Origin of the sequence: Bordetella pseudohinzii (assembly GCF_000657795.2) — a bacterium.
In the GTDB taxonomy this organism is placed as follows: domain Bacteria; phylum Pseudomonadota; class Gammaproteobacteria; order Burkholderiales; family Burkholderiaceae_B; genus Bordetella; species Bordetella pseudohinzii.
Window position 1 is genome coordinate 228,558 of sequence record NZ_JHEP02000002.1, and the last position, 113,120, is coordinate 341,677.

Here is a 113,120-nt window from a genome sequence, read left to right on the forward strand (position 1 = left end):
TAGCTCTTCTTGAAGCGCTCCGGATCGCCCCAGATGGTGCGGATCATGGCCGGCCAGGGGCGCTTGATGACCAGGAAGCCGCCATTGCCCTGCTCGACGTCGGCGCCGGTCTCGTCGACGATGGCCGCGGCGATGCCCGGCAGGGGCAAGGTGCAGGACCCGGGCTTGAGCGGCGTGGCGCCAGGCAGCGGCGTGATCATGTGGCCGCCGGTTTCGGTCTGCCACCAGGTATCCACGATGGGGCAGCGCTCCTGGCCCACGTTCTTGTGATACCAGATCCAGGCCTCGGGGTTGATGGGCTCGCCCACCGAGCCGATGATGCGCAGGCTGTTGAGGTCGAAATTGCGCGGATGGGTCTGCGGCGCGGCCTCCGACGCCTTGATCAGCGAACGGATGGCCGTGGGCGCCGTATAGAACACGCTGACCTTGTGGCGCGCGATCATGTCCCAGAAGCGGCCGGCATCGGGGAAGGTCGGCACGCCCTCGAAGACGATCTGCGTCAGGCCGGCGGCCAGCGGGCCGTAGGTGATATAGGTGTGGCCGGTAACCCAGCCCACATCGGCCGTGCACCAATAGACATCGTCGGCGCGCGCGTCGAAGGTCCACTTGACCGTCAGCAGCGCCCACAGCAGATAGCCGGCCGACGAATGCTGCACGCCCTTGGGCTTGCCGGTGGAACCGGAGGTGTACAGGATGAACAGCGGATGCTCGGCATTGACCGGCACCGGCTCGCAGGTGTCGGGCTGGCCGGCCTGGACCTCGTGCATCCAGAGGTCGCGGCCTTCGGTCCAGGCGACCTTGCCGCCGGTGCGGCGATAGACGATGACCTTGGAGACGGCCTCGCAGCCGCCCATGGCGAAGGCCTCCTCGACCGCCGGCTTGAGCGGGATGACCTTGCCGCCCCGCACCTGCTCATCGGCCGTGATGATCAGCGAGGCGCCGACGTCGACGATGCGCTCCTGCAGGCTCTTGGCCGAGAAGCCGCCGAAAACCACCGAGTGCGTCACGCCCAGGCGGGCGCAGGCCTGCATGGCCACCACCGCCTCGATGGACATGGGCATATAGATGATGGCGCGATCGCCCTTCTTGTAGCCCAGCGATTTCAGGCCGTTGGCGAAGCGGCACACGCGGGCCAGCAATTCGCGATAGCTGACCTTCTCGACCTTGCCGTCATCGCCCTCGAAGATGATGGCGGTCTTGTCGGCATTGCCGTTGGTCAGGTGCACGTCCAGGCAATTGGCCGAGACATTCAGTTCGCCATCGCCGAACCAGCGATAGAACGGCGCCTGGCTTTCGTCCAGCACCTCGGTAAAGGGCTTGGTCCATTGCAGGTTTTCGCGCGCATGGCGGGCCCAGAAGCCGTCGGGGTCGCGCTCGGCCTCCTCGGCCAGCGCGCGGTAGGCGTCCATGCCCGAAATCGCCGCGCCCTTGACGGCGCGCTCGGGCGGGGGAAACACGCGGGTTTCCACCAAGACGGATTGGATGGCATTCGACATGGTTTTGTCTCCGATTCGTGATTTTGGTGCTGCCGTTCTGTCGACACGCAACCGTATCGCCATGCTCTTACGAGCACCTTACGCAGCCGGGGCATCCCAGCTGGCGCGGCATCTTGCATGGTGGCCAGTTCATAAGAATAGCAGCCCGGCTCAGGCGGCTTCCTTGCGGGCGATGCCGCGGGCCAGGTCCACGCGGGCCAGCAACAGCAGGCCGCCCACGAAGAACAGCCCCGTCACCAGAATCGCCAGCCGGTGATTGCCGGCCGTGATCCAGGTCACCAGGCCATAGGTGAGCGGCCCCACGACCGCCGCCAGCTGGACGGCGAAGGTCCAGAGCGCGAAGAACTCCGCCAGGCGGCCTTCCGGCGCCAGCGCGCCCGTCATGGCGCGTCCGGCGCTCTGGCTGGTGCCCATGCACAGGCCGGCCAGCGTGGCGGCCACCCAGAAGACGGGCACGGTGGTGGCCGAATAGGCCACCAGCACCATGGCGATCCAGCCCAGCAGCGTCAGGCCCAGGGCGCGCTTGTGGCCGATGCGGTCCTGGATATAGCCGAAGCTGAAGGCGCCGGCCGCCGCGGCGATATTGACCGTGAACACCAGCAGCATGATCTGCGCCATGGCGAAGCCCATCACCTGCTCCGCATAGATGGCCGCCAGCGTGATCACCACCGAGATGCCCGCCTGATAGCAGGCGCCGCAAACCAACAGGCGGCGGAACTCCGGGTAATGCTGGCCGGTCTCGCGCCAGGCGCGCGCCAGCCGGCGCAGCATATCGGGCGCGGCCAGCTTCATGGCATGCGGCCGGGCCCGCTCGCGCAGCAGCAGGAATGACGGCAGGGCCGCCAGGCTGAACATCGCGCAGGTCACGACGATGACCCAGGGCACATATTGCTCGGCGCCCTGGCCGGCGGCCTCGCCGCGGCTCACCACGACCAGGCACAGGCCCAGCGTCAGCATGCCGCCGCAATAACCGAAGCTCCAGCCCCAGCCCGACACGCGGCCCAGCGCTTTGGGACGCGCCAGCTCGGGCAAAAAGGCCGCCACGACGGACTCGCCTATGCAATAGCAGTAATTGGAGACGGCAATGGCCGCCAAGGCCAGCCAGACATCGCCCGGCCCGACCCGCGCCAACAGCAGCGTGGCCAGCACACAGCCCACGGTGCTGGCATAGAGCAGACGGCGCTTGCCCGCGCGCGCATCGGCGCGCGCGCCCAGCGTGGGCATGGTCAGCATGATGGCCAGATAGGACAGCGACAGCGCCGCCGTCCAGGCCAGCGTCGCCCAGTGGGCGCGCTGGCCCACGACGGCGACGAAATAGGTGCTGAACACCGTGGTCAGGATGACCGTGGTGTAGCCGGAATTGGCGAAGTCATACATGGCCCAGGCCCAGACCTCGCGCCGGCGCACGCCCGGGTTGAGCAAGCGCCGGTCTTCACCGGCGCTGTCTTGCGCCGGCAAGGTCACAGGCCCAGCGCCGCAATGCCCGCCCGCGCAATTTCCGCATCCTCGCTGGATTTCACGCCCGACACGCCCACGGCGCCCACCACCTGGCCCTCGGCCACGACGGGCACGCCGCCTTCGAGCATGCCTTCGAGCTCCGGCGCCGACAGGAAAGAATAGCGGCCGTTGTTGATGATTTCTTCGTAGAGGCGGGATTCACGGCGGCCCAGCGCGGCGGTGCGCGCCTTGGACGGCGCGAGATGGGAGGAGATGGGCGCCGCGCCGTCGCCGCGCAGCATGCCCAGCAGATGGCCGCCGTCATCCACGACGGCGATCGCCACGGCCCACTTATTGGCTAGCGCATGCGCCTCGGCCGCGGCGAGGATCTTCTTGACGTCTTCCGCGGCCAGCACCGGTTTGGATTTCATTACAGCGATTCCTTGATCTGTTCGAGTGAGGTGGGGTCTTCTATCGTGGTGAGATCACCCGGGTCGCGGCCTTCGCAGATCGCCACGATGGCCCGGCGCAACACCTTGCCGGAGCGCGTCTTGGGCAGCGCGCCGACAAAACGGATGCGGGCGGGGCGCGCGATCGCGCCCAACTGATCCTCCACCACGCGCATGATATCCCCTTCCAGGGTCTGGGCCGCGCCTTGGGCCTCCAGCGTCTCCGGCCTTTTGACCACCACAAAGGCCAGGGCGACCTGGCCCTTCAGGCTATCGGCCACGCCCACCACCGCGCATTCGGCCACGTCGGCATGGCTGTTGACCGACTCCTCGATCTCGCGCGTGCCCAGGCGATGACCCGCCACATTGATGACATCATCGGTGCGCCCGAGAATGAACCAATAACCGTCCTGGTCGCGCAGGCCCCAATCGAAGGTCGAATACAGCTGGCGGCCCGGAATGGACGAGAAATAGGTCTGCACAAAACGCTCGTCATCGCCCCACACGGTGGACAGCGCCCCCGGCGGCAGCGGCGGCACGATGGCCACCACCCCTTTCTGGTTGGGCCCGAGGTCCTGGCCGTCGGCCTCGCTCACCACGCGCACGTCAAAGCCATAGACCGGGAACGACGGGCTGCCGAAACGGGTCGGCACCCGCTCCACGCCCGGTTGGGCCGACAGGATGGGCCAGCCGGACTCGGTTTGCCAGTAGTTGTCGATGATGGGTTTGCCCAAGCCCTCCGATATCCATTGGGCCGTGGGTTCGTCCAGGGGCTCGCCGGCCAGATAGAGCGCGCGCAGCGAAGACAGGTCATGGCGCTTCAGCAGCGCGGGATCCTGGCGCTTGAGCACCCGCACCGCCGTGGGCGCCGAAAACAGGGTGTTGACCCGGAAGCGCTCGACCAGGCTCCAGAGGATGGCGCCATCCGGACGCACCGGCGTGCCCTCGTAGAGGATGGAGGCCTGGCCGCCGATCAGCGGCCCATACACGATATAGGAGTGCCCCACCACCCAGCCGATATCGCTGGTGCAGAAATAGGTGTCGCCGGGCCGGCCGTCGAACAGATACTCCATCGACGAGGCCAGGGCCACGGCATAGCCGCCGGTGTCGCGCTGCACGCCCTTGGGGCGGCCCGTCGTGCCGGAGGTGTAGAGAATATAGCTGGGCTCGGAGGACTCCAGCCAGGCCACGGGCACCCGGGCGCCTTCGTGGCGGGCGCGCAATTCGGCGTAATCCAGGTCGCGGCCGGGCTGGCGCTCGCAGGCCGCCAGCCCCCGGTCCAGCATGATCACCGCGCCCGGCGGGTGCTGGGCCAGCGACAACGCCTTGTCCAGCAAGGGCTTATAGGCCACCACCTTGCCGGCGCGCGAGCCGCCGTCGGTGCAGACCACCACCTTGGGCTGGGCGTCGTCGATGCGCTGGGCCAGGTTGACCGAGGCAAAACCGCCGAAAACCACGGAGTGGATGGCGCCCAGCCGCGCGCAAGCCAGCATGGTGAACACCGCCTCCGGCACCATGGGCATGTAGAGCAGCACGCGGTCGCCGCGCGCCACCCCTTGTTCGCGCAGCATGGCGGCCACCGCGTTGACCTCCTCGTAAAGCTCGCGGCGGGTGTAGATGCGCTCCTGGTCCACTTCGGTGGACACCCAGATCAGCGCCGGCGCATCGGCCTGCTGCGGCAGCCAGCGGTCCACGGCGTTGTAGCAGAGATTCGTGCGGCCGCCGACAAACCACCTGGCAAATGGGGGACGGGTAAAATCCAATACCTCCTCGAACGGCGTCTCCCAGTGAATGCGCTCGGCTTCTTTACGCCAGAAGGCATCCCGCTCATGGATGGACCGATAGTGGAAATCCCGGGTTTTTTCCATGCTTGTCTCCTGTTATGGTTCGGTAGCCCTTCGGTAACTCGTCTTACCTTATTCTCGGCGGCCAACCTTGCACCAGGCTTGCCGCCCCACCTGGGGATTCCCCCAGGCTGCTCCGGGCCCGAAACCGCGTTTTTTCGCATGTGCTTTCACCCGGATGTAATAATAGATTTGGTAGAATCGCCCGATAAATTTTTTCTAACCATGATCCGCACCCCCATTTTTTGGGCGCCGGACCGGTCTCGGTGAGCATGCATCGACACTCCTGCCTCGCGCTACCTGACACCTCCTCCCGCCTTGTTCGCCGGGGCCTGCGCCTGTGCGCGTCGGTCTTCTGCGTGGCGGTGATGGCGGGTTGCGCGACCAAGGGGACGCAGACTTCCGCCTACGATTCCGAAATCGACCCCTACGAAACCGAATGGGTCGCCACCGCCGATGATCCCATCGGCCTGCTCGTCACACACAAACTCAAGCGCGAACGCCAGCGCCAGGCGCAGGCGCCCTTCGCCAGCGACAGCGTCCTGGTGGCCGAAGCCCTCAACCAGCTGGGCGTGCGCTACCGTTTCGGCGGTAATTCGCCCGATACCGGTTTTGATTGCAGCGGCCTGGTCGCCTATTCCGTCGAACGCTCGCTGGGCGTGAAATTGCCCCGCAATGCCGCCGACATCGCCCGCCAGGCCACGGTCATCGACCGCAAGGAATTGCGCCCCGGCGATCTGGTGTTCTTCAACACCCTGGGGCGCCGCTATTCGCATGTGGGCATCTATATGGGCGACAACCGCTTCGTGCACTCGCCCAGCGCCGGCGGCGTGGTCCGCGTCGAGGACATGACCCTGGCGTATTGGTCCAAGCGCTACAACGGCGCGCGGCGCCTGGATGGCAGCCTGCTGGCTTCCGCCCGCGCCTCCAACGACTGAGCACACACACCGGCCCTGGCCGGTGTTTTTCATTGAGCCAGACGCAAAAAAGCGCCCACCTGGGGCGCGGGCGGCAATGCTGCCGCATCAAGACCGATCGGGCGATGGGGCGGACACTCAGTGCCGGGTGGCTTTTTTGTTGCAGCCCTGGCTGCACAGGCCGCATTGCTGCAGCGCCTGCTGCATGCTGCACACCGAGCGTCGACAAGCGACGACCTTGATGCCGCCGCGCTGCGCGGCATTGCGGAAGGTCTTCATGACGTTATGCCCCAGGAAATCGGTCAGCAGGATGACCAACTGGGTGCCCGAGGGAAGCTGCAAGGTCTTTTTCTGGTGCGAGGGGTCGCGCCCGCTGATGTGATGCGTGATCGAGATATTGTGCCCCTTCAGGAGGTCCGGGATATTGCCCAGCCGGTCCGCACCCACCACCACCGCGCTCAAGCCTGCCACCATGATTCACCTCATCGGTTGTTGCGTGTTTGGTAATGATAATGATTCCCATTGTTTAGTCAAATCAAATGAGAGTGATTCTTATTTGATTCTTTCAATCGGTTTGCCCCTGGGCATAGCTTCCCTGAGCATCGCCCTGGCCGCGGCCCCAAAAAAAAACCGCCCCCGAAGGGGCGGCTGGCGGCGGCGCGGCGTTCAGCGCGGCAAGCCCTGAACGGCGTCGGTCACCACCTGGCGCGTCAGCGAGGGCGCCAGCATCTCCAGGAAGGTGTAGACGTAATCGCGCAGGAACACGCCCGATTTCACGCCGACACGGGTGGTGTGGGTGCCGAACAGATGCCCCACGGGCAGACCGACGAGGTTGCTGTCGCGCCGCGGGTCATAGGCCACGCCCGCGATGATGCCTATGCCCAGGCCGACATCCACATAGGTCTTGATCACATCGGCGTCGATGGCCTCGAGCACGATGTCCGGATGGATGGCCTGGTTGGCGAAGACTTCGTCTATGGTGCTGCGGCCCGTGAAGGCGCGGTCGTAGGTCACGATGGGATACTCGGCCAGCTGCGCCAGGCTCAACCGCTTGGCCTCGGAGGACTTCAGCTCGGCCAGCGGATGGTCCGGCCGCACCACCACCGTGTGTTCCCAGGCATAGACCGGCAGCGTCGCCAGGCCGGGCGTCAAGGCCAGGGATTCCGTGGCCAGGGCCAGGTCGGCCTGCTCATGCAGCACCATCTCGGCCAATTGGGCCGGGCTGCCCTCGGCCAGCGACAGATGCACCTTAGGAAATTGCTTGCGGAAGGCCGGGATGACGCGGGGCAACAGATAGCGCGCCTGCGTATGGGTGCAGGCGATGACCAGGCCGCCCTCGTCGCGGCGGGCGAACTCGTCGCTGACCTTTTTCAGGTTGTCGACCTCGCGCATGATGCGGTCGATCACCTGCGAGACGGCCAGGCCGGGCTTGGTCAGTCCCTTGATACGCTTGCCATGGCGCTCGAAGATCTTGATGCCCAGCTCATCCTCGAACTCGATGATGGCCTTGGACACGCCAGGCTGGGAGGTATAGAGCATGCGCGCGGCTTCGGTGAGATTGAAGTCCCGGCGGATGGTTTCGCGCACAAATCGGAATTGCTGGAGGTTCATGGAGGCCCCTATTCGTGCAGCTGATTATAAGTAATATAAGATCCACTCTATATTACTTATTTAAATAAGCTTGTGCGATTGCACAAATAGAAACCCCGGCCCTGACGGGGCCGGGGCGTGGGCCGGAACGCGCGCTCAGCGCATGGTGATGGTGGTGTTCACCGAGCGGCCATGGGCCGACCAGCGCGCCGTGACCGTCTTGGTCTGCGTCCAGAACTGCACGGCCTGCTTGCCGTTGGGGCCGAGGTCGCCCAGCTTGGAGCCGCGCGAGCCCGTGAAGCTGAACCAGGCCACCGGCACGGGGATGGGGATGTTGATGCCGACCTGGCCGACGTCGATGTTGTTCTGGAAGTAGCGCGCCGCGCCCCCGTCCTGGGTGAACAGCGCCACGCCATTGCCATTCGGATTGCGGTTGACGAAGGCCACGGCCTGCTCCAGCGTTTCCACGCCGACCACGCATAGCACCGGGCCGAAGATCTCATCCTGGTAGATGGTCATGTCTTCGGTCACGCCGTCGAAAATCGTCGGCCCGACGAAATTGCCCTCGCCATAGCCCTCGACCTTGATGCCGCGGCCGTCGAGCAGCAGCTTGGCGCCCTCTTCCACGCCCTTCTGGATCAGGCTCTCGACACGCTTGCGCGCATTGATCGACACCAGCGGCCCCAGATCGGCCTGGCGGTCGGTGCCGGCATTGACCTTGAGCTTTTTGGACCGCTCGACGAAATCGGGCAGCCAGTTGCGCGCCTCGCCCACCAGCACCGCGACCGAGGTCGCCATGCAGCGCTGGCCGGCCGCGCCAAAGGCCGCGCCCACCAGTTGGTTGAGCGCCACTTCGGGATCCGCATCCGGCAGGATCACGCAGTGGTTCTTCGCCCCCATCATGGACTGGCAGCGCTTGCCCGCCTTGGACGCGCGGTCATAGATCTCGGTGCCCACCCGGGTCGATCCGATGAAGGACACGGCCTTGATGTCGGGATGCTCGCACAGGCCGTTGGCGATGTCGGGGCCGCCGTGCACCACGTTCAGCACGCCGGGCGGCAGGCCCGCCTCCAGGGCCAGCTGGGCCAGGTAGAGCGAGGCGGAGGGGTCCTGTTCGGAAGGCTTGAGCACAAAGGTATTGCCGCAGGACACGGCAATCGGAAACATGAAGCAGGGCAGCATCACCGGGAAATTGAAGGCGGTGATGCCGGCGCAGACGCCCAGCGGCTGGATCAGGGTGTAAACGTCGATGCCGGAGGCCGCGTTCTCGGCGTATTCGCCCAGTTGCAGGCTGGCGATCGAGCAGGCATGTTCGACCACTTCCAGCCCGCGCCCGACCTCGCCCTCGGCGTCGGGCAGCGTCTTGCCGTGCTCGCGCGTGATCATCTCGGCCAACTTGGCCGTGTTGTCGCGCAGCAGCTGCTGGAACTTGAGCATGACGCGCATGCGCTGGCCCTGCCCCGCATTGCGCCAGGTCTGGAACGCTTCCTTGGCATTGGAAACCGCCAGGTCCAACTCCTCGCGGGTGGCGAAAGGCACTTGGGCCACGACTTCCTGCGTGGCCGGATTGATGACATCACGCCATTGCGTGGTCTTGGACTGCACCAGTTTGCCGCCGATCAGTAGCGGCACGCGGGGGACTTCGCTCATTGCTTGCTCCTCAGACTGCTTGGATGGGCGGCCGGCCGGCCGCCCCTTGGGTATGAATCGGCGCTAGGGCTTGACCAGCGGGCAGGTGGAATCGGCCAGGGGCTGGAAAGCCTCGGCCGCGGGAATCGTCGCCACCAGCTTGGAATAATCCCAGCCGCCCTTGGACTCCGCGGGTTTTTTCACCTCGTACAGATACATATCGTGGATCACGCGCCCATCGGGACGGATGGACGCATTGCGCATGATGGGATCCTTGATCGGCAGTGCGCGCATCTTGTCGGCCACGACCTTGCCATCGGTGCTGCCGCTGGCGGCCACCGCGCGCAAGTAATGCAACACGCTGGAATACACGCCCGCCTGCGTCATGGTGGGCTTCAGGCCGCGGAAGGCCTTCTCGAAGCGCGCCGACCATTGCCGCGTGGCATCGTCGTAATCCCAGTAAAAGCCATCGACATAGGAAAGGCCCTGGGCGTTGTCCAGGCCCAGCGCCCGCAGGTCCGACAGGAAGATCAGCAGGGACACCAGGCGCTGCCCTCCGTCGACGATGCCGAACTCACGCGCCTGCTTGACCGCGTTGACCGTGTCCTGCCCGCCATTGGCCAGCGCCACCACCTGGGCCTTGGAACTCTGCGCCTGCAGCAGATAGGAAGCGAAGTCCGGCGCGTTCAGGGGATGCCGCACGCTGCCGGCGACCGTGCCTCCGAGCGCCTTGACCGCCTTGGCCGTGTCCGCCTCCAGCGAATGGCCGAAGGCATAGTCCACCGTCACGAAAAACCAGGACTTGCCGCCCGCCCTGACCGTCGCCTTGGCGCCGCCGGCGGACTGCGAATAGGTGTCGAACATCCAGTGAAAGCCCAGCGGCGAGCACTCCTTGTTGGTCAGCGCCGTGGTGGCCGGACCGGAGAACATCACCACCTTGTTCTTCTCGCGGGCAATGCCCTGCACCGCCAGGGCGACCGCGGAATTGGTCAGGTCGGCGATGGCCGTCACGCCATCGCGGTCGAACCATTCGCGCGCGCGCGCCGCCCCGACGTCGGCCTTGTTCTGGTTGTCGGCGGAAACAAGCTCGATCTTCATGCCCTTGCACTCGGCGGCCAGGCAGTCGTCGATGGCCAGCTGGGCGGCGGCCACCGAGCCGGCGCCGCCCATGCCCGCATAGGTGCCCGACATGTCCGTCAACACGCCGATCTTGACCGGCGGCTTGTCGGCCGCCATGGCTTGCCCCACCAACAAGGCGCCCAGGCACAGGCCTGCGGCGATACCGCGCGCGTGCATCTTCATGAACTTGTCTCCTGTGGATTTTTTTCTTGGCCCGCCGCTGTGCGCGGCTGTGGCTCAAGCTAGTGTAGATGTGTGAAAATCCACAAGCAACGCCATGAATGCACATGTATTGTGCATTCATGCACAACGAAAACATCACGACAGGACAGGGGATGCCGCCATGCTCGACTGGGACAGCCTGCGCTACTTTCTGGAAGTCGCCCGCAGCCAGCGCGTGAGCGCCGCGGCCCGCACCCTGGGCGTGGAGCACACCACCGTGGCGCGCCGCATCCGCGCCCTGGAGGCCGAACTGGGCAGCCTGCTGTTCGAGAAATCGCGCAGCGCCGGCTTCGTGCTGACCGAGGACGGCCAGCGCCTCTTTGTGTATGCCGAGCAGCTGGAAAGCACCGTGCATACGGCCCGCGAAAGCCTCTCGGGCATCGGGCAGGCGCTGTCCGGCCATATCCGCATCGGCGCCACCGAAGGCTTCGGCAGCTATGTCGTCACCCCGCTGGCGGCCGATTTCCAGCGCCGCTACCCGCATATCACGCTGGACATCCTGCCGGTGCCGCGCTTTGTCAGCCTGTCCAAGCGCGAAGCCGATCTGGCCATCACCATCGAGCGCCCCCAGCGCGGCCCCTATGTATGCAGCCGGCTATGCGACTACACCCTCATGCTTTATGGCACGCCCCAATACCTGGCGCGCCATCCGCCCATCCGCTCGCGCGCCGACCTGGCCGGCCATAGTTTCATCGGGTATGTGGATGAGTTGCTCTTCAGCGAGCGGCTGCGCTATCTGGAGGATCTCCTGCCCAACAGCCGGGTCGTGCTGCGCAGCACCAGTGTGGTGGCGCAATACCATGCGGCGCTGCAGGGCCAGTCGCTGGCCATCCTGCCCTGCTTCATCGCCGCGCAGGATCCCAGGCTCTCGCCGGTGCTGGGCGGCGAGGTCGCGATAACGCGCAGCTTCTGGATGTATTGCCACGAGGACCTCTACCGCCTCAAGCGCGTCAGCCTGCTGTGGGACTTCATGCGCGAGGCGGCGGAGCGCAACCGGGATCTGCTCGCCGGGCGCGCCGGCGAGCTGGTGACGGGCAAAGACGGAAACCGCCCCTAGGCCGCGGCCTTCGGCGGCTTGGGCGCCTTCACGCGCAAGCGCTTATAGAGCAGGAAGACCGTGAAGGCCAGCACGATGGCGTGGATGATCCACACCCCCACGCCGAAAGGCAGCTTGCCGCTGCTGATCCAGGCGCGCGACAGATTGATGAGGTTCATATAGAGCAGGCCGACCAGGCCGGCGATCAACAGGTCGCCCGAACGTCCCAGGCGTGGATTGACCGCTCCCAGCGGAATGGCCAGCAGCGCCAGGTTCAGGGCGGCCAGCGGCATGGACACCCGCCACATGACCTGCGACCAGGCGCTGTCTGTATTGTCCTGCATCAATTGCGCGGTCGAGCGCGCCTTGCTCGAACGCTCGGCCGCCGCCCGCGCCTCGGCGATGGGGTCATCGCCCGCCTTGCTCTCCAGGCGGATGCCGTACTCCTGGAAATTGGTCAGCCGCACTTCGGGCGTGCCGGGCTTGAGGTCATAGCGATGGCCGCCCGAAAGCACCAGGAAGCGGTCGCCGTTGGGCAGGGTTTCGCCCCGCGCGCTCTTGGCCGTGAGCACGCTGAACCACTCCGGATCGATGGCGCGCGCAAACACCGCGCCGAGTTCGTCGCTCGGATCGACGGGATCTTCGGCAAAAAACACCCGGTCGCCGCGGCCGGATTCCGCGAACTGGCCGGCCGCCACCTTGGACAGATCGGAACGCTGTTCAAAGCGCTCGCGGTACTCGCCGATCTGGCGATAGGCCCAGGGCGAAGCCACCAGCGTCAGCCCCGCCACCACGGCCGCCACCGGAATGGCCACGCGCAGCACGGGCCGCAGCCAATCGGCCAGGGACAGGCCGCTGGCGAACCACACCACCATCTCGGATTCGCGATAGTTGCGCGTGACCGTGGTCAGCACCGCGATGAAAAGGGAAACCGCCAGAATCGTGGGCAAGGCGGTAATGGTGGAAAACGCGGCCAGGCCGAGCACCACGTCAGCGCCAATGGAACCGCCCGCGGCCTCGCCCAGCAGGCGCACCAGCAGAACACTCAGCCATACCACCACGAGTGTGGAAAACACCACGCCCGCGTGACTGGTAATCTCGCTGACGACAGACCGTTTAAATAGAGACATGTGAGAATATGCGGGATAATCGTCCGCAACGTCGACGCACTCGGGAAATCTTCATGGAATTTAGCACACAGACCACTGCTTCCCTGCATCAGATCAAGACCTCGGCGCTGGCCGTGGGCGTGTACGCCGATGGCGTGCTCGGCCCCGCCGCCGACACGATCGATCGCGCGAGCAATGGCGCCATCCGCGCCGTCACCAAAACCGAGTTCCGCGGCCGCGCCGGCGCCACCCTGGTGCTGCGCAATCTGGCCGGCGTGTCGGCCCAGCGCATCGTGCTGGTCGGCCTGGGTAAACAGGAAGAATACAACGCCCGCGCCCATGCCGGCGCCGAACAGGCCTTCGCCGCCTATTGCGTGGCCGCGCAGCTGACCGAGGGCGTGTCCACCCTGGTCTCGCTGCCGCTCGAAAACGCCAGCGTGCGCGACCGCGCCCGCGCCGCGGCCATCGCCGCCGGCCAGGCCGCCTATCACTACGACGCCACCTTCGGCAAGCCCGACCGCGACGCCCGCCCCAAGCTCAAGAAGATCATCCAGGTCGTCGAGCGCGCCGACACCGCGCAGACCCAGCTGGGCCTGCGCGAAGGCGCCGCCATCGCCAACGGCATGGAGCTGACCCGCACGCTGGGCAATCTGCCGGGCAATGTCTGCACGCCCTCCTACCTGGGCGACACCGCCCGCAAGCTGGCCCGCGACTTCAAGAGCCTGATCAAGGTCGAGGTCCTGGACCGCAAGCAGGTCGAGGCCCTGGGCATGGGCTCCTTCCTGTCGGTGGCGCGCGGCTCCGAAGAGCCGCTGCGCTTCATCGTGCTGCGCTATAACGGCAAGTCGGCCGCGGCCAAGAAGGGCAAGGCAGCCGCCGGCCCCGTCGTGCTGGTCGGCAAGGGCATCACTTTCGATGCCGGCGGCATCTCGCTCAAGCCCGCCGCCACGATGGACGAAATGAAGTACGACATGTGCGGCGCGGCCAGCGTGCTGGGCACCTTCCGCGCCCTGGGCGAACTGGCCCCGGCCCTGGAAGTCGTCGGCCTGGTCGCCGCCTGCGAAAACCTGCCCAGCGGCAAGGCCAACAAACCGGGCGACGTGGTCACCAGCATGTCGGGCCAGACCATCGAGATCCTCAATACCGACGCCGAAGGCCGCCTGGTCTTGTGCGATGCCCTCAGCTATGCCGAACGCTTCAAGCCCTCGGCCGTGATCGACATCGCCACGCTCACCGGCGCCTGCGTGGTTGCCCTGGGCAGCGTCAACACCGGCCTGTTCTCCAAGGACGACGCCCTGGCCGAGGCCTTGCTGGCCGCCGGCCGCCAGGCCCAGGACACCGCCTGGCGCATGCCGCTGGACGACGCCTACCAGGAGCAGCTGAAGTCCAACTTCGCCGACATCGCCAATATCGGCGGTCCCCAGGCCGGCGCGGTCACCGCCGCCTGCTTCCTGTCGCGCTTCACCAAGGCCTATCCCTGGGCCCACCTGGACATCGCCGGCACGGCCTGGCGCGGCGGCAAGGACAAGGGCGCCACCGGCCGCCCCGTGCCCCTGCTGATGCAATATCTGCTCAACCTGAATGCCTGAGGCAAGGCCGGCCCGCATGACCCGGATCGATTTCGCCTTTGGCGCCCCGGACCGTCTGCGGGCGGCCTGCCAGACCGCCCGCAAGCGCTATCTGGCGGGCCAGCGGCTTATCGTCTATTGCGCCGACGGCAACCGCCTGTCGGCCTTTGACCGCATGCTCTGGGCCTTTGACGACACGGCATTCGTCCCCCATGTGCTGGCGCGCGACGCCCTGGCCGCCGACACGCCCGTCGTGCTCACCGCCACCGATCCCCGGCAGGCCGCCGCGCTGGCGCCCGATGCCTGGCTGCTCAATCTGGACGACGCCTGCCCGCCCCATTACGATGGTTTCACGCGGGTTTTGGAGATCGTCTCCGACGACGCCGCCGACAAGGCTGCCGCGCGCGCGCGCTGGCGCGACTACGTCGCCGCCGGGCACACGCCGCAAAGCCATGACCTGAGCCGCGGCGCCTGACGGTTTTTTCCTCACATCATGTCTGCCCCTTTTTCGGATCCCGGCATCCCCGTCCTCACCGAGCGCCACGAAGCGCCCGCTCAGGCCGCCGTCCCCGAGGCCGCCTCGGACACCGTATTGCGCGCCTTGCTGCAGGCCGAGCTCGAACAGGCCATCGAACAGGCCGCCGCCCAGGCCGCCGCCGACATGCGCGCGCGCCTGGAGGCCGAACTGCCGGCCATCGTCGACCGCGCCCTGCGGCGCCTGCGCCCGGGCTGAGTCTCGCGGTTTCCCGAACTGGATTTTTCAGGGAACTGTCAGGTATGCTTTTACTCTAAGTGTCATCTGGCGAAACTTTCGCCAAACAGGAGTCCACATGAACGAATACCGTCCGTCCCCTTTCAATCGTTCCGGCCAGCTCGCCGGCGCGCCGGGCGAGGTCGTCCGCAACCAGGTCTTGCGCAACACCTACTGGCTGCTCGCCCTGTCCCTGATTCCTACCGTGCTGGGCGCCGCCGTCGGCCTGTACACCGGCATCAACCGCGTCATGGGCGCAAGCCCTGGCATGTCGGCCATCATTTTCCTGGTCGGCGCCTTCGGCCTGATGTTCGCCATCGAGAAAAACAAGAACAGCTCGCTGGGCGTGGCGCTGCTGCTGGCCTTCACCTTCTTCATGGGCATCATGCTGTCGCGCCTGCTCGGCTTCGTGCTGGGCATGGGCAACGGCTCGCAGCTCGTGATGACGGCGTTTGGCGGCACGGCCGTGGTCTTCGGCACCATGGCGACGCTGGCCACCACCATCAAGCGCGACCTGTCCAACATGCAGAAGTGGCTGTTCACGGGCGCCGTGGTCATCCTGGTGGCCGCGCTGGCCAATATCTTCCTGCAGATGCCGGCCCTGATGCTGACCATCTCCGTGCTGGCCATCGTCATCTTCTCGGCCTTCATGCTGGTGGACCTGCAGCGCGTGGTCAACGGCGGCGAGACCAACTACGTGTCCGCCACGCTGGCCATCTACCTGGACGTCTACAACGTCTTCTCCAACCTGCTGATGCTGCTGGGTATCTTCGGCGGCAACCGCGAATAAAGTCGACGCGCATGCCCGCCATGCGGGCATGTTTGCCCACCCGCCCTCGCTGGCGGGTTTTTTTTTCGGATCTCAGAGGCGCTGCAAATCCATCAGCACGCGCCGCGTCGCAAGCGGGCGCCCAACCAGATGGGTTTCCAGGCGTTCGCGCAAATCGCGCCGCAGCTCCGGCTCGATGCGCGGATCATTGAAATCGGGCTCGCTTTCATCGACCCCATAGCCGGTTTCGCGCAGCAATATCCATTCGAAGCGCCTGAGGGCGCCGGCCGCGCGCGAGCCGCCCGCCAGCTGCTGCAAAGCGGTTTCATAGGCGTCGAACAATAGCGGATGGGCGTCTTCGCGCGGCAAGAGCCGCAACAGCAGCTCGTTCATATACCAGGCGGACATCAAGGCAGCGCCGCCCAGCGGATGCACGCCCGCCACTTCGGCGCGGGTCAAGGTCTTGACCTCGCCGCCGCCGGTCCAGGACATCAGCAGCGGCTGGAAGGCGGACAGCACCGGCCGCAGCACGGAATACGGACGCTTGGCGCCCTTGGCGACCACGGCCACGCAGCCGTGGTCACGCGAAAACGCCTGGACGATGAGGGAAGTCTCGCGCCACGCCGTGGCGTGGAGCATATAGGCACGATTGTCGTGAACGCGCTGAGCGCGCTTACTCATAGCCCAGATCGCGCAAAGCGCCTTCGCGATCCGACCAGCCCTTGCGCACCTTGATATACACCTCCAGGTGCACCGGCTTGTCCAGCAGCTTGGCGATATCCTGGCGGGCCTCGGTGGCGATGCGCTTCATGTGCTGCCCGCCCGCGCCCAGGAGGATGGGGCGATGGCTGTCGCGCTCGACCACGACACAGGCGGCGATGCGCGCATGGGCGTCGGTCTCCTCCCATTGCTCGATGACCACCGTACAGCCATAGGGCAGCTCATCGCCCACCAGGCGGAAGATCTTCTCGCGCACCAGTTCGGCGGCGATAAAGCGCATGGAACGATCGGTCAGCGTGTCCTCTTCGAACATGGGCTCGCCTTCCGGCAGGCGTTGCGCGATTTCGTCGAGCAGTTGATCGAGCTGCTGGTTCTTGGTGGCGCTCACGGGCACGACCGCCCCATAGGGGTGCTGGGCCATGATCTTTGCCACGAAGGGAAAGAGTTCGTCGCGGCTCTTGAGGGCATCGATCTTGCTGATGGCCAGGATGGTGCGCTCGGGCTTGGGCAGCAAGGGCAGCAGCTTGGCGTCGCCGTCCGACCACTTGCCGGCCTCCACCACATGCACCACCACGTCGACGTCGGCCAGCGCCTGCGTCACGACGCGGTTCATCATGCGGTTCATCGCGCCGCCATGGCGGGTCTGGAAACCCGGCGTATCGACAAAAACGAATTGCTCATGCTCGCGCGTGAGCACGCCATGAATGCGATGCCGGGTGGTCTGCGCCTTGCGCGAGACGATGGAGATCTTCGAGCCGATCAGGGCATTGGTCAGCGTGGACTTGCCCACATTGGGGCGGCCGACGATGGCCACGAAACCGGTACGGAAAGCTTGGGAACTCATTTAACCTCTTGAGCCACTGCCACGGGCAGCGACAGTTGCGCGGTCTTGCGCGCGCGGCCGCTCTTGCGCGCCGCACGCGGGCTGACCGCCTGCGCGGCCTCCAGGGCCAGCTTGGCGGCCGATTGCTCGGCGGCGCGGCGGCTCGCGCCTGGGGCCGTCACTTTGATTTCCAGGGCCGGGATGGCGCACTCCACCTCGAACTGCTGGCTGTGGGCCGCGCCATGGGTGGCCACGACGGTATAGACAGGCAGGGCCATCTTGCGGCCCTGCAGGAATTCCTGCAGCAAGGTCTTGGCGTCCTTGCCCAGGGTCTGCGGATCCACGCTGGCCAGCACGGGCTGGTACTGGCGTTCGACCACCTTGCGCGCGGCGTCGAAGCCGGCGTCCAGGAAGACCGCGCCGAACAAGGCCTCGACCGCATCGGCCAGGATGGACGGGCGGCGGAAACCGCCGCTCTTGAGCTCGCCCTCGCCCAGGCGCAGATAGGGCGAGAGGTCCAGGCGCTGCGCGATGTCGGCCAGCGAGGCCTGCTTGACCAGGTTCGCGCGCACCCGCGACAGATCGCCTTCGTCGAGCTTGGCATAGCGCTCGAACAGCATGGCCGCGACGACGAAGTTCAACACGGAGTCGCCCAGAAACTCCAGCCGCTCGTTGTGGCGCGCACCGTGGCTGCGGTGTGTGAGCGCCTGCTCAAGCAAGGCTTGGTCACCGAAGTGGTGACCAAGGCGGGTTTCCAGCGTGGCTAGGGACATGACTATCAGTGAAAACGGCCTATGCGGCTCAAGTCGCCAAAATTCATCCAGACAAAGAATGCCTTACCCACAATATTACTGTCAGGCACGAAACCCCAGTAGCGGCTGTCGGCACTATTGTCGCGGTTGTCGCCCATGGCGAAATACTGGCCTTCGGGTACTTTGCAGCGTACTCCATTGCGCAGGTACTGGCAGTTGTCCTGGTGGGGAAATTTCCAGATTGGGCCGTAATCCTGGAATTTGTTCTCATCCAGCAGGATTTTGTGCTCAACGTCGCCCAACTTCTCTTTATATTGGGCAATATACGAAACCCGGTCCGGCTCGAAATAGTCTCCGTCGCGCACATGCGTCACCAATTGACCATTGACGTAGAGCTTTTTATCCAGGTAGGCGACCTCGTCGCCGGGCAATCCCACGATGCGCTTGATGTAATCCACATCGGGATCCACCGGGTAGCGGAACACCACCACATCGCCGCGCTGCGGCGAGCCCAGCTCGATCACCTTCTTGTCGATGACAGGCAGGCGGATGCCATAGCCGAACTTGTTCACCAGGATGAGGTCGCCCGATTGCAGCGTGGGCAGCATCGAGCCCGAGGGGATGCGGAAAGGCTCGACCACAAAGGAGCGCAGCACGAACACAAAGAGGATGACCGGGAAAAAACTCACGGCATACTCGACCCACCACGGCATCTTGCTGGCCTGGTCGACCGCCTCCTGGCGGCGCCGCTCGGCCTCGGCCGGATCCTCGATGCCGGCGGCCTTGACCTGCTCGGCGGCCGCATGCGCGCGGCGCTGGCGCGCCTTGCGCAAGACCAGCAGATCCAGCGCCCAGATGACGCCAGTCAGGATCAACAGCACGAAAAGGATGAGGGCGAAATTCCAGCTCATTGTTTCTACCGCCTATACGGTTGCTACTTGTCTTCGACTTGCAGAATGGCCAGAAAGGCTTCTTGCGGAATTTCCACCGTGCCGACCTGCTTCATGCGCTTCTTGCCCGCCTTCTGCTTTTCCAGCAGCTTTTTCTTGCGGGTGATGTCGCCGCCGTAGCACTTGGCCAGCACGTTCTTGCGCAAGGCCTTGACGTTTTCGCGGGCGATCACCTCGGCGCCGATGGCGGCCTGGATGGCCACGTCATACATCTGGCGCGGGATGAGTTCACGCATGCGCGACACCACCTCGCGGGCGCGATAGCGCGCATTGGAGCGGTGCACGATCATGGCCAGGGCATCGACCCGGTCGCCATTGATCAGCAGGTCCACCTTGACCACATCGGCCGAGCGGTACTCCAGGAATTCATAGTCCATGGAGGCATAGCCGCGCGAAACCGACTTCAGGCGGTCAAAGAAGTCCAGCACGATCTCGGCCAGCGGGATTTCATAGGTGAGATGCACCTGCCGGCCGTGGTAGGTCATATTGATCTGCGTGCCGCGCTTGTTGTTGCACAGCGTCATGACGGGCCCGACATACTCCTGCGGCATGAACAGGGTGACCTTGACGATGGGCTCGCGGATATCGGCGATCTTGCCGACCTCCGGCATGCGCGAAGGGCTTTCGATGGTCAGCACCGTGCCATCGCGCTCCTGGACCTCGTAGACCACCGAGGGCGCGGTGGTGATGATGTCCATGTCGAACTCGCGCTCCAGGCGCTCCTGCACGATTTCCATGTGCAAGAGACCCAGGAAGCCGCAACGGAAACCGAAGCCCAGCGCCTGGGAGACTTCGGGCTCGAACATCAGCGCCGCGTCATTGAGCTTGAGCTTTTCGAGCGAGTCGCGCAGCTGGTCATACTCGGAGCTCTCGACCGGGTACAGCCCGGCGAACACCTGCGGCTTGACTTCCTTGAAGCCCGGCAGCGGCTCGGCGGCCGGCTTGCCGGCCAGGGTGATGGTGTCGCCCACCTTGGCATGGGCCAGTTCCTTGATGCCGGCAATGACAAAGCCGACCTCGCCGGCCGAGAGCTGCGGCCGGGCCTGCGACTTGGGCGTGAACACCCCCGTCTGTTCGCATAGATGGGTGGCGCCCGAGGCCATGAGCAGGATCTTGTCCTTGGGACGCAGCACGCCATTGACGATGCGCACCAGCATCACGACGCCCACGTAGTTGTCGAACCAGGAATCGATGATGAGCGCCTGCAGCGGCGCGGCCGGGTCGCCCTTGGGCGGCGGCACGCGGGCGACGACCATCTCCAGGATCTCGTCGATGCCCATGCCGGTCTTGGCGCTGGCCAGCACGGCGTCGGTCGCGTCGATGCCGATGACATCCTCGACCTCCTGGCGCGCGCCATCCGGATCGGCCTGCGGCAGGTCCATCTTGTTCAGGACAGGCAGCACCTCCACGCCCAGATCGATGGCGGTGTAGCAGTTGGCCACGGTCTGCGCCTCGACGCCCTGCGAGGCGTCGACCACCAGCAGCGCGCCCTCGCAGGCCGACAGCGAGCGGCTGACCTCATACGAGAAGTCCACATGTCCCGGGGTGTCGATGAGGTTGAGGTTGTAGACCTTGCCGTCCTGGCTCTTGTACTGCAAGGCCGCCGTCTGCGCCTTGATCGTAATGCCGCGCTCGCGCTCGATATCCATCGAGTCCAACACCTGGGCCGACATTTCACGAGCCGCCAGGCCGCCGCAGCGCTGGATCAGGCGGTCGGCCAACGTCGATTTGCCATGGTCGATGTGGGCAATGATGGAAAAGTTACGGATATGCTGCATAGAGGAAATTATAAAAGGGACGTAGCACAGACCGGGAGCCGCAAAGCGCGGCGGCGCGGGCCCGCCAGGCGGGGGCGGCCAAAATGAGAGGGGGCGCCATGCGCCCCCTCTTGCGGCAACCAGGCATTTTAGCCGGTCTTGGCCTTTATTTGCTGGAAGGCTGTACCGCTACCCATTGGGTCTGGTCGCCACGGCGAACCAGCAGGCCCACGGTCTTGCCCTTGTCCAGCTTGCCCACCACCTTGGCGAACTGGCCGGCATTGATCACATCGGCGTCGTTGACCGCCAGCACGATGTCGCCCTCTTGCAGGCCGGCCGAGGCCGCGGCCCCTTCGGCGGCTCGCACCAGGACCCCGCCCTTGATGCGCAGCTTGCGCTGCATATCGGCGGGCACATCGGTCACGCTCAGGCCCAGGTGGTTGTCCACCGCCGGAGCGGCTTCCTTGCCGCCCTTGCCGGCCGCGGCGGTCTGCTCGGATTTCAGCTCGCCGACCTTGACCTCCAGCGGGACGGTCTTGCCTTTGCGCCAGACTTCCAGCTTGCCCGAGGTCTCCGGCTTGGTGTCGCCCACGATGCGCGGCAGGTCCGACCAACGCTTGATGGCCTGGCCATTGAACTTGAGGATCACGTCGCCCGGCTGCACGCCGGCCTTGTCGGCGGGGCCGTCGGGCTCGACGCTGCTCACCAGCGCGCCCTCGGCGCGCGGCAGCCCGATGGCGTCGGCGACTTCCTTGCCGACTTCGCCGATCTGCACGCCGATGCGGCCGCGCGTGACCTTGCCGGTGGCGCGCAGTTGATCCACCACGCGCATGGCCTCGTCGATGGGAATCGCCAGCGAGATGCCCATGAAGCCGCCGCTGCGCGAAATGATCTGCGAGTTGATGCCCACCACCTCGCCCTGCATGTTCAGCAGCGGGCCGCCCGAGTTACCGGGGTTGACCGCCACATCCGTCTGGATGAAAGGCAGGTATTCGCCGGTATCGCGGCCGATGGCGCTGACGATGCCCGAGGTCACGGTGGAGTCCAGGCCGAAGGGCGAGCCGATGGCCAGCACCCATTGGCCTTTCTTGAGTTTCTTGGTGTCGCCGATCGGCAAGGCCGTCATGCCCTTGGCGTCGATCTTGATCAGGGCGACATCGGTGCGCTCGTCCGAACCGATGACCTTGGCCTTGAACTCGCGCCCGTCGGTCAGCGTGACAATGATGTCGGCCGCATCGCTGATGACGTGGTTGTTCGTCATGATGTAGCCGTCATCGGAGATGAAGAAGCCCGAACCCACGCCACGCGGCACGGTGCGCTCCTCAGGCTGGGGCTGCTGCCGGCGCTGGCCGGGAGCCGGGCCCGGCGGCTGGAAATCCGGGCCGAAGAACCAGCGGAACAATTCGTAGGGATCGCCGCTGCCGCCAGGGCCGCCGCGCACCGGCACGGTCGCCGTGGTGCGGATATTGACCACGGCGGCATCGGCCTTCTCGACGATGGCGGTGAAGTCGGGCAGCACGCCCCCCGCCACCGGTGTCTGCGCGTGGGCCACCATGGGGGCCTGCGCCAGCGTCAGTGCCGAACCCATCATCAAGGCGGCAAACAGGCGCCGGATATAAAGCGTCGACGATTCAGTTTTTTTCATATGAGAGCTCCGGAAAGACCCCTGACCTTTTGCAGGTTTCTTATTTGGACGACGATACGGGCACGTACTCCGTGGCCTGAGCCAGACTCTCCAGCGTCGCCGCGGGGACCTCGCCCAACACCGTCATCCAATAGTCCGCAATGCGGGTTCCATAGATGTTGATGGCGCCACGCTGGACGAGCCCAGCAGGCGGATGCTGGTGGCGAGATCCGTCATAAGGTTCGATGAACACGGAGATCGCCGCCAAGCCATCTGACAGCACAACCTGGCTAACCGTTCCCTTGCCGATCTGCCGCGCGACCTGCATCACCGCCACGAAGCCCTCGGGCGCGGGGATGCGCCACCCTTGGGCGGCCAGGTCGACCGGCTTCATGTCGGACTCCACCACCCGCCAATCGCGGGTGTTCCAGCGCGAATTGAGCAGGCGCGCGTCGACCTCGCCGCCCACGCGCAAAGAGGTGAAGGAGACCTGTTCGACCACGCCGCGCCGGCCGTCCATGGTCTGGGCCTTGAGCAGCAGATTGGTATCGACATCGGCGCACAACCTATAGCCATAGCGCAGGCTGTCACGCGGCTCGATGGTGATCAGCCGGCACTGGCGGTCGGCGACCCGGTGCAGCTTGGTCTCGGCGCGCACGACGTAGTGGCTGGCCAGGTCCTTGGGGTCGCCCAGCAGCAGGCCGGGGAAGCGGTCGCCGCGGCGCCGCTCCAGCAGGACGGTCTTGTGCTCCGGGATGAGGCATTGCACATCCTCGTTGTGCCGCAGGTATTCGCGCGGCTGGCCATCGAGGATCTCCAGGCGCTCGCGCTCGCCGGTGCCATCGATGATGTGCACCAGGCGCGAAGACTGGATGATGTCGCCCTGCTGATACATGAAGACGCCGGCGTAATCCTGCGAACGCGCGGCCTGCTGGATATTGGCCAGCAGCTGGACCGGATCCGCTTCGGGCGCGGCGCGCACCGCGCCATGCCAGGCCAGCATGCTGCACAGCGCCAGGGCAGCCATGCCGGCCCATTGTCTTTGGCGCCACGCCATGCGCTTGTCCGCGCGCATGTCCTGCCACCGTGCCATCAGCGCGCTCCGGTCTCGAACGAGACCTGTCGCACGGCGCTGGGGCCGGCCATCTGGCGATGGGCTTCGAGATAATCGCGCAGGCCCGGATCGTCGCGGCTGGCATCGGCCAGCACCGGCGCCGACGGGCTCGGTCCGGACGACACATAGGGCTGGGCCACCCAGACCACGGTCGCCACGGCGGCCGCCACGGCCAGGCCGGACAGGCCCAGGCGCAGGTGGGAGCGGCGGCGGGGCGCGGCCACGATGGGCAATTCGGCGTCCAGCGCCCGCGACAGGCGGGCCTGGAAGTCCTTGCTCGGATGGATCACCAGGTCGGCGCTGCGCAGCGCATCGCCGATCAGGTGATAGCTGTCCCAGGTCTTGCGGCCTTGGGGGGACACCAGTTGTTGTAAAAAGTCCTCTGACCCTTCGCCATCCATCCAGGCGGAAACCGATTCCTCGAATGAGGCCTCGGCGATCACGGACTTGGCTGCTGTTTGCATGACTGCCACTCCTTACCAGCGACGCTCGGCATCGGTGTCAAGCAGGGGACGCAACCGATTGGCGATCGCTTCCCGCGCGCGAAAAATGCGGGAGCGAACCGTGCCGATGGGGCAGTCCATGCTCTGGGCGATGTCTTCGTAACTCATACCTTCGATCTCACGCAGGACGATAGCCGTCCGCAGCTCCTCGGGCAATTCCTCGATGGCCGCATTGACCGTCTCGGCAATTTCGCGGCTGGCGAACATGGCTTCCGGCGTGCTTATATCGGTTAGGTTGTCGGTTTCGTTAAAAGTTTCACCGTCTTCCGTCTCAATCGCGTTGGGCGCGCTGGGGCGGCGCCCCGACGAAGCCAGCCAATTGCGGGCGGTATTGATGGCGATACGGTAAAGCCAGGTGTAGAAGGCGCTTTCGCCCCGGAACTGCGGCAGCGCCCGATACGCCTTGATAAAAGCCTCCTGCGCCACGTCCTCGATCTCGGCCGGGTCGCGGATCATCCGCGCCAGCAGGCGCAGGATCTTGCGCTGGTACTTCAGGACCAGCAGGTCGAATGCTTTCTTGTCACCGCGTTGCACACGCGCGACAAGTTCGGCGTCGACGTCGCGTTCGCTCATGACGCCCCTTTGCGAAATGCCGCCCTGCTCCCGGCGACCCCAGCCATCACGCCCAGGCGCCGCCACTGATCCGGCGACATATTTTGTGGCCAGACGGTGCAGCTGATCGTGCTGTTTGTAACACAATTGCGGCCATGCGGCTCAAGCGTCAGGACCATATGGCTCCGATGGCGAACCGCGCGCCGCAGGCGGACGGGCTGCCAGCTGCCGGCGCGGCGCGCCTGCCAATAACGGGGGTCGGGGTGGACGCGCAAGGCCCGCACGGGCCGGCGGGGCTGGCGCAAGGCTAGCGGCAAGGCCGGCAGCAGCCAGGGCTGGGCCATGCCCGCCATGGCCGCGAGAAGCACCGGCCCGAGGACGGGCCAGCGGGCGTCCGCCGGCAGGCCGGCGGACGCCTCGAAATGCCACGCTTGGCCCAGGCCCAATGTCAAATCCGGCGAATGGCCATCGAACCGTTGGTCCCGCCAAAGCCAAAGGAATTGGACAGCGCAACATTGATCTTCATCTGGCGAGCTTCATTGGCGCAATAGTCCAGATCGCACTCGGGGTCCTGATTGAAGATATTGATGGTGGGCGGCGAGATCTGGTTGTAGAGCGCCAGCGTCGTGAACACGGCCTCGATGCCGCCCGCCGCGCCCAGCAGGTGGCCGGTCATGGACTTGGTGGAGTTCACGACCAGCTTGCGCGCATGCTCGCCGAAGGCCAGCTTGAGGGCATCGGTTTCGTTCTTGTCGCCCAGGGGCGTGGAAGTGCCGTGCGCATTGACGTAATCGACGTCTTCCAGGTTGATCGCCCCGTTGCGCAAGGCATTGACGATGCCGCGGCGCGGGCCGTCCTTGTCGGGCGCGGTGATGTGGTGCGCGTCCGAACTCATGCCATAGCCGACGAACTCGCCATAAATGCGCGCGCCGCGCTTCTTGGCATGCTCGTACTCTTCGAGCACCAGCACGCCGGCGCCCTCGCCCAGCACGAAACCGTCGCGATCGCGATCCCAGGGGCGCGAGGCCGTGGTCGGATCGTCGTTGCGCGTGGACAGCGCCCGCATGGCCGCGAAACCACCTATCCCCAGGGGCGAGACGGTCGACTCGGCGCCGCCGGCGATCATCACGTCGGCATCGCCGTATTCGATCAGGCGGGCCGCGTCGCCGATGCTGTGCAGACCCGTGGTGCATGCGGAGACGACCGCATAGCTCGGGCCCTTCAGGCCAAACATGATGGACAGATGGCCGGAAATCAGGTTGATCAACGAACCCGGCACGAAGAAGGGCGAAATACGGCGCGGGCCCTTGGCCAGCAGATCCGTCTGCGTTTCTTCGATGCGCGGCAGACCGCCGATGCCCGACCCGACAATCACGCCGATGCGGTCGGCGTTCTCTTCGGTGGCCACGAGACCGGAATCGCGCCAGGCCTGCACGCCGGCGGCCACGCCATAATGGATAAAGGTATCCATCTGGCGCGCTTCCTTGGACGGGACATACTGCGTGACGTCAAAGCCTTTGACCTCGCCCGCGATATGGGTGGTCAGGGCCGACGGATCGAATCGCGTGATACGGCCAATGCCAGAACGTCCGTTGACGATATTGTCCCAAGCGGTGGCCACATCGTTGCCCACGGGGGAAACGATGCCCAAGCCGGTGATGACGACACGTCGCTTCACGGATGACTCCTCAAACAGACAAAGTAAAGGCGGTTTTTGGCTGGCCCCGCAAACCACGCGGGATCACCGGGCCAACCCGGCCGGATGCCTCCCCGCGCAGACTGCACGGCAATACCCAAAACCGCCCTGACTCCCTGCGTCCGAAGACGCGGGATAGATAGGCTTGCGCTGATTACTGCTTGCCGTGCGAATTGATGTAGTCAATCGCTTGTTGCACGGTCGTGATCTTTTCGGCCTCTTCGTCGGGGATCTCGGTCTCGAATTCGTCTTCGAGGGCCATGACCAGCTCGACCATGTCGAGCGAATCGGCACCGAGGTCGTCAAGGAAGGAGGACTCGTTCTTGATCTCGGCTTCGTTCACGCCAAGTTGTTCAGCGACGATCTTCTTGACGCGCTGTTCGATGCTTTCCATGCAGATCTCCAATTGGGAAAAATCCCGCGAATTATAGCCAAGCGTTGAGGAATGCAAACGCCGGGCCGTGAGAAAAATAACACCGCGTTTCATCGGCCTCTCCCGCCAGAGGGCGGTGGGGCCGGGCCGCGGCTTCCGGAACAACCGGAACGCAGGGCCTGCGGGTGTCGGAACGGCAGGCTGGCCAGCCCTAGGGGCCGGGCCAGGATGCCGCGTTTATTGCATGTACATCCCGCCGTTGACGTGCAGGGTCGTACCTGTAATGTAACCCGCCAAGGGACTGGCCAGGAAGCCGACCGCATTGGCGATATCAGCCGGGGCGCCCAGGCGGCCCAGCGGAATCTGTTGCAAAAGGGCCGCGGTCTGTTCTTCGCCCAGCACCCGCGTCATATCGGTGTCGATAAAGCCGGGAGCCACGCAGTTTACCGTGACGTTGCGGCTGCCCAGTTCGCGGGCCAGCGCGCGCGTCATGCCGGCCACGCCCGCCTTGGCGGCGGCGTAATTGGCCTGGCCGGGATTGCCCGCCGAGCCCACCACGGAGGTGATATTGATGATCCGGCCCCAGCGGGCCTTCATCATGTTGCGCAGCACGGCTCGCGACAGGCGGAAAACGGCGCTCAGGTTGGTGTCGATCACCGAACCCCAGTCGTCGTCCTTCATGCGCATGGCCAGCGTATCGCGCGTGATGCCGGCATTGTTGACCAGGATATGGGGGCCGCCGCCCTCCTTGCCCAGTTCGTCGATCAGGGCGTCCACCGCGGCGGCATCCGTCACGTTCAGCACGACACCGCGGCCGCCGCTGGCGGCCAGGGCCTCGGTGATGGACGCGGCGCCGGCTTCGGAGGTGGCCGTGCCGACGACCTTGGCGCCGCGGGCGGCCAGTTCCTGGGCGATGGCGCGGCCGATGCCGCGGGTGGCGCCGGTCACCAGCGCGATCTTGCCTTCCAGGTCTTTCGTGGTGTGTTCCATGCTCAATTTCCCTTGATGAGCGCCAGCGCGGCTTGCAGCGAGGCGGGATCGGTCACGGCCAGGCCGGTCAGATCGCCGTCGATGCGTTTGGTCAGGCCGGTCAGGACCTTGCCCGGGCCGAATTCGATCACGTGGGTCACGCCCTGGGCCTTCATGGCCTGCAGGGTTTCGACCCAGCGTACCGCATGCCATGCCTGGCGAACCAGCGCATCGCGGATGGCGGCGGGGTCGGACTGCACGGCCACGTCCACGTTGTTGATGACCGGAACCTGGGGCGATTGCACCGCGGCCCCGGCCAGCGCGCGCGCCAGCACCTCGGCAGCCGGCTTGAGCAGGCTGGAGTGAAACGGCGCCGACACCGGCAGCAGCAGCGCGCGCTTGGCGCCCGCCGCCTTGGCGGCCTCGCAGGCGCGCTCGACGGCGGCCTTGTGGCCGGCGATCACGACCTGGGCCGGCGCATTGAAATTAACGGCCTCGACCACTTCGCCCTGGCCGGCCTGCGCGCACACGGCGCGCACGGTGTCGTCGTCCAGCCCCAGGATGGCCGCCATGGCCCCGGTGCCCACCGGCACGGCGGCCTGCATGGCGTCGGCGCGGATGCGCACCAGGCGCACGGCGTCCTCAAGCGCCAGGGCGCCGGCGGCGGTCAGCGCGGCGTATTCGCCCAGGCTGTGGCCGGCCATGACCGCGGGCAGCGGGCCGCCGGCGTCGCGCCAGGCAGCAAAACAGGCCACGCCCGCGGCCAGCATGGCCGGCTGGGTATTGGTGGTGAGATTGAGCTGTTCGGCGGGTCCCTGCGCGATCAGGGCGGCCAGATCCTGGCCCAGCGCCTGGCCGGCGCGGGCCAGCACATCGGCCACGGCGGCATTGCCTGCCCATGCATCCATCATGCCGACGGATTGGGAACCTTGGCCGGGGAACACAAATGCGAGTTTCATGGTGGTCCGTGATCTCTCTTCGTTATCGAACCGCGCGGCGGGCTGGCGCCCGGCCGCGCTACATGCGGGCCAGCACCGAGCCCCAGGTGAAGCCGCCGCCGACGCCCTGCATCAAGACGTGCTGGCCGGGCTTGATGCGGCCGTCGCGGCGCGCCACATCCAGGGCGAGCGGCACGCTGGCCGCCGAAGTATTGGCGTGCTGGTCAACGGTGACCACGACATGGTCGGTCGACACGTTGAGCTTGCGCGCGAGAAAATTGAGAATGCGGACGTTGGCCTGGTGCGGAACCAGCCAATCGACTTGGTCGATGGTCATGCCCGCTTCGGCGCACACGTCGCGCGCAGAGCGGTCCAGGACCGTGACAGCCTGCTTGAACACCGCCTGGCCGTCCATGCGCAGGAAGGGGTCGCCCGTCACTTCGCCGTAGGCGACGTTGCCCGCGGCGCAAAGGATCTTGGTCTGACTCCCATCGGCATGCAGCTGCGCGGCCAGGATGCCGGGCTCGTCGGCCGCCTTGAGCACGACGGCGCCAGCGCCGTCGCCAAACAGCACGCAGGTGCTGCGGTCGTTCCAGTCCAGGATGCTGGAGAACACTTCGGCGCCGATCACCAGCGCGCACCGGGCGCGCCCGGTGCGCACGAAGCTGTCCGCCGTGGTCAGCGCGTACACGAAGCCGCTGCACACGGCCTGCACGTCGAACGCCGCGCCGCCCTTGGCGCCAAGATTGGCCTGCACCAGGCAGGCCGTGCTCGGGAAGACGAAATCCGGCGTGGAGGTCGCCACGATGATCAGGTCCAGGTCGGCGGGCCCGACGCCGGCATCCGCCATCGCGCGCCGCGCGGCCTCGGTGGCCAGCATGCTGGTGGTCACGCCGCGCTCGGCCAGATGACGCTGGCGGATGCCCGTGCGCTCGACGATCCACGCATCCGAGGTCTGGATGTCGCGCTTGGCCAGTTCGGCCGCCAGATCGTCGTTGGACACGACACGCTCGGGCAGATAGCCCCCCGAACCTGCGATGACCGAATATTTCATTGCCTTGCTCATCAAACGGTGCCCCCCGCAGCCGCGGCATTGTTCGCGGCAGCCTCGTTCAGTTGGACGCGCTCCGTGATCTGAGCCACGGTCTGGGCCGTGCGTTCCAGCAGCCTGCTGGCGACGGCCTCACGCGCGCGCTGCAGCGCAAAACCATAGGCATAGGCGTCCGCCGAGCCATGGCTTTTGATCACCACGCCACGCAAGCCCAGCAAGGCCGCGCCGTTATAGCGGCGGTTGTCGACGCGCCGGCGCAGCCGGTTCAGGACCGGCGTAGCCACGGCGCCGGCCAGCAGCGTGATGAAGTTGCGCTTGAATTCTTCGCGAATGACGCTGGATAGCATCTTCGCCAGCCCTTCGACGGATTTGAGCACGACGTTGCCGACGAAGCCGTCGCAGACGACCACGTCCACCGTGCCCTTGAAAATGTCGTCGCCTTCCACGTTGCCGCGGAAGTTGAGCGGACTGGCGCGCAGCAGCTCGGCGGCTTCTTTCACCACCTCGTTGCCCTTGATGACTTCCTCGCCGATGTTCAAGAGGCCCACGGTGGGGCTTTCGAGATGATCGACGGCTTGCGCAAGCGCGGCGCCCATGATGGCGAACTGCAGCAGATGCTCTGCCGTACAGTCGACATTGGCCCCCAGATCGAGCACCGTGGTGGCGCCGCCGGTCTGGTTGGGGATGGACGTCGCGATCGCCGGGCGGTCTATGCCGTCCAGCGTCTTGAGCACATAACGGGAAATCGCCATCCAGGCGCCGGTATTGCCGGCCGACACGCAGGCGTCGGCCCGACCGTCCTTGACGGCCTGGGCGGCCAGTCGCATGGACGAGTCTTTTTTGCGGCGCAAGGCCACCTCCACGGGGTCGTCCATAGTGACGACCTCGGAGGCGGCAACGATTTCGAGACGGTCACGCGGGGCCGAACGGTGTTCGGCCAACGCGGCTTCGATCGCGTCGGGTTGCCCGACCAGCAACAGCCGGGTATCCGGATATTGCCGGGCGAACTCGAGCGCGGCCGGTATGGTAACGGGCAGACCGTAGTCCCCGCCCATGCAGTCTATAGCGATGCGTATCACGGGTGCCAGGTCAGCAATCAGCCGAAACGGTCCGGTTTACGAGTTCGGCCGACAGGCCTTATTCGTCAGCCTTGGTCTTCAGGATCTTGCGACCGCGGTAGAAACCGTTGGGGCTGATGTGGTGACGCAGATGCGTTTCGCCCGTGTTGGGCTCGATGGCCGTCGGCGGGTTCACCAGAAAATCATGCGAGCGGTGCATGCCGCGCTTGGACGGGGACTTCTTGTTTTGTTGAACAGCCATGATGACTCCTAGAAACGGGCCGCATTGTACGCGAATGCCGCCCGAGTTGATTTCAATTCTTGCGCTTCAGTTGTTCCAGCACCGCGAACGGCGACGGACGCTTGACTTCGGATGCCTGCGATGCGTCATCCGAAGCGGCCTTTTTCCCCGCTGCCTGTACGGAGGACTCCGGACAGACTTCATGGCGGGGCACATACGGAATGCTCAAGATGAGCTCATCCTCGATCTGGGCCAATAGATCGAAACGATGCGAACCCACGACCTTTTCAGGCACGTCGGCCGCAAAATCCAAACCTGCTTCCTGGGCGTCCTGCAGATCAGCCAGCTCGTCGTCCAGATCATCTTCCGACTCAACCAGCTGCAGCACCGCGGTGGCATCCACCGGATAGACGAAGGGCGCGTTGCAACGCTGGCAGATCAAGACCGGATTGGCCTTGATGTGCAAGCGCAGCAGAGGCTGGCCGGCGATGACGCCGCCCGTCTTGCCCGTGCCCTTGCCGATCTCGCCGGCCGCGGCCCACCGGGCCAGGCCCGCTTCACCGGCGGCCTGCTCGGGCAAGCCCTCCATGAAGCGCGCAAGGCGCACCAGCGCGACTTCGCCGGATGCCTGCTGGCCCTGCCGGGCCATGGCATACGCATCCACGATGACGGCATTGCCAGCCGACGTCTTCACTACCGCCTTGTCTACAGGATCGACCATAATTTCTGAGCGGCCAAGCGATGCCCCGCCCCACCTAAAGCCAAAATCGCAGGCCAAAAAAGCCAGGCGGGGCGTCAACACACAGCAAAATCGCCGCAAAACGTTAGATAATACCGTGACTTAGAGATTACCGTCAAATATCGCATGCCCCAGTCCCCACGTCTCATTCTTGCTTCCAGCTCGCGCTATCGGCGCGCCATGCTTGAGCGCCTGCGCCTGCCCTTCGAGAGCATTTCTCCCGATGTGGATGAAACGCCACATCCCGGCGAGGCGCCGGCCGCGCTGGCGCTGCGCCTGTCCGTCGCCAAGGCCCTGGCCGTGGCCAGCCAGCGCCCCGGCTGCGTGGTCATCGGCTCCGACCAGGTCGCCACGGTCGATGGCCAGCCCATAGGCAAGCCCGGCGACTTCGCCCGGGCCCAAGCCCAGCTGCGGCAATTATCGGGACGCATGGTCGAGTTCCACAGCGCCCTGGCCGTCACCGACGGGCAGCGCACCGAACAGACTGACATCGTCACGTACTGCAAGTTCCGCAAACTGACGGACGCGGCCATCGATGCCTACCTGCGCGCCGAAGAACCCTACGATACCGCAGGCAGCGCCAAAGCCGAAAGCCTGGGCATCGCCCTCATGGAAAGCATGCAAAGCGATGACCCCACCGCCATCATCGGCCTGCCGCTGATCGCCCTGACGGGCATGCTGACCCGCTTTGGCCTGCCGCCGCTGGGGGATGCCGCATGAGCGGCGCGCTGCACCTGATCCCCGTGGGCCTGGGCGAAGCGCCTGTCGAACGCTGGCTGCCGGCCGAGGTCCGCGCCCTGGCCGGGCGGCTGGATTGCTATATCGCCGAAAACGCCAAGACGGCGCGCGCCTTCCTGAAGCTGGTCGGCACCGAGCGCCCGCTGCAGGAAATCACCATCCACACGCTTAATGACCAGGCCGACGAGCGCCAGATCGAAGCCTGGCTGGCTCCCATCAAGGCCGGCAAGGAGATCGGCCTGGTTTCCGAGGCGGGCTGCCCCGCGGTCGCCGATCCCGGCGCCAAGGTGGCCGCCGTGGCCCATCGGCTGGGCTATGCCGTCAAACCCTGGGTGGGCCCCTCTTCCATCCTGCTGGGGCTGATGGCCAGCGGCCTGGACGGCCAGCGCTTTGCCTTTCATGGCTATGCGCCCGTGGAACCGGCCGAGCGCGCCAAGCAGTTGCGCGCCTGGGAACAGCACTCCGCCCGCCACGACCAGACCCAGATGCTGATCGAAACCCCCTATCGCAATATGGCGATGTTCGGCACGCTGCTGGCCGCCTTGCGCGGCGACACGCGCCTGTGCGTGGCCCGCTCGCTGTCCACCGACCGCGAATGGGTCAAGACCCGCACGGTGGCGCAATGGAAGCAGGAGGCGCCGCCGGACCTGGACAAGCAGCCCACCCTGTTTCTTTTCCTGGCGCGCTGACCATGCGCCGGGCCTGGCTCCTGCTTGCCTGCGCCCTGCTGGCCGGATGCGCCGGCGGGGTGGACCGCTCGATCACCGCCAGCGGCCAGAGCAGCCGGGTGCGCTATATCGTGCTGCACTACACCTCGGCCGATGACGCGGAATCGCTGCGCCTGCTGTCGCGCGGGGAGGTCAGCGCGCACTATCTCGTCAGCGCCCGACCCGACACCCGGGTGTATCAATTGGTGGATGAAAGCCGCGCCGCCTGGCACGCCGGCAGCAGCCGGTGGTTCGAGCAGAGCTCGCTGAACTTCACTTCCATCGGCATCGAGATCGTCAACCCGGGCTGGCAAGACCAGCCGGATGGCGGCAAGCGCTACGCGCCTTACGCGCCCGCGCAGATCACGGCGTTGACGCGCCTGTTGCGCGACATTGCCGAGCGCCATGGCATCCGCCCCGAAAACATCGTGGGCCATAGCGACATCGCCCCGCAGCGCAAGCTGGACCCCGGCCCCGATTTTCCGTGGCGGGCCTTGGCCCAGGCCGGCATCGGCCGCTGGTATGACGAGGCCGCCGCGGCCGAACGGATGCCGCGGCTGCAAACCGAGGGCCTGCCCGACGTGGCTTGGTTTCAGGCGGAACTGGCCCGCCTGGGCTATGACGCGCCGCGCCACGGACAGCTGGACCGCGCCACCCGCAATGTGCTGGCGGCCTTCCAGATGCACTACCGGCCGGCGCGCCACGACGGCGAGCCCGACGCGGAAACCGCGGCCATCATGCAATCGATGCAGGCCCGGCCTTGAGCGCGGCGCGGCGGCGGGCCAGCCAGGCCGCCACGCGCCACCCCAGCAGCAAGAGCAGCACGCCGCCGTAGATCAGCGGCTCGCGCAGGTCGTTCTTGCCGGCCTTGTGCCACCAAAAATGCAGGATGGCGAGCAGGCCGATGAGATAGACCGCCCGGTGCAGCTGCTGCCAGCGCCGCCCCAGCCGGCGCATGGCCCATTGGGTGGATGTCAGGGCCAGCGCCGTCATGAGCACGAAGGCCGTGAAGCCCGCAAGAATGAAGGGCCGCTCGCCGAGGTCCCGCAGCATGGAGGCCAGCTCCAGCCCCCTGTCCCACCATAGCCAGGCCATGAAGTGCAAGGCCCCGTAGAAAAACGCGAACAGGCCGCACATGCGGCGCAGGCGCAAAAGCGCCGGCAGCTGAAACAGGCGGCGCAAGGGGGTGATGGCAAGCGTGACCAGCAGGCAGACCAGTGTCCAGGTCCCCGAGGAGCGGGTCAGGAACTCCACGGGATTGGCCGTCAGGCCGTCATGCAGGCCCAGCCATACCCAGCGCGCGGCCGGCGCCAGCCCCAGAAGGAACAGCAAGGGTTTGGCCCGTCCGACCATGCGGATCGATGTCTGCCCCATATGCGCCGCCTCAGTAGTTCTGTTTCAGGTCCAGGCCCTGGTAGAGCGAGGCCACCTGGTCGGCATAGCCATTGAACATCAGCGTCGGGCGCTTGGGGCTGAAAATGCCGTCTTCACCGATGCGGCGCTCGGTCGCCTGGCTCCAGCGCGGATGCGGCACCTGCGGATTGACGTTGGCATAAAAGCCGTACTCTTGTGGCGCGGCCTTCATCCAGCTGCTGCGCGGCGCCTGCTCCAGCAAGCGGATGCGCACCAGGGACTTGGCCGATTTGAAGCCGTATTTCCAGGGCACGGCCAGCCGCAAGGGAGCGCCGTTCTGGTTGGGCAGGACCTTGCCATAGACACCGAAGACCAGCATGGTCAGGGGATGCATGGCCTCGTCCATGCGCAAGGCTTCTGTATAGGGCCAGTCCAGGACGCGGGAATCTAGGCCCGGCATGGTTTCGCGCTGCGTCACCGTCGTGAATTCGACATACTTGGCATTGCCGGTGGGCTCGACCTGCTTGAGCAGGCGCGACAGCGAATAGCCCACCCAGGGAATCACCATGGACCAGCCCTCGACGCAGCGCAGCCGATACACCCGCTCTTCCATGGGCGCAAGCTTGAGCAGCTCGTCGATATCGAAACTGCGCGGCTTGCCTGCCTCGCCTTCGACGCTGACGGTCCAGGGGCGGGTCTTGAGGGCGCCGGCGGCGCGTTGCGGATCTCCCTTGTCCAGGCCGAACTCGTAGTAGTTGTTGTACGAGGAAACGTCCTTGAAGGGGGTTGGCTTGTCGCTGACGGTAAATTCGGGGACGGACTTTCCCGGCAAAGCGCCCGCTTCGGCCCAGGCCTGGCGCTGCGCCCACCCGGCCATGCCCAGGGCGGCCGCGGCGGCGGCGCTGCGCGCCATCCACTCGCGGCGCGAACGCCAGACCCCTTCGGGCGTGATCTCGGAAGGCAGGATGGGCGAGGATGGACGGATCAGCATGGGGGTCTCCGGTGGGCGGGCCGGGCCCGCGGTGCTATAGAGATATAGACGTGCCGCGAGCCGTGGAAATTCCCCGCCATGGCCGAACGCCGGGTCCGATATTGCCCAGGCGCAGGGTCAGACGGCAATCCGGGGCGTGAGCCATTGCGCCATCTCGGGCACGCTGTCCACGACGGCCTGGGCGCTGCAGGCCCGCAGCTCATCCAGGCTGTGAGCGCCATAGGACACGCCCAGGCCATGCACGCCGGCATTCAGGGCCATCTGCAGATCGTGGGTGGTATCGCCGACCATGACGACGCGCCCCGGGTCCACATCGAGGTCGCGCATCAGCTGGTGCAGCATCTCGGGGTGAGGCTTGCTGAAGGTCTCGTCGGCGGTGCGGGTGGCATCAAACACCGGCCCCAGGCCGGTGGCGGCCAGCACGCGGTTCAGGCCGACCCGGCTCTTGCCGGTGGCGACCGCCAGGCGGACATTCTGCTTGGCCAGGCTCTCGAGCAGTTCGCGCACGCCCTCGAACAGGCGCAGCTCGGGATCGCGCAGCAGGTAATGGATGCGGTAGCGCTCCAGAAAGCGCGGCATGAGCGCCGGCGTCAGTTGGGGCACGGCGCGCTTGAGCGCGCTTTCCAGCGACAGGCCGATGACCCAGCTGGCCTCCGAGGCCGTCGGAACGGGCAGCTCGAGGTCACGGGCGGCCGCCTGGATGGCCGCCACGATGCTGTGGGTGGAATCCATGAGGGTGCCGTCCCAATCGAACACCACCATTGCGTACGACATATCAGGCTGTCTCCAGTTGCTGCAACAACTTGCGACAGGCGGCGGGCAATTCCGCCACCAGGTCCAAGCGCTCACCCGTCAGCGGGTGGTCCAGCGTCAATTGATAGGCATGCAGAAACATGCGGTTGAAACCCCGGCGGGCGAAGGCGGCCCTCACCTCATCCGTCCCGTATTTGTCATCGCCCACGATGGGAAAGCCGCTGGCGGCCAGGTGCACCCGGATCTGGTGGGTGCGCCCGGTGCGCAGCTCGGCCTCGACCAGGCTATAGCCCCCGAAGCGCTGCTTGAGCGTGACGATGGTATGGGCGGCCTGCCCCTCGGGATCGACCTTGACCCGGCGCTCGCCGCTCTGGGTCGTCCATTTGCTGAGCGCCAGCCGGATGTGCTGCCTGTCGTTGACCCAATCGCCCTCGACCAGGGCCAGGTAGCGCTTGCCGCCCTTGCCTTCGCGCAGCATGGCGTGCAGGGCAAGCAGGGCGCTGCGCTTTTTGGCGACCATGAGCAGGCCCGAGGTCTCGCGGTCGAGCCGGTGGACCAACTCCAGGAAGCGGGCGTCGGGACGGGCGGCCCGCAACTGCTCGATGACGCCAAAGGACACGCCGCTGCCGCCGTGCACCGCCACGCCCGCCGGCTTGTCCACCACCAGCATGGCGTCGTCTTCGTAGACGATCGGAAACTCCGAAGCCGGCACGGGCCTGGGCTTGCCCGGATCCGGCAGCCGCAGGGGCGGCACGCGGACCACGTCGCCCACCGCAAGGCGATAGTCGACACTGATCCGTCCCTTGTTGACGCGGACTTCGCCGCCCCGGATGGCCTTATAGATATGGCTTTTGGGGACGCCCTTGCACAGGCGCAGCAGGAAATTGTCCAGGCGCTGGCCTTCCTGGCCGGCTTCGACCTCGACCATACGTACAGAGGGAAGCGCAGGGGAAGTCTGTTTGCGCATTGCGGAAAGCGGCATATAATCGGGACAGCCTTACGGGGCTGAACTACAGAGGCTCTTGCGGGTGTGAAACCGTTTTGCCTGGCGTTGAGATGCGGAGAGATTCGCGCGTCTCCGTCGGATGCGCGGGCCACCATTGTACTGTCTCCGTTCAGCTCCTGGGTTTACTTGGTCGCCGGCGCAACCGCGATCTGCCGGACGGTGGTGTGGCATGCAGTGCCCGCCTTCCTGGCAGAGATCCGTTGCCAGCCGCAAGCGGCTTGAAGCACAGCAAGAATCGTCGAATATTTATTACGCACCAGATGCCTTGAAGCATCTGACGTTCACAGCAACCGTTCCGTCAAACCACATCAGTGAAGCTGACCCCCCTGCTGCCAGAACCCCGTGCCTCCTGGCACGACGTGCCCGCGTGACGCGCGGCGGATACGCCTGGGCGACGCCCGGGTACGGTCCGCATTCTTCTTGCCTGCTTCAGCCGCAGCCCGAGTGACCCGAGGTCACGCGCCGATATCGGCGCGTCCTGACAACGGAGAACCGCACTCATGAAGCGCATGCTGTTTAATGCGACGCACCAGGAAGAACTGCGCGTCGCAATTGTCGATGGGCAAAAGCTCATCGACCTTGATATCGAAACCGCCGGCCGCGAACAGCGCAAAGGCAACATCTATAAAGGCGTCATCACCCGCATCGAACCCGGCCTTGAAGCCTGCTTCGTCAATTACGGCGAAGACCGGCACGGCTTTCTGCCCTTCAAGGAAGTGGCCCGCAGCTACTTCAAGGACGGCGTCGACGTCCGCAGCGCCCGCATCCAGGACGCGCTGCGCGAAGGCCAGGAACTGATCGTCCAGGTCGAAAAAGAAGAGCGTGGCAACAAGGGCGCCGCCCTGACCACCTTCATCTCGCTGGCGGGCCGCTATCTGGTCCTGATGCCCAACAACCCCCGTGGCGGCGGCGTCTCGCGCCGCGTCGAGGGCGAAGACCGCCAGGAACTGCGCGACACGATGGAGCAGCTCGATGTGCCGCAAGGCATGAGCATCATCGCCCGCACGGCCGGCATCGGCCGCAGCGTGGAAGAGCTGCAATGGGACCTGGCCTACCTCATGCAACTCTGGACGGCCATCGATGGCGCCGCGCGCGACAACGCCGCGCCCATCCTGATCTATCTGGAGTCCAGCCTGGTCATCCGGGCCATCCGCGACTATTTCTCGCCTGAAATCGGCGAAATCCTGATCGATACCGACGAGATCGCCGATCAGGCCACGGCCTTCATGAGCGTCGTGATGCCGGACAACGTCCAGCGCGTCAAACGCTATCGCGACGACATCCCCCTCTTCTCGCGCTTCCAGATCGAACACCAGATCGAGACGGCCTATTCGCGCACGGTGCAGCTGCCTTCGGGCGGCGCCGTGGTGATCGACCACACCGAAGCCCTGGTCGCCGTCGACGTGAACTCGGCCCGCTCCACGCGCGGCGCCGACATCGAGGAAACCGCCCTGCGCACCAATCTGGAGGCCGCCGACGAAGTGGCCCGCCAGCTGCGCCTGCGCGACCTCGGCGGCCTGATCGTGATCGATTTCATCGACATGGAAGACAGCAAGAACCAGCGTGCTGTCGAACAGCGCCTGCGTGATGCGCTGCACTTTGACCGCGCCCGCGTGCAAATGGGCAAGATCTCGCGCTTTGGCCTGATGGAGCTGTCCCGCCAGCGCCTGCGCCCGGCCCTGAACGAAGGCTCGCACATCACCTGCCCGCGCTGCAACGGCACCGGCGTGATCCGCGACGCCGAGTCCAGCGCCCTGCATGTGCTGCGCCTGCTGCAAGAAGAAGCCATGAAGGAAAACACCGCCGCCGTGCACGCTCAAGTGCCGGTGGACGTGGCCACCTTCCTGCTGAACGAAAAGCGCGCCGATATCGCCAAGATGGAAGCCCGCCTGAAGGTCAACCTGGTGCTCATCCCGAACAAGCACCTGGAGACCCCGCATCACCATATCGAGCGCCTGCGCCACGACGACCCGCGCCTGGAAGAGACCAAGACCAGCTTCGAGCTGGCCGAGGCCCCCGCCACCGACGTCACCTGGAGCCCGCGCGAGCATGAGGTCAAGGCGCGCCCCGAGGCCCTGGTGAAGGGCATCACCCCGGCGCAGCCCGCGCCGGTGTCCGCCCCCGCGCCCGCCGCCCCGGCCAAGGCCGCCGAAGGCGCCGGCTTTGGCGGCCTGTTCAAGCGTTTGATCAACTGGCTGTCCGGCGGCGGCGAGCAGGCCAAGCCGGCCGACAAGCCGGCCGAGCAAGCCAAGCGCAGCGGCGCCGGCGGCAATCGCAACAAGCGTGCCCACGACGGCCAGGAACGCCGTGGCGAGCGCCATGGTTCCGACCGTAACCGCAACCGCCGCGGCGGCGATGGCGAAGGCCTGGAGCAGCGCCATGTGCGCGGCGGCCGCCGCCAGGACGAGGCGCGTGGCGAGACGGCGCGCGGCGAGAACGCCCGCGGCGAAGCGCAGCGCGGCGAGCCGCGTGCTGAATCGCGCAACGAATCGCGCAATGACGCACGCGCCGAAGCGCGCCAGGCCCGCAACGCCGATGCCCAGGCCCCGCGTCCCTCCGCCCCGGAAACCGGCGATGAGTCCACGCCGCGCAGCGGCCGCAATCGCCGTGGCCGCGGCCGCGGCCGACGCGAGGAAGGCGCCGCCGAAACGATGAGCGAACAGGAAACCATGGTGGCCGCATTGGCTGAAACCGTGGCGTCGGCCCTGCCGAGCACGGCTCCCGAGACTGCCGCCGCCGAGGTGGAAGCCACCGAAGCCGACAACGAAGCCCCTGTGGGCGCCGAAGGCGAAGGCCAGGCCGATCCGGAGCGCAAGCGCCGCCGTCGCCGCAGCCGCCGCGGTCGCCGCAGCCAGGAAGAAGGCGCGACGCTGGATGCCGATGGCCAGCCCATCGAAGCCGGCGATGACGCGGAAGAAGGCGACAGCGCCCGCAACGCGCTGATCCCGGCGCCGGCCTACGGCGTGACCGCCGCCTCCGAGCCGGTCAAGGTGGAGGCCGCCGAGGTTCAAGCCACGGCCGACGCCGCCGCGGCCAGCGAAGCCGCCGCCCCCGTGGCGCCCGCCGAACCGCAAGCGCCCGTGGCTGAGCCCCAAGCGCCCGCGGCGCAGGCGCCCGTTGCCGCCGAGCCGGTGCAAACCGCCCCTGCTTCGCCGGCCGCCGAGCCGATCGTTGCCGCGGAGCCGGCCCTTGCGGCCGAACCGCCGGCCGCCGTTGAGCCTGAGCCTGCCCCGGCCGCGGTCGAAACGGCCGCCGCGCCCGCCCCCGAACCGGTGCAAACCGCGCCGGCGCAGCCCATGCCGGCCGTCGCCAGCCCGGCCGCCGCGCCCATCGTGGTCGGCGATGCGGCCTTGAATGCCGTGGTCCAGGCCGCCGGCCTGACCTGGGTCCAGACGGATCCGGCGCGCCACGCGCAATCCCAGGCGCGCAGCGCGGCCGACCAGGCGCCGGTGCGCCTGGGCCGCGAGCGCAAGCCCGTGGCTCAAGTGTCGTCGGTTCCCCTGGTCCAGGTGGAAACCCGCCACTAAGCGGCACGCCCCAAGAAAAAACCGCCAGGCCGAAAGCCTGGCGGTTTTTTTTGCGTCCGGGGACGTCTTTATCCTGGGCGGGGCCCGGCTCAGAACTGATAGGTATAGGTCAGCTGGACCACATCCAGGCCCGGGTTGGGTTTCTTGATATTGGCATTCGAGAAATGCGAATAGCGCAGGCCGATCCGGCTGCTTTGGGTCAGCAGGAAACCCAGGCCGACATGGTCGCCGAACTGGAAGGCCGAACCGATCTGCTTGTCGGCGAAGCGGGTGCTGGAGAAGACCGTGGCGCCGATGCCTGCCTCGAGATAGAAGCGGTCGTTCGCCCACCAGCGGAACATCGGGATGGCGCTGGCCTGCCAGACATGGCCGGGGTCGCGCGAGCCATTGGCCCACCAATACGATCCGCCGAACTCGCCATTCAGGTCCAGACGGCCCCAGTTGCTGCCGAACTGGTAGCTCCACCACGTGGGCGTTTCGTAGTTGAGGGTGATGCGCTGGTAGTGCTCGCCGATGCCGTAATGGACACTGACGCCGCCTTCGCTGCCTTGTTGCGCCCGGGCCGTGCCGGCCGCCAGGGCCAGCAGCAAGGCGGCGATGCCAGTCAACGCGATTTTCTTGTTCAGGCCGTGCATATGAACTCCAAAGTGCTGTCAATCTGTGCAAACAGACAAATGCAACCTTAGCAGAAAGCAGGGACGCCCCGGATACAAATGTATCACCCAGGCAACATGGCCGCAGGAAAACCCGACATGGCATTGCGCAATCGTGCGCGATTATGTCTGCCGATGGAAAAGTAAAAGGGCGGCACCCCCCAGGGGATTGCCGCCCTCAGGCCCGAGCCGCCGCTCAGGCCGCGGTAACGATGTCGGCGGGCTGGTTGGTCAACAGGGCCAGCAGCCGCGCCAGTTCTTCGCGCAGCTGGCGGCGGTCCACCACCATGTCGATGGCCCCCTTTTGCAGCAGGAACTCGGCGCGCTGGAAGCCTTCCGGCAATTTTTCGCGCACGGTCTGCTCGATCACGCGCGGGCCGGCGAAACCGATCAGGGCCTTGGGCTCGGCAATGACGACATCGCCCATGAAGGCAAAGCTGGCCGATACGCCGCCCATGGTGGGATCGGTGAGCACACTGATGAAAGGCAGGTCGTTGCGGGCCAGCTGGGTCAGCATGGCGTTGGTCTTGGCCATCTGCATGAGCGACAGCAGGCTTTCCTGCATGCGGGCGCCGCCCGAAGCCGCCACGCAGATGAAGGACGTCTTGTTCTCGATGGCGGCCTTCACGCCGCGCACGAAGCGCTCGCCGACCACCGAACCCATGGAGCCGCCCATGAACTCGAACTCAAAGCAGGCCAGCGTGGCCGGAACGCCCCGGATGGAGCCGCTCATGACGACCAGCGCGTCGGTCTCGCCGGTCTGCTTCATGGCTTCCTGGATGCGCTCGGGATACTTGCGCGTGTCCTTGAACTTGAGCGAATCGACCGAGCGTGTGGTCTGGCCGATTTCGACGCGGCCCTCGACGTCCAGCAGGGAGTCGATGCGGGCGCGCGCGCCGATGCGCATATGGTGGCTGCACTTGGGGCAGACGTGCAGATTGGCCGCCAGGTCTTCGCTATAGAGCACGGACTCGCAGGACGGGCACTTGACCCACAGGCCTTCGGGCACGCGGCGCACACCGCTGTCGCTGGTCTTGTTGATGCGGGGCGGCAGGAGTTTTTCGATCCAGCTCATGGTTTTTTCCTGTAGACGGCTTGCGCGGGCTCAGACCGGCGCGCGCTCTCGTTTGACTTGGTCCATCGCCGCGCGGATGCTGCCCAGCCAGAGGCTGGCGGCATGTATGGCGGCGTCGGTCTGCTGGGCAGGCGGCACGTTGGCCACGGCCTGCTCCATGGTTTCGATGAGTTTGCTGCCGATGACCACGGCATCGGCATGGCGGGCGATACGGCTGGCGCTGTCGGCATCGCGGATGCCGAAGCCCACCCCTATCGGCAGCGCGCCGATATGGCGCCGGATGAGGGCCAGGCGCTGGGCGACATCGTCGGTGTTCAGGCTGGCCGAACCGGTGACGCCCTTGAGCGAAACATAGTAGGCATAGCCGCGGGCGACACGGCCGATGGCCTGCATGCGGGCCTCGGTCGTCGTGGGCGCCAGCAGGAAGATCGGGGCGATGCCGGCGGCGTCCAGCGCGGCGCCGAATTCGTCCATTTCTTCGGGCGGGTAATCGACCACCAGCACGCCGTCCACGCCGGCCTGGCGGGCGGCTTGCACGAAAGCCTGCTGGCCCATGCGTTCGATCGGGTTGCCATAGCCCATCAGCACGACCGGCGTGCTGTCATCCTGGCGGCGGAACTCGGCCACGGCCTGCAGCACGCGCGCCAGCCCCATGCCCTGGGCGATGGCGCGCTCGGCGGCCCGCTGGATCACCGGACCATCGGCCATGGGATCCGAGAACGGCACGCCCAGTTCGAGAATGTCGGCGCCCGCCTTGACGAGGGCGTGCATCAGCGGCACGGTGGCCGCCGGCGAGGGATCCCCCGCGGCGATATAGGGAATCAAGGCCGATGCGCGGCCGGATTCGGTCACGCGGGCAAAAGCGGCGGCAATACGTTGGCTCATGGTTTTTACAGCTCGATGCCGCCGCGCTCGGCGACGGTGTGCATGTCCTTGTCGCCGCGGCCCGACAGGTTGACCAGGATGATCTTGTCGCGCGGCAGCGTGGGGGCCATCTTGACCGCCTGCGCAATCGCGTGCGAAGACTCCAGCGCGGGCATGATGCCCTCGATGCGGCAGCAATCATGGAAGGCCGCCAGGGCCTCGTCGTCGGTGATGCCGACATAGCTGGCGCGCCCGCTGTCCTTGAGCCAGGCGTGCTCGGGGCCGACGCCGGGATAGTCCAGGCCCGCCGACACCGAATGCGTCTCCTGGACCTGGCCGTCGGCGTCCTGTATGACATAGGTGCGGTTGCCGTGCAGCACCCCCACCTGGCCGGCGGCCAGGGAGGCGGCATGGCGGCCGCTGTCCATGCCCTCGCCGGCGGCTTCGACGCCGATGAGCTGCACATCCTCGTAGGGAATATAGGGGTGGAAGATGCCCAGGGCGTTGGAGCCGCCGCCCACGGCCGCGACCACGTAGTCGGGCTGGCGGCCGGCCGCCTCGGGCATCTGCTCGAGGCACTCTTTGCCGATCACGGTCTGGAAGTCGCGCACCATGCGCGGATAGGGATCCGGACCGGCCACCGTGCCGATGATATAGAAGGTGTTTTCGATATTGGTGACCCAGTCGCGCATGGCTTCGTTCAGGGCGTCCTTGAGCGTGCGCGAGCCGGACTCGACGGGCACGACCCGCGCGCCCAGCAGCTTCATGCGATACACATTGGAAGCCTGGCGGCGAACGTCCTCGCTGCCCATGTAGACCACGCATTCCATGCCATAGCGGGCCGCCACGGTGGCCGACGCCACGCCATGCTGGCCCGCGCCGGTCTCGGCGATGACCCGCGGCTTGCCCATGCGCTTGGCCAGCAAGGCCTGGCCGATACAGTTATTGACCTTGTGCGCGCCGGTGTGGTTGAGGTCCTCGCGCTTGAACCAGATCTGGGCGCCGCCCAGCTTCTGCGACCATCGGGCAGCGTGGTAGACGGGGCTGGGCCGGCCGACGAAGTGCTTGAGCTCGTAGTTGAACTCTTCGATGAAGGTCGGGTCCACACGATATTGGTCGTAGGCAGCGCGCAGCTCGTCCAAGGCATGCATCAGCGTCTCGGCAACGAAAACGCCGCCATAGGGGCCGAAATGGCCCTTCGCATCCGGAAGGTCGTAAGGTTTCACCTGGTCTACCTGATATCCACCCGGCGCCTGGCACGGCGGCAGGCCCTATGCCTGCCGTCAACCGGCGCCGGTTTAGCAACCTGACATTTTACCCGAGCATGACAGGGCCGGGGCGGCCCGCCCGCCCGGGCGACGATCAGAGCGCCTGGCCCAGCTTGCGCAGGAAGGTTTCACAGTCGGCGAGCTGGTCCAGCGCCACGTATTCATCGGGCTTGTGGGCCTGTTCGATATGGCCCGGACCACAGACCACGGTCGGGATGCCTATGCCCTGGAACAGGCCCGCTTCGGTGCCATAGGCCACTTTGCGCGTGCCGCGGTCGGCCGTGAGCGCGCGGACCAGCTGGGTGATGGCCGCCTCTTCGGAGGCCTCCAGGCCGGGCGCCGAGGCGCCCCGCTCGATGTCGATGGCGGCCTCGCCGAACTCGGCGCGCATGCGCGGCAGCAGGGTTTCGGCGACATAGCGCTCGACCTGGGCCTGGATCTCGTCGGCCGGCATCCCCGGCAGGTTGCGGAACTCGTAGGAGAACTCGCAGAATTCCGGAATGGTATTGACCGCGATACCGCCCTGGATCTGGTTGGTGGTCATGGTCGAGAAAGGCACGTCGTAGAACTGATCGTAGGGGCCATTGGCCTTGAAGCTGTCGGCCAGGTCGCGGATATGGCAGATCAGGCGGGCCGCGTATTCGATCGCGTTGCAGCCGCGCGGCGTCAGCGACGAGTGGGCCGCCTTGCCGTGCACCCGGCAGCGGAACAGATTGATGCCCTTGTGCGCCACCACGACCTGCATGCCGGTCGGCTCGCCCACGACACAGCCCTCGGGGCGGATACCGCGATCGTGCAGGTCCGCGATCATATAGGGCGCGCCGGCGCAGCCGACTTCCTCGTCATAGGAGAATGCCAGGTGGATGGGCTTGGCGCGCCGCATGGCGAGGTATTCCGGCACCATGGCCAGCGCCACGGCGATGAAGCCCTTCATGTCGCAGGCTCCCCGCCCATAGAGACGGCCGTCGGCCTCGACGAGCTTGAAAGGATCGGTCGACCATTCCTGGCCGTCGACGGGCACCACATCGGTATGCCCCGACAGCACGATGCCGCCCTGGGTATTGCCATCGGCCGCCGGCAGGGTGGCAAAGAGATTGGCCTTGGTCCGCTCGGCGTTGTGCACCAGCCAAGCCTCCACACCCTGCTGCTTGAGCCAGTCGCGGGTGGTCTCGATGAGGGCCAGATTGGAATTCCGGCTGGTGGTATCGAAGCCGACCAGGGTCTGCAACCAAGTGCGCGCGTTCATTTCGCCTAACCTTGAGAAAAACCCCAAGTTTAGGCCAGCTGCCCAAAGTGTGCCGGGCCTATTTGGGTATGACGGCGGCCCGGCACGGACATTTGGCCGTTTTCCCCCTAAAATCGCCCCCTTCTGGCCCCCTCCCCTAAGGATTCATCGTGCAGCAGCATGCAGTTCCCACCCGCAATATCGTGGCCGCCGTCATCGGCAATGCCTTGGAGTGGTATGACTTTCTGGTCTTCGCCTTCATGACGCCCATCATCGCGAAGCTGTTTTTCCCTGTCGATCCCAGCGTGCCCGGCAGCGAACTGAACTCCATCCTGATGACCACGGCCATTTTCGGCGTGGGCTTTTTCATGCGCCCCGTGGGCGGCATCCTGCTGGGCCTGTACGGCGACCGCAAGGGACGCAAGGCCGCCATGGTGATGGTGACTTCGCTGATGGCGGTGTCCATCGCCCTGATCACCGTCGCCCCGACCTATCATGCCGCGGGTATTCTGGCCCCGATTTTCATCCTGATCGCGCGCCTGCTGCAGGGCTTTTCGGCCGGCGGAGAATTCGGCACGTCCACCGCCCTGCTGATCGAAATGGCCCCGGACCAGCGCCGCGGCTTTTACGGCTCCTGGCAGATGGCCGGCCAGATGCTGGCCCTGCTCATCGGCGCGGCCTTCGGCACCCTGATCACCGAAATCTTCACGCCCGAGCAGATCGAGGCCTGGGCCTGGCGCCTGCCCTTCGCCTTCGGCCTGGTGATCGTGCCCATCGCCATCTACATCCGCCGCAACGTCGATGAGACCGCCGTCTTCAAGCGCATCCAGGCCCAGGCGGCCGAAGCCCCGGCCCAGCGCCTGAGCCTGGGCCAGATGCTGGCCCGCCACACGCGCGAAACCCTGATCGGCGTGGGCCTGGTCGTGACCGCCACGGTGTCGATCTACATCACGTTCACCTACCTGGTCACCTTCTCGACCAAGATCCTCAATCTGCCCATGAGCGAAACCTTCCTGGTGCAGATGGCGGGCGCGGCCGTGATGGTGGTGCTGACGCCCTTCATGGGCGCCTGGTCCGACCGCATCGGCCGCCGCCCCCTGGTGATCGGCTCGCTGATCGGCTACCTGGTCGTGCTCTACCCGCTCTATGCCTGGCTGACCGACGCTCCCTCGATCGGACGGCTGCTGACGGTCCAGCTGGTGGTCTGTCTCTTCGTCTCGGCCTTCTTCGGCGTGTTCAGCACCGTGATGGCGGAACTCTTCCCGGCGCGGGTGCGCTCGGTCGGCCTGTCGCTGGCCTATAACGTGGCGGTGATGATTTTTGGCGGCTTCGCCCAGTTCATCGTGACCTGGCTCATCAAGACCACGGGCTCGCCGATGGCGCCGGCCTACTACGTGATGTTCGGCGTGGCCCTGGGGCTGACGGCCGCTTTCTTCATCGAAGACAAGTCCGGGCGCCGCCTGGACGAGCACTGAGCCGCCGCGCGCCCGCCTAGCGGCGGGCGGCCGAGGAGACGCCCGTCACCTCGCGCAGGGCGTCCAGCGCCTTTTGCAGGCTGTCGCCGCCGCGCACCTCAACCGTGAACACCATATGGGCAAGCGATTGCTTGCTCTGGGTGTTCACGCCCACCACATTGAGCCTCAGGCGGGCAAAGACTTCGGAGAGGTCGCGCAGCAGGCCGGAACGGTCATGGGCGCGCACGCTGATATCCACCGGATAGAAGCTATCCGAGGTATTGCCCCATTCGACGTCGATGACACGCTCGGGCTCGCGCTCGGCCAGCGCCTTAAAGCTGTGGCAGTCGGCGCGATGGATGGACACGCCGCGCCCGCGGGTCACAAAGCCCTGGATGGCATCGGGCGGCGCCGGCCGGCAGCAGCGCGCCAGCTGGGTCAGCAGCGAGCCGACGCCAACCACCAGCACCCCGCTCTTGCCGGTCTTCTCGGCGCTGTCGGCGCTGCGCGCATGGGTGAGCACCGGCGGCGGATCGGCCGCCGGCGCCGGCTGCTGGAACACGCTGTCGATCTGGCGCAGGCTGAATTCTTCCTTGGCCGCGGCCACATAGAGATCATCGGCCTTGGCGAAGCCCAGGCTCTGCGCCAGCTGCTCCTGGTTGACGGCGGTCTTGCCCAGGCGCTGCAATTCTTTTTCGACCAGGGCCTGGCCCTGGGTGATCCGCTGCTGCAGCTCGATGGCATTGAACCAGAGCCGCACCTTGGCGCGGGCCCGGGGGCTGGCCAGGTAGCCCAGCTGGGGATTGAGCCAGTCGCGCGAGGGCCCGCCGGATTTCGCGGCGATGATCTCGACGGTCTGGCCGGTGGACAGGCGGGTCTGCAAAGGCACCATCTGCCCATCCACCCTGGCGCCCCGGCAGCGGTGGCCCAGGTCGGTATGCAGGTGATAGGCGAAATCCACCGGGGTCGCGCCCACGGGCAGCTCGATCACGCGAGCCTGGGGCGTGAGCACATAGATGCGGTCTTCGCCCTGGCGGGCGGCCGAACGCGGCGCGGCCTTGGCGGCGGGCGGGTTTTCCTTGGCCGCCTCGACATCGCTGTTCCAGGCCAGGAGCTGCCGCATCCAGGCCAGCTGGCGGTCATAGTCGCTGGACGCCGCCACCTGGCCGCCCCGCGCGCCGGCCTCCTTGTAGCGCCAGTGCGCCGCCATCCCGTACTCGGCGAACTGGTGCATTTCATGGGTGCGTATCTGCACCTCGAAGGCACGGCCGTCCTGGTCGGCCACCACGGTATGCAGCGAGCGGTAGCCATTGGGCTTGGGGCGCGAAATATAGTCGTCGAACTCTTCCGGCAGCGGGGTCCACAGCTCATGGACCAGGGCCAGGGCCGCATAACAGTCGCGCACATCGTCGACGATGATGCGCAGCGCCCGCAAGTCGTACATCTGGGAAAAATCCAGCCCCTTGAGGCGCATCTTGTTCCAGATGCTGTAGATATGCTTGGGCCGGCCGCTGACCTCGCCCTTGATGCCGGCGCGCGCCAGCGCGGCCTGCATGCGTCCGATGGCATCGGCGATAAAGGCTTCGCGCTCGACGCGCTTTTCTTCGAGCAGCTTGGCGATCTCCTTGTAGCGGACGGGATCAAGGAAGCGGAAGGAGAGGTCTTCCATTTCCCATTTGAGCTGCCAGATGCCCAGCCGGTTGGCCAGCGGGGTGTAGAGATCCAGCGTCTCCTGCGCAAAAGCCGGGCTACAGGGCGTCTTGGTTTCGGCATGCCAGCGCAGGCTCTGCAAACGCGAAGCCAGACGCATCAGCACGATGCGCAGGTCGGCCGCCATGGCCAGCAGCATCTTGCGCTGCATTTCTTTCTGGGAACCCGTATCGGCCGCGCTGTCGCTGGCCTGCCGGGCCACGATGCCCAGGCGCAGCAGGGCGCGCGCGCCCTGCACCAGCCGGGCCACTTCGGCGCCGAACTCCGCGGCCACCGGGTCATTGCGCAAGGCGGGCGCCGGGGCGCTCAGATCGGTCGGCAGCGCGGCGAGCAAGGCGGCCGCGCGGGTCGCCGCGTCGGTATGCAGGTCGGCCAGGATGCGCGCCGCCCCCGCGGCGTGGCGGGCCAGGCTCTCGCCGGTGAGCGCCACCTGATCGCCAAAACGCGGCAGCGCCCAGGCGGCCGCGCGCGCCAGCAGGGCCGCGCCGGCCTCGTCCAGGCCGGCGCTGGCCGCCTGGCGCCAGGCCGGGTCAAAGGGCTCGGGCAGCGAAGACTCTACGGTGGCGGACATGATCGGCGCGGCAGTGACTCGAGAAAGACAATGAAACGGCTATGTGGCCGGGCCCCCTGAGCCGGTCTTGAAGGCCATGACGGGAGCGGACTACAACAAGCAATGAAAGCCCGTCGGTGCCCGACATTTTAGAAATATTTCGCACACTCTACACTAGCGTTGGCCAAGCCCGCCTGCCAGGCGGGATAGAAGGGAATATGGATATGCTGAGATGGTTGGGCGGGCGCGGCGCCAGCGCCGATGAAGTCCGCGCGATGCAGGCGCGCATCCCGGAGCCGCTGTGGCGGGACGTGCTGGCGGCGCATCCGTTTTTCGCCGCGCTGGATGATGCCGAGCTGCAGGAACTGCGGACGCGCGCCGCCTGGCTGCTGGCCAGCAAACAGATCAATGGCGCGGCCGGCCTGGCGCTCACCGACTTCATGCGCCTGTCGATCTGCGCCCAGGCCGCGCTGCCCATCCTCAAGCTGGACCCGAGGCTCTACGAAGGATGGGAAGAAATCATCGTCTATCCCTCGGGCTTTGCCATCCCGCAGACCGTGCAGGACGAAGATGGCGTGGTGCATGAATACCTCGAAGAAGCCGCCGGGCAGGCCTGGGACGGCGGTCCGGTGGTGCTTTCCTGGGATGATGCCGCCAACGCCGACGGCGCCTTCAATGTGGTGATCCACGAATTCGCCCACAAGCTGGATCTTCAGGCCGGTATTGCCGATGGCATGCCCGAGCTGGCCGCCCATCCCGATCTGCGCCCGCGCCAATGGCGCCATACGCTGGAAGACTGCCTGGCGCGCTTTCGCCAGGCCCTGGACGAGATCGAGGCGGCCATCCCGCCGGATGTGGATCCCGAAAGCCCCGAGGCCGATGCCTGGTACGGGCAGTTGCCCTTGGATCCCTACGCGGCCAGCGACGAGGCGGAATTCTTCGCGGTCAGCTCCGAGCATTTTTTCGCCGACCCCTGGGCCCTGGCCGAGACCATGCCGCAATGGTATGCGCTGCTGCGCAGCTATTACCGGCAAGACCCCATGGCGAGGCTGTCATGAAAGAACTGCTCATCGTGTGGCACTCGCGCACGGGCGCGGCGCGCCAGCTGGCCGAGGCCTGCGAAATCGGCGCCCTGAAGACGGCCGCGGAACTCGGCCATGACGATGATTTCCGCGTGCGGCGCCTGCAGGCCCATGAGGCGCAGGGACCGGACCTGATCGCGGCCGACGGCTTTCTTTTCTGCGCGCCCGAGAACCTGGCCAGCCTGAGCGGCGAAATGAAGGACTTCTTCGACCGCAGCTATTACGCCGTCCTGGAGCGCCTGGCCGGACGGCCCTATGGCGTCGCCGTGAGCGCCGGCAGCGATGGCGAAGGCGCGGTGCGCCAGCTCGAACGCATCTGCACCGGCTGGCGGCTGGCGCGGATCGCCCCCGCGCTCATCGCGCGCAATGGCGCGCAGACACCCGAGGCCATCCTGGCTCCCAAGCATCTGGACCAGGGCGCCAGGGCCGGCGCGGAAGAATTGGGGGGATTGCTTGCGGCCACCCTCTTGCTGGGGGCCGACGCCTGATGCCGGAAAGGCACCAGGCGGGCTGCGCGCATCAGGCGATGGCGGCGGTCACGACGATTTCGACTTTGTAGTCGGGGTTGGCCAGGCGGGCCTCGACGGTGGCGCGCGGGGGCGAGTTGCCGGCCGGCACCCAGGCGTCCCAGGCCTTGTTCATGCCGTCGAATTCCTTCATGTTGGCCACGAAGATCTGGGCCATCAGGATCTTGGTCTTGTCGGTGCCGGCCTCGGCCAGCAGGCGGTCGATAGTCGCCAGGACCTGCTCGGTCTGGCCGGTGATGTCCAGCGCGGCGTCGTCGGGCACCTGGCCGGCGAGGTAGGCCACGCCGTTGTAGACGGCCATGTCGGACAGGCGCTTTTCAACGTTGAAGCGCTTGATGCTGCTCATAAACTTCCCCTTAGCGGATGGAGATGAAAAAAGATATCAGGCCGGCGGCAACTGGAAGACCTGTCGCAGATAGGCCAGATAGGCCGGATCATCGCTCATGGTCTTCTCGGGCGCATCCGAGACCTTGGCAACCGGCTGACCATTGCAACGGACCATCTTCATTACGATCTGCAAGGGCTGGTGCCCCAGGTCATTGGTGAGATTGGTGCCGATCCCGAACGATACCTTGCAGCGGCCCGCGAACTGGCGGGCCAGCTCGATCGCGCGCGGGAAGGTCAGCGAATCGGAGAATACCAGGGTCTTGGTGCGCGGATCGACGCGATTCTTGCGGTAATGCTCCAGCAGGCGCTCGCCCCAGACAAAGGGGTCGCCGGAATCATGGCGCGCGCCGTCGAACAGCTTGCAGAAATACATGTCGAAGTCGCGCAGGAAGGCGTCCATGCCATAGACGTCGGACAGCGCGATGCCGAGGTCGCCACGGTATTCCTTGGCCCAGATCTCGAGCGCGAAGACCTGCGAGTCGCGCAGCCGCGGCCCCAGGGCCTGGCAGGCCTGCAGATATTCGTGCCCCATGGTGCCCAGCGGCAGCACGTTGTGCTGCATGGCGAACAGCACATTGCTGGTGCCGGCGAAATGCGGCCCCATCTGGGCCTTCATGGTGGAGACCACTTCTTCGTGCCAGCGCTTGGAAAAACGGCGCCGCGTGCCATACTCGGCCACGCGGAAATCGGCCAGCGCCGGGTCGTCCAGCACCAGGTGCATCTTGGACTGCAGGCGCTTGCGGCCCTCTTCCCAGTCGGGATTGGGCTGCATATTGCGGAAATAGACCTCGTTGACGATGGCCAGCACCGGGATCTCGAACAGGATGGTGTGCAGCCAGGGGCCTTTCACGGTAATGGAGATCTCGCCCGGCTCCTTGCCCTCGCCGATGGCAATGCAGCGCTCCGGCAGATGGAACAGGCCCAGGAAATCGACAAAATCGCTCTTGATGAAGCGCAGGCCGCGAAGATAATCCAGCTCTTCGTCGGTGAAACGCAGCTGGCACAGCTGATGCACCTCCTGGCGGATTTCGTCCAGGTAGGGGCGCAGATTGACCCCCGGCGTGCGGCACTTATAGCGATATTCGACCTGGGCGGCCGGGAAATGGTGCAACACCACCTGCATCATGGAAAACTTGTACAGGTCGGTATCGAGCAGCGAAGTGATAATCATGATGCTTGGGGGTCTATTTGCGGCAACCATAGCATATCGGGCGTTTCTCCCGTCCCGGACACCCTGCCCGCTTCCCGGGTTATCGTGCCCCGCGGCCCCGCTCGGGTAAAATCCGATTAGACAAAGCACCAGCCCCGCCCGATCCCGGAGTTACCCAGAATGACCCACGTTGTTACCGAAAACTGTATCAAGTGCAAATACACCGACTGTGTCGATGTTTGTCCGGTGGACTGTTTTCGGGAAGGTCCGAATTTCCTGGTGATCGACCCGGACGAGTGCATCGACTGCGCGGTATGCATCCCGGAGTGCCCGGCCAACGCCATCTACGCCGAGGAAGACGTCCCCCAGGATCAGATGAAGTTCATCGCCCTGAACGCTGAGCTGTCCGGCGAATTCGCCAGCATCAGCCGCGCCAAAAAGCCCTTGCCAGACGCCGACCAATGGAACGGCGTGCAGGACAAGCTGCAGCATCTCGAACGTTGAGCCCGCGCGCGACCGCGCCGCGGCCGCGCCCTGCCATGACCGATAGCAAATACACACGCCAGACCGTCACCGATGTCCGCATCTGGGTCCCCGGAAAGCTGCTTTCCCTGCGGCTGACGCGCGACCCCCAGTTTGAATTCCTGCCGGGGCAGTTCGCCCGCCTGGGCCTGCCGGCGCAGGCCACGCCGGACGCCGAGCCCACCCTCTGGCGCGCCTACTCCATGGTCAGCGCCCCGGGCGAGGAGGGGCTGGAGTTCTATTCCATCGTCGTCCCCGAGGGCGAGTTCAGCCCGCGCATGGCCGCGCTGCGCCCAGGCGATGCCCTCTATGTCGAGAAGAAACCCTACGGCTTTCTGACCCTGGACCGCTTCGAGCCCGGCGGCTCGCTCTGGCTGCTGGCCTCGGGCACGGGCCTGTCGGCCTATCTGTCCATGCTGCGCGACCCGGCCACCTGGCAGCGCTTCGACCGCATCGCGCTGGTGCATGGGGTGCGCCAAGCCGAAGAACTCGCCTATCGCGAGGAAATCGAGAACCTGCACTTGCGGCCCGACCTGGCGCCGTATTTCGCGCAAGGGCCGGACAAGCTGCGCTATCTGCCCGTGGCCACGCGCCAGACCCTGCCCGGGGTGCCGCGGGAGCGGCTGACCACGCTGCTGGCCGACGGCCGGCTGGAAGCCCTGCTCGACGAGCCGCTGGATCCGGCCCGCGTGAAAATCATGCTTTGCGGCAACCCCGGCCTGCTGGCCGATGCGCGCAAATTGCTGGCCGAACGCGGCTTTGCGCCGGGTCGGCGGGGGATTCCCGGCAATCTGGCGGTCGAAAACTACTGGTAATCGGGTCCGGAACACCTGGGGCCGGTGCTTTTTCACAACAAACCCGACCGCCTCCCGGCCTCAAACCAGACATTCTCGAAATACCGTTATAGTCCCCGGCAATAATAAGCCACCGGTTCTCTAGGATTCCTGCCAGATGCTGTACGAATTGCACGAAATGCAGCGGGCCTTTCTGCGGCCCGTGGCCGCTTTCACAGACGCAAGCTCGCAACTCTTCTCCAGCCCCTACAGCCCCCTGGCCTATACCCCCCTGTCGCGCCAATTGGCCGCCAGCTGCGAACTGCTGCACCGCATCGGCAAGGAGTACCAGAAACCCGCCTGGGGCCTGGAGAGCACGGCGATTGACGGACGCGCGGTCAAAGTGCTGGAAGCGGTGGCGCTGGACAAACCCTTCTGCCGCCTGGTGCATTTCCAGCGCGACCTGCGCCGCACGGCCGCCCGCAAGGATCCCCGCGTGCTGGTGGTCGCCCCGCTGTCCGGCCACCACGCCACGCTGCTGCGCGACACGGTCCGGGCCCTGCTGCCGGCGCACGATGTCTATGTGACGGACTGGGTGGATGCCCGCATGGTCCCGGCCTCGGCCGGCCCCTTCCACCTGGACGATTACGTCCGGTATATCCAGGATTTCATCCGCCACCTGGGCCCCGACCTGCACGTCATCTCGGTCTGCCAGCCCACGGTGCCGGTGCTGGCGGCGATCTCGCTGATGGCCGCCGCCGACGAGCCGGTCCAGCCGCGCAGCATGGTCATGATGGGCGGGCCCATCGATCCGCGCGAATCCCCCACCCAGGTCAACAATCTGGCGACCACCAAGCCCTATTCCTGGTTTGAAACCCAGCTGATCCACGCCGTGCCGCTGAACTACCCGGGCGCCGGCCGCAAGGTCTACCCCGGTTTCCTGCAGCATGCGGGTTTCATGGCCATGAACCCGGACCGCCACCTGCAATCGCACTACGAGTTCTACCTGCACCTGCTGCGCGGCGACAACAGCGACGCGGCCGCGCACCGCCGCTTCTACGACGAGTACAACGCGGTGCTCGACATGCCCGCCGAGTTCTATCTCGACACCATACGCACGGTTTTCCAGGAATTCCGCCTGCCCGAGGGCAGCTGGCTGATCGACGGCGAGCGGGTGCGCCCGCAGGCCATCAAGAAGACCACGCTGCTTACCGTGGAAGGCGAACTGGACGACATTTCCGGCCAGGGCCAGACCCGCGCGGCCATCAGGCTCTGCAGCGGCATCCCCGCGGCGCGCAAGACGCATTACACGGTGCAAGGCGCGGGACACTACGGGATATTCTCGGGCCGGCGCTGGCGCGAACTTGTCTGCCCTAAAATCGCTGAATTCATCCGTCAGTCCTGACGGGCCCCGCAACGCCATGCCAACGGGCCCGCGGGGCCCGTTTCTCTTTGTATGCCGCTCTCACTCACCGACCGCATCGACGCCGTACTCCCGCAGACGCAATGCACGAAATGCGGCTACGACGGCTGCCGGCCCTATGCCCAGGCCATCGCCGAGCAGGCCGCGCCGATCAACCGCTGCCCGCCCGGCGGCCAGGAAGGGGTCAAGACGCTGGCCGCCCTGCTGGCCACGGCGGAACTGCCCCTGGACCTCACGCGCGGCGAACCCGGCCCGCTGCTGGTCGCGCGCATCGACGAGGCGCACTGCATCGGCTGTACGCTGTGCATCCGCGCCTGTCCGGTCGATGCCATCGTGGGGGCCAACAAGCGCATGCACACCGTGCTGCCGGCGCTGTGCAGCGGCTGCGACCTATGCGTGGCGCCCTGCCCGGTCGATTGCATCGACATGGTGCCCGCCGGCCGCGCCTGGACCGAGCAGGATGCCCAGGCCGCGCGCCAGCGGCATGCCGAGCGCGCGGCCCGGCTGGCGCGTGAAACCGCCGACAATGCCCGCCTCATGGCCGACACCCCGGCCGCGCCCGAAGCGCCGGCCGAGACCCCACCCTCGACCGAGCCTTCCGCCCAGGCCGAAGCCCAGAAGCGCTCGGCCATCGAGGCCGCGCTGGCGCGCGCCCGCGCGCGCCGCGGCCAACGCCCCTGACGCAGGGCCCACCCGTCCGCCGAATCCACCATGAACGCCGCCAAACGACGCGAAATCTTCGAGCGCCTGCAAGCCGCCAACCCGCATCCGACCACCGAACTGGAATACGACACGCCCTTCCAGCTGCTGATCGCGGTCTTGCTGTCGGCCCAGGCCACGGACAAGTCCGTCAACATCGCCACGCGCAAATTCTTCCCCCGGCATGGCACGCCGCGGGGCATGGTGGACCTGGGCGAAGCCGGCCTGACGGACTTCATCAAAACCATCGGGTTGTTTCGCACCAAGGCCAAGAACGCCATCGCCACCAGCCGCATCATCCTGGAGCAATATGGCGGCGAGGTGCCGCAAAGCCGCGAGGCGCTGGAAGCGCTGCCGGGCGTAGGCCGCAAGACGGCCAACGTGGTGCTCAACACCGCCTTTGGCATGCCCACGATGGCGGTGGACACGCATATCTTCCGCGTCTCGAACCGCACGGGCCTGGCGCCGGGCAAGAATGTGCTGGAAGTGGAACTCAAGCTGGAAAAAGTCGTTCCTGCCGAATTCAAGCAGGACGCCCACCATTGGCTGATCCTGCATGGCCGCTATATCTGCGTGGCGCGCAAACCCAAGTGCCCGCAGTGCGGCATTTCGGACCTGTGTGAGTTCAAGTCCAAGACACCCGCCTGACGGCGCGCGGGCGGCACGGGAAATCGTTCCGATTGCTGCGTTGCGATGACAGCATGTAACCGCCGCCATCCCTCGCGCCAAGCGCCAATGTCGCCAAACTGACAATCGCGCATTGCGCAGCGCAAAACCTATGAAAAACCCTCATGGAATTTGGGGGATCAGGTATCGCATACTCGCCGCAACTTATAAAAAAGCCATGCGGGTACAGCGTAATGGACGATACGATCCTGGAGACAAAAGGGTTGACCAAGGAGTTCCGCGGCTTTGTCGCGGTCAACAACGTCGACCTGCGCGTCAAGCGTGGACAAATCCATGCTCTCATCGGCCCCAATGGCGCCGGTAAAACGACCTGCTTCAATCTGCTGACGAAATTCCTGTCGCCGACCTCCGGCAGCATCCGTTTCAATGGGCAGGACATCACGCGCGAGCGGCCGGCCCAGATCGCGCGGCGCGGCGTCATACGCTCGTTTCAGATCTCGGCGGTGTTCCCGCATCTCACGGTGCTCGAGAACGTGCGCCTGGGCCTGCAGCGCAAGACCGGGCTGTCCTACCATTTCTGGCGCAGCGAAAGCGGTCTGCGCTATCTCAATGAACCGGCGCGCGCGCTGCTCGATCAGGTCGACCTCGGCGGTTTCGCCGATGAGGTCACGGTCAACCTTCCGTATGGCCGCAAGCGCGCGCTGGAGATCGCCACCACGCTGGCCATGGAGCCGGAGCTGATGCTGCTGGACGAACCCACGCAGGGCATGGGCCACGAGGACGTCGACCGCGTGACCCAACTCATCAAGCGGGTGAGCGCCGGACGCACCATACTCATGGTCGAGCACAACATGAACGTGGTGTCGTCCATCGCCGACACCATCACCGTGCTGGCCCGCGGGGCCGTCCTGGCCGAAGGGCCCTACGCGGAAGTCTCGCGGCATCCCGCCGTCATGCAGGCCTATATGGGCACGACGGATGGCGAATTGCAAGGAGCTCATGCATGAGCGCGCCCGCCCTGGAAATCAGCAATCTGCAGGCCTGGTATGGCGAGTCGCACATCCTGCATGGCGTCAACCTGAGCGTCTCGCAAGGCGAGGTCGTCACGCTGCTGGGGCGCAATGGCGCCGGCCGCACGACCACGCTGCGCGCCATCCTGGGGCTGACCGGATCGCGCACCGGCTCGGTGCGCATCCATGGCACCGAGGCCATCGATCTGCCCACCTACCGGATCGCGCATCTGGGCGTGGGCTATTGCCCCGAAGAGCGCGGCATCTTCGCCAGCCTGTCCTGCGAAGAAAACCTGCTGCTGCCGCCGCCGGTAGGCGCGCTGGGCGGCGGCATGTCGCTGGCCGAGATCTACGAGATGTTCCCCAATCTGCATGAGCGCCGCCACTCTCCCGGCACGCGCCTGTCGGGCGGGGAGCAGCAGATGCTGGCCGTGGCGCGCATCCTGCGCACCGGGGCCAATCTGTTGCTGCTCGATGAAATCTCCGAAGGCCTGGCCCCGGTCATCGTGCAGGCGCTGGCGCGCATGATCACCGCCCTCAAGGCGCGCGGCTACACCATAGTCATGGTCGAGCAGAATTTCCGTTTTGCCGCCCCGCTGGCCGATCGTTTCTACGTCATGGAACACGGCCAGATCGTCGAACACTTCGGCGCGGCCGAACTATCCGAGAAACAGGACACGCTCAACGAATTGTTGGGCGTCTGAGAACACCTGTCCCCCACCGGCCCGCCCGGTTCCACCACAGGAAGAGGAGTCTCCCATGAAGTTGCACACCATCACTGCTGCACTGGCCCTTGCCGGCCTGGGAATCACCGGGCTACCCGCCCAGGCTCAAAGCATTTCCGATGATGTCATACGCATCGGCTTCATCACCGATATGTCGGGCGTGTACTCGGACATCGACGGCAAGGCCGGCGTCGAAGCCATCCGCATGGCCATCGAAGACGCGGGCGGCAACATCAATGGCAAGAAGATCGAGCTGGTCTCGGCCGATCACCAGAACAAGGCCGACGTCGCCTCGGCGCGCGCGCGTGAATGGTTCGACCAGCAGAAGCTGGACGTGCTGATCGGCGGCACCAACTCGGCCACCAGCCTGGCCATGGCGCAGGTCGCCGCCGAAAAGAAGCGGCCCTTCATCGCCATCGGCGCCGGCGCCTCCGACCTGACCAATGCGCAGTGTTCGCCCTATACCGTGCACTATGCCTACGACACCGTGGCGCTGGCGCGCGGCACGGGCTCGGCGGTGGTGAAGGATGGCGGCAAGAGCTGGTTCTTCCTGACGGCCGACTACGCCTTCGGCCATGCGCTGGAGCGCGACACCGCCAACGTGGTCAAGGCCTCGGGCGGCGAGGTCAAGGGCCAGGTCCGCGCGCCGCTGGGCGCTTCTGATTTCTCGTCCTTCCTGTTGCAGGCGCAAAGCTCCAAGGCCCAGATCCTGGGCCTGGCCAACGCCGGCGGCGATACCATCAACTCGATCAAGGCCGCCAACGAGTTCGGCATCACCAGCAGCATGAAGATGGCCGGCCTGCTCATCTTCATCAATGACATCCACTCGCTGGGCCTGGAAGCCACCAAGGGCATGTACCTGACCGACGGCTGGTACTGGGATCAATCGGATGCCTCGCGCGCCTGGTCCAAGAAGTTCGAAGCCAAGGTCAACCGCAAGCCCTCCATGCTGCAGGCGGCTGACTACTCGGCCGTGAGCTTCTACCTGAACGGCGTGAAGGCCACCGGCAGCGACGACGCCGACACCGTCATGAAGTGGATGAAGTCGAACAAGATCAACGACTTCTTCGCCCAGGGCGGCTATGTGCGCGAAGATGGCCGCATGATCCACGACATGTATCTCATGCAGGTCAAGACGCCCGCCGAGTCCAAGGCGCCCTGGGACTATTACAAGGTAGTGGCCACGCTGCCCGGCGACCAGGTCTACACCAAGCTGTCCGAATCGACCTGCAAGCTGGTCAAGAAGTAAACCGCCCCACCCAAGCGCGGCCTTGCCCGACCGGCAAGGCCGCGTCGCTCATCGCAACGACTACCATCGCTCGCGCAGGACTCTTACAAGATGACTGATATTTTCGGCATCCCCATACAGGCATTGCTAGGGCAACTGCTGCTTGGTCTGGTCAACGGTTCCTTCTACGCCATGCTCTCGCTGGGGTTGGCGGTCATTTTCGGCCTGCTCAACGTCATCAATTTCGCCCACGGCGCGCTCTACATGCTGGGCGCCTTCCTGGCCTGGATGGGCTTGAGCTATCTGGGCCTGAACTACTGGGTCATGCTGATCCTCGCGCCCCTGGTGGTGGGCCTGTTCGGCATCGTCATCGAGCGCCTGCTGCTGCGCCACCTCTACAAGCTGGATCACCTCTACGGCCTGTTGCTGACCTTCGGGCTGACGCTGCTGATCGAAGGGCTTTTCCGCAGTGTCTACGGCGTCTCCGGGCAGCCCTACCCGACGCCGGAACTGCTGCGCGGCGCCACCAACCTCGGTTTCATGATCCTGCCCATCTACCGCGGCTGGGTGGTGGTCGCCTCCATCGTGGTCTGCCTGGCCACCTGGTTCGTCATCGAACGCACGCGCCTGGGCGCCCTGCTGCGCGCCGGCACCGAGAACCCGCGCCTGGTCGAGGCCTTTGGCGTGAACGTCCCGCGCATGGTCATGCTGACCTATGGATTCGGCGTGGCGCTGGCCGGCTTTGCCGGCGTGCTGGCCGCGCCCGTGCTGCAGATCTCTCCGCTGATGGGGTCGAACCTCATCATCGTGGTCTTTGCCGTGGTCGTGATCGGCGGCATGGGCTCCATCATGGGCGCCATCGTCACCGGCCTGGGGCTGGGCGTGATCGAAGGCCTGACCAAGGTGTTCTGGCCCGAAGCCTCCAGCACCGTCGTTTTCATCATCATGGCCATCGTGCTCCTGCTGCGTCCGGCCGGGCTGTTTGGAAAAGAAAAATGAACCGTCAACTTCTGGGCTATCTCGCCGTCGCGATCGTCGTGGGCGCCTTGCCGTTTTTGGGCGTCTATCCGATCTTCGCCATGAAGGTGATGTGCTATGCGCTGTTTGCCTGTGCCTTCAATCTGCTCCTGGGATACACGGGGCTGCTGTCCTTCGGGCATGCCGCCTTCCTGGGCAGTGCGGCCTATGCCGCCGGCCAGGCCTTGAAGGTCTGGGGCTGGCCCACCGAGCTGGGGCTGCTTTTCGGGGTGCTGACGGCCGCGCTGCTGGGCCTGGTGATGGGCGCCCTGGCCATCCGCCGCAGCGGGATTTATTTCGCCATGATCACCCTGGCCCTGGCGCAGATGGTGTTCTTCTTCTTTCTGCAGGCCAAGTTCACCGGCGGCGAAGACGGTCTGCAAGGCGTGCCGCGCGGCAAGCTGCTGGGCATGATCGACCTGTCGCAGGATATCAACCTCTACTACCTGGTCATGGCGATCTTCGCCCTCGGCTATTTCATCATTTGGCGCGCGGTGCATTCGCCCTTTGGCCAGGTGCTCAAGGGCCTGCGCGAAAACGAACCGCGCGCCATTTCCCTGGGCTATGACACCGATCGCTTCAAGCTGCTGGCCTTCGTGCTGTCGGCCGCCATCGCCGGCCTGGCCGGCGCCACCAAGACCCTGGTCTTCGTGTCGGCCACCCTCTCGGACGCCACATGGCAGATGTCCGGCCTGGTCATCCTCATGACCTTGATCGGCGGCCTGGGAACCCTCACCGGCCCCATCATCGGCGCCTTCATCGTGGTGTTGCTGGAAAACAAAGTCGGGGACTTCGGCCAGTTCATGGCCAATCTGACGGGCGTGGACTGGTTCCTGCGCCTGGGCGAATCGGTCACCATCGTCATCGGCCTGATCTTCGTGATCTGCGTCATGGCCTTCCGCCGCGGCCTGGTGGGCGAATTCAGCGCCTGGCTGGAGCGGCGCCGCGCCGCGCGCGCCTGACACACCGCGCGGCCCCCGCGGGCCCTCACCTGTTTGTCAGCCTGCGCGCGGTATGCTGGCCATCGCCCGCCAGGCCTGGCGGCGCCTGACGGAGACCGGCCATGAAAACCCGACGTGATTTCCTGCGCAATACGGCCATGGCCGGCACCGCCCTGGGCCTGTTCCCCGGCGTCATCCGCCGGGCATTGGCCATCGAGCCGCGCCGCCGCAGCGGCACTATCGAGGACGTCGAACATATCGTCGTCTTCATGCAGGAGAACCGCTCCTTCGATCATTATTTCGGCACCCTGGCCGGCGTGCGCGGCTTTGGCGACCGCTTCCCCATCCCCGTGCCCGACCAGGCAGGCCGGCGCGATGCCACGGTCTGGAATCAGCTCAACGATGAAGGCGCGCCGCGCGTCCTGAGGCCCTTCCGGCTGGATACCGAGCGCATCTTCGAGCTGATGCGCGTCAAGGGCACGCCCCATACCTGGTCCAATGCCCAGGACGCCTGGGACATGGGGCGCATGCACCGCTGGCCGGTCTTCAAGCGCGATCATTCCATGGCCTACTTCGCGCAGGGCGACCTGCCCTTCCAGTTCGCCCTGGCCCGGGCCTTCACGGTCTGCGACGCCTATCACTGTTCGTTCACGGGCGGCACCAACACCAACCGGCTCTTCGCCTGGAGCGGCAGCAACGACGGCCTGGGCCGCGGACATGGCCCGGCCCTGGGCAATACCTATAACAAGCTGTCGGGCGGCGATCCGGCGCGCGCCTACACCTGGACCACCTACCCCGAGCGCCTGGAGCGCGCCGGCATCAGCTGGCGCATCTACCAGGACATGAAGGACAACTATTCGCTCAATCCGACCGCGGGCTTCAAGGCCTACCGCGACGCCCATCAGGGTCTGCCCGGCGCCCTGGCCGCCCTCAAGCGCGAAGCCCTGAGCACCCATAGCCTGGAAAGCCTGGAGGCCGATGTGCGCGCCGGCCGGCTGCCGCAAGTCTCCTGGATCTGCGCCACCAAGGCAGGCTCGGAACATCCCAGCCCGTCGAGCCCGGCCCAGGGCGCCGACTACACCGCGCGCGTGCTGCATGCGCTGACCGTCAATCCCGACGTCTGGAGCAAGACGGTGCTGCTGCTCATGTTCGACGAGAACGACGGCTTTTTTGACCATATGCCGCCGCCCGCGCCGCCCTCGCGGGATCCAGGCCAGGCGCATGCCCAGCTGGCGGGCGCCTCCACGGTGGACACCACGGGCGAATATCACGAGATCGTCGCCGGCGCGGAGGAGGATGATTTTCCGCGACTGCGCGGCAGCCCCTATGGCCTGGGGCCGCGCGTGCCCATGTATGTCATCTCGCCCTGGACGCGGGGAGGCTGGGTCAACTCGGAGGTCTTCGACCACACCTCCATCCTGCGCTTCATCGAGCGGCGCTTCGGCGTGGCGGAGACGAATATCTCGGCCTGGCGCCGCGCCGTCTGCGGCGACCTGACTTCCATCTTCGATTTCCGCGCCGAGCCGGCACCGCCCCCCGCCGGGCTGCCGCCCACCGAAACCCTGGCCCGGCGCGCGGCCGGCCTGCACGGGACCACCGTGCCGCCGACGCCGGACGATCCCCCCCCGGCCAGCCAGGAGGCCGGCACGCGGCCTTCCCGCCCCCTGCCCTATGCCCTGCATGTGCAGGAGCGCCTGGACGCCCGCGGCATCGAACTGGAATTCATCAACGACGGCCGCGCCGGGGCTGTCTTCCATGTCTATGACCGCCTGCATATGGAGGGCCCGCCGCGCCGCTACACGGTGGAGGCGGGCAAGCGCCTGCGCGACGTCTGGACGCAAGGGCGCCACGATCTCTGGATACTGGGCCCCAATGGCTATCACTGGCGCTACGCCGGCCGGATGGCCGTCGAGATCCGGCTGGCCTATCTGCCCGAGGCCGGGATGCTGCGGCTTACCGCCGTCAACCGCGATGCCCAGCCGCGGCGCCTGCGGCTGGCCGGCCAGACCTATGGCGACCTGGCGCGGCAGACGCTGCGCCTGGCCCCCGGCGAAGAGGTCTCCCTGCAATGGAATGTGGCGGCGGCGGGCCGCTGGTACGACGTGGAGGTCGACAGCCCGGATGACGCGGACTTTTATCGCCGGCTGGCCGGCCGCATGGAAAACGGCCAGCCGTCCGTGTCGGATCCCGCCATGGGCGGGCCGTTGCGCCTGAAGGTGTAAGCCGCCTCAGTGCTGCTTGCCCAGGCCCAGATAGCTCTCGATCACGCGCGGATTGCCCGCGAGTTCGCGCGCCGGGCCGTGCAGGATGATTTCGCCGGTTTCCAGCACATAGCCATAGTCCGCCACCTGGAGCGCGGCGCGCGCGTTCTGCTCGACCAGCAGGATGGCCACGCCGGTCTCGCGCAGGCGCGCGATGATGTGGAAGATCTCGCGCACGATGCGCGGCGCCAGGCCCAGGCTGGGCTCGTCCAGCATGAGCAGCTGCGGCTTGGCCATCAGCGCGCGCCCCACGGCCAGCATCTGGCGTTCTCCGCCTGACAGCGTGCCCGCCTGCTGGGCGCGCCGCTCGCGCAGGCGCGGAAAAAGATCGAAGACCTCTTGCAGCGTGTCGCGCCAACCCGCCTCGCGGGCGCGATAGCGGCGGAAACCGCCCAGGAGCAGATTGTCCTCCACGGACATGCTGCCAAAGAGCTCGCGGCGCTCGGGCACCAGCGACATGCCCGCGGCCACGCGGCGCTCGACCTGCCAGCCCGAGACGTCATTGCCGGCGTACTGCACCGCGCCGGCCGCATGGCCGGTCTGGGGCAGCGAGCCCATGATGGCATTGAGCATGGTGGATTTGCCGGCGCCATTGGCGCCGATCACGGTCACGATGCTGCCGGCCTGCACCTGCAGCGCCGCGTCGGTCAGCGCGCCCACCTTGCCATAGCGCGCCGACAGGCCGCGCACCTCGAGAACGGCGCTCATTGCACACCTCCGGCGGTGGCCGGGGCGCGGTCGGCCTCGGGCAGATCGTCGTCGATGCCGCCCAGATAGGCTTCCAGCACGGCGGGGTTCTGCTGGACATCGGCCGGCACGCCCTCGGCCAGCTTGGTGCCGAAATCCATGACGACCAGGTGATTGGTCAGGCGCATCACAAAATCCATATCGTGTTCAACCAGCAGGATGCTCAGGCCTTCGGCGCGCAATTGCTCCAGCACCTGGGCCAGTTCCTGTTTTTCCTTGTAGCGCAGGCCGGCGGCCGGCTCGTCCAGCAGCAGCAGCACCGGATCGCAGGCCAGGGCGCGCGCGATTTCCAGGATGCGCTGCTGGCCCAGCGCCAGATTGCCCGCTTGCTCATAGAGATAGTCGCCCAGCCCCACCCGGCGCAGCTGCGTGGCGGCTTCGTGCAGCAACTGGGCTTCGCGGCCGCGCTCGCTGTGCAACGCGCCGGCCAGCACGCCCACGTCCGACCGCATGTGGGCGCCCAGCGCCACGTTTTCCAGGACCGTCATGGTCGGCAGCAGCTGCACGTGCTGGAAGGTGCGGCCGACGCCCAGCTGGGCGATGGCGCGCGCCGTCAGCCCATCCGTGCGCTGGCCCAGGAATCGCACCTGTCCGCGCGTGACCGGCAGCACGCCGCTGATGAGGTTGAAGGTCGTGCTCTTGCCCGCGCCGTTGGGGCCGATCAGGCCCATGATCTCGCCGGCGCGCACCTTGAAGCTGATGTCGTTGACGGCGACCAGGCCGCCGAACTCCTTGCGGATGGCATCGACCTCGAGCACCAATTCGCCCGCGGCCGGACGCTGGCGCTGCGGCAAGGCCGCGGCCTCGGGCGGCGGCGCCAGGCTGCGGCGCGAGGCGGCCGCGCCGCTCAGGCGCGCCCACCAGCCCGCGAAGATGGGCCACAGGCCCTGGCTGGCGTACTGCAGCACCAGGATCATCAGCACGCCGAAGGCGATGAGCTCGAAATTGGCGTCGGTATTCAACAGCTTGGGCAGCCAGTTCTGCAGCTGGTCTTTCAGGCCCAGGATGACGGCCGAACCCAGCACCGCGCCCCAGACATGGGCGGCGCCGCCGATCACGGCCATGAAGAGATACTCGATGCCGTAGTTCAGGCCAAAGGGGCTGGGGCTGACCGCGCGCTGCATATGCGCATAGAGCCAGCCCGACAGGCAGGCCAGCAAGGCGGCCCAGACGAAGATGATGATCTTGTAGCTGCCGGTGTTGACGCCCATGGACTCCGCCATGCCCGCGCCGCTCTTCAAGGCGCGGATGGCGCGCCCCGGCCGGGAATCCAGCAGGTTGCGCGTCGCCCACAAGGCCAGCAGCACCAGCACCCAGATGAGGTAATAGATGTGGCGGCCGCTGGCCAGCGACATGCCGAACAGCGACACGGGCTCGATGCCCGCGATGCCGTCATGCTTGCCCAGGAAGTCGAGGTTGCCGAACAGGTAGAACAGGGACAGGCCCCAGGCGATGGTGCCCAGCGGCAGATAGTGGCCGGACAGGCGCAGGGTGATCAGACCCAGAAAGAACGCCACGGCCGCGGTGATGAGCAGCCCGGCCGCCAGGGCCAGCCAGGGAGAGGTGCCGTATTGCGTGGTCAGGTAGGCGGTGGTGTAGGCGCCCAGGCCGACAAAGGCCGCCTGGCCGAAACTCGTCAAGCCTCCCACGCCGGTCAGCAGCACCAGGCCCAGGGCCACGAGGCTGGCCAGGCCGATATAGTTGAGCTGGGTGATCCAGAACTCGGGGGTGGCCGACAGGGCCGGCAGCGCGGCCAGCACGATAATGAACAGGGCGAGCAGAATGCGGTTCATGGCTTATTCCTCTTCGTCCACATGACGGCTGCTGAACGAACGCCAGACCAGAACCGGAATGATCAAGGTAAAGACGATGACTTCCTTGTAGGCGCTGGCCCAGAAGGAGGAGAAGGCCTCCAGCACGCCCACCAGCAGCGAGCCGGCGGCGGCCACCGGGTAGCTGGCCAGGCCGCCGATGATGGCGCCGACAAAACCCTTCAGGCCGATGAGAAAGCCGGTGTCGTAATAGACGGTGGTGATGGGCGCGATCAGCATGCCCGACATGGCGCCGATGGCCACGGCCAGGGTAAAGGTCAGGCTGCCCGACATGGTGGTGCTGATGCCCATCAGGCGCGCGCCGCGGCGGTTGACCGCCGTGGCCCGCAGAGCGCGGCCATACAGCGTCTTGCCGAAGAACAGCCACAGGGCCAGGATGAGGATGGCGCAGGTCGCGACCACGAAGAAGCTTTGCGCCGACCAAGTGGTGAAACCCAGGTCGATCTGCCCGCTCACGAAGGCGGGCGTGCGCCAGCCTTCGGCGCCGAAGAACACCAGGGCCAGGCCCATGAGGGCGAAATGCACGGCCACGGAAGTAATGAGCAGGACCAGCACGCTGGCCTCGGCCAGGGGCTGATAGACGATGCGGTACACCATGGGGCCCATGGGGATGACCAGCACCAGGGTCAGCAGCATGTTCAGCCAGAGCGAATTGCCGGGGGCCGCATACGACGTCGCGATCCAGAGCAGCAGCAAGGGCAGGACGATATAGCCGGCAAGGCTTTTGGGCAGCGAAGACCACAGGCCGGTGCGCGCCGCGCGCAGCAGTTCGAACAGAAAGGCCAGGCCGCCGAGCAGGACCAGCAGGTAGACCGTGCCGGGTATCCGGCCATCGACCAGCATGGCCAGCGTCAAGGCGCCGAATGCGACGAATTCGCCTTGAGGAATGAAAATGACGCGCGTGACGGCGAACACCAGCACCAGTGCCATGCCCAGCAGGGCATAGATGGCGCCGTTGACGATACCGTCTTGCAGCAAGATGAGCGCAATTGAGGAATCCATCGAACTACGACCTTATGTACGACTTGTGGTTCTTCGTGTCCCGGCCCCACCTGGGACACTGCGAATACGACACACCGGCCCGTGAGGCCGGTGCGTGATGAAGCAGCCGCGATACTACGTCAGCCGGGCGGGCGCTGCCGCGAACAGCGCCGCCTGGAAGGATTTACAGATCGGGCTGGTAGGTCCACTTGCCGTCTTTGACCTTGACCATGACGCGCGAACGCTCGTCAAAGCCGGCGTGGTCGGTCGGGCTCATGTTGAACACGCCCTGCGAGACGGCGAGGTTCTTGACGTTTTCCAGCGCGTCGCGCAGCGCGGCGCGGAACTCCGGCGTGCCGGGCTTGGCGCCGCTCTTGACGGCTTCGGGGATGGCCGCGACGATGAGCTGGCCCGCATCCCACATATGGCCGCCGAAGGTGTTGACCGAACCGGCGCCATGGGCTTTTTCATAGGTCTGGACATACTCCAGCGCTGACTTCTTGACCGGGTTGCTGTCGGGCAGCTGGGCCGCCACCAGCAGCGGGCCGGCCGGCAGGAGCATGCCTTCGCAGTCCTTGCCGCAGACGCGCAGCACGTCATTGTTGGCCGCGCCGTGGGTCTGGAAAATCAGGCCGCCGTAGTTGCGCGCCTTCAGTTCCTTCTGCGGCAGCGCCGAGGGCGTGCCGGCGCCGGCGATCAGGATGGCATCGGGCTTGGCGCCCACCAGCTTGAGCACCTGGCCGGTGACGCTGGTGTCGGTGCGGCTGTATTTCTCGATGCTGGTGATCTGGATACCCTTGGCCTTGGCGGCCGCCTCCATCACGGCCAGCCAGCCGTCGCCGTAGGCGTCGGCAAAGCCGATGAAGCCCAGCGTCTTGACCTTGGACTTGACCATGGCGTCGGCCAGGGCGCTGGCCATCAAGGCATCATTCTGGGGCGTCTTGAAGACCCAGCGGCGCTTGTCGTCCACCGGCTCGACGATCTTGGCGCTGGCGGCCACGCTGATCATGGGGACCTTGGTTTCGGCGGCCACGTCGACCATGGCCAGCGAACCCGGCGTCACCGACGTGCCGACCAGCACATCGACCTTGTCTTCGGAAGCCAGTTTGCGCGAGTTCTTGACGGCCTGCGTGGTGTCGGTGGCGTCGTCCAGCACGATCCATTCGATCTTCTGGCCGGCGACTTCCTTGGGCAGCAGCGCAACGGTGTTGCGCTCGGGGATGCCCAGCGAGGCGGCCGGACCGGTCGAGGCAACCGTGACGCCGACCTTGACCTGCGCGCTCGCGAGGAGCGGCAGACCCAGGGCGAGGGCGGCGGCAACCGCCGACAAGCCAAAGTGCTTGCGCATGATTTTTGTCTCCTGTGGTGGCCCAAGATGCCCAGGGAGCGGGCGAAAGGCCTGTTTAAAGTTATACAGAAAAAAATATTATAGGGTTAAAAGAGTATCAGGACACGTCCGAGAATGTCCCGGTATCTACCCTAGGATGGGCCCCTATCCATCCAAACAAATGCATTTGATAATGGCGAATTGTCTCCGGAAGACAGTCAGACGTCTTTCCGGGAAATCCCGGGGATTTCAGCGCCGCAGCATGGGCCAGACGCGCTCGACGCGCCAGGCGACCCAGGAGGCCACGGCCGCCTTGGCCAGGTCGCCGGGCAGGAACACCACCATGGCCATGGCGGCCTTGCCCAAGCCCATCTGGGTCACGGCGGCCAGCCAGGGCACGCCGATGGCATACACGGCCGCGATGCCGCCCAACAGGCAGGCCAGCACATAGGCGCCCAGGGCGCGCCACATGCCGCCGCGGACCAGCGCGCGGGCGACCAGGCCCGCCACGATGACGCCCAGCAGCATGCCCACCAGAAAGCCGCCCGTGGGCCCGGCGAACACGCCCAGGCCGCCGCGGCCGCCGGGCAGCACCGGCAGGCCGATGGCGGCCAGCGCCAGGTACAGCAGGCAGGCCGCCGCGCCGCGCCAGGGGCCCAGCATGACGCCAGCCAGCATCACGCCCAGGGTCTGGAGCGTGACGGGCACGGGAATGCCCGGCAGCGGAATGGGCGGCATCAGGCTCAGGACTACGATCAGCGCGGCAAACAGCGCCGCCAGCACCAGGTTCTTGCTCGTCATGCGTCTTTCCCTTCAAACGGTCTTGGGGCCGCCCCGGCTCAGGAACGGGCGTCGATGGCCTGGGCGACTTCCTCGGCGCGCTTGAGCGTGCGGACGATGAGCGGCACCAGCAAGGCCAGCGGATGATGGCCCAGGCCCCGCGCGGCCTGGGCCTCGCGGATCTCCTGGTAGTTGTGCCAGATCTCCGGCACGAAACGCAGGCAGAGCGCGAAGGCCAGGCTGACGCGGGCCGGATCGACCCAGCGCGACAGCGGCGCCAGGCCGCGCTCGATGGCCGTCAGCATGGCGGGCACCGGCGTGCTCAGGGTCACGGCCATGGCCAGCCCGATGAGCGCCGCGGAACGGGCCAGCACGGCCAGGGCCGCCTCCAGCCCCTGCGCCCAGCCGGTGAACAGGCCGACGGCGGCCAGGATCAGCAGCAGGCCGCGCACCTGCCGCCAAAGCCTGGCCGGCCGGGGACGGCATACGGCCACCAGCCCCGCCGCGGCCAGGCAGGCCAGCCCCAGCCCGCGCGCGTCGTTCAGGGCGAACAGGCCCGCGCCCGCGGCCATCAGCAGGCCGAGCTTCAGCCCGGCCGGCAGCCGATGCAGCAGCGTGTCGCCCGGGGTATAGAGCGGCTCCATCATGCGCAGTGCTCCCGATACCAGCGCAGCGCGGCGGCAGGCTGGTCGTCGGCGGCGATGCGCCCGTCGCAGATCACCAGCACGCGGTCGAAATCGGCCAGCAGCTCCAGATCGTGGCTGACCACGCAGGCCGAGGGCGCCAGCGCCGCGATGGCATCGCGCACGCGGTTGCGGTTGCGCAAGTCCAGCTGGGTGGTGGGCTCATCGAAGATGACCAGGCCGGGCTCGCGCACCAGCACGGCCGCCAGGGCCACCAGTTGCCGCTCGCCGCCGGACAGGCTGAAGCTGCTGCGCCCGGCCAGATGGGCGATGCCCAGGCGCTCCAGCTGGGCCGCCACCCGCGCGGCGCGCTCGGCGGACGGCAGCCCCAGGGGCTTGAGCCCGAAATCCAGGTCTTCGCGCACGATGGGAAAAACGATCTGGTTGTCGGGGTTCTGGAACACAAAGCCGACCTGGCGCCGGATGGCGCGGGCCTCGCGGCGCGTATCCAGTCCATTGACCCGGACCTGGCCCTGATCGGGCAGCAAGAGGCCGTTGATCAGACGGGCAAACGTGCTTTTGCCCGCCCCGTTGGGACCGACGATGCCCACGCGGCGCTCGGACAGCGTCAGGCCGGGCAGCCGCAACAGCGGCCTGCCCTCCACGATCACGACCGCCTGATCAAACTCGATTAACATGGTGCGGGATTATGCCCGAACCATTTCGCACCGCGCCGATCCAATCTGCCATGGAAAAAGTCCGAAAGTCCGACGCCGAATGGCGTGCCCAACTCAGCCCCCAGGAATTCCACGTCACCCGAGAAAAAGGGACCGAACGCGCCTTCACCGGCCGCTATTGGGACACTTTCACCGAGGGCATCTACCGGTGCGTGGCTTGCGGCACGCCGCTGTTCGCCTCCGACACCAAGTTTGACGCCGGCTGCGGCTGGCCGAGCTATTTCGAGCCCATCGACCCGGCGCGCGTGCGCGAGGAAACCGACACCAGCCATGGCATGGTGCGCACCGAAGTCCTGTGCAATATCTGTGACTCGCACCTGGGCCATGTCTTCCCCGACGGCCCCGAGCCGACCGGCCTGCGCTATTGCATCAACTCGCTATCCCTGAAGTTCGAGCCGCTGGATCCCGCATGAAGAAGTTCCTCTTCGACCTTTTCCCCCTCATCCTCTTTTTCGCCGCCTACCGCTTCGCCGACATCTATGCCGCCACCGCCGTGGCCATCACCGCCTCGGTGGCGCAGATCCTCTGGCTCAAGCTGACGGGCAAGGCCATCGAGGGCATGCACTGGATCAACCTGTCGGTGATCGTCATCTTCGGCGGCGCCACGCTCTGGCTGCACAGCGACGTCTTCATCAAATGGAAGCCCACGGTGCTGTACTGGCTGTTCGGCGGCGCCTTGCTGGTCAGCCGCTACCTGTTCGGCCGCAACCTGATCCGCCGCCTGCTCGAAAAACAGATCAGCCTGGCCGACGCGCTCTGGAACAAGCTCAACCTGAGCTGGGCGCTGTTCTTCCTGGCCGCCGGCGCGGTCAATCTGTATGTGGCTTTCTCGGGCCATTTCAGCGAATCGCAATGGGTCAACTTCAAGGTCTTCGGCCTGATGGGCCTGCTGATCGCCTTCGTCATCCTGCAATCCCTCTGGCTGGGCCGCCACATGCAAGAGCCCGGCGCCGACAAAGACGGCCGCCCCGACTGATATGAACCCGACCTCCCCTCAAGACCGTGCCGCCCTCATCCGCGAACGCCTGGCGCCGCTGGCGCCTTCGCAACTAGAAATATCAGATGAGTCCCATTTGCACGCAGGCCATGCCGGCGCACAGGGCGGCGCGGGGCATTATCGCGTCCTGATTGTGTCAGAAGCCTTTGTAGGATTAACGTCTGTTGCCCGACATCGCCTGGTGTATCATCATTTGCACGATCTGATTCCGTTCCCGATACACGCGCTTGCACTGGATACGCGAGCTCCGTAGTACATTCCTGCCAAATCCACTCATACACTCCCCAGGAAGGATATTCATGAAACGCATCCTCATGCTGGCTGCCGCTTGCGCCATTGCCGTGCCGGTCTACGCGCAAAACGTCGCCACCGTCAATGGCAAGGCCATCACCCAGAAGAGCCTGGACGACTTCGTCAAGCTGCTGGTCACTCAGGGCGCGACGGACTCCCCGCAGCTGCGTGAGCAGGTCAAGCAGGAAATGATCAACCGCCAGGTCTTCGTGCAGGCCGCCGAAAAGCAAGGCATCGGCAAGCAGGCCGATATCCAGACCGAGATCGAGCTGGCCCGCCAAGGCATCCTGGTGCGCGCCCTGATGGCCGACTACCTGCAAAAGAACCCGGTCACCGACAGCGCCGTCAAGGCCGAGTACGAAAAAATCAAGAAAGAGCAGGCCGGCAAGCAGGAATACCAGGTCCGCCACATCCTGGTCGAGGACGAAAAGACGGCCAACGACCTGCTGGCCCAGATCAAGGGCGGCAAGCTGAAGTTCGAAGACGCCGCCAAGAAGAACTCCAAGGATCCCGGCAGCGCCGAGCGCGGCGGCGACCTGGGCTGGGCGCCCCCGACCAACTACGTGCCGCCCTTTGCCGAAGCGGTCACCAAGCTGAAGAAGGGCCAGACGGTCGACAAGCCGGTGCAGACGCAATTTGGCTGGCACATCATCCAGGTGCAGGACACCCGCCCGGTGGAATTCCCGCCGCTGGACCAGGTCCGTCCGCAACTGGAAGAAATGATGCGTCAGCAAAAGCTGAATGCCTTCCAGAAGGAACTGCGCGAAAAGGCCAAGGTGCAATAAGCCCGCCTGCCCCGCCACAACCCGCCGCCCGGCGGGTTTTTTTCTGCCTCGGCCATGACGGCTTAATCACTTTTTCTCATGTTTTCACGTTTTTATATTCTTTGTGGAAAAATAGACCTGCCTTTAGAGTGCTTTATCAACCTCTCTCCCGGAGTGAAGCACGATGAACATCCTGAGCCGCACATTGCTGTCTGTCCTGGCCGCCGGACTGCTGCCCTTGGCCGCCGCGCATGCCGATGATCTTGCGCGGATCAAGTCCGCGGGCGTCATCAAGATAGGCACCGAGGGCACCTATGCGCCGTTTTCCTTCCACGACGCCAAGAACGAGCTGACCGGCTTCGATGTCGAGATCGGCCGCGCCATCGCCGACAAGCTGGGCGTGAAAGCCCAGTTCATCGAGGGCAAATGGGACGGCCTCATCGCCGGCCTGGACGTCAAGCGCTATGACGCGGTGATCAACCAGGTGGGCATCACCGACGCGCGCAAGCAGAAGTACGACTTCTCCGATCCCTACATCTCGTCCGAAGCCGTGCTCATCGTGCGCGACGACGAAAAAGACATCAAGAGCTTCGCCGATATCAAGGGCAAGCGTTCGGCCAACACGCTGACCAGCAACTTCGGCAAGCTGGCCCAGAGCTATGGCGCCGAAGTCGTGCCGGTGCAGGGCTTTAACGAGGCCATCGACCTCCTGCTGTCCGGCCGCGTGCGCGCCACGGTCAACGACAAACTTTCCTTCCTGGATTTCAAGAAACAAAAGCCCAAGGCGCCGGTGCGCATCGCGGCCTATGACAAGAGCAAGGAATTCAGCGAGTCGGGCGTGCTGCTGCGCAAGGGCAACCCCGAGCTGCAGGCGGCCATCAACAAAGCCTTGTCCGACCTCAAGGCCGATGGCAGCTATAAACGCCTGAGCGAAAAATACTTCGGCGCCGATTTGTCCGCCGCGCCCTGATTCCCGCAGCGGCCCGACCCGGAGATGCCCATGGCGCCTGCCTGGTTCCAATTGATGCTCGATTCTTTCTGGCCGCTGCTGGTCGCAGGTCTGAAGTTCACCGTGCCGCTGACGCTGATTTCGTTCGCGGCCGGTTTGCTTTTGGCCTTTGCGGTGGCCATGCTGCGCCTGTTCGGCCCTCGGCCCATCGCCCTGCTGATGCGCTTCTATGTCTGGCTGATACGGGGCACGCCCCTGCTGGTGCAGCTTTTCGTGATTTTCTATGGCCTGCCCAGCGTAGGCATCGTGCTGGATCCCTTGCCGGCGGCGCTGATCGGCTTCACGCTGAACGTGGGCGCCTACAACTCGGAGGTGATACGCGGCGCCATCGAGGCCGTGCCCAAAGGCCAATGGGAGGCCGCGTATTCGCTGAGCATGACGCGCGCCCAGGCCCTGGGCCGCACCGTGCTGCCCCAGGCCGCCCGCGTGGCCGTGCCGCCCTTGTCCAATGCCTTCATCGCCCTGGTCAAGGACACCTCCCTGGCCGCCGTGCTGACCGTCCCGGAGATCTTCCAGGCGGCGCAGCGCATCGCGGCCGTGACCTACGAACCCCTGGTTCTCTACACGGAAGCCGCCTTGATCTACCTGGTCTTCAGTTCGGTGCTGTCGGCCCTGCAGACGCGCCTGGAGAAACGCTTCGGCCAGCATGCCGTCTTTGCGGAGCAGCAGCGATGATTGCGCTGAACGACATCGACAAACATTTCGCCGACAACCATGTCCTGCGCCAGGTCGGCGTGCGGGTGGCGCAAGGCAGCGTGACGGCCCTGATCGGTCCTTCGGGCAGCGGCAAGAGCACCCTGCTGCGCTGCGTGAACCTGCTGGAAATCCCCGAGCGCGGCAGCCTGGAAATCGGCGAAGAGAAGCTGGTCTTCCATGGCCAGCGCCCACCGCGCGACGCCATACAGCGCGTGCGGCGCCAGACGGGCATGGTGTTCCAGAACTTTCAGCTGTTTCCGCACCAGACCGTCATCGACAACGTCATGGAAGGCCTGGTGACCGTGCTCAAGTGGCCCAAGCCCCGGGCGCGCGAGCGCGCCATGGCCTTGCTGGAAAAAGTCGATATGGCGGCCAAGGCCCAGGCCTGGCCGGCGACGCTGTCGGGCGGCCAGCAGCAACGGGTTGCCATCGCCCGCGCCCTGGCGCCCTCTCCCCGCGTGCTGCTGTGCGACGAACCGACCTCGGCGCTCGATCCCTCCCTGGCCGGTGAGGTCGTGGACGTGCTCAAGCGGCTGGCCGAAGAAGGCATGACCATGATCATGGCCACCCATGATCTGCGCCTGGCCGCCAATATCGCCGACCAAGTGGTGTTTCTGCAGGCAGGCCAAGTGGTGGAGGCCGGCACGCCGCGGGCGGTGTTCACCCAGGCGCGGGATCCGCGCACCCAGGCCTTCGTCACCACCCTGACCGAGGGCTTGCCCCAGGAATGGGGGCAGCCGGCCTAGGCCGGCGGGCTATTGCCCCAGCAGCGCCTTCAGGCCGTCTTCGTCGAGGATGGTCAGCCCCAGTTCCTGCGCCTTGACGAGCTTGCTGCCCGCCTCTTCGCCGGCCACCACATAAGAAGTCTTCTTGGACACCGAGCCGCTGACCTTGCCGCCGGCGGCCAGGATGTGGCGCGTGGCCTCGTCGCGGCTCCAGTTGGGCATGGTGCCGGTCAGCACGAAGGTCTTGCCCGCCAGGCTGCCGCCTTGCGGCTGGGCTTCGGCCTGCGGCGCCACGCCCTGCTTTTCCAGCTGGCGCACGACATCGCGATTGTGCGCTTCGCGGAAAAACCGGTAAATGGAGCCGGCGACCACCGGCCCGACATCCGGCACGGCCAGCAGGGCCTGCTCGTCGGCATCCATGATGTTGTCGATGCTGCCGAAATGCCGCGCCACGTCGCGCGCCGTGGTTTCGCCCACATGGCGTATGCCCAGGGCAAAGAGCAGGCGGCCCAGGGAGGGGCGGCGCGCCTGATCGATGGCGGCCACCAGGTTCTCGGCCGATTTCTTGCCCATGCGGTCCAGCGCGGCGAGCTCGAAAGCGTCCAGCGTGAAGACGTCGGCCAGGGTTTTCAGCCGGCCGTTGTCCACCAGTTGCTCGACCAGCTTCTCGCCCAGGCCTTCGATGTCCAGCGCCTTGCGGCCGGCCGCATGCAACAGCGTCTGCTTGCGCTGCGCCGGACAGAACAGGCCGCCGGTGCAGCGCGCGATGGCCTCGTCTTCCAGGCGCTCGATGGTCGAGCCGCAGATCGGGCAATGCGTGGGCATGACGAACAAGGGCAGCTCGCCGCTGCGCTTCTCGAGCACGGGGCCGACCACCTCGGGAATCACATCGCCGGCGCGGCGCACCACGACCACGTCGCCCACGCGCACATCCTTGCGGCGGATCTCGTCTTCGTTGTGCAGCGTGGCGTTGGTGACGGTGACGCCGCCGACGAAGACGGGCTTGAGCCGCGCCACCGGCGTGATGGCGCCCGTGCGCCCCACCTGGACTTCGATATCCAGCAAATCGGTGGTGGCCTCCTCGGCCGGGAATTTATGGGCCAGCGCCCAGCGCGGGGCGCGGGCCACGAAACCCAGCACGCGCTGCGCGGCCAGGGAATCGACCTTGTAGACCACGCCGTCGATGTCATACGGCAGGCCGGCGCGCTCGGCGCCGATGCGGCGGTAAAAGTCCAGCAGGCCTTCGGCGCCTTGCGCCTTGTGATTGAAGCGCACATTGACGGGCAAACCGAGCCCGGAGAGCCATTCCAGCATGCCGCCATGCGTGTCGCGCGGCAGCGTGGACGCCGCGCCCATGCCGGGCGCGCTTTCGTCGAAGGCCTCGGCCAGCCCCGAGGGCAGTCCCCGGACCTCGCCCCAGCTGTAGGCAAAAAACCGCAGCGGCCGCTGGGCCGTGATGCGCGGGTCCAGCTGGCGCAGGCTGCCGGCGGCCGCATTGCGCGGGTTGACGAAGACCTTCTCGCCGCGCGCGGCCTGTTTCTGGTTGAGTTTTTCGAACTCGGCGCGGTTCATCAGGACCTCGCCGCGCACTTCGAGCACGGCCGGCGCCTGGCCCTTGAGCTTGAGCGGGATGGCCTTGATCGTGCGGATATTGGCGGTGACGTCTTCGCCGGTCTGGCCGTCGCCGCGGGTGGCCGCCTGGACCAGTTCGCCGTTTTCATAGCGCAGGCTGATCGCCAGGCCATCGAGCTTGAGTTCACAGAAATACTGCGCCTGCTCGGCCGGGCCCAGCAGGCCGGCGCCGCGCAGGGTGTCGCTCACGCGCTTGTCGAAGGCGTGGACGTCCTCATCCTCGAAACCATTGCCCAGCGAGAGCATGGGCACGGCATGCCGCACGCTGCCGAACTCGGCCAGGGGCGCGGCGCCCACGCGCTGCGTGGGCGAATCCGGGGTGATCAGGTCGGGATGCTCGGTTTCCAGCGCGGTGAGCTCGCGCATCAGCGCGTCGTATTCGGCGTCGGAAACCTCGGGGTCGTCGTAGACGTAGTAGCGGACGTTGTGTTGCGCTATCTCCGCCCGCAGGCGGGCGACACGCTCGGCGACAGTGCCAGCCATCAAGCGAACACCCGCTGCGCGCGCTCGCTGCCGGCGCGCAGGCCGGCCTGTTCGAGCTGCTCGAAGAGCACTTGCAGGCGCTCGTCGATGACCTTCTCCGCGCCATCGGCAAGCGGGCGGCCCTGGTCGTCGACCAATTCAGCGCGCAGGCGGCCGGCCAGGTCGCGACCCACCTCGACCATGCGGCCGAAGGCATGCGGATCGGCCGGGCTGCAGGGCACGTCCAGCAGCAGGTGCAGGCGCTCGATGCCGCCCATGCCGGCATCGAAGGCCGCGCCATCGCCACGGGCCAGCGTGAAGCGCACGGCGCCGGTGTCGTTCAACCAGGCCAGGCGCGCGCCATCGGGCGCGAAGCCCATGCCGCGGGCCACGGTCAGCACCTCGGCGGCGGGCTGGGCCCCGCCCAGCATCAGGGTCAGGCCCACCTGGGTATCCAGGGCGGCGCAGACGTCATCCAGGCGGGCGGCCTGCTCCAGCACGGCCTGCTGGTCCGGCCCTTCGATGCTGCCTTCGAAACGGTCGGCCAAATCCTGGGCGCGGGCCCAGGCCTGCGACCATTCGATGGCGGTCAGGGGGCCGCTGCGATTGGCCAGCAGCACGGCCAATTGCAGCGTGCTGTACGACTCCTCGGCGGCGATCCGGCTGCGATGGCGCCCCCGGTCGGTGCTGGCGAAGACGCGCAGCTGCTTCTTGCCGACCTGGCGCAGCGACTGCATATAGGGCAGCAGGTCCGCGCCGCGGGCGGGTTCGGCGAAATGGATTTCGATCACGACCTCGACGGCGGGATCGGGCTCGTCGCGGTCATCGGCCTCGGGCGCGGCGGGCGCTTCGGCCTGGAAGGCAGCCGGGGCGGCGGCCTGGCCGATGCCGGGCTCGCGGCGCGGCCTGGCCGCGTCGGCCGCGGCGGGGGCCGGCGTCTCGCCCGCTCCCAGCAGGGGATCCTGTTCGCTGGCGGGGAAATGCTCCTGCATGCGGCGGCGCACCCGGCGATCCTGCCACCAGTTGAAACCCAATACCAGCAGTATCAGCAGTACGCCGAGGACGATCAGCCCAATCTGCAAATCACTCATTTAAAAATCCCGCGCCGGCAAAGGCGCCCTTCAAAATAGAGGTGGTTAAGCGGCTTCAGCGGCCATCTGCACGGCCGAATCGATATCTACGGCAACGATACGCGAAACCCCTTGCTCCTGCATGGTAACGCCGACCAGTTGCTTGGCCATCTGCATGGCGATCTTGTTGTGCGAGATGAACAGGAACTGGGTCTGTTCGCTCATGTTGCTCACGAGATTGGCATAGCGCTCGGTATTGGCGTCGTCCAGCGGCGCGTCCACTTCGTCCAGCAGGCAGAAGGGCGCGGGGTTGAGCTTGAACAGGGCGAACACCAGGGCGGTCGCCGTCAGCGCCTTTTCGCCGCCGGACAACAGATGGATGGTGCTGTTGCGCTTGCCCGGCGGCTGGGCCATCACCTGCACGCCGGCGTCCAGGATCTCGTCGCCCGTCATGGTGAGCTTGGCCTCCCCGCCCCCGAACAGCTTGGGGAAGAGCTCGCCGAAATGGCCATTGACCGTATCGAAGGTCTCCTGCAGCAGCTCGCGGGTTTCGCGGTCGATCTTGCGGATCGCGTCCTCCAGCGTCTCGATAGCCGTCATCAAGTCCTGCTGCTGCGAATCGAGGAAGGTCTTGCGCTCGCGCGAGGTGCTCAACTCGTCCAGGGCGGCCAGGTTGACCGGGCCCAGGGCGTCGATCTGGCGTGAGATCTTGCCGACCTCGGACTGCAGCCAGCTGGCGCGGCGCCACTCTTCGGGCATGGCGGCCAGCTCCTGGGCCAGGGCCTGGCGGTCCACCTCGCGGGCATTGAGCTGCTCGGTGAATTGCTCTTCGGCCAGCCGGGCGGCCTGCTCTTGCAGCTGAAGCTCGGTGATGCGGGCGCGCAGAGGCTCCAGCAGACGCTCCTGCTGGAGGCGATCCTCGTCGGCGCCGCGCAGCAGCGCGGCCAGGTTGTCCATCTCCTGGCGCGCCCGCGTCAGCGCCTCTTCGCGCTCGGCGCGCTGTTCGAGCGCGTCCTGCAGGCCGGCCTGGGTGGCCGAGGCGTCCAGCTCGGAAAGATCGACTTCGAGCTGCGAGAGCTCGGTGCCGGCGCGCTGGCTCTGGTCCATGGCCAGCTGGCGGTTGCGCTGCAGATCGGTGATGCGCGCCTGGATGCCGCGCTCGGCGAATTCGGCTTCCTGGGCGCCGCGTTCGAGTTCGCGCAGCCGCGCGCGCGCGGCTTCGGCCGACGCCGCCAGGCTTTCGCCGTCGATTTCGGCATCGGAGAAACGCCCTTGATGCTCGGCCAGCTCGGTGTCCAGCGCCTCGAAGCGCGCCTCGGCTTCCTCGCGGGTGGCGCGCAGGTCTTCTTCCTGGGCGGCCAGTTCCTGGAGATCCTCGCGCAGGCGCTTGGCCCGCTCGCCGGATTGCTCGGCCTGCTGCTGCAGCCGGGAATGCTCCAGCTGCACATCATGCAGGCGCCGGGTCAATTCGCCCACGCGCTGGCGGGCCGGCCCCAGGGCCTGGGACACCTGCTGCCAGGCCGCCTCGGCGCGCGCCACGGCGCCGCGCGCCTGGTCGGCGATCAATTGCTGGGCCTTGATTTCGCGCTGCAGGTTTTCGATTTCCTGCTGGCGGGCCAGCATGCCGGCCTGTTCGGAGTCGGGCGCATAAAAGCGCACGCTGTGGGCGTCGACCAGATGCCCCGCCTTGACCACCAGCACGCCGCCGGCCGGCAGCGTCGCCCGCGCGGCCAGGGCCTGGGCGAAATCATTGGCGATATGGACACCGCGCAGCCAGTCATTGAGCAGCGCGCGCAGATCCGGATCGGTGATGCGCAACAGGCTGGCCAGGGGCGTGAAGCCGGCCATGGCGGCCGGCGCCGGCGCGGCCGGCGGCGTCTGGTAGAAGGCCAGGCGCGAGGGCGGCGCATCATCGGCGAAGGCGCGGGTCCAGTCCAGGTTGCGGACTTCCAGGGCGGCCATGCGCTCGCGCAGCACCGCCTCCAGCGCGGCCTCCCAGCCGGGCTCGATATGCAGCTTCTGCCACAGGCGCCCCAGGCCGGCCAGCTCGTGCTTGGCCAGCCAGGGCTCCAGCGCCCCCTGCTTCTGCACGTCTTCCTGGAGCTTGACCAGCGCGGTCAGGCGCGCATCCAGGCGCGCCAGGTTTTGCGTTTCTTGCTGGGCCGCGGCCTGGACGCGGCCGCGCTCGGCGTCGGCCTCGGGCACGCGCCCTTCCAGGGCGGCCAGTTCCGCCTGGGCGGCTTCCAGTTGTTCTTCGCCGGCATAGCGGTCGCCCGCCAATTGTTCCAGGCGGGCCTGATCGGGCGTATGCAATTCGCGCAGCTCTTGCTGCAGGCGTTCGCGGCGCTGCTCCAGCGCCTGCAGCTGGCGGTCGGCATCGCGCTGTGTTTGCGCCGCCAGGGCGAGATTCTGTTCGACCCGCGCCAGGGCCATGCGCATTTCGTCGCGGCCGGCGGCCGCTTCGCGCACGCGGGCTTCGATGGCCGGCAGGCCCGCATGGGCGTCCTCGGCCGCCGCGCGGGCCTCTTCGGTGCGCGCCGCGGCGCTGGCCAGATCATCCTCGGCGGCGGCGATCTGCTCGGTGCAGTGCTCCTGCTGGCTGTTCCATTCTTCGATCTGGGCCACCAGCTGATCGCGCCGCGCCTGCAGGCGGTTGCGGGAATCCACGACATGGCGGATCTCGGCCTCCAGGCGGCTGACCTGGGCATTGGCTTCGTAGAGCTGGCCCTGGGCATGGTGCACGGCGTCGCTGGCGGCGTAATGCGCCTGGCGGCGCGACTCCAGGGCCGCCTCGCCGGCGCGCAGCTCGGCGATCGCGGCCTCCAGCTTGTTCTGGGCCTCGGCCATTTCCTGGTTCTTGCGGTCGCGCTCATCGCGCGCCCCGCTTTCCTTCAGGAACCACAGCGCGAACTGCTTTTTCTCGCCATCGGCCTGCAGATCGCGGTATTGCTTGGCGACCTCGGCCTGGGCCTCCAGCTTCTCGAGCTGGCTGCCCAGTTCGCGCAGGATGTCTTCGACGCGGGTCAGGTTTTCGCGGGTGTCGGACAGCCGGTTCTCGGTTTCGCGCCGGCGCTCTTTATAGCGCGACACGCCGGCGGCCTCTTCGAGAAACACGCGCAATTCTTCGGGCCGGGCCTCGATCAGGCGATTGATCATCCCCTGCCCGATGATGGCGTAGCCGCGCGCGCCCAGGCCGGTGCCCAGGAAGATATCGTGGATGTCGCGGCGCCGCACCTGCTGGTTGTTGACGTAGTAGCTGCTGGTGCCGTCGCGGGTCAGCACGCGCCGCACCGCGATCTCGGCGTAGGCGCTCCATTGGCCGGCCGCGCGGCCCTCGCTGTTGTCGAACACCATCTCCACCGAGGCGCGGGCCGCGGGCTTGCGGTTGCCGGAGCCATTGAAAATGACGTCCTGCATGGATTCGCCGCGCAGTTCGGAGGCCTTGGCCTCGCCCAGCACCCAGCGGACCGCATCGATGATATTGGATTTGCCGCAGCCGTTCGGACCCACCACGCCGACCAGCTGGCTGGGCACGGGAATCACGGTGGGATCGACAAAAGACTTGAAGCCGGCGAGTTTGAGTTGGGTGAGGCGCACTGGAGATGACGGACCGGGTAGGTTGAACGAGGGGCGTTGAACGGACCTGCCGCACAGATTGGCAAACCGGCCACGAAGGCCGGTCTGGTAACGGTCGTATGATACCCCAGGAGCTTGCGCAGAAAAGGCCGGCGCCCGCCCCGGGCAGGGGGAAACGCCGACGCGCGCTCCCGGGGAGTGGACGCTATACTCGCTGACACTCTCAATCTGACACTGAATTCAACAATTCGGCCGCGTTCGGGCCGGGCGCAGCGGGGACATTCTTGAAACGCGGGTTTTATCTGGTCATGGCCGCCCAGGCCTTCTCTTCGATGGCGGACAATGCCTTATTCATTGCCGCGATCGCCCTGATATTGGAACTCAGCGGCCCGGACTGGATGGCCCCCCTGATGAAATGGTCGTTCGCCCTCGCCTATGTGGTGCTGGCGGCCTTCGTGGGGGCTTTCGCCGACTCCTACCCCAAGGGGCGCGTCATGTTCGTGACCAATGCGCTCAAGGTCGCGGGCTGCCTGCTGATGTTCTCCTATGCCAGCCTGGGCGTGCCGCAGGCCTACCAGACCTATCTGGTCTGCTGCGCCTATGGCCTGGTCGGCATCGGCGCGGCCGCCTATTCCCCCGCCAAGTACGGCATCGTCACCGAGATGCTGCCGCCCGACATGCTGGTCAAGGGCAATAGCTGGATCGAAGGCCTGACCGTGCTGTCCATCATCATCGGCACCGTGCTGGGCGGCGCCCTGATCTCGCCCACCGTCTCCGATGTGCTGCTGCACCATCCGGGCCTGGGCAAGCTGGTGCGCACGCCGGCCGAGGCGGCCATCCTGGTCATCGCCCTGGTCTACCTGCTGGCCGCGCTGTGCAACCTGCTGATCCCCAACACCCATGTGCGCTATCCGCCGCAGCAGAAAAACCCGGTAAAGCTGGTGCGCACCTTCGCCGGCTATGTCCGCGTGCTGTGGCGCGACAAGCTGGGCCAGATCTCGCTGGCGGTCACCACGCTGTTCTGGGGCGCCGGCGCCACCTTGCAGCTCATCGTCATCGAATGGGGCCGCAGCCACCTGGGCTACCGCCTGGACCAGGCCTCCATCCTCATGGGCGTGGCCGCCCTGGGCACGGTCATCGGCTCGGTGGCCGCCGGCCGCATCCCCTTGCGGCGCGCGCTGTGCGTGCTGCCCGTGGGCGCGGCCATGGGCCTGGTGGTCCTGCTCATGCCCCTGGTCTACTCGCCCTGGAGCGTCTATCTGCTGTTGCTGGTCACGGGCGGGCTGGCGGGCTTTTTCGTCGTGCCCATGAACGCCCTGCTGCAGCATCGCGGCCACGTGCTGCTGTCGGCGGGCCACTCCATCGCCGTGCAGAACTTCAATGAGCAGCTCAATATCCTGCTCATGGTGGCGGCCTATACCCTGATGCTGTGGCTGGACATGTCCATCAACACCGTGATCGTGATCTTCGGCCTGATCGTGACGGTGCTGATGCTGATCTTCATGCGCTGGAGCAAGCGCAACCTCGCCCAGCATCCCGAACTGCACGAGCAGATCGGCCAGGAAGGCCACGGCAAGGCCCTGGACTCCCTGCACTGAGCCCGGGCCCCCTCCTCAAGCGGCCCGCAGGGCCAGCTGCAGGTCCTGCCAGGCCCGCGCCTTCTCGGAGGGGCTGCGCAGCAGATAGGCCGGGTGGTAGCTCACCACCACCGGGATCTCCCGTCCCGCCTCGGTCTTCAGGACATGCCTGCGCCCCCGCAGGCTGCCTATGGTGGCATCCGTGCCCAGCAGGGTCTGGGCCGCGAAACGCCCCAGCACCAGGATGCGCTCGGGTTCCAGCAAGGCGATCTGGCGCATGAGGTAGGGACTGCAGGCGGCGATTTCCTCGGGCTTGGGATTGCGGTTGCCGGGCGGGCGGCACTTGATCACATTGGCAATGAAGACGTCACGCTCGCGGCTCATGCCCACCGAGGCCAGCATGGCGTCGAGCAACTGGCCGGAACGGCCCACGAAGGGCAGCCCGCGCCGGTCTTCCTGCTCGCCGGGCGCCTCGCCCACCACCAGCCAGCGCGCCGGCCGGGCCCCATCGCCAAACACCGCATGCTTGCGGCCCTGGCACAGGCCGCAGGCCGTGCAGGCCAGCACCTCCTGCTGCAATTGCGCCAGATCGAAGCCGGCCACGCGCCTTGCCACCTCGATGCCGGCGCTGGCCGGCGCCGAGGCCTCGGCCACCGTGGGCGCCGGTTCGGGCTTGGAAGCGGGCCGAGGCTCGGGCCGGGACGGCCGGGGTGCCTCGGGCGCGGAGCGGGCCGCGGGCGGCGCCTGCGCGGTGACCGCGGGACGCGCCTGGACGTCGCGCGCGGGCGCCGGCGCGCTGTCCGGCGCGCCGCGCAGCCAGGTCTTTTCGATGCCGATTTCGCGCAGCCAGAGGCGCTGCAGCGGATTGACACGCAGCTCGGCCATCATGCGGCCGCCTCGGGCGGAAGTTCTTTCTGCATTACCCAAGCATCCTCGCGCTTGCCCTGACCCGCCGGATAGTAATCCCTGCGCAGGCCGACGCGCAGGAAACCCTGGTCGGCATAGAAGGCCAGCGCGGTCTCATTGGACGGCCGGACTTCCAGCAAGAGGGCCGGCACCCCATGCGCGCGGGCCCGGGCGGCGCTCCAGGCGATCAGACGGCGGCCCAGCCCCTGGCGCTGGCTATGGCGGTCCACCGCGATGACAAGAATATGGGACACATCAGGCGCGTGCATGAGCACACAGAAACCGACGAGCTGTCCGGCGCTGCGCAGCACGCAGCAGTCGTAGCCGGCGGCCAAGGCATCGCCGAAATTGCCTTCTGTCCAGGGAAAGGCCTGCACCCGGGCTTCCAGCGCCGCCACCGCCGGCAAATCCTCCGCCGTCATGGGCTGCAGCGTCACGGGCCCCGCCTCGGCCACCGGCGGCCGCGCCGCCACGACGGCCGGCTCGGCGCGCGGGTTGCCGCCCAGGCCGCGCTCGCGCTCGGCCGTGGTGAAGGCCACCTTGTCGCGCACATAGAGCGGGGCGGCCAGCTCGGGCGCCAGCGTCAGCCCGCGGTCCCAGTCGCGCTCGGCCAGGCGGGCCACCTCCGCCGCCTGGGGCCGCGCCGCCGGGCTCGCGGGCCAGCCGGCCGGCGCCTGCATGGCCTCGGGATAGGCGGCCCAGGCATCGCCGGCCAGCAGCGGCGGGCCGTCGAGGCGCCAGAGCGCCGTCTGGTGCCGCGCCCAGGGCAGCAGCTCGGCGGCAGCGATCAGCAATGGCGGCTGCAGGGTCTCCCAGGCCGGTCCCTGCGGACTCGGCACGCGGCGGTAGACGGCGGCATAGACCTCCTCCATGCGCGCGTCCAGGGCCACCAGCACGGCCTGGCCGTACAGGGCTCCGGCCGCCTCGGCCACGGCCATGTGCGACACCACGGGCAGCACGGGGATGTCCAGCCCCATCGCCATGCCCTGGGCCACGCCGCAAGCCACCCGCAGTCCGGTAAAGCCGCCCGGCCCCTGGCCGAAAGCCACGCCGTGCAGCGCGGCGGCGGCCAGGCCGGCCTCGTCGAGCAGGCGCCGCGCCATGGGCAGCAGGCGTTCGGCGTGTTCCTGGGCCCCTTCGTGCTCCAGGACGGTCAGATGCTCCGTATCCGCCCGCCGGACGAGCAAGGCCACGCCGCAGCGCGAGGAAGATGTTTCAAAGGCGAGCAGGTTCAGGTCCATAGCGCCTAATTGTACGAAATCGGCCCTAAGTGCCCCCGATGTAAGGGAGATTTCAACCGCAGGGTGCAATGTGTAATATCTTGTGAATACCCACTAGCCGCCGGTTCTTGTCACTGTTACATTTTCGGCCATGAACACGCAAAACACCACCCCCACCCGCAAGATCCTGGTCGTCGATGATGATCCGCGACTGCGCGATCTGCTGCGCCGCTACCTGTCGGAACAAGGGTTCAATGTCTTCGTGGCCGAGGATGCCAAGGAAATGGGCAAGCTCTGGCAGCGCGAACACTTTGACCTGCTCGTCCTCGACCTGATGCTCCCGGGCGAGGATGGTTTGTCTATCTGCCGCCGGCTGCGCGGCGGCCACGACAACACGCCCATCATCATGCTGACCGCCAAGGCCGAGGAAATCGACCGCATCGTCGGCCTGGAAATGGGCGCCGACGATTACCTGTCCAAGCCCTTCAACCCGCGCGAACTGCTGGCCCGCATCAATGCGATCCTGCGCCGCCGCGGCACGGAAGAGCATCCGGGCGCCCCCAGCCAGGAAAACGAGTCGATCGCCTTCGGCCCCTATGTGCTGAACCTCTCGACCCGCACCCTGACGCGCAACGGCGAGCAAGTGCCCATCACGACCGGCGAGTTCTCGGTCCTGAAGGTCTTTGCGCGCCACCCCAAGATTCCGCTGTCCCGCGACAAGCTCATGGAGCTGGCCCGCGGCCGCGAATACGAGGCCTTCGATCGCAGCCTGGACGTGCAGATTTCGCGCCTGCGCAAGCTGATCGAACCCAATCCTTCCAAACCCGTCTTCATTCAGACCGTTTGGGGCCTGGGATATGTCTTCGTTCCGGATGGTGGCAGCTGATCCAGCGAGCCGCCCCGGGCAGGAGCAAAGCCTCGTGCCCCGATTGCAGAAAAGTCTAAAAAACCTCACCTCAGGGTTGCGCCTCGGCTTGTTCGGGCGCACCTTTTTATTGTTGGCCGCGCTCATGCTGGTGAGCCTGGCGGCTTGGCTGCAGGTGTTTTTCAGCATGGAGCTGGGCCCGCGCGCCAACCAGATGGCGCAGCGGGTGATCACGGCGGTCAATATCACGCGGACCGCGCTGATCTATTCCCATGCCGATGAGCGCAGCAAGCTGCTGCTGGACCTGGCCACCAATGAAGGCATCCAGGTCTACCCGCGCGAGATCACGGACTTCAGCGAAGCCCTGCCGGACGATGATTACTGGCAGCGCGTGGCGCAGCACATCCGCACCCGTTTCGGCCCGGAGACCCAGATCGCCTGGGGCGTGAACCAGGTCCCGGGTTTCTGGGTGAGCTTCCGGATCGACCAGGACCTGTATTGGCTGGTGTTCGAGCGCGAGCAGATCGGCCTGACGGGCGGCATCGAATGGCTGGGCTGGGGCGCCACCGCGCTCCTGCTCTCCCTGGTGGGCGCGGCGGTCAGCGTGGGCTTTGTGAACCGGCCGCTCTCGCGGCTGGCGCGCGCGGCCCAGGTGCTGTCGCGCGGGGAGACGCCCGCGCCGCTGCCCGAGCAAGGGCCGCTCGAAATACGCGACCTCAATGCCTCCTTTAACCGGATGGCCAAGGACTTGCGGCAGGCCGAGGCCGACCGGGAGCTGATGCTGGCCGGCATTTCGCACGATCTGCGCACGCCCCTGGCGCGCATGCGCCTGGAAATCGAAATGAGCGGCGTGTCCGAGGATGCCCGGCAGGCCATCGACGAAGACCTCGGCCAGATCGATCACAGTATCGGCCAGCTGATGGAATATGCGCGCCCGGCGGGCACCCTGCCCCAGTTGGCCACCGATATTTCCTCCGTGCTGACCGAGCTGTACGAGCGCGAGCGCAGCCACACCGCCTCGCTGGGCGGCGAACTCGAAGCCAGCATCGAACCCGGCCTGCGCGCCCGCATCACCGCCCTCGACCTGAAGCGCATCGTCGGCAACCTGATCGAAAACGCGCGGCGCTACGGCCGCTCGACCGATGGCCTGGCCCATCTGGTCATGACGGTGCAATCCGAAGGCAATACGCTGGCCATCGAGGTCGCCGACCGCGGCCCGGGCATCGCGCCCGAAGAGGTGGAGCGGCTGTTGCGGCCGTTCTCGCGCGGCGAGGCGGCGCGCACCGGCGTCAGCGGCGCGGGACTGGGCCTGGCCATCGTCGAGCGGTTGCTCAAGCATGTCGGCGGCTCGCTCAAGATGCTGCCCAGGCCCGGCGGCGGCCTGACCGCCAGGATAGAGTTGCCCAAAGCCAAGTTTAGAAATTATCAATTAGACACGGCCAATCAATAGCGTAAAATTGTTGGTTTGGGGCTGACCCCCCACCTCCACCAACAACTTATTGGGAGCACCACATGAAAACTGTTGGCGACAAACTCGAGCCTTTCAAGGTCACCGGCGTCAAGCCCGGCTTCAATCAGCACGAAGAAAACGGCGTTTCCGCCTTTGAAGAAATCACCGAAAGCTCGTTCCCCGGCAAGTGGAAGGTGATCTATTTCTACCCGAAGGACTTCACCTTCGTGTGCCCGACCGAAATCGTCGGCTTCAACAAGCTGGCCAAGGATTTCGAAGACCGCGACGCCGTCCTGCTGGGCGGTTCGAGCGACAACGAATTCGTCAAGCTGGCCTGGCGCCGTGAGCACCCGGACCTGAACAAGCTGGGTCACTACCAATTCGGCGACACCACCGGCGCGCTGATCGACCAGCTGGGCGTGCGCGAGAAGGGTGCCGGCGTTGCGCTGCGCGCCACCTTCATCGTCGACCCCGACAACACCATCCAACACGTTTCGGTCAACAACCTGAACGTCGGCCGCAACCCTGAAGAAGTGCTGCGTCTGCTGGACGGCCTGCAAACGGACGAACTCTGCCCGTGCAACCGCTCCGTGGGTGGCGCGACGCTGTAATGCCAAGGGGCCCGGCTCGTCCGGGCCTTTTCTCCCTCCAGACTATAGGTAAAAACTATGGAATTCCTTTCTACGATCAAGGATCAACTGCCGGATTGGGCCAAGGATATTCGCCTGAATCTGGATAGCGTGATTGCCCGCTCCACCCTGCCTCAGGAAGACGCGCTGGGCGCCGCCCTGGCCGCCGCCTACGCTTCGGGCAACGCCTTTCTGGTCAATGCCTTCAAGGGCGCCCTGTCCGAGGCCGACGCCAACGGCGCCTTGACGGCCGCGGCCCTCATGGGCATGAACAACACCTGGTATCCCTATGTGGAGATGAGCGGCGACGCCCAGCTCAAGAGCCTGCCGGCGCAGCTGCGCATGAATGCCTATGCCACGCATGGCGGCGTCGAGAAAAAGCGTTTCGAGCTCTTCGCGCTGGTGGCCTCCATCATTGGCAAATGCCATTTCTGCGTGCAATCGCACTACGAAAACCTGAAGAACGACGGCCTGTCCACCGAACAGCTGCGCGATGCCGGCCGCATCGCCTCGGTGATCAACGCCGCCGCGCAGGCCCTGGCCGCCCAGGGCAAGTAATCCGCCTCAGGCAAAAAAAAAATACCGGCTCATGGAGCCGGTATTTTTTCGTCCGCGGCAGGGCCAGGCGTCAGTCCGCGCGGGCGATCAGCGCGGCCACCGTGGCCGCGATGCCTTCCTTGCGCCCCAGATAGCCCAGGCCCTCGTTGGTCTTGGCCTTGACGTTGACGGCGCCCGGCTCCACGCCCAGGTCGGCGGCGATATTGGCCACCATGGCCGCGGCATGCGGGCCGATCTTGGGCGCCTGGGCATGCACGGTGGCGTCCACGTTGACCACCTGCCAGCCGGCCTCGCGCACGCGGGCCATGGCCTCGCGCAGCAGCACCCGGCTGTCCGCGCCCTTGAAACGCGGATCGGTATCGGGAAAATGGCGGCCGATATCGCCCAGGCCGGCCGCGCCCAGCACCGCGTCGGTCACGGCGTGCAGCAGCACGTCGGCATCGGAATGGCCCAGCAGGCCGTGGGTGTGCTCGATGCGCACGCCGCCGATGATCAGCGGGCGGCCGGTGACCAGGGCGTGCACGTCAAAGCCCTGTCCGATGCGAAAAGGAATCGTCATAACCATTTTTCCATCAATGCGAAATCATCCGGCCAGGTCACTTTGAAGTTGCGCGCCGAACCGGTCACCAGGCGCGGCGCCAGCCCCTGCGCCTCGATCGCCGACGCCTCGTCGGTCACGGCCAGCCCGCGCTCGCGCGCCTGCGCCAGCGCCTGGCGCAGGCGCCCGGCCCGGAACATCTGCGGCGTCTGGGCCAGCCAGAGGCCTTCGCGGTCCACCGTGGCGCGCACATGAGGCGCGCCCTGCCCGCCCGGCTGGGCCGCCTTCACGGTGTCGGGCACTGGCAGTGCCAGCAAGCCGCCGACCTCGTCGCCCAGGCAGGCGTCGATCAGCCGGCCCAGCGCCTCGGCGGGCAGCCCCGGACGGGCGGCATCGTGCACCAGAACCCAGGCGTCGTCCTCCAGCGCGGCATCGGCCAGGGCGCCCGCCACGGTATCGGCGCGCGTGGGGCCGCCGCAAGGACGCCATACCGTGCGCGGCAAGCCCTGCAGGGCCTGTTCCACCCAGCCGTCCCCGGGGCTGACGGCCACCCTCACCTGCGCGATCCGCGCATCGGCCAGGAGGGCGAGCACGGCGCGCCTGAGCATGGGCAGGCCGCCCAGCGGACGATATTGCTTGGGCAGGGCATCCTGGCCGGTCCGGCCGGCCCGGCTGCCCACGCCGGCGGCGGGCACAATTGCGATCAAGGATTCAGACATGATCAGGAGATTTTATAATTTCCCGGCAATGCATGACTCCTCGACCCCCGCCGCAGTGGATACGCAGCTGCCCTCCACGCCCGCCACCCTGGCCGCCCTCAAACCCGGGACGCGCTATGTCCAGCCTTGCCCCCCCGGTTCGGGCGACGGCTGGCTGCTGGCCGATCTGGCCCGCCAGGCCCGCAAACCCATCGTCGTGCTGGCCGCCGATCCGCTGCAAGCCCAGCGCCTGGCCGACGAAATCCCCCTCTTCGCGCCGGAACTGCGCGTGCGGCAGCTCCCTGACTGGGAAACCCTGCCCTACGACGCCTTCTCGCCGCACCAGGACCTGATCTCCGAGCGCCTGCACACCCTGCACGCGCTCATGACCGAGGCGGTCGATATCCTGACCGTGCCCGTCACGACGGCCCTGTACCGTCTGCCGCCGCCCGCCTTCCTGGCCGCCTACACCTTTTCGTTCCGGCAGCGCGACAAGCTGGACGAAGCCGCCTTGCGCGCGCAACTGACGCTGGCGAACTACAACCATGTGACCCAGGTCACGGCGCCGGGCGAATTCTGCCTGCGCGGCGGGCTCATCGACCTGTTCCCCATGGGTTCGGCCGTGCCCTATCGTCTGGACCTGTTCGACGATGAAATCGAATCCATCCGCGCCTTCGACGTCGACACCCAGCGCAGCCTCTACCCGGTGGGCGAAGTGCGGCTGCTGCCCGGGCGCGAGTTCCCCATGGACGAGGCGGCGCGCAATCATTTCCGCGCGCGTTTCCGCGAGGTCTTCGAAGGCGACCCGTCGCGCGCCCTGCCCTACAAGGACATCGGCAACGGCATCGCCTTCGCCGGCGTGGAATACTATCTGCCGCTGTTCTTCGAACAGACGGCCACGCTGTTCGACTACCTCAACCCCGGCACGCTGACGGTCACGCTGGGCAATATCGATGAGGCCATCCAGCGTTTTTCGCAGGACACGGCCAGCCGCTACAACTTCCTGAAAAGCGACCGGGAGCGTCCGGTGCTGCCGCCGTCGGCCTTGTTCCTGGACGGCGATGCCCTCTATGCGGGTTTCAAGGATTTCGCGCGCCTGGCGCTGACCGGCGAGCCGCCCCACCCGGACTTCCTCGCCGCGCCCGACGTGGCCGTGGCCCGCCGCGCCGACGACCCCCTGGGCAAGCTGCGCGCCCTGGTCTCGCGCCCGGGCGCCCGCATCCTGTTGTGCGCGGACTCGGCGGGCCGGCGCGAAACCCTGTTCCAGATGCTGGCCGAACAGGGCCTGGCCCCGGCCGAGCAGACGGACAACATCGGCGCCTTCCTGCTGACGCCCGCCAGCTTCGGCCTGACCATCGCGCCGCTGGCGGCGGGCTTCGGGCTGACCGAAGGCGGCCTGGTCTTCCTGACCGAAAACGATCTCTATCCCGGCAATGCCGGCGCCCGGCGGCGCGGCAAGCGGGCCCAGGAAGGCAGCAGCAATGTGGAGGCCATGGTCCGCGACCTGGCCGAGCTGCGCGAAGGCGATCCCGTGGTCCATGCCCAGCACGGCATCGGCCGCTACCATGGCTTGGTCAACATGGACATGGGCGAAGGCGAGATGGAATTCCTCCATCTGGAGTACGCCAACGGCTCCACGCTCTATGTGCCCGTATCGCAGCTGCACGTGATCGCGCGCTACAGCGGCGCCGATCCCGAGGCCGCGCCGCTGCACCAGCTGGGCTCCGGGCAATGGGACAAGGCGCGCAAAAAGGCCGCCAAGCAGGTGCGCGACACCGCCGCCGAACTGCTGGCGCTCTACGCCCAGCGCGCCGCCCGCGAAGGCTATGCCTTCAACCTGCCGCTATCGGACTACGAGGTCTTCGCCGAAGGCTTCGGCTTTGAAGAAACCCCCGACCAGTCCGCGGCCATCCAGGCCGTCATCATGGACATGACTTCCGGCAAGCCCATGGACAGGCTGGTCTGCGGCGACGTGGGTTTCGGCAAGACCGAGGTGGCCCTGCGCGCGGCCTTCCTGGCCGTGGCCAATGGCAAGCAGGTCGCCCTGCTGTGCCCGACCACGCTGCTGGCCGAACAGCATGCGCAGACCTTCTCCGACCGCTTTGCCGACTGGCCCGTGCGCGTGGTCGAGCTCTCGCGCTTCCGCTCGGCCAAGGAGGTCGCCGCCGCCATCGAAGGCATCAACGACGGCCGCGTCGACATTGTCATCGGCACCCACAAGATCCTGTCCAAGGACGTGCGCTTCAAGCGCCTGGGACTGGTGATCATCGACGAGGAACATCGCTTCGGCGTGCGCCAGAAAGAAACGCTCAAGGCCTTGCGCGCCGAGGTGGACGTGCTCACGCTCACCGCCACGCCCATTCCGCGCACCCTGGGCATGTCGCTCGAGGGCATACGCGATTTCTCCGTCATCGCCACCGCGCCGCAAAAGCGCCTGGCCATCAAGACCTTTGTGCGGCGCGAGGACGGCAGCACCATACGCGAAGCCCTGCTGCGCGAACTCAAGCGCGGCGGCCAGGCCTATTTTCTGCACAACGAGGTCGAGACCATACACAACCGCCGGGCGCGCCTCGAAGAACTCGTGCCCGAGGCGCGCATCGGCGTGGCCCACGGCCAGATGCCCGAGCGCGAGCTTGAGCAGGTGATGAAGGACTTCTACCAGCAGCGTTTCAATGTCCTGCTGTGCACCACCATCATCGAGACCGGCATCGACGTGCCCAGCGCCAACACCATCGTGATCCATCGCGCCGACCGCTTCGGCCTGGCCCAGCTGCACCAGCTGCGCGGCCGCGTCGGGCGCTCGCACCACCAGGCCTATGCTTATTTGCTCACGCCTGGCGAGGATGCCATCACCGCCAACGCCAAGAAGCGCCTGGAAGCCATCCAGGCCATGGAGGAGCTGGGCTCGGGCTTCTATCTCGCCATGCACGACCTCGAGATCCGCGGCACGGGCGAAATCCTGGGCGACTCCCAGTCGGGCAATATCCAGGAAGTGGGCTTCTCCATGTATAACGAGATGCTCAGCGAAGCCGTGCGGGCCTTGAAGGCCGGCGAGGAGCCCGACCTGGACGCGCCCTTCAACCTGGCCTGCGAAGTCAATCTGCATGCGCCCGCCCTGCTGCCGGCCGACTACTGCCCCGATGTCCATGGCCGCCTGGCCATCTACAAGCGCCTGTCGCATGCCCAGGATGAAGACGACCTCATCCGCATCCAGGAAGAGCTGATCGACCGTTTCGGCAAGCTGCCCGAGGCCGCGCAGACGCTGCTGATGACCCATCGCCTGCGCCTGGCGGCCGAGCCGCTGGGCATCGTCAAGATCGATGTCAGCGAAACCCAGGCGCTGCTGCAATTCGGCCCCAAGGCCGCGGTCGATCCCCTGCGCATCATCGAATTGGTGCAAAAACACCGCCACATCAAACTTTCCGGGCAGGACAGGCTGCGCATCGAGATCACCGCGCCGCAGGTCAGCGCGCGCGCCGATGCGGTGCGCGGCGTGCTGCGCTCGCTAAAATAGCCGGCTACTTCTTACGCACCTATCCATGCGCACCAATCTCATCATCCAATCGCCGGGCCTGACCGCCCATCATGCCGAACAGCTGGGCGCGATCGCCCGGGCCGAGGGCATCGCCCGCATCACCACGACCGCGGCGCGCCTGCTCAATGTCGCGGACGACCCGGACAGCCGCGCCGACGTGCGCGAATGGGCCGAACGCAATGCCGTGGACGCCGCCTTCGTGCCGGCCGGCCTGACGCTGGCCAGCTGCAAGGTGCTGGCCATGGACATGGACTCCACCCTGATCAACATCGAATGCATCGACGAGATCGCCGCCTGCGCCGGCGTGGGGGATAAGGTCGCCCAGATCACCGAGGCGGCCATGCGCGGCGAGATCAAGGATTTCGCCGACAGCCTGCGCCGCCGCGTGGCGCTGCTGCAGGGCACGCCCGCCACCGTGCTGGAGCGCGTCTATGAAGAGCGTCTGCGCCTGAATCCCGGCGCCGAACAGCTGCTGGCCTCCGTGCAGGCCGCCGGCATCAAGACCCTGCTGGTCTCGGGCGGCTTCACCTTTTTCACCGAGCGCCTGCGCGCGCGCCTCAAGCTGGACAGCGCGCACGCCAACACGCTGGAAATCGACGCCGACGGCAAACTGACCGGCCGCGTGCTGGGCGATATCCTGGACGGCGCGGCCAAGGCCCGCCACCTGCAGGCCTTCGCCGCCCGGCATGGCGCCACCGAGGAGCAGACCATTGCCCTGGGCGACGGCGCCAATGACCTGCTCATGCTGGCGCGCGCCCGCTACGCGGTCGCCTACCATGCCAAGCCCATCGTGCGCCAGCAGACGCCTTATGCGCTAAACGTCAGCGGTCTGGACGGGGTCCTGAACTGGTTCGAAGGCTAGGCCGCCGCCGGCCCCGCATGAAAAACGCCTCCCTAGGGAGGCGTTTTTTATGCGGGGCGCGCGCGCTTGCGCTGGTAGAGGTAGCGGTAGACAAAGCCCGGAAACCCCAGCACCAAGTACAGGCTCAGGGTGATGGCGTAGAACTCCCAGGCCTGGGGAAAGGGATTGCCCAGCGCCGACTCGAAGGCGCGGCCCGCCAGGCCGACAATACCGTAATACACCAGCAGCTCCAGAAAGCGGATGGCCACCGGCTTGCCCTGCTTCAGGGCCCAGACGGCAAAAACCCTGTCCGTCAGGAAGGGCAGATTCGCGCTGACGAAGGCCAGCGCGATCAGCAACCAGACGGCCAGGGTCTGCGTCACGGCGGGATCAGCTGCCCAGCGAGCTCTTGATGACCTGCACGCACAGGGCCATCAGGCCGCCGGGCAGGATGCCCAGGATGAGGATCAAGGCGCCATTGACCGACAGCAGGCCGCGCTGCACGCAGGTGGCCGCGACCGGAGCGGCTTCGGCCACCGGCTCGTCGAAGTAGACGACCTTGACCACACGCAGGTAGTAGAAGGCGCCGATCAGCGAAAACAGCACCGCCACCACGGCCAGGGCCACGTGGCCCGACTCGATGACCGCCTGCAGGACGGCCAGCTTGGCGTAGAAACCCACCAGCGGCGGAATGCCGGCCAGCGAGAACATCAGCAGCAGAACGATCAGGGCGTGCCAGGGGCTGCGGCGGTTCAGGCCCTTCAGGTCATCGATGTGCTCGCACTCAAAACCCTGGCGCGACAGCAGCAGCACAATGCCGAAGCTGGCCAGCGTGGTCAGCACATAGGTGATCATGTAGAAGAGCGAAGCGCCGTAGGCGGCCGATGCCGCATTGGGCTTGCCGTCGACCACGCCGGCCATCAGGCCCAGGAGCACGAAGCCCATGTGCGAAATGGTCGAATAGGCCAGCATGCGCTTGAAGTTGGTCTGGACGATGGCGGTCAGGTTGCCGATCGCCAGCGACAGCACGGCCAGGATCATCAACATGGGCTGCCAGTCCGCGGCCAGGCCATGCAGGCCGTCGACCAGCAGGCGCAGCGTCATGGCGAAGGCGGCCAGCTTGGGCGCGCCGCCCAGGATCAGGGTGACGGCCGTGGGCGAGCCCTGGTAGACGTCGGGCACCCACATATGGAAAGGCACGGCGCCCAGCTTGAAGGCCAGGCCGGCGACCACGAAGACAATGCCGAAGACCAGGGGCAGCTCCTTGGCCTGGCCGGAGCCGATCACGCGAGCGATCTCGGCCAGATCGAGATGGCCGGTGGCGCCATAGACCATGGACATGCCATAGAGCAGGAAGCCGGAAGCCAGGGCGCCCAGCACGAAGTACTTCATGGCGGCTTCGGTGGCCACGGCGTTGTCGCGGCGCAGCGCGATCAGCGCATACAGGGCCAGCGACATCAGTTCGAGGCCGAGGTAGATGGAGATCAGGTTGCCCGCCGAGATCATGACCATCTGACCCAGCAGGGCCATGAGGGTCAGGACGTAGAGCTCGCCGCCGCGCAGCATGTCGCGGGCCTGCGCGTAGAGCCGGCCGTAGACCAGGGTGACCCCCACCGCAATATAGGAGGTGATCTTCAGCAGATGCGAAAACGCATCCGTGACATACATGCCATTGAAGGTCTTGCCGCTGACGCCGCTGTTCCATTGGACCAGGGAGACCACCGTCATCACGGCCAGCGTAAGCAGGGTGAGCACATAGGTGGTCTTGCGTTCCGGATGGGTGCTTACCGCGTCGACGAGCAACACGGCCAGCGCCAGCACCAGCAGCAGGATCTCCGGTGTGGCCAAAGCGAAATCGATGTGGGATTGCATCATTGTCTTGTCTTACAGTTTCGAGACGGCCACGTGTTGCAGCAGGGCCTCCACCGACACATGCATGACATCGGTAAAGGGCTTGGGATAGATCCCCATGTACAACACGGCGATCGCCATGACACCGAGAATCCAGAACTCGCGGCGGTTCAGGTCGGACATTTCACGGACGTGCTCATTGGTGATGTCGCCGAAGACCACGCGCTTGACCATCCACAGAGAGTAGGAAGCTCCCAGGATCAGGGCCGTGGCGGCCAGCAGGCCCACCCAGAAGTTGTGCTCGACCGCGCCCATGATGACCATGAACTCGCCCACGAAACCGCTGGTGGCGGGCAGGCCGCTGTTGGCCATCGAGAACAGCACGAAGAAGGTCGCGAAACGCGGCATGACGTTGATCACGCCGCCGTAGTCGGCGATGCGTCGGCTGTGCATGCGGTCATAGAGCACGCCGATACACAGGAACATGGCGCCGGACACGAAGCCGTGCGAGATCATCTGCACGATGGCGCCTTCGACGCCGGCCGTGTTGAAGATGAAAAAGCCCAGCGTCACGAAGCCCATGTGGGCCACCGACGAGTAGGCCACCAGCTTCTTCATGTCGTCCTGGACGATGGCCACCAGGCCAATGTAGATCACGGCGATCAGCGACAGCGCGATCATCATGCCAGCCAGGCTGTGCGAGGCATCGGGCGCGATGGGCAGCGAGAAACGCAGGAAGCCGTAGGCGCCCAGCTTGAGCATGATGGCGGCCAGCACCACCGAACCGCCCGTGGGCGCCTCGACGTGGGCGTCCGGCAGCCAGGTGTGAACCGGCCACATCGGCACCTTGACCGCGAAGGCCGCCAGGAGCGCCACGAAGATCAGGATCTGCGGCGTGTAGCCCAGCTTGGTCTGCTGCCAGGTGAGGATGTCGAAGGAGCCGCCCGACGCATTCCACAGGTAGATGAAGGCCACCAGGGTCAGCAGCGAGCCCATGAGGGTGTAGAGGAAGAACTTGAAGGCCGCATACACCCGGTTCGGGCCGCCCCAGACGCCCACGATGATGTACATCGGGATCAGGGTGGCCTCGAAGAAGACGTAGAACAGCAGGCCGTCCAGCGCCGCGAACACCCCCACCATCAGGCCCGACAGGATCAGGAAGGCGGCCATGTACTGCGACACGCGGTTGGTGATGACTTCCCAGCCCGCCGCCACCACGATGATGGTGATGAAGGCCGTCAGCAGCACGAACCAGACGGAGATGCCGTCCACGCCGAGGTGGTAGTTGACGTTGAAGGACTCGATCCAGGAGGCCTTCTCGACAAACTGCATCGCGGCCGTGGTCTTGTCAAAACCGGTGTACAGGGGAATGGTGACCAGGAAGCCAGCGACCGCGCCGATCAGCGACAGCCCCCGCGTCAGGCAGGGACGGTCGTCTCGGCCCAGCGCCAGCACCAGCAGACCGAATACGATCGGAACGAAGATCGCAAGCGTAAGCCAGGGGAAATTGTTGGATGCCATTTCGCTTGCCATCATTGGGGAATCAGCACAAAGAAAGTCACCAGCGCCATGATGCCGATGATCATCGCGAATGCGTAGTGATAGATGTAGCCCGACTGGAGGTGGCGGCTGACCGCGGCCACCCAGCCCACGACACGGGCGCTGCCGTTGACCAGCAGGCCGTCGATCAGGCCGCGGTCACCGGTCTGCCACAGGCCATGGCCCAGGCAGCGGGCGCCGCGGGCGATGATCTGCTCGTTGACCCAGTCCACGTAATACTTGTTCTCCAGCACCTTGTTCAGACCCGAGAGGCTGGCCTGGATACGGGCCGGCACCTTGGGATTGATCAGGTAGCAGTACCAGGCGATGACCGCGCCGGCGACCACCAGCCAGAACGGCAGCGTCTGGAAGGCATGCAGGCCGAAGGCGACCCAGCCGTGCCATTCTTCGTGCAGCTCGTGCATGGCGGGGTGCTGCGGCAGCACCGTGATCACGCCATTGAAGAACTTGCCGAACAGCATGGGATCCACCACCCAGGCGCCGATGACGACCGAGGGGATGGCCAGCAGCACCAGGGGCAGCGTGACGACCCAGGGCGACTCATGCGGCTTGCCGCCGTGGTGATGATCGTCGTGGCCGTGGGCATCGTGGCCGTGGCCATGGTCGTCATGCGCCGGGAAGCGTTCCTTGCCATGGAAGACCAGGAAGTAGACGCGGAAGGAATACAGCGAGGTGATGAACACGCCGATCAGGGTCGCGTAGTAAGCAAAGCTCGCGCCCCAGACGTTGGCGGCGCCGGCCGCCTCGATGATGTGTTCCTTGGAGTAGAAACCCGAGAAGAACGGCGTGCCGACCAGGGCCAGCGTGCCCAGCAGGAAGGTGATCCAGGTGATGGGCATGTACTTGCGCAGGCCGCCCATATTGCGGATGTCCTGGTCGTGGTGCATGCCGATGATCACCGAGCCCGCGCCCAGGAAGAGCAGCGCCTTGAAGAAGGCGTGGGTCATCAGGTGGAAAATCGCCACCGAATAGGCCGACGCGCCCAGCGCCACGGTCATATAGCCCAGCTGCGACAGCGTGGAATAGGCCACCACGCGCTTGATGTCGTTCTGGATGATGCCCAGGATGCCCAGGAAGAGCGCGCCGATGGCGCCGATCACGATGATGAAGGACAGCGCCACATCGGACAGCTCGAACAGCGGCGAGAAGCGCGCGACCATGAAGATGCCCGCCGTCACCATGGTGGCGGCGTGGATCAGGGCCGAGATCGGGGTCGGGCCTTCCATCGAGTCGGGCAGCCAGGCATGCAGCGGAACCTGGGCCGACTTGCCCATGGCGCCGATGAACAGGCAGATGCAGGCCACCGTCAGCAGGGCCCAGTCGCTGCCCGGCAGCTTCATGCCGGCCAGCTTGTCGGCCTGGCCGAAGACTTCACCGTAGTGCATCGTGCCGGCGTAGGCGAACAGCAGGCCGATGCCCAGCACGAAGCCGAAGTCGCCGACGCGGTTGATCAGGAAGGCCTTCATGTTGGCGAAGATGGCCGTCGGGCGGGTGTACCAGAAGCCGATCAGCAGGTAGGAGACCAGGCCCACGGCTTCCCAGCCGAAGAACAGCTGCACCATGTTGTTCGACATCACCAGCATCAGCATGGAGAAGGTGAACAGCGAGATGTAGGCGAAAAAGCGCTGGTAGCCGGGATCGTCGGCCATATAGCCGATGGTGTAGATGTGCACCATCAGCGAAACCGACGTCACCACGACCATCATCATGGCCGACAGCGGATCGATCAGGAAGCCGATTTCCAGCTTGGTATTGCCGATCAGCGTCCAGGTGTAGACCGAGCCGTCGAAAGTGTGGCCATTGAGCACGTCGCCCAGCACCACCAGCGAGCCGATGGCGGAGATCGCCACGAACAGGATGGTGATGCAGTGCGCGCCGCGGCGGCCGATCGGACGGCCCAGGAACCCCGTGCCGAACAGGCCGGCCAGGATCGCGCCAGCCAGCGGAGCCAGCGCGATAAGCAAATAGAGATTGGGTGAGCTAGACATTTTCTTCCAATACCCCGTCAGCCCTTCAGGCGATCGAGTTCGTCAACGTTGATCGTGTTCAGGTTGCGGAACAACAGCACCAGGATCGCCAGGCCGATGGCCGCCTCGGCGGCGGCAACGGTCAGGATGAAGAACACGAACACCTGGCCGGCTGTATCGCCGAACCAGCTCGAAAACGCCACGAAGTTCATGTTGACGGCCAGGAGCACCAGCTCGATGGACATCAGCAGGATGATCAGGTTGCGGCGGTTCAGGAAAATGCCAAAGATGCCGATGGCGAAGAGGATCGCCCCGAGAATCAGGTAATGGGCCAGGGTGATGGTCATTGTTTTTCTCCTTGCTCGGCGGCATTGCCTTGGGCGCGCTCGCTCTGGGCCTTCATCTTGACCATGCGGAAGCGGTCCTTGGCCTGCACGCGCACGGCGGCGACCGGATCGTTGTACTTGGCGTCGCGGCGGCGGCGCAGGGTCAGCGCGATGGCGGCGACCATGCCCACCAGCAGCAGCGCGGCGCCGACCTCGACACCGAAGACGTACTGCGTGTACATGGCCTCGCCCAGGGCGCGCGCATTGTTGTAGTCGCCCGCCATGGCCACCTGCGGGCCGGCGTCGCCCCAGGTCGTGAACAGCACGAAGCTCATTTCCAGCACCAGGACCAGGCCGATGACCATGCCCAGGGGCAGATAGGTCTTCAGGCCGGTGCGCAGGTGATCGATACGGATATCGAGCATCATCACGACGAAGAGGAAGAGCACCATCACGGCGCCGACATAGACCAGCACCAGCAACAGCGCCAGGAACTCCGCGCCCAGCAGCATCCAGAGCATGGCCGCGTTGGCGAAGGCCAGGATCAGGTGCAGGACGGCGGTCACGGGGCTACGTGCGGTGATGACGCGGAAGGCGGCCACCACCAGGACGAAAGCCAGTAAGTAGAACAGGACAGAAGTAAAAGTCATGGATCAGACCCTGGCGATCAACGGTAAGGCGCGTCTTCGGCCCGGCGTTGGGCGATTTCGGCTTCGTAGCGGTCGCCAACGGCGAGCAGCATGTCTTTGGTGAAATACAGATCACCGCGCTTTTCGCCGTGGTACTCGTGAATATGCGTTTCGACGATGGAATCCACCGGGCAGCTTTCTTCACAGAAACCGCAGAAAATGCACTTGGTCAGATCGATGTCGTAGCGCGTGGTGCGGCGGGTGCCGTCCTCGCGCTGATCCGACTCGATCGTGATGGCCAGCGCCGGGCAGACCGCTTCACAGAGTTTGCAGGCGATGCAGCGCTCTTCCCCGTTGGGGTAGCGGCGCAGCGCGTGCAGGCCACGGAAACGCGGCGAAGCCGGCGTCTTCTCCATGGGGTAGCGCAAGGTCATCTTGCGCTTGAAAAAGTACTTGCCCGTCAGGCGCATACCCTTGAACAGCTCGGTCAGCAGCAGGCTGCCGAAAAAATCCTTGATCGCTTCCATTTCCAGCCTCGATCCGGCGCCTTAGCGCCAAATATTCCAGGGCGTCTGCATCCAGATCGCCACGACGACCAGCCACACGCCGGTCAGCGGGATGAAGATCTTCCAGCCCAAACGCATGATCTGGTCATAGCGGTAACGCGGGAACGACGCGCGGAACCAGATGAACAGCGACACCACGATGAAGGTCTTGATGCCCAGCCAGATCCAGCCCGGGATCCAGTTCAGCGGCGCGATGTCGATGGGCGCCATCCAGCCGCCGAGGAACATGATCGAGGCCATCGCCGACAGCAGGATCATGTTGGCGTACTCGCCCAGGAAGAACAGCGCGAAGGCCATGCCCGAGTATTCGACCATGTGGCCGGCCACGATTTCCGATTCGCCCTCGACCACGTCGAAGGGGTGGCGGTTGGTTTCGGCCACGGCGGAGATCACATAGATCACGAACAGCGGCAGCAGCGGCAGCCAGTTCCAGGACAGGAAGGTCAGGCCATGGTCGGCGAACCAGCCGCGGCCCTGGCCCATGACGATTTCGTTCATGTTCAGGCTGCCGGACACCAGCAGGACCGTCACCAGCACGAAACCGATGGCCAGTTCGTAGGAAACCATCTGCGCCGAAGCCCGCAAGGCGCCCAGGAAGGCGTACTTGGAGTTCGAGGCCCAGCCGGCCACGATCACGCCGTAGACGCCGACCGAGGTGATGGCCATGATGTACAGCAGGCCGGCATTGACGTTGGCCAGCACCGCCTCGGGACCGAAGGGCACCACGGCCCAGGCCGCCAGCGCCGGCATCAGCGTCACGACGGGCGCCACGATGAAGAGGATCTTGTTGGCCTCGGAAGGAACCACCACTTCCTTGGTGAGCAGCTTGAACACGTCGGCGAAAGGCTGCAGCAGCCCCTTGAAGCCCACGCGGGTGGGGCCAAGGCGCACGTGCATCCAGCCGATCATCTTGCGCTCCCAGTACGTGAGGTAAGCCACGCACAGGATGATGGGCACCGCGATGCCGACAATCTTGATGATCGTCCAGATCACCAACCAAGCCGTCGGTCCCAGCAATGCCTGACCCTGGCTTTCAAGAACATTGAGCCATTCCATCAGGCACGCTCCACGCTGATTTGACCAAAGGCGCCGCCCAGGGCGGCAGTTTGCGCAAAGGCGGCGGCGACGCGCACGGCGTTATCGGCCACGGCGTCGTCCAGCGCGGCTTCGAGCTCCACCGCGCCTTGCGGGGAGGACACGCGCACCTTGGCGCCCGCTTCCAGGCCCAGAGCGGCCAGCGTGCGGCCGTTCATGCGCGCCTTGGGCGCGCGCGAGGCGACGTGGGCCTGCAGGGGCTCGGAGCGGCGCACGATGGCGTCGCTGCGGTAGATGGGCACATCGGCCAGGCGCTCCAGCGCGCCGGCCGGCTGTCCCAGGCCAAGGGCGGCCTTGATCTCGTTGGACAGGCGGCCTTCGACGCCGCCAGCCAGCGCGGCATCGCGCACGGCTTCGGAGGTTTCATCCTCGAAACCGGCCAGATGCAGCACATTGCCCAGCACACGCAGGACCTTCCAGGCGGGACGGGTCTGACCATACGGCGCCACCGTGCCCTTGAAGCTCTGCGCCACGCCGGCGGCGTTGACGAAGGTGCCCGAGGTTTCGGTGAACGGCGCCACGGGCAGCATCACGTCGGCCCAGTCCTCGGCCGAGGAGCGGTAGGCGGTCAGCGCCACGGCGAATTGCGCGCCGCGCAGCGCGGCCAGGGCCTGCGGGCCGTTGTCGGCATCCAGCGCCGGCTCGGCGTGCAGCACGACATAGGCCTTCAGGGGCTCGGCCAGCATCTGGGCGGCGGTCTTGCCGCCGCGGCCCGGCACGGCGCCGGCCAGATAGCCGCCCACCGTGTTGCCGCCGGCGGTCAGGAAGCCGAACTTGGCGCCCGACAGCTCGGCGATGGCGCGGCCATTGGCGGCCAGCGTCGAGGCATTGGGCGCCGAAACCGCCAGATTGCCCATCAGCACGGCCGCATTGCTGCCCGAAGCCAGGCTGGCGGCGATGCGCTTGGCGTCCTCGCCCGGCGTGACCGAGGCGAACTCGGCCGGCACGGCGGCCTGCTTGAGCTGGGCCAGGGCCACGGCCACTTCGGCCAGGCCGCGGGCCAGTTCCGAGGGCGCCAGCGTCAGGCGGGCGCTCACCGGCAGCAGCGGATCATCGGCGGCGCTGTCGAGCAGCAGCACCTGCGTGCCGCGCTTGACGGCCTGGCGCAGGCGCTGGGCCATCAGGGGATGGTCCTTGCGCAGGAAGGAACCGACCACGAGGACGCGGTCCAGGTTGTCCAGCTCGGCCAGGGGCATGCCCAGCCAGGGCGCGCCCGACAGAGCGGCGTCGAAGCCGGCATCGGTCTGGCGCAGGCGGAAATCGATGTTCTCCGAACCCAGGGCGCGGGTCAGGCGCGCCAGCAGGGAGAACTCTTCGGTGGTGGCGTATTCGGTCGCCAGCGCGCCGATCTGGCCGGCGCCGAAGCCTTCGCGCACACGCGACAGGCCTTGGGCCACGGCCTGCAGGGCATCGGCCCAGGAAGCTTCCTGCCACTTGCCGTCGGTGCCCTTGATCATCGGGGCGGCCAGGCGGTCTTCGGTGTTCAGGCCTTCATAGGAGAAGCGGTCGCGATCGCTGATCCAGCATTCGTTGACATCTTCGTTCTCGAAGGGCACCACGCGCAGCACGCGGTCGCCCTTGACCTGCACCACCAGGTTGGCGCCCACGCTGTCATGCGGGCTGACGGAACGGCGGCGCGCCAGCTCCCAGGTGCGGGCGCTGTAGCGGAAAGGCTTGGAGGTCAGCGCGCCGACGGGACAGATGTCGATCATATTGCCCGACAGTTCGGACTCGATCGAGCGGCCCACGAAGGAGGTGATCTCGGAATGCTCGCCACGATTGAGCATGCCCAGTTCCATCATGCCGCCGATTTCCTGGCCGAAACGCACACAGCGCGTGCAATGGATGCAGCGCGACATTTCTTCGGCCGAGACCAGCGGCCCCAGGTCCTTGTGGAAGACCACGCGCTTTTCCTCGTGATAGCGCGAGGACGAGCCGCCATAACCCACCGCCAGATCCTGCAGCTGGCACTCGCCGCCCTGGTCGCAGATCGGGCAGTCCAGCGGGTGATTGATGAGGAGGAATTCCATGACCGACTTCTGGGCGGCCTTGGCCTTCTCGGAGCAGGTGTGCACCACCATGCCGTTGGTCACGGGGGTGGCGCAGGCCGGCAGCGCCTTGGGCGCTTTTTCCACTTCAACCAGGCACATGCGGCAGTTGGCCGCGATGGACAGTTTCTTGTGGTAGCAGAAATGCGGCACGTAAAGCCCGATCTTCTGGGCCGCATGCATCACCATGCTGCCTTCGGGCACTTCGACTTTATTGCCGTCGACGGTTAGTTCAACCATTGCTGTTCCTGAGACCTACAGATATTGCGGGACCACACAAGACTTGTGCTCGATGTGGTGCGCGAATTCGTCGCGAAAATGCTTGATGAAGCTGCGCACCGGCATGGCGGCGGCGTCGCCGAGGGCGCAGATGGTGCGGCCCATGATGTTGCCGGCCACGCTGTCGAGCATGTCCAGGTCTTCCGGACGGCCCTGGCCGTTCTCGATACGGTGCACCATGCGATACAGCCAGCCCGTGCCTTCGCGGCAGGGCGTGCACTGGCCGCAGCTTTCTTCGAAATAGAAGTACGACAGGCGCAGCAGCGACTTGACCATGCAGCGGGTCTCGTCCATGACGATGACCGCGCCCGACCCCAGCATGGAGCCGGCCTTGGCGATGGAGTCATAGTCCATCGTGCATTCCATCATGATGTCGGCCGGCAGCACCGGGGCGCTCGATCCGCCAGGGATCACGGCCTTGAGCTTCTTGCCGCCGCGCATGCCGCCGGCAAGCTCCAGCAGCTTGGAGAACGGCGTGCCCATCGGGATCTCGTAATTGCCCGGACGCTCGACGTCGCCGGTGATCGAGAAGATCTTGGTGCCGCCGTTGTTGGGCTTGCCGACTTCGAGGTAGGCCTGGCCGCCGTTGCGGATGATCCAGGGCACCGCCGCGAAGGTCTCGGTGTTGTTGATGGTGGTGGGCTTGCCGTACAGGCCGAAGCTGGCGGGGAAAGGCGGCTTGAAGCGCGGCTGGCCTTTCTTGCCCTCCAGCGATTCGAGCAGCGCCGTTTCCTCGCCGCAGATATAGGCGCCGTAGCCGTGGAAGGCATGCAGCTGGAAGCTGAAATCCGAACCCAGCAGCTTGTCGCCCAGGAAGCCGGCGGCGCGCGCTTCTTCGAGCGCCTCTTCGAAGCGTTCGTACACTTCGAAGATTTCGCCGTGGATGTAGTTATAGCCCACGCTGATCCCCATCGCGTAGGCGGCGATGGCCATGCCTTCGATCACGATGTGCGGATTGAAGCGCAGGATGTCGCGGTCCTTGAACGTGCCGGGCTCACCTTCGTCCGAATTGCAGACCAGGTATTTCTGGCCCGGGAAGGCGCGCGGCATGAAGCTCCACTTCAGGCCGGTGGGAAAACCCGCGCCGCCACGGCCGCGCAGGCCCGAGGCCTTCACTTCGGCGATGACGTCTTCCGGCTTCATGCCGGTGGTCAGGATCTTGCGCAAGGCCTCGTAGCCGCCGCGCTTGACGTAGTCGGCCAGGCGCCAGTTCGCGCCATCCAGGCCGTCCAGGATCTGCGGACCCAGGTGGCGGCCATGGAAGATCATGGAGGTGGACAGGTCGGCGCCCGGATCCGCCGTCAGGCCGGTGCCCAGCTGCTTGAACAATTCCGGCGCGTTCATGCCGACTCTCCTTGCGACTTCAGGCCGTCGATCAGGGCGTCGAGCTTCTGTTCCGACATGCGCACGCACATATGCTTGTTGTTGACGATGAGCACCGGCGAATCGCCGCAAGCGCCCATGCACTCGCCCTCGATGAGGGTGAACTTGCCGTCGGCCGTGGTCTCGCGGAAGTCCACGCCCAGCTTGCGCTTGAGATAGTCGGCGGCCTTTTCGCCGTCGCGCAAGGCACAGGGCAAGTTGGTGCAGACGGCGATCTTGTGGGCGCCGACGGGCTTGACGTCGAACATGTTGTAGAACGTGGCGACTTCCTGGACCGCGATGGGCGGCACGCCAATGTACTTGGCCACGTCTTCAATGATTTCGGCAGGCAACCAGCCCTTCTCTTCTTGCGCGATGGCAAGCGAAGCCATGATGGCCGACTGCCTTTGGTCGGCCGGGAACTTCGCGAGTTCGCGGTCGATCTTCTGGTAGGCCTGTGCGGAAAGCAGCATAGTTTGAATCCGGATTTATGCGGGCGCTCTAGACTGAAGAATCAGCGGTCGATTTCGCCGAAAACGATGTCCTGTGTGCCGATGATGGTGACGGCGTCGGCGATCATGTGGCCGCGCGACATCTCATCCAACGACTGCAAGTGGGCAAAGCCGGGCGCCCGAATCTTCAGGCGGTAGGGCTTGTTGGCGCCATCGGACACCAGATAGATGCCGAATTCGCCCTTGGGGTGCTCCACCGCGGCATAGGCTTCGCCCGGAGGAACATGGAAACCTTCGGTGAAGAGCTTGAAATGGTGGATCAGCTCCTCCATGTTGCTCTTCATGGCGGCGCGCTTGGGCGGCGCGACCTTGTGGTTCTCGATCATGACCGGGCCGGGATTGTTGCGCAGCCACTCCACGCACTGGCGGATGATGCGGTTGCTCTCGCGCAGCTCGGCCACGCGGACCAGGTAGCGGTCGTAGCAATCGCCGTTCACGCCAACGGGCACGTCGAAATCCATCAGATCATAGACTTCGTAGGGCTGCGTCTTGCGCAGGTCCCAGGCCACGCCCGAGCCGCGCAGCATCGGGCCGGTAAAGCCCAGCGCCTTGGCGCGGTCGGGATCGACCACGCCGATGCCCACCAGGCGCTGCTTCCAGATGCGATTGTCGGTGAGCAGGGTTTCATACTCGTCGACACAGGCCGGGAAGCGGTTGGTGAAGTCCTCGATGAAGTCCAGCAGCGAGCCCGAACGCGCGTCGTTCATGGCGCGCAATTCCTTGTCGCTGCGGTACTTGCTGCTCTCGCCGTACTGGGCCATGGTGTCCGGCAGGTCGCGGTAGACACCGCCCGGGCGGTAGTAGGCCGCGTGCATGCGCGCGCCCGAGACCGCCTCGTAGCAGTCCATCAGGTCTTCGCGCTCGCGGAAGGCATACAGGAAGACCGCCATGGCGCCCACGTCCAGCGCGTGCGAACCCAGCGACATCAGGTGATTCAGGATGCGGGTGATTTCATCGAACATCACGCGGATGTATTGCGCGCGCAGCGGCGCCTCGATGCCCAGCATCTTCTCGATGGCCATGACGTAGGCGTGCTCATTGCACATCATGGACACGTAGTCCAGGCGGTCCATGTAGGGCAGCGCCTGGATGAAGGTCTTGTGTTCGGCCAGTTTTTCGGTGGCGCGGTGCAGCAGGCCGATGTGCGGATCGGCGCGCTGGATCACTTCGCCGTCGAGCTCGAGCACCAGGCGCAGCACACCGTGCGCGGCCGGGTGTTGCGGGCCGAAGTTGAGCGTGTAGTTCTTGATTTCTGCCATGATTTAACGCCCCATGCCGTAAGAATCCTCACGCACGACTCGCGGAGTGATCTCACGCGGATCGATGGTGACCGGCTGGTAAATGACGCGCTTTTGCTCGGGGTCGTAGCGCATTTCCACGGTGCCCGAAAGGGGGAAGTCCTTGCGGAAAGGATGGCCAATGAAGCCGTAATCGGTCAGGATGCGGCGCAGGTCCGGATGCCCTTCGAAGACGATGCCGTACAGGTCGAAGGCTTCACGCTCGTACCAGTTCACGCCGGGCCAGCATTCGATCAGCGAGGCCACGATGGGGAACTCGTCGTCGGTGGCGAAGGTGCGCACGCGCAGGCGCCAGTTATGTTCGATCGACAGCAGATGGATCACGACGGCATAGCGGCCGCGTTGCGCGCCGCCCTGCTCTTCGATCTGCTGGGCGCGGCTGCCGTTGCCCCAGGTCAGGTAATCCATACCACAGAGGTCGATACAGCTTTCGAACCGCAGGCCGGCCTCGGTGCGCAGCTTGTTGCACACCGTCAGCCATTGGGCGGCCGGAACTTCCAGCGTCAGTTCGCCGAGATCCTCGATCAGGGCGATATCCTGGCCGAGCGTGGCCTGCAGGTTGTTTTTCAGGGTTTCGAGCCTGGTCATCATCTTTTACGCATAGGTAAACCGGTACTGCTACGCCGCACGGAGCCGCGCCACTGGCGGGCCGCGCTATGGCTTAGCGCGCGATCGTGTTGGTCAGGCGGATCTTGTTCTGCATTTGCAGCAGACCATAGACCAGCGCCTCGGCCGTGGGCGGGCATCCGGGGACGTAGACGTCAACCGGCACAATGCGGTCGCAGCCACGCACTACCGAGTAGGAGTAGTGGTAGTAGCCGCCACCGTTGGCACAGGAGCCCATGGAAACCACCCAGCGCGGTTCCGGCATCTGGTCGTAGACCTTGCGCAGCGCCGGGCCCATCTTGTTGCACAGCGTGCCGGCCACGATCATCAGATCGGACTGCCGCGGGCTGGGGCGGAAAATGATCCCGAATTGGTCAAGGTCATAGCGGGCCGCGCCCGCGTGCATCATCTCCACCGCGCAGCAGGCCAGACCGAAGGTCATGGGCCACATCGAACCGGTTTTTGCCCAGTTGATGAACTTATCAGCGCTGGTGGTGATAAAACCTTGCTTAAGAATGCCGTCAATAGCCATATTCGTCTCTGCTAGCGTGCTCGGAGTGCATCACTCCCAATCCAGCGCGCCCTTCTTCCATTCATAGATGAAACCGACCGTCAGCACGGCCAGGAAGACCATTACCGTCCAGAAGCCCACGAGGCCGACTGTTCCATGGGCAATGGCCCACGGGAACAAAAAGGCGATTTCCAGATCAAACAGGATGAAGAGGATGGCCACCAGGTAATAGCGCACATCGAACTTCATGCGGGCGTCTTCAAACGCTTCAAAACCGCACTCGTAGGGGGAGAGCTTTTCGGCGTAGGGACGCCGCGGCCCCAGGAGAGAGCCGGCCGTAATCAGCGCGAAGCCGATCAACGTGGCCACGGCGATAAACAGCAGGACGGGAAAATACTGTTGCAGGTTCATTCAGGGCGTCCGTCAAATGCGCAAACCTTCAGATTGTAGCATTTGCATGGTGACTTCCGGCTGAACTCTATTGCTGGAATAGAGTATTCCAATCAGGCAAAAAGCCACCCTTGCGGGTGGCTTTTTGACAGGCGGAGCGAAGGCCCGCCTGTGGGTGCTTGATAATTGCAGGCGGGGCCAGGCCCCGCAGGCAATTAGAAGCGGTGACGCAGGCCCACGCCCACGGCGGTGCTCTTCACACCATCCAGGAAGGCGTAGTTCTTGGCGTACGAACCGTAAGCGTACAGGTTGGTGCGCTTGGACAGGTCGTAGGTGTAGCCCAGCGAGAAGATGTTCATCTTCTCGTCGCCGCCGGTCAGCTTGTCGTTCGACGGGTCAACCATCTGCCACGAACCGAAGATCTGGCTGGCGCCGCCGATCGGGGCGGACAGACCGACCATGTACGAGTTCGACTTGAAGCCGTCGGCGAAGGTCGGAACGTCGCCGCCCAGCAGCGAGTTGCCGTTGACGGAGGGCGAGGAGAACCAGCCGTCGGTGGTGCGGGCATAGGCCAGGGACAGCTTCAGGACTTCGAAGTCGTAGGCGCCGCCGAGGGTGTATTGACGCGGGGTGGCGTCAACATCTTCCTGGGGCAGCTTGTTCGAAGCGTTCAGCTGGTCGTAGGCGAAAGCGACTTGCAGCGGGCCGTTGACGTAGCGCAGACCAGCGGTGATGGCGCGGGTGTTGTCGGCGGTGCGGAAGCCGGTTTCAGCGCCACGGGTGCTGTCGGCGTTGAACGAGTAGCCAACACCAGCTTGGAAGCCGCTGAACGACGGGGTCTGATACATGACCATGTTGTCGTAGCGGACGGTGTTGGTGGCGCTCAGAGCGGTACCGATGTTGGCTTGACCGAAGCCGGCGCCGAACGGATCGATGGAACCGAAGTACTTCGAGGCGATGTTGGTCTGGCGGCCCAGGTCCAGACGGCCCCAGGAGTTGCTTTGCAGACCGATCGTGGCTTGACGACCGAACAGGCGGCTGCTTTGAGCCGAACGGCCGGTACCCGAGTCAAAGCCCGATTCCAGTTGGAAAACGGCTTGCAGGCCGTCACCCAGATCTTCCGTACCACGCAGACCCCAGCGCGAGCCGTTCTGCACGCCGTTGATCATGCCGACGCGGCTACCGTCACGAATGCCGTAGTCTTCAGCACCCTTGATCTTGTTGTAACCGATACCCGTATCGATGATGCCGTACAGGGTCACCGACGTTTCTGCCTGGGCAACGCCAGCGAAGCCAGCGAGCAGGGCGGCAGCGAGCAGAGTCTTTTTCATTTAAGAAATCTCCGTAGATTTGAGTGACAAGAGCAGCAACGCCGCACGACCAGCCTGCCGCCCCCCTAACTCCGCGAAGGGAAGTTGACGCTATTGCATCAAAAATCCATGGGGCTGGCTACGAAGACACGCAGAAAAGGCGCGCTTGACCGGGGCACTGTTGGCTTGATGCAACATCCCGTCCCCGTTAGCAAGACCAGCTCCGGGCTTACCCTTAGCCCGCCTTCATAGGCGGCGGGCGCCGGTTCCGATGGCCGGGCTGGTCAAACCCTTTCTTTCGGATAACAATGTTATTCAGCAAGAACATTGATATCCGCCCACACCCATGACCGACTCCGCCCTGTCCCGCTCCGACCGCCTGGCCGCGCTCAAGCGCCAGATCATCCTGGACGCGGCCGAGCGCGTGTTCGCGCGCGACGGGCTGGAGCAGACCACGATACGCGCCATCGCCAAGGAGGCGGACTGCACCACGGGAGCGATCTACCCGTGGTTCGAGGGCAAGGAGGCCATCTACGGCGAACTGCTGCGGGCTTCACTGTCGCGCCTGCTGGCCCATCTGGACCGGCAATTGGCCCAGGCGCCGGCGCCCCGGGCCGCGCGGGCGGCCATCGAAGGCTTCTTCGCCTACTACGCCGACCGCGAAACCGAATTCTCGCTTGGCCTCTATCTGTATAGAGGCCTGCAGCCCCGGGGGCTGGGCAAGGAGATGGATGAGGCGCTCAATGCCCTGCTGCGCCAGGCCGTGGACCGGCTGGGCGCCGGCCTGGCCGCCAGCAAGGGCTGGGAGGCCGCCCGGGTCCAGATCGAGGAAATGAACGTCTTTACCTATTTGATGGGTCTGTTGCTGCTGCACCATACCCGCCGCGTCAAATCCCTGCACCAGCGCGCCGAAACCCTGCTGGAGCACTATTGCCAGGTCTTGGAGCAATCCTGATGGACACACCGACCACGAACGCCCGGGTAAGCGTGCCCGAGTTCCGCCAGCTGCTGGCCGAGCAGCACCCCTTCGCCCAGGTGCTGGGCATCGAAGTCGAGGCGATCGGGCCGGGCACCGCCCTGCTGCGCCTGCCGCCCAGCCCCAGCCACCAGCGCCTGGGCGGCATCGTGGCCGGCCCCATGCTCATGGGCCTGGCCGACGTGGCCATGTATGCCGCGGTCGTCGGCGCCACCGGCCAGCCGCGCGCCGTCACCGCCAGCCTGACCATCAATTTCCTGCGCAAGACGCCGGCCGGCGCCGTGCTGGCCGACGCCCGGCTCCTGAAGATAGGCCGCCTGACGGCCGGCGAGGTGACGCTGCGCGCCGAGCACGGCGGCGAGCCGCTGGCCCATATTGTCAGCACCTGGTCGGTGCCCGCGCCATGATGGACACCGTCAGCATCATCGGGCTGGGCGAAGCGGGCGCGCGCGCCGCGCGCCAGTTGCTGGCGCGGGATTGGGACGTCACGGTCTACGACCGCGACCCGCAGCGCGGCGAAGCCTTCCGCGGCCAGGCCACGCTGGCCGGCAGCGCGGCCGAGGCGCTCAGGGAATCGCAGCGCATCATCCTGGCGCTGCCCGACCCGCGCGAGATCGATCGCGTGCTCAAACGCTATAGCGATGGCGCCGTCGGCGCGCCGCTAGAGGGCAAGCAGGTGCTCGATCTTTGCCCCCACCCCGGCGAATGGGGCCGGATGCTGGCCCA

Annotated in this window: 109 protein-coding genes (2 of these 109 cut by a window edge); 41 read left to right on the forward strand and 68 right to left on the reverse strand. The window is 66.0% G+C overall.

Features of this window, described 5'->3' with window-relative positions:
- From acs to L540_RS03245, 4 genes are all read right to left on the reverse strand, one after another.
- A protein-coding gene (gene acs, locus L540_RS03230; RefSeq protein ID WP_043212676.1) for an acetate--CoA ligase crosses the window boundary here: on the reverse strand, positions 1 to 1,496 show its 5' portion. 484 nt of this gene lie to the left of the window's left edge; 1,496 of the gene's 1,980 nt are visible here — the first part of the coding sequence; it begins with the start codon at positions 1,494 to 1,496; its stop codon lies beyond the left edge, outside the window.
- Between the two features lie 150 nt (positions 1,497 to 1,646).
- The gene (locus L540_RS03235) at positions 1,647 to 2,960 is read right to left on the reverse strand and encodes an MFS transporter (RefSeq protein ID WP_331456655.1); all 1,314 of its coding nucleotides are present in this window, start codon (positions 2,958 to 2,960) and stop codon (positions 1,647 to 1,649) included.
- On the reverse strand, positions 2,957 to 3,364 hold the full coding sequence (locus L540_RS03240; protein ID WP_043212674.1) for a heme-binding protein: 408 nt from the start codon (positions 3,362 to 3,364) through the stop codon (positions 2,957 to 2,959). Before L540_RS03240 ends, L540_RS03235 begins: the two co-directional genes overlap by 4 nt.
- Complete coding sequence (locus L540_RS03245; protein WP_043212672.1) at positions 3,364 to 5,250, reverse strand: propionate--CoA ligase; 1,887 nt, start codon at positions 5,248 to 5,250, stop codon at positions 3,364 to 3,366. The genes L540_RS03240 and L540_RS03245 overlap by 1 nt, the downstream gene beginning before the upstream one ends.
- 248 nt (positions 5,251 to 5,498) lie before the next feature.
- On the opposite strand from L540_RS03245, the gene L540_RS03250 reads away from it, so the two are divergent.
- Complete coding sequence (locus tag L540_RS03250; RefSeq protein WP_043212671.1) at positions 5,499 to 6,164, forward strand: C40 family peptidase; 666 nt, start codon at positions 5,499 to 5,501, stop codon at positions 6,162 to 6,164.
- 117 nt (positions 6,165 to 6,281) lie between these two features.
- Here the strand turns inward: L540_RS03250 and L540_RS03255 are convergent, their stop codons facing one another.
- From L540_RS03255 to L540_RS03270, 4 genes are all read right to left on the reverse strand, one after another.
- On the reverse strand, positions 6,282 to 6,617 hold the full coding sequence (locus tag L540_RS03255; protein WP_043212669.1) for a DUF2325 domain-containing protein: 336 nt from the start codon (positions 6,615 to 6,617) through the stop codon (positions 6,282 to 6,284).
- Between the two features lie 192 nt (positions 6,618 to 6,809).
- Positions 6,810 to 7,754 (reverse strand): CysB family HTH-type transcriptional regulator, encoded by a 945-nt coding sequence (locus tag L540_RS03260; protein WP_043212667.1) that lies wholly within the window; start codon positions 7,752 to 7,754, stop codon positions 6,810 to 6,812.
- Positions 7,755 to 7,889: 135 nt separating this feature from the next.
- Positions 7,890 to 9,383 carry a CoA-acylating methylmalonate-semialdehyde dehydrogenase gene (locus tag L540_RS03265; protein ID WP_043212665.1) on the reverse strand — a complete coding sequence of 498 codons (1,494 nt, stop codon included), beginning with the start codon at positions 9,381 to 9,383 and terminating at the stop codon, positions 7,890 to 7,892.
- A 63-nt stretch (positions 9,384 to 9,446) separates the two neighbouring features.
- Entirely contained in the window at positions 9,447 to 10,664 is a 1,218-nt protein-coding gene (locus L540_RS03270; RefSeq protein ID WP_043212664.1) for an ABC transporter substrate-binding protein, read from the reverse strand.
- A 160-nt stretch (positions 10,665 to 10,824) separates the two neighbouring features.
- On the opposite strand from L540_RS03270, the gene L540_RS03275 reads away from it, so the two are divergent.
- Complete coding sequence (locus tag L540_RS03275; protein ID WP_043212663.1) at positions 10,825 to 11,760, forward strand: LysR family transcriptional regulator; 936 nt, start codon at positions 10,825 to 10,827, stop codon at positions 11,758 to 11,760.
- On the opposite strand, the gene lptF is transcribed toward L540_RS03275, so the two are convergent.
- Positions 11,757 to 12,869 carry an LPS export ABC transporter permease LptF gene (gene lptF, locus L540_RS03280; RefSeq protein ID WP_082149528.1) on the reverse strand — a complete coding sequence of 371 codons (1,113 nt, stop codon included), beginning with the start codon at positions 12,867 to 12,869 and terminating at the stop codon, positions 11,757 to 11,759. The two genes, L540_RS03275 and lptF, sit on opposite strands and share 4 nt — an antisense overlap.
- 53 nt (positions 12,870 to 12,922) lie before the next feature.
- On the opposite strand from lptF, the gene L540_RS03285 reads away from it, so the two are divergent.
- The 4 genes from L540_RS03285 to L540_RS03300 all read left to right on the forward strand — a co-directional run bounded on the left by L540_RS03285 (position 12,923) and on the right by L540_RS03300 (position 15,957).
- On the forward strand, positions 12,923 to 14,437 hold the full coding sequence (locus L540_RS03285) for a leucyl aminopeptidase (protein ID WP_043212661.1): 1,515 nt from the start codon (positions 12,923 to 12,925) through the stop codon (positions 14,435 to 14,437).
- Positions 14,438 to 14,453: 16 nt separating this feature from the next.
- Positions 14,454 to 14,891: a DNA polymerase III subunit chi gene (locus tag L540_RS03290; protein ID WP_043212658.1), complete on the forward strand. Its 438-nt coding sequence runs from the start codon at positions 14,454 to 14,456 to the stop codon at positions 14,889 to 14,891.
- Positions 14,892 to 14,909: 18 nt separating this feature from the next.
- Positions 14,910 to 15,149: a hypothetical protein gene (locus tag L540_RS03295; protein ID WP_043212656.1), complete on the forward strand. Its 240-nt coding sequence runs from the start codon at positions 14,910 to 14,912 to the stop codon at positions 15,147 to 15,149.
- Between the two features lie 97 nt (positions 15,150 to 15,246).
- Positions 15,247 to 15,957, forward strand: coding sequence for a Bax inhibitor-1/YccA family protein (locus L540_RS03300; RefSeq protein ID WP_043212654.1), 711 nt, complete (start codon positions 15,247 to 15,249; stop codon positions 15,955 to 15,957).
- Positions 15,958 to 16,029: 72 nt separating this feature from the next.
- Here L540_RS03300 and recO read toward each other — a convergent pair whose 3' ends face one another.
- From recO to L540_RS03390, 17 genes are all read right to left on the reverse strand, one after another.
- Positions 16,030 to 16,617 carry a DNA repair protein RecO gene (gene recO, locus L540_RS03305; protein WP_043212652.1) on the reverse strand — a complete coding sequence of 196 codons (588 nt, stop codon included), beginning with the start codon at positions 16,615 to 16,617 and terminating at the stop codon, positions 16,030 to 16,032.
- A complete protein-coding gene (gene era, locus L540_RS03310; protein ID WP_043212650.1) occupies positions 16,610 to 17,500 on the reverse strand; it encodes a GTPase Era in 891 nt (296 codons plus the stop codon). Before era ends, recO begins: the two co-directional genes overlap by 8 nt.
- A complete protein-coding gene (gene rnc / locus L540_RS03315; RefSeq protein WP_043212648.1) occupies positions 17,497 to 18,252 on the reverse strand; it encodes a ribonuclease III in 756 nt (251 codons plus the stop codon). The genes era and rnc overlap by 4 nt, the downstream gene beginning before the upstream one ends.
- A gap of 5 nt (positions 18,253 to 18,257) precedes the next feature.
- Positions 18,258 to 19,142, reverse strand: coding sequence for a signal peptidase I (gene lepB, locus L540_RS03320; protein WP_043212646.1), 885 nt, complete (start codon positions 19,140 to 19,142; stop codon positions 18,258 to 18,260).
- A gap of 23 nt (positions 19,143 to 19,165) precedes the next feature.
- Complete coding sequence (lepA, locus tag L540_RS03325) at positions 19,166 to 20,959, reverse strand: translation elongation factor 4 (protein WP_043212644.1); 1,794 nt, start codon at positions 20,957 to 20,959, stop codon at positions 19,166 to 19,168.
- A gap of 145 nt (positions 20,960 to 21,104) precedes the next feature.
- On the reverse strand, positions 21,105 to 22,583 hold the full coding sequence (locus L540_RS03330; protein ID WP_043212642.1) for a DegQ family serine endoprotease: 1,479 nt from the start codon (positions 22,581 to 22,583) through the stop codon (positions 21,105 to 21,107).
- A 40-nt stretch (positions 22,584 to 22,623) separates the two neighbouring features.
- Entirely contained in the window at positions 22,624 to 23,655 is a 1,032-nt protein-coding gene (locus tag L540_RS03335; protein ID WP_043212640.1) for a MucB/RseB C-terminal domain-containing protein, read from the reverse strand.
- A complete protein-coding gene (locus L540_RS03340) occupies positions 23,655 to 24,140 on the reverse strand; it encodes a sigma-E factor negative regulatory protein (protein ID WP_043212638.1) in 486 nt (161 codons plus the stop codon). Before L540_RS03340 ends, L540_RS03335 begins: the two co-directional genes overlap by 1 nt.
- A gap of 12 nt (positions 24,141 to 24,152) precedes the next feature.
- Positions 24,153 to 24,752, reverse strand: coding sequence for an RNA polymerase sigma factor RpoE (gene rpoE / locus L540_RS03345; protein WP_005012194.1), 600 nt, complete (start codon positions 24,750 to 24,752; stop codon positions 24,153 to 24,155).
- Positions 24,753 to 25,179: 427 nt separating this feature from the next.
- The gene (gene fabF / locus L540_RS03355; protein WP_043212634.1) at positions 25,180 to 26,409 is read right to left on the reverse strand and encodes a beta-ketoacyl-ACP synthase II; all 1,230 of its coding nucleotides are present in this window, start codon (positions 26,407 to 26,409) and stop codon (positions 25,180 to 25,182) included.
- Positions 26,410 to 26,581: 172 nt separating this feature from the next.
- Positions 26,582 to 26,821, reverse strand: a complete 240-nt coding sequence (gene acpP / locus L540_RS03360) for an acyl carrier protein (protein WP_003813816.1) — start codon at positions 26,819 to 26,821, stop codon at positions 26,582 to 26,584.
- A 216-nt stretch (positions 26,822 to 27,037) separates the two neighbouring features.
- Positions 27,038 to 27,790 (reverse strand): 3-oxoacyl-ACP reductase FabG, encoded by a 753-nt coding sequence (gene fabG / locus L540_RS03365; protein WP_043212632.1) that lies wholly within the window; start codon positions 27,788 to 27,790, stop codon positions 27,038 to 27,040.
- A 2-nt stretch (positions 27,791 to 27,792) separates the two neighbouring features.
- Complete coding sequence (gene fabD, locus L540_RS03370) at positions 27,793 to 28,728, reverse strand: ACP S-malonyltransferase (RefSeq protein WP_043212630.1); 936 nt, start codon at positions 28,726 to 28,728, stop codon at positions 27,793 to 27,795.
- 58 nt (positions 28,729 to 28,786) lie between these two features.
- A complete protein-coding gene (locus L540_RS03375) occupies positions 28,787 to 29,773 on the reverse strand; it encodes a beta-ketoacyl-ACP synthase III (RefSeq protein ID WP_043212629.1) in 987 nt (328 codons plus the stop codon).
- Positions 29,773 to 30,837: a phosphate acyltransferase PlsX gene (gene plsX / locus L540_RS03380; protein WP_043212626.1), complete on the reverse strand. Its 1,065-nt coding sequence runs from the start codon at positions 30,835 to 30,837 to the stop codon at positions 29,773 to 29,775. The genes L540_RS03375 and plsX overlap by 1 nt, the downstream gene beginning before the upstream one ends.
- A gap of 58 nt (positions 30,838 to 30,895) precedes the next feature.
- Positions 30,896 to 31,078, reverse strand: a complete 183-nt coding sequence (rpmF, locus tag L540_RS03385) for a 50S ribosomal protein L32 (RefSeq protein ID WP_029578708.1) — start codon at positions 31,076 to 31,078, stop codon at positions 30,896 to 30,898.
- Positions 31,079 to 31,130: 52 nt separating this feature from the next.
- On the reverse strand, positions 31,131 to 31,778 hold the full coding sequence (locus L540_RS03390) for a DUF177 domain-containing protein (protein WP_043212622.1): 648 nt from the start codon (positions 31,776 to 31,778) through the stop codon (positions 31,131 to 31,133).
- Positions 31,779 to 31,922: 144 nt separating this feature from the next.
- Between L540_RS03390 and L540_RS03395 the strand changes: the two genes are divergently transcribed.
- From L540_RS03395 to L540_RS03405, 3 genes are read left to right on the forward strand one after another with little or no spacing between them, the layout of a single operon-like run.
- Positions 31,923 to 32,516 (forward strand): Maf-like protein, encoded by a 594-nt coding sequence (locus L540_RS03395; protein ID WP_043212620.1) that lies wholly within the window; start codon positions 31,923 to 31,925, stop codon positions 32,514 to 32,516.
- The gene (locus tag L540_RS03400) at positions 32,513 to 33,223 is read left to right on the forward strand and encodes an SAM-dependent methyltransferase (protein ID WP_043212616.1); all 711 of its coding nucleotides are present in this window, start codon (positions 32,513 to 32,515) and stop codon (positions 33,221 to 33,223) included. The genes L540_RS03395 and L540_RS03400 overlap by 4 nt, the downstream gene beginning before the upstream one ends.
- A 2-nt stretch (positions 33,224 to 33,225) precedes the next feature.
- Positions 33,226 to 34,005, forward strand: a complete 780-nt coding sequence (locus tag L540_RS03405; protein WP_043212614.1) for an N-acetylmuramoyl-L-alanine amidase — start codon at positions 33,226 to 33,228, stop codon at positions 34,003 to 34,005.
- Here the strand turns inward: L540_RS03405 and msrQ are convergent.
- From msrQ to L540_RS03425, 4 genes are all read right to left on the reverse strand, one after another.
- Entirely contained in the window at positions 33,977 to 34,615 is a 639-nt protein-coding gene (msrQ, locus tag L540_RS03410; protein WP_043212612.1) for a protein-methionine-sulfoxide reductase heme-binding subunit MsrQ, read from the reverse strand. The genes L540_RS03405 and msrQ overlap by 29 nt on opposite strands.
- 10 nt (positions 34,616 to 34,625) lie before the next feature.
- A complete protein-coding gene (gene msrP, locus L540_RS03415; protein WP_043212610.1) occupies positions 34,626 to 35,585 on the reverse strand; it encodes a protein-methionine-sulfoxide reductase catalytic subunit MsrP in 960 nt (319 codons plus the stop codon).
- Positions 35,586 to 35,702: 117 nt separating this feature from the next.
- The gene (locus L540_RS03420; protein ID WP_043212607.1) at positions 35,703 to 36,359 is read right to left on the reverse strand and encodes an HAD family hydrolase; all 657 of its coding nucleotides are present in this window, start codon (positions 36,357 to 36,359) and stop codon (positions 35,703 to 35,705) included.
- A 1-nt stretch (position 36,360) separates the two neighbouring features.
- Positions 36,361 to 37,320, reverse strand: coding sequence for an RluA family pseudouridine synthase (locus L540_RS03425; protein ID WP_109842516.1), 960 nt, complete (start codon positions 37,318 to 37,320; stop codon positions 36,361 to 36,363).
- A 524-nt stretch (positions 37,321 to 37,844) separates the two neighbouring features.
- Here L540_RS03425 and L540_RS03430 point away from each other — a divergent pair.
- Positions 37,845 to 40,871, forward strand: coding sequence for an Rne/Rng family ribonuclease (locus L540_RS03430; protein ID WP_043212603.1), 3,027 nt, complete (start codon positions 37,845 to 37,847; stop codon positions 40,869 to 40,871).
- A gap of 89 nt (positions 40,872 to 40,960) precedes the next feature.
- Here the strand turns inward: L540_RS03430 and L540_RS03435 are convergent, their stop codons facing one another.
- From L540_RS03435 to argE, 5 genes are all read right to left on the reverse strand, one after another.
- Positions 40,961 to 41,506: an acyloxyacyl hydrolase gene (locus L540_RS03435; RefSeq protein WP_043212601.1), complete on the reverse strand. Its 546-nt coding sequence runs from the start codon at positions 41,504 to 41,506 to the stop codon at positions 40,961 to 40,963.
- 214 nt (positions 41,507 to 41,720) lie between these two features.
- A complete protein-coding gene (gene accD / locus L540_RS03440) occupies positions 41,721 to 42,599 on the reverse strand; it encodes an acetyl-CoA carboxylase, carboxyltransferase subunit beta (protein ID WP_043212599.1) in 879 nt (292 codons plus the stop codon).
- Between the two features lie 30 nt (positions 42,600 to 42,629).
- The gene (gene trpA, locus L540_RS03445) at positions 42,630 to 43,484 is read right to left on the reverse strand and encodes a tryptophan synthase subunit alpha (protein ID WP_043212597.1); all 855 of its coding nucleotides are present in this window, start codon (positions 43,482 to 43,484) and stop codon (positions 42,630 to 42,632) included.
- 5 nt (positions 43,485 to 43,489) lie between these two features.
- The gene (trpB, locus tag L540_RS03450; RefSeq protein WP_043212595.1) at positions 43,490 to 44,689 is read right to left on the reverse strand and encodes a tryptophan synthase subunit beta; all 1,200 of its coding nucleotides are present in this window, start codon (positions 44,687 to 44,689) and stop codon (positions 43,490 to 43,492) included.
- A 136-nt stretch (positions 44,690 to 44,825) separates the two neighbouring features.
- Positions 44,826 to 45,977 (reverse strand): acetylornithine deacetylase, encoded by a 1,152-nt coding sequence (gene argE, locus L540_RS03455; RefSeq protein ID WP_043212594.1) that lies wholly within the window; start codon positions 45,975 to 45,977, stop codon positions 44,826 to 44,828.
- A gap of 149 nt (positions 45,978 to 46,126) precedes the next feature.
- Between argE and L540_RS03460 the strand changes: the two genes are divergently transcribed.
- The gene (locus tag L540_RS03460) at positions 46,127 to 47,431 is read left to right on the forward strand and encodes an MFS transporter (RefSeq protein WP_043212592.1); all 1,305 of its coding nucleotides are present in this window, start codon (positions 46,127 to 46,129) and stop codon (positions 47,429 to 47,431) included.
- Between the two features lie 16 nt (positions 47,432 to 47,447).
- Here the strand turns inward: L540_RS03460 and L540_RS03465 are convergent, their stop codons facing one another.
- Entirely contained in the window at positions 47,448 to 49,691 is a 2,244-nt protein-coding gene (locus L540_RS03465) for a RelA/SpoT family protein (protein ID WP_043212590.1), read from the reverse strand.
- Positions 49,692 to 49,894: 203 nt separating this feature from the next.
- On the opposite strand from L540_RS03465, the gene L540_RS03470 reads away from it, so the two are divergent.
- Together L540_RS03470 and L540_RS03475 are read left to right on the forward strand one after the other, a co-directional pair.
- Positions 49,895 to 50,728, forward strand: a complete 834-nt coding sequence (locus L540_RS03470) for a M90 family metallopeptidase (RefSeq protein WP_043212588.1) — start codon at positions 49,895 to 49,897, stop codon at positions 50,726 to 50,728.
- The gene (locus L540_RS03475; protein ID WP_043212587.1) at positions 50,725 to 51,240 is read left to right on the forward strand and encodes a flavodoxin family protein; all 516 of its coding nucleotides are present in this window, start codon (positions 50,725 to 50,727) and stop codon (positions 51,238 to 51,240) included. The genes L540_RS03470 and L540_RS03475 overlap by 4 nt, the downstream gene beginning before the upstream one ends.
- Positions 51,241 to 51,271: 31 nt before the next feature.
- Here L540_RS03475 and L540_RS03480 read toward each other — a convergent pair whose 3' ends face one another.
- Together L540_RS03480 and pncB are read right to left on the reverse strand one after the other, a co-directional pair.
- The gene (locus tag L540_RS03480) at positions 51,272 to 51,625 is read right to left on the reverse strand and encodes a RidA family protein (RefSeq protein ID WP_043212585.1); all 354 of its coding nucleotides are present in this window, start codon (positions 51,623 to 51,625) and stop codon (positions 51,272 to 51,274) included.
- A gap of 36 nt (positions 51,626 to 51,661) precedes the next feature.
- The gene (gene pncB / locus L540_RS03485) at positions 51,662 to 52,837 is read right to left on the reverse strand and encodes a nicotinate phosphoribosyltransferase (protein ID WP_043212584.1); all 1,176 of its coding nucleotides are present in this window, start codon (positions 52,835 to 52,837) and stop codon (positions 51,662 to 51,664) included.
- 159 nt (positions 52,838 to 52,996) lie between these two features.
- Here pncB and fdxA point away from each other — a divergent pair, with 159 nt between their 5' ends.
- The 11 genes from fdxA (at position 52,997) to L540_RS03540 (ending at position 64,003) form a co-directional block, all read left to right on the forward strand.
- Positions 52,997 to 53,320 carry a ferredoxin FdxA gene (gene fdxA / locus L540_RS03490; protein WP_043212583.1) on the forward strand — a complete coding sequence of 108 codons (324 nt, stop codon included), beginning with the start codon at positions 52,997 to 52,999 and terminating at the stop codon, positions 53,318 to 53,320.
- Positions 53,321 to 53,355: 35 nt separating this feature from the next.
- Entirely contained in the window at positions 53,356 to 54,153 is a 798-nt protein-coding gene (locus L540_RS03495) for a ferredoxin--NADP reductase (RefSeq protein WP_043212581.1), read from the forward strand.
- Between the two features lie 136 nt (positions 54,154 to 54,289).
- A complete protein-coding gene (locus L540_RS03500; protein WP_043212579.1) occupies positions 54,290 to 55,516 on the forward strand; it encodes a polyhydroxyalkanoate depolymerase in 1,227 nt (408 codons plus the stop codon).
- Positions 55,517 to 55,567: 51 nt separating this feature from the next.
- Entirely contained in the window at positions 55,568 to 56,215 is a 648-nt protein-coding gene (gene rsxB / locus L540_RS03505; RefSeq protein WP_043212577.1) for an electron transport complex subunit RsxB, read from the forward strand.
- A 30-nt stretch (positions 56,216 to 56,245) separates the two neighbouring features.
- The gene (gene nth / locus L540_RS03510; protein WP_043212576.1) at positions 56,246 to 56,881 is read left to right on the forward strand and encodes an endonuclease III; all 636 of its coding nucleotides are present in this window, start codon (positions 56,246 to 56,248) and stop codon (positions 56,879 to 56,881) included.
- Positions 56,882 to 57,093: 212 nt separating this feature from the next.
- Positions 57,094 to 57,867 carry an ABC transporter ATP-binding protein gene (locus tag L540_RS03515; RefSeq protein ID WP_043212574.1) on the forward strand — a complete coding sequence of 258 codons (774 nt, stop codon included), beginning with the start codon at positions 57,094 to 57,096 and terminating at the stop codon, positions 57,865 to 57,867.
- Positions 57,864 to 58,574 carry an ABC transporter ATP-binding protein gene (locus L540_RS03520; protein WP_043212572.1) on the forward strand — a complete coding sequence of 237 codons (711 nt, stop codon included), beginning with the start codon at positions 57,864 to 57,866 and terminating at the stop codon, positions 58,572 to 58,574. The genes L540_RS03515 and L540_RS03520 overlap by 4 nt, the downstream gene beginning before the upstream one ends.
- 55 nt (positions 58,575 to 58,629) lie before the next feature.
- A complete protein-coding gene (locus L540_RS03525; protein WP_043212569.1) occupies positions 58,630 to 59,844 on the forward strand; it encodes an ABC transporter substrate-binding protein in 1,215 nt (404 codons plus the stop codon).
- Between the two features lie 90 nt (positions 59,845 to 59,934).
- Positions 59,935 to 60,822, forward strand: a complete 888-nt coding sequence (locus L540_RS03530) for a branched-chain amino acid ABC transporter permease (protein ID WP_043212568.1) — start codon at positions 59,935 to 59,937, stop codon at positions 60,820 to 60,822.
- Complete coding sequence (locus L540_RS03535) at positions 60,819 to 61,802, forward strand: branched-chain amino acid ABC transporter permease (protein WP_043212567.1); 984 nt, start codon at positions 60,819 to 60,821, stop codon at positions 61,800 to 61,802. The genes L540_RS03530 and L540_RS03535 overlap by 4 nt, the downstream gene beginning before the upstream one ends.
- A 101-nt stretch (positions 61,803 to 61,903) precedes the next feature.
- Positions 61,904 to 64,003: a phosphocholine-specific phospholipase C gene (locus L540_RS03540; protein WP_043212565.1), complete on the forward strand. Its 2,100-nt coding sequence runs from the start codon at positions 61,904 to 61,906 to the stop codon at positions 64,001 to 64,003.
- 6 nt (positions 64,004 to 64,009) lie between these two features.
- On the opposite strand, the gene L540_RS03545 is transcribed toward L540_RS03540, so the two are convergent.
- The 7 genes from L540_RS03545 to L540_RS03575 form a co-directional block, all read right to left on the reverse strand.
- Entirely contained in the window at positions 64,010 to 64,750 is a 741-nt protein-coding gene (locus L540_RS03545; RefSeq protein ID WP_043212562.1) for an ABC transporter ATP-binding protein, read from the reverse strand.
- Positions 64,747 to 66,582, reverse strand: coding sequence for a branched-chain amino acid ABC transporter ATP-binding protein/permease (locus L540_RS03550; RefSeq protein WP_053073158.1), 1,836 nt, complete (start codon positions 66,580 to 66,582; stop codon positions 64,747 to 64,749). Before L540_RS03550 ends, L540_RS03545 begins: the two co-directional genes overlap by 4 nt.
- 3 nt (positions 66,583 to 66,585) lie before the next feature.
- Positions 66,586 to 67,623 (reverse strand): branched-chain amino acid ABC transporter permease, encoded by a 1,038-nt coding sequence (locus L540_RS03555; protein ID WP_043212560.1) that lies wholly within the window; start codon positions 67,621 to 67,623, stop codon positions 66,586 to 66,588.
- A 163-nt stretch (positions 67,624 to 67,786) separates the two neighbouring features.
- Positions 67,787 to 68,950, reverse strand: a complete 1,164-nt coding sequence (locus L540_RS03560; protein ID WP_043212557.1) for an ABC transporter substrate-binding protein — start codon at positions 68,948 to 68,950, stop codon at positions 67,787 to 67,789.
- Between the two features lie 228 nt (positions 68,951 to 69,178).
- Complete coding sequence (locus tag L540_RS03565; RefSeq protein ID WP_043212555.1) at positions 69,179 to 69,730, reverse strand: biotin transporter BioY; 552 nt, start codon at positions 69,728 to 69,730, stop codon at positions 69,179 to 69,181.
- Positions 69,731 to 69,768: 38 nt separating this feature from the next.
- Entirely contained in the window at positions 69,769 to 70,356 is a 588-nt protein-coding gene (locus tag L540_RS03570) for an energy-coupling factor transporter transmembrane component T family protein (protein ID WP_043212553.1), read from the reverse strand.
- On the reverse strand, positions 70,353 to 71,030 hold the full coding sequence (locus L540_RS03575) for an energy-coupling factor ABC transporter ATP-binding protein (RefSeq protein WP_043212551.1): 678 nt from the start codon (positions 71,028 to 71,030) through the stop codon (positions 70,353 to 70,355). Before L540_RS03575 ends, L540_RS03570 begins: the two co-directional genes overlap by 4 nt.
- Before the next feature lie 50 nt (positions 71,031 to 71,080).
- Here L540_RS03575 and msrB point away from each other — a divergent pair, with 50 nt between their 5' ends.
- From msrB to L540_RS03605, 7 genes are all read left to right on the forward strand, one after another.
- Positions 71,081 to 71,482: a peptide-methionine (R)-S-oxide reductase MsrB gene (msrB, locus tag L540_RS03580; protein ID WP_043212549.1), complete on the forward strand. Its 402-nt coding sequence runs from the start codon at positions 71,081 to 71,083 to the stop codon at positions 71,480 to 71,482.
- Positions 71,479 to 72,045 (forward strand): septation protein A, encoded by a 567-nt coding sequence (locus L540_RS03585; protein WP_043212547.1) that lies wholly within the window; start codon positions 71,479 to 71,481, stop codon positions 72,043 to 72,045. The genes msrB and L540_RS03585 overlap by 4 nt, the downstream gene beginning before the upstream one ends.
- Position 72,046: 1 nt before the next feature.
- Complete coding sequence (locus L540_RS21435) at positions 72,047 to 72,319, forward strand: BolA family protein (protein WP_082149530.1); 273 nt, start codon at positions 72,047 to 72,049, stop codon at positions 72,317 to 72,319.
- A gap of 46 nt (positions 72,320 to 72,365) precedes the next feature.
- The gene (locus L540_RS03590; RefSeq protein WP_043212545.1) at positions 72,366 to 73,142 is read left to right on the forward strand and encodes a peptidylprolyl isomerase; all 777 of its coding nucleotides are present in this window, start codon (positions 72,366 to 72,368) and stop codon (positions 73,140 to 73,142) included.
- A gap of 163 nt (positions 73,143 to 73,305) precedes the next feature.
- Positions 73,306 to 74,091 (forward strand): amino acid ABC transporter substrate-binding protein, encoded by a 786-nt coding sequence (locus L540_RS03595; protein ID WP_043212543.1) that lies wholly within the window; start codon positions 73,306 to 73,308, stop codon positions 74,089 to 74,091.
- 30 nt (positions 74,092 to 74,121) lie between these two features.
- Entirely contained in the window at positions 74,122 to 74,805 is a 684-nt protein-coding gene (locus L540_RS03600) for an amino acid ABC transporter permease (protein WP_043212542.1), read from the forward strand.
- Complete coding sequence (locus L540_RS03605; RefSeq protein WP_043212540.1) at positions 74,802 to 75,572, forward strand: amino acid ABC transporter ATP-binding protein; 771 nt, start codon at positions 74,802 to 74,804, stop codon at positions 75,570 to 75,572. Before L540_RS03600 ends, L540_RS03605 begins: the two co-directional genes overlap by 4 nt.
- A 9-nt stretch (positions 75,573 to 75,581) precedes the next feature.
- Here L540_RS03605 and ligA read toward each other — a convergent pair whose 3' ends face one another.
- Genes ligA through smc form a run of 3 tightly spaced genes read right to left on the reverse strand, consistent with a single transcriptional unit; the run spans position 75,582 to position 82,312 of the window.
- On the reverse strand, positions 75,582 to 77,666 hold the full coding sequence (ligA, locus tag L540_RS03610) for an NAD-dependent DNA ligase LigA (protein ID WP_043212539.1): 2,085 nt from the start codon (positions 77,664 to 77,666) through the stop codon (positions 75,582 to 75,584).
- On the reverse strand, positions 77,666 to 78,736 hold the full coding sequence (locus L540_RS03615; protein ID WP_043212537.1) for a cell division protein ZipA C-terminal FtsZ-binding domain-containing protein: 1,071 nt from the start codon (positions 78,734 to 78,736) through the stop codon (positions 77,666 to 77,668). Before L540_RS03615 ends, ligA begins: the two co-directional genes overlap by 1 nt.
- 45 nt (positions 78,737 to 78,781) lie before the next feature.
- On the reverse strand, positions 78,782 to 82,312 hold the full coding sequence (gene smc, locus L540_RS03620) for a chromosome segregation protein SMC (RefSeq protein WP_043212535.1): 3,531 nt from the start codon (positions 82,310 to 82,312) through the stop codon (positions 78,782 to 78,784).
- Positions 82,313 to 82,575: 263 nt separating this feature from the next.
- On the opposite strand from smc, the gene lplT reads away from it, so the two are divergent.
- Positions 82,576 to 83,889, forward strand: coding sequence for a lysophospholipid transporter LplT (lplT, locus tag L540_RS03625; protein ID WP_043212534.1), 1,314 nt, complete (start codon positions 82,576 to 82,578; stop codon positions 83,887 to 83,889).
- Between the two features lie 15 nt (positions 83,890 to 83,904).
- On the opposite strand, the gene L540_RS03630 is transcribed toward lplT, so the two are convergent.
- Both L540_RS03630 and L540_RS03635 read right to left on the reverse strand, forming a co-directional pair.
- Entirely contained in the window at positions 83,905 to 84,753 is an 849-nt protein-coding gene (locus L540_RS03630) for a uracil-DNA glycosylase (RefSeq protein ID WP_043213054.1), read from the reverse strand.
- Positions 84,753 to 86,015: a bifunctional tRNA (adenosine(37)-N6)-threonylcarbamoyltransferase complex dimerization subunit type 1 TsaB/ribosomal protein alanine acetyltransferase RimI gene (locus L540_RS03635; protein ID WP_043212531.1), complete on the reverse strand. Its 1,263-nt coding sequence runs from the start codon at positions 86,013 to 86,015 to the stop codon at positions 84,753 to 84,755. Before L540_RS03635 ends, L540_RS03630 begins: the two co-directional genes overlap by 1 nt.
- Before the next feature lie 130 nt (positions 86,016 to 86,145).
- Between L540_RS03635 and risA the strand changes: the two genes are divergently transcribed.
- The 4 genes from risA (at position 86,146) to L540_RS03655 (ending at position 89,496) form a co-directional block, all read left to right on the forward strand.
- A complete protein-coding gene (gene risA, locus L540_RS03640) occupies positions 86,146 to 86,880 on the forward strand; it encodes a response regulator transcription factor RisA (protein ID WP_003813882.1) in 735 nt (244 codons plus the stop codon).
- Positions 86,881 to 86,914: 34 nt separating this feature from the next.
- The gene (gene risS, locus L540_RS03645) at positions 86,915 to 88,309 is read left to right on the forward strand and encodes a sensor histidine kinase RisS (protein WP_029578762.1); all 1,395 of its coding nucleotides are present in this window, start codon (positions 86,915 to 86,917) and stop codon (positions 88,307 to 88,309) included.
- Positions 88,310 to 88,371: 62 nt separating this feature from the next.
- Positions 88,372 to 88,920 (forward strand): peroxiredoxin, encoded by a 549-nt coding sequence (locus L540_RS03650; protein WP_029578763.1) that lies wholly within the window; start codon positions 88,372 to 88,374, stop codon positions 88,918 to 88,920.
- Between the two features lie 57 nt (positions 88,921 to 88,977).
- Positions 88,978 to 89,496 carry a carboxymuconolactone decarboxylase family protein gene (locus L540_RS03655; RefSeq protein WP_043212529.1) on the forward strand — a complete coding sequence of 173 codons (519 nt, stop codon included), beginning with the start codon at positions 88,978 to 88,980 and terminating at the stop codon, positions 89,494 to 89,496.
- Between the two features lie 70 nt (positions 89,497 to 89,566).
- On the opposite strand, the gene ispF is transcribed toward L540_RS03655, so the two are convergent.
- Together ispF and ispD are read right to left on the reverse strand one after the other, a co-directional pair.
- A complete protein-coding gene (gene ispF / locus L540_RS03660; RefSeq protein WP_043212527.1) occupies positions 89,567 to 90,055 on the reverse strand; it encodes a 2-C-methyl-D-erythritol 2,4-cyclodiphosphate synthase in 489 nt (162 codons plus the stop codon).
- Positions 90,052 to 90,753: a 2-C-methyl-D-erythritol 4-phosphate cytidylyltransferase gene (gene ispD, locus L540_RS03665; RefSeq protein ID WP_043212526.1), complete on the reverse strand. Its 702-nt coding sequence runs from the start codon at positions 90,751 to 90,753 to the stop codon at positions 90,052 to 90,054. Before ispD ends, ispF begins: the two co-directional genes overlap by 4 nt.
- A gap of 28 nt (positions 90,754 to 90,781) precedes the next feature.
- On the opposite strand from ispD, the gene mfd reads away from it, so the two are divergent.
- Both mfd and serB read left to right on the forward strand, forming a co-directional pair.
- Positions 90,782 to 94,246 (forward strand): transcription-repair coupling factor, encoded by a 3,465-nt coding sequence (gene mfd, locus L540_RS03670; protein WP_043212523.1) that lies wholly within the window; start codon positions 90,782 to 90,784, stop codon positions 94,244 to 94,246.
- 25 nt (positions 94,247 to 94,271) lie between these two features.
- Positions 94,272 to 95,129, forward strand: coding sequence for a phosphoserine phosphatase SerB (gene serB, locus L540_RS03675; protein ID WP_043212521.1), 858 nt, complete (start codon positions 94,272 to 94,274; stop codon positions 95,127 to 95,129).
- Positions 95,130 to 95,176: 47 nt separating this feature from the next.
- On the opposite strand, the gene L540_RS03680 is transcribed toward serB, so the two are convergent.
- From L540_RS03680 to L540_RS03755, 16 genes are all read right to left on the reverse strand, one after another.
- Positions 95,177 to 95,491 carry a DUF2818 family protein gene (locus L540_RS03680; protein WP_043212520.1) on the reverse strand — a complete coding sequence of 105 codons (315 nt, stop codon included), beginning with the start codon at positions 95,489 to 95,491 and terminating at the stop codon, positions 95,177 to 95,179.
- 7 nt (positions 95,492 to 95,498) lie between these two features.
- On the reverse strand, positions 95,499 to 96,983 hold the full coding sequence (gene nuoN / locus L540_RS03685) for an NADH-quinone oxidoreductase subunit NuoN (RefSeq protein ID WP_043212518.1): 1,485 nt from the start codon (positions 96,981 to 96,983) through the stop codon (positions 95,499 to 95,501).
- A gap of 9 nt (positions 96,984 to 96,992) precedes the next feature.
- Positions 96,993 to 98,495, reverse strand: coding sequence for an NADH-quinone oxidoreductase subunit M (locus L540_RS03690; protein ID WP_029578771.1), 1,503 nt, complete (start codon positions 98,493 to 98,495; stop codon positions 96,993 to 96,995).
- Positions 98,492 to 100,507, reverse strand: coding sequence for an NADH-quinone oxidoreductase subunit L (nuoL, locus tag L540_RS03695; RefSeq protein ID WP_043212516.1), 2,016 nt, complete (start codon positions 100,505 to 100,507; stop codon positions 98,492 to 98,494). Before nuoL ends, L540_RS03690 begins: the two co-directional genes overlap by 4 nt.
- Positions 100,508 to 100,524: 17 nt before the next feature.
- Positions 100,525 to 100,833 carry an NADH-quinone oxidoreductase subunit NuoK gene (gene nuoK, locus L540_RS03700; protein ID WP_029578773.1) on the reverse strand — a complete coding sequence of 103 codons (309 nt, stop codon included), beginning with the start codon at positions 100,831 to 100,833 and terminating at the stop codon, positions 100,525 to 100,527.
- A complete protein-coding gene (locus L540_RS03705) occupies positions 100,830 to 101,462 on the reverse strand; it encodes an NADH-quinone oxidoreductase subunit J (RefSeq protein ID WP_043212514.1) in 633 nt (210 codons plus the stop codon). The genes nuoK and L540_RS03705 overlap by 4 nt, the downstream gene beginning before the upstream one ends.
- 17 nt (positions 101,463 to 101,479) lie before the next feature.
- Positions 101,480 to 101,968 carry an NADH-quinone oxidoreductase subunit NuoI gene (nuoI, locus tag L540_RS03710; RefSeq protein WP_029578775.1) on the reverse strand — a complete coding sequence of 163 codons (489 nt, stop codon included), beginning with the start codon at positions 101,966 to 101,968 and terminating at the stop codon, positions 101,480 to 101,482.
- A gap of 21 nt (positions 101,969 to 101,989) precedes the next feature.
- Positions 101,990 to 103,063 carry an NADH-quinone oxidoreductase subunit NuoH gene (gene nuoH / locus L540_RS03715; protein ID WP_043212511.1) on the reverse strand — a complete coding sequence of 358 codons (1,074 nt, stop codon included), beginning with the start codon at positions 103,061 to 103,063 and terminating at the stop codon, positions 101,990 to 101,992.
- Positions 103,063 to 105,390 carry an NADH-quinone oxidoreductase subunit NuoG gene (gene nuoG / locus L540_RS03720; RefSeq protein WP_043212509.1) on the reverse strand — a complete coding sequence of 776 codons (2,328 nt, stop codon included), beginning with the start codon at positions 105,388 to 105,390 and terminating at the stop codon, positions 103,063 to 103,065. Before nuoG ends, nuoH begins: the two co-directional genes overlap by 1 nt.
- Before the next feature lie 15 nt (positions 105,391 to 105,405).
- A complete protein-coding gene (gene nuoF / locus L540_RS03725) occupies positions 105,406 to 106,773 on the reverse strand; it encodes an NADH-quinone oxidoreductase subunit NuoF (RefSeq protein WP_043212505.1) in 1,368 nt (455 codons plus the stop codon).
- Entirely contained in the window at positions 106,770 to 107,264 is a 495-nt protein-coding gene (nuoE, locus tag L540_RS03730; RefSeq protein ID WP_043212503.1) for an NADH-quinone oxidoreductase subunit NuoE, read from the reverse strand. The genes nuoF and nuoE overlap by 4 nt, the downstream gene beginning before the upstream one ends.
- A 41-nt stretch (positions 107,265 to 107,305) precedes the next feature.
- Positions 107,306 to 108,562 carry an NADH-quinone oxidoreductase subunit D gene (locus L540_RS03735; protein WP_043212499.1) on the reverse strand — a complete coding sequence of 419 codons (1,257 nt, stop codon included), beginning with the start codon at positions 108,560 to 108,562 and terminating at the stop codon, positions 107,306 to 107,308.
- A 3-nt stretch (positions 108,563 to 108,565) separates the two neighbouring features.
- Positions 108,566 to 109,192, reverse strand: a complete 627-nt coding sequence (locus tag L540_RS03740; protein WP_043212497.1) for an NADH-quinone oxidoreductase subunit C — start codon at positions 109,190 to 109,192, stop codon at positions 108,566 to 108,568.
- 70 nt (positions 109,193 to 109,262) lie between these two features.
- Positions 109,263 to 109,739: a NuoB/complex I 20 kDa subunit family protein gene (locus L540_RS03745; RefSeq protein ID WP_005012021.1), complete on the reverse strand. Its 477-nt coding sequence runs from the start codon at positions 109,737 to 109,739 to the stop codon at positions 109,263 to 109,265.
- Between the two features lie 30 nt (positions 109,740 to 109,769).
- Positions 109,770 to 110,129, reverse strand: coding sequence for an NADH-quinone oxidoreductase subunit A (locus L540_RS03750; RefSeq protein ID WP_029578782.1), 360 nt, complete (start codon positions 110,127 to 110,129; stop codon positions 109,770 to 109,772).
- A 194-nt stretch (positions 110,130 to 110,323) separates the two neighbouring features.
- Positions 110,324 to 111,439 (reverse strand): porin, encoded by a 1,116-nt coding sequence (locus L540_RS03755; protein ID WP_043212495.1) that lies wholly within the window; start codon positions 111,437 to 111,439, stop codon positions 110,324 to 110,326.
- A 325-nt stretch (positions 111,440 to 111,764) separates the two neighbouring features.
- Between L540_RS03755 and L540_RS03760 the strand changes: the two genes are divergently transcribed.
- The 3 genes in view from L540_RS03760 to L540_RS03770 are tightly spaced (each overlapping or abutting the next) and all read left to right on the forward strand, a layout consistent with a single transcriptional unit that may run on beyond the window.
- Entirely contained in the window at positions 111,765 to 112,373 is a 609-nt protein-coding gene (locus L540_RS03760) for a TetR/AcrR family transcriptional regulator (protein WP_043212492.1), read from the forward strand.
- Entirely contained in the window at positions 112,373 to 112,801 is a 429-nt protein-coding gene (locus tag L540_RS03765) for a PaaI family thioesterase (RefSeq protein ID WP_043212491.1), read from the forward strand. Before L540_RS03760 ends, L540_RS03765 begins: the two co-directional genes overlap by 1 nt.
- Positions 112,798 to 113,120: the 5' portion of an NAD(P)-binding domain-containing protein gene (locus tag L540_RS03770; protein ID WP_109842517.1), read on the forward strand. It continues 94 nt past the right edge of the window; the window shows 323 of its 417 coding nt (coding positions 1-323); the start codon lies at positions 112,798 to 112,800; the stop codon falls past the right edge of the window. Before L540_RS03765 ends, L540_RS03770 begins: the two co-directional genes overlap by 4 nt.

Coding starts and splice junctions, on each gene's coding strand:
- L540_RS03750 (WP_029578782.1), bottom strand. CDS start 110,129: ATGAACCTGCAACAGTATTTTCCCGTCCTGCTGTTTATCGCCGTGGCC.
- rpmF (WP_029578708.1), bottom strand. CDS start 31,078: ATGGCTGTTCAACAAAACAAGAAGTCCCCGTCCAAGCGCGGCATGCAC.
- recO (WP_043212652.1), bottom strand. CDS start 16,617: ATGAGTAAGCGCGCTCAGCGCGTTCACGACAATCGTGCCTATATGCTC.
- L540_RS03465 (WP_043212590.1), bottom strand. CDS start 49,691: ATGTCCGCCACCGTAGAGTCTTCGCTGCCCGAGCCCTTTGACCCGGCC.
- L540_RS03615 (WP_043212537.1), bottom strand. CDS start 78,736: ATGAGTGATTTGCAGATTGGGCTGATCGTCCTCGGCGTACTGCTGATA.
- L540_RS03285 (WP_043212661.1), top strand. CDS start 12,923: ATGGAATTTAGCACACAGACCACTGCTTCCCTGCATCAGATCAAGACC.
- ispD (WP_043212526.1), bottom strand. CDS start 90,753: ATGTCTGAATCCTTGATCGCAATTGTGCCCGCCGCCGGCGTGGGCAGC.
- L540_RS03650 (WP_029578763.1), top strand. CDS start 88,372: ATGAAAACTGTTGGCGACAAACTCGAGCCTTTCAAGGTCACCGGCGTC.
- fdxA (WP_043212583.1), top strand. CDS start 52,997: ATGACCCACGTTGTTACCGAAAACTGTATCAAGTGCAAATACACCGAC.
- L540_RS03425 (WP_109842516.1), bottom strand. CDS start 37,320: ATGCCGCTTTCCGCAATGCGCAAACAGACTTCCCCTGCGCTTCCCTCT.
- trpA (WP_043212597.1), bottom strand. CDS start 43,484: ATGAGCCAACGTATTGCCGCCGCTTTTGCCCGCGTGACCGAATCCGGC.
- L540_RS03735 (WP_043212499.1), bottom strand. CDS start 108,562: ATGGCAGAAATCAAGAACTACACGCTCAACTTCGGCCCGCAACACCCG.
- L540_RS03420 (WP_043212607.1), bottom strand. CDS start 36,359: ATGTCGTACGCAATGGTGGTGTTCGATTGGGACGGCACCCTCATGGAT.
- L540_RS03390 (WP_043212622.1), bottom strand. CDS start 31,778: ATGGTCGATCCTGTAGACAAGGCGGTAGTGAAGACGTCGGCTGGCAAT.
- L540_RS03525 (WP_043212569.1), top strand. CDS start 58,630: ATGAAGTTGCACACCATCACTGCTGCACTGGCCCTTGCCGGCCTGGGA.
- nuoF (WP_043212505.1), bottom strand. CDS start 106,773: ATGAACGCGCCGGAATTGTTCAAGCAGCTGGGCACCGGCCTGACGGCG.
- rpoE (WP_005012194.1), bottom strand. CDS start 24,752: ATGAGCGAACGCGACGTCGACGCCGAACTTGTCGCGCGTGTGCAACGC.
- L540_RS03405 (WP_043212614.1), top strand. CDS start 33,226: ATGCGCCGGGCCTGGCTCCTGCTTGCCTGCGCCCTGCTGGCCGGATGC.
- L540_RS03555 (WP_043212560.1), bottom strand. CDS start 67,623: ATGGATTCCTCAATTGCGCTCATCTTGCTGCAAGACGGTATCGTCAAC.
- L540_RS03745 (WP_005012021.1), bottom strand. CDS start 109,739: ATGGCTATTGACGGCATTCTTAAGCAAGGTTTTATCACCACCAGCGCT.
- L540_RS03500 (WP_043212579.1), top strand. CDS start 54,290: ATGCTGTACGAATTGCACGAAATGCAGCGGGCCTTTCTGCGGCCCGTG.
- L540_RS03290 (WP_043212658.1), top strand. CDS start 14,454: ATGACCCGGATCGATTTCGCCTTTGGCGCCCCGGACCGTCTGCGGGCG.
- msrB (WP_043212549.1), top strand. CDS start 71,081: ATGGAAAAAGTCCGAAAGTCCGACGCCGAATGGCGTGCCCAACTCAGC.
- L540_RS03435 (WP_043212601.1), bottom strand. CDS start 41,506: ATGCACGGCCTGAACAAGAAAATCGCGTTGACTGGCATCGCCGCCTTG.
- L540_RS03300 (WP_043212654.1), top strand. CDS start 15,247: ATGAACGAATACCGTCCGTCCCCTTTCAATCGTTCCGGCCAGCTCGCC.
- lptF (WP_082149528.1), bottom strand. CDS start 12,869: ATGTCTCTATTTAAACGGTCTGTCGTCAGCGAGATTACCAGTCACGCG.
- L540_RS03570 (WP_043212553.1), bottom strand. CDS start 70,356: ATGATGGAGCCGCTCTATACCCCGGGCGACACGCTGCTGCATCGGCTG.
- L540_RS03375 (WP_043212629.1), bottom strand. CDS start 29,773: ATGAGCAAGGCAATGAAATATTCGGTCATCGCAGGTTCGGGGGGCTAT.
- L540_RS03635 (WP_043212531.1), bottom strand. CDS start 86,015: ATGGACCTGAACCTGCTCGCCTTTGAAACATCTTCCTCGCGCTGCGGC.
- lepA (WP_043212644.1), bottom strand. CDS start 20,959: ATGCAGCATATCCGTAACTTTTCCATCATTGCCCACATCGACCATGGC.
- argE (WP_043212594.1), bottom strand. CDS start 45,977: ATGAACGCGCGCACTTGGTTGCAGACCCTGGTCGGCTTCGATACCACC.
- L540_RS03595 (WP_043212543.1), top strand. CDS start 73,306: ATGAACATCCTGAGCCGCACATTGCTGTCTGTCCTGGCCGCCGGACTG.
- ligA (WP_043212539.1), bottom strand. CDS start 77,666: ATGGCTGGCACTGTCGCCGAGCGTGTCGCCCGCCTGCGGGCGGAGATA.
- L540_RS03470 (WP_043212588.1), top strand. CDS start 49,895: ATGCTGAGATGGTTGGGCGGGCGCGGCGCCAGCGCCGATGAAGTCCGC.
- L540_RS03705 (WP_043212514.1), bottom strand. CDS start 101,462: ATGACTTTTACTTCTGTCCTGTTCTACTTACTGGCTTTCGTCCTGGTG.
- L540_RS03275 (WP_043212663.1), top strand. CDS start 10,825: ATGCTCGACTGGGACAGCCTGCGCTACTTTCTGGAAGTCGCCCGCAGC.
- L540_RS03520 (WP_043212572.1), top strand. CDS start 57,864: ATGAGCGCGCCCGCCCTGGAAATCAGCAATCTGCAGGCCTGGTATGGC.
- nuoL (WP_043212516.1), bottom strand. CDS start 100,507: ATGTCTAGCTCACCCAATCTCTATTTGCTTATCGCGCTGGCTCCGCTG.
- L540_RS03340 (WP_043212638.1), bottom strand. CDS start 24,140: ATGCAAACAGCAGCCAAGTCCGTGATCGCCGAGGCCTCATTCGAGGAA.
- L540_RS03480 (WP_043212585.1), bottom strand. CDS start 51,625: ATGAGCAGCATCAAGCGCTTCAACGTTGAAAAGCGCCTGTCCGACATG.
- L540_RS03590 (WP_043212545.1), top strand. CDS start 72,366: ATGAAACGCATCCTCATGCTGGCTGCCGCTTGCGCCATTGCCGTGCCG.
- nuoK (WP_029578773.1), bottom strand. CDS start 100,833: ATGACCATCACCCTGGCCCATTACCTGATTCTCGGGGCGATCCTCTTC.
- nuoH (WP_043212511.1), bottom strand. CDS start 103,063: ATGGAATGGCTCAATGTTCTTGAAAGCCAGGGTCAGGCATTGCTGGGA.
- L540_RS03475 (WP_043212587.1), top strand. CDS start 50,725: ATGAAAGAACTGCTCATCGTGTGGCACTCGCGCACGGGCGCGGCGCGC.
- risA (WP_003813882.1), top strand. CDS start 86,146: ATGAACACGCAAAACACCACCCCCACCCGCAAGATCCTGGTCGTCGAT.
- L540_RS03575 (WP_043212551.1), bottom strand. CDS start 71,030: ATGTTAATCGAGTTTGATCAGGCGGTCGTGATCGTGGAGGGCAGGCCG.
- L540_RS03655 (WP_043212529.1), top strand. CDS start 88,978: ATGGAATTCCTTTCTACGATCAAGGATCAACTGCCGGATTGGGCCAAG.
- L540_RS21435 (WP_082149530.1), top strand. CDS start 72,047: ATGAACCCGACCTCCCCTCAAGACCGTGCCGCCCTCATCCGCGAACGC.
- L540_RS03245 (WP_043212672.1), bottom strand. CDS start 5,250: ATGGAAAAAACCCGGGATTTCCACTATCGGTCCATCCATGAGCGGGAT.
- L540_RS03740 (WP_043212497.1), bottom strand. CDS start 109,192: ATGATGACCAGGCTCGAAACCCTGAAAAACAACCTGCAGGCCACGCTC.
- L540_RS03495 (WP_043212581.1), top strand. CDS start 53,356: ATGACCGATAGCAAATACACACGCCAGACCGTCACCGATGTCCGCATC.
- msrQ (WP_043212612.1), bottom strand. CDS start 34,615: ATGGGGCAGACATCGATCCGCATGGTCGGACGGGCCAAACCCTTGCTG.
- rnc (WP_043212648.1), bottom strand. CDS start 18,252: ATGTCCCTAGCCACGCTGGAAACCCGCCTTGGTCACCACTTCGGTGAC.
- accD (WP_043212599.1), bottom strand. CDS start 42,599: ATGAGCTGGATCGAAAAACTCCTGCCGCCCCGCATCAACAAGACCAGC.
- L540_RS03765 (WP_043212491.1), top strand. CDS start 112,373: ATGGACACACCGACCACGAACGCCCGGGTAAGCGTGCCCGAGTTCCGC.
- L540_RS03760 (WP_043212492.1), top strand. CDS start 111,765: ATGACCGACTCCGCCCTGTCCCGCTCCGACCGCCTGGCCGCGCTCAAG.
- L540_RS03260 (WP_043212667.1), bottom strand. CDS start 7,754: ATGAACCTCCAGCAATTCCGATTTGTGCGCGAAACCATCCGCCGGGAC.
- L540_RS03540 (WP_043212565.1), top strand. CDS start 61,904: ATGAAAACCCGACGTGATTTCCTGCGCAATACGGCCATGGCCGGCACC.
- L540_RS03530 (WP_043212568.1), top strand. CDS start 59,935: ATGACTGATATTTTCGGCATCCCCATACAGGCATTGCTAGGGCAACTG.
- L540_RS03395 (WP_043212620.1), top strand. CDS start 31,923: ATGCCCCAGTCCCCACGTCTCATTCTTGCTTCCAGCTCGCGCTATCGG.
- acpP (WP_003813816.1), bottom strand. CDS start 26,821: ATGGAAAGCATCGAACAGCGCGTCAAGAAGATCGTCGCTGAACAACTT.
- nuoG (WP_043212509.1), bottom strand. CDS start 105,390: ATGGTTGAACTAACCGTCGACGGCAATAAAGTCGAAGTGCCCGAAGGC.
- L540_RS03755 (WP_043212495.1), bottom strand. CDS start 111,439: ATGAAAAAGACTCTGCTCGCTGCCGCCCTGCTCGCTGGCTTCGCTGGC.
- serB (WP_043212521.1), top strand. CDS start 94,272: ATGCGCACCAATCTCATCATCCAATCGCCGGGCCTGACCGCCCATCAT.
- mfd (WP_043212523.1), top strand. CDS start 90,782: ATGCATGACTCCTCGACCCCCGCCGCAGTGGATACGCAGCTGCCCTCC.
- L540_RS03515 (WP_043212574.1), top strand. CDS start 57,094: ATGGACGATACGATCCTGGAGACAAAAGGGTTGACCAAGGAGTTCCGC.
- L540_RS03585 (WP_043212547.1), top strand. CDS start 71,479: ATGAAGAAGTTCCTCTTCGACCTTTTCCCCCTCATCCTCTTTTTCGCC.
- fabG (WP_043212632.1), bottom strand. CDS start 27,790: ATGGAACACACCACGAAAGACCTGGAAGGCAAGATCGCGCTGGTGACC.
- rsxB (WP_043212577.1), top strand. CDS start 55,568: ATGCCGCTCTCACTCACCGACCGCATCGACGCCGTACTCCCGCAGACG.
- L540_RS03630 (WP_043213054.1), bottom strand. CDS start 84,753: ATGGCCGAGCTGCGTGTCAATCCGCTGCAGCGCCTCTGGCTGCGCGAA.
- L540_RS03240 (WP_043212674.1), bottom strand. CDS start 3,364: ATGAAATCCAAACCGGTGCTGGCCGCGGAAGACGTCAAGAAGATCCTC.
- L540_RS03600 (WP_043212542.1), top strand. CDS start 74,122: ATGGCGCCTGCCTGGTTCCAATTGATGCTCGATTCTTTCTGGCCGCTG.
- L540_RS03250 (WP_043212671.1), top strand. CDS start 5,499: ATGCATCGACACTCCTGCCTCGCGCTACCTGACACCTCCTCCCGCCTT.
- L540_RS03335 (WP_043212640.1), bottom strand. CDS start 23,655: ATGGCACGGTGGCAGGACATGCGCGCGGACAAGCGCATGGCGTGGCGC.
- L540_RS03605 (WP_043212540.1), top strand. CDS start 74,802: ATGATTGCGCTGAACGACATCGACAAACATTTCGCCGACAACCATGTC.
- era (WP_043212650.1), bottom strand. CDS start 17,500: ATGAGTTCCCAAGCTTTCCGTACCGGTTTCGTGGCCATCGTCGGCCGC.
- L540_RS03265 (WP_043212665.1), bottom strand. CDS start 9,383: ATGAGCGAAGTCCCCCGCGTGCCGCTACTGATCGGCGGCAAACTGGTG.
- L540_RS03565 (WP_043212555.1), bottom strand. CDS start 69,730: ATGACGAGCAAGAACCTGGTGCTGGCGGCGCTGTTTGCCGCGCTGATC.
- nuoN (WP_043212518.1), bottom strand. CDS start 96,983: ATGATGCAATCCCACATCGATTTCGCTTTGGCCACACCGGAGATCCTG.
- msrP (WP_043212610.1), bottom strand. CDS start 35,585: ATGCTGATCCGTCCATCCTCGCCCATCCTGCCTTCCGAGATCACGCCC.
- ispF (WP_043212527.1), bottom strand. CDS start 90,055: ATGACGATTCCTTTTCGCATCGGACAGGGCTTTGACGTGCACGCCCTG.
- L540_RS03430 (WP_043212603.1), top strand. CDS start 37,845: ATGAAGCGCATGCTGTTTAATGCGACGCACCAGGAAGAACTGCGCGTC.
- L540_RS03295 (WP_043212656.1), top strand. CDS start 14,910: ATGTCTGCCCCTTTTTCGGATCCCGGCATCCCCGTCCTCACCGAGCGC.
- nth (WP_043212576.1), top strand. CDS start 56,246: ATGAACGCCGCCAAACGACGCGAAATCTTCGAGCGCCTGCAAGCCGCC.
- L540_RS03690 (WP_029578771.1), bottom strand. CDS start 98,495: ATGATGGCAAGCGAAATGGCATCCAACAATTTCCCCTGGCTTACGCTT.
- L540_RS03535 (WP_043212567.1), top strand. CDS start 60,819: ATGAACCGTCAACTTCTGGGCTATCTCGCCGTCGCGATCGTCGTGGGC.
- fabD (WP_043212630.1), bottom strand. CDS start 28,728: ATGAAACTCGCATTTGTGTTCCCCGGCCAAGGTTCCCAATCCGTCGGC.
- L540_RS03560 (WP_043212557.1), bottom strand. CDS start 68,950: ATGCGCAAGCACTTTGGCTTGTCGGCGGTTGCCGCCGCCCTCGCCCTG.
- L540_RS03255 (WP_043212669.1), bottom strand. CDS start 6,617: ATGGTGGCAGGCTTGAGCGCGGTGGTGGTGGGTGCGGACCGGCTGGGC.
- L540_RS03545 (WP_043212562.1), bottom strand. CDS start 64,750: ATGAGCGCCGTTCTCGAGGTGCGCGGCCTGTCGGCGCGCTATGGCAAG.
- nuoE (WP_043212503.1), bottom strand. CDS start 107,264: ATGCTGCTTTCCGCACAGGCCTACCAGAAGATCGACCGCGAACTCGCG.
- L540_RS03550 (WP_053073158.1), bottom strand. CDS start 66,582: ATGAACCGCATTCTGCTCGCCCTGTTCATTATCGTGCTGGCCGCGCTG.
- L540_RS03400 (WP_043212616.1), top strand. CDS start 32,513: ATGAGCGGCGCGCTGCACCTGATCCCCGTGGGCCTGGGCGAAGCGCCT.
- nuoI (WP_029578775.1), bottom strand. CDS start 101,968: ATGGAAGCGATCAAGGATTTTTTCGGCAGCCTGCTGCTGACCGAGCTG.
- L540_RS03270 (WP_043212664.1), bottom strand. CDS start 10,664: ATGAAGATGCACGCGCGCGGTATCGCCGCAGGCCTGTGCCTGGGCGCC.
- pncB (WP_043212584.1), bottom strand. CDS start 52,837: ATGATTATCACTTCGCTGCTCGATACCGACCTGTACAAGTTTTCCATG.
- lepB (WP_043212646.1), bottom strand. CDS start 19,142: ATGAGCTGGAATTTCGCCCTCATCCTTTTCGTGCTGTTGATCCTGACT.
- L540_RS03330 (WP_043212642.1), bottom strand. CDS start 22,583: ATGAAAAAAACTGAATCGTCGACGCTTTATATCCGGCGCCTGTTTGCC.